Source organism: Sporomusa acidovorans (assembly GCF_900101845.1).
In the GTDB taxonomy this organism is placed as follows: domain Bacteria; phylum Bacillota; class Negativicutes; order Sporomusales; family Sporomusaceae; genus Sporomusa; species Sporomusa acidovorans.
The window spans coordinates 114,747-230,089 of sequence record NZ_FNAM01000002.1 but is presented as its reverse complement, the minus strand read 5'-3'; the positions used below and the strand labels follow the sequence as shown (position 1 = coordinate 230,089).

General features: G+C 46.3%; 104 protein-coding genes, 2 tRNA genes, 1 other RNA gene, 1 pseudogene, 2 riboswitches and 1 other annotated feature (2 of these 111 cut by a window edge). Of the genes and pseudogenes, 98 read left to right on the top strand and 10 right to left on the bottom strand.

From position 1 onward, the window contains the following. From BLR65_RS03310 to BLR65_RS03260, 11 genes are all read left to right on the top strand, one after another. Positions 1–1,699: the 3' portion of an APC family permease gene (locus BLR65_RS03310; RefSeq protein WP_093792445.1), read on the top strand. Its footprint begins 149 nt before the window's first position; only the last 1,699 of its 1,848 coding nucleotides appear in the window; its start codon lies off the left edge, out of view; it ends in the stop codon at positions 1,697–1,699. Positions 1,700–1,921: 222 nt separating this feature from the next. Continuing rightward, positions 1,922–2,011 (top strand) — tRNA-Ser (locus BLR65_RS03305). A gap of 58 nt (positions 2,012–2,069) precedes the next feature. After that, an RNA gene (ffs, locus tag BLR65_RS31675) (signal recognition particle sRNA small type) lies at positions 2,070–2,169 on the top strand. 218 nt (positions 2,170–2,387) lie between these two features. After that, positions 2,388–4,145 carry a DNA polymerase III subunit gamma/tau gene (dnaX, locus tag BLR65_RS03295; protein ID WP_093792443.1) on the top strand — a complete coding sequence of 586 codons (1,758 nt, stop codon included), beginning with the start codon at positions 2,388–2,390 and terminating at the stop codon, positions 4,143–4,145. 23 nt (positions 4,146–4,168) lie between these two features. Further along, positions 4,169–4,495: a YbaB/EbfC family nucleoid-associated protein gene (locus tag BLR65_RS03290; protein WP_093792441.1), complete on the top strand. Its 327-nt coding sequence runs from the start codon at positions 4,169–4,171 to the stop codon at positions 4,493–4,495. 3 nt (positions 4,496–4,498) lie between these two features. Then, positions 4,499–5,092, top strand: coding sequence for a recombination mediator RecR (recR, locus tag BLR65_RS03285; protein WP_093792439.1), 594 nt, complete (start codon positions 4,499–4,501; stop codon positions 5,090–5,092). A gap of 52 nt (positions 5,093–5,144) precedes the next feature. After that, positions 5,145–5,399 (top strand): YaaL family protein, encoded by a 255-nt coding sequence (locus BLR65_RS03280; RefSeq protein ID WP_245692349.1) that lies wholly within the window; start codon positions 5,145–5,147, stop codon positions 5,397–5,399. A 103-nt stretch (positions 5,400–5,502) separates the two neighbouring features. Further along, positions 5,503–5,802, top strand: a complete 300-nt coding sequence (locus BLR65_RS03275) for a DUF2508 family protein (RefSeq protein WP_169716800.1) — start codon at positions 5,503–5,505, stop codon at positions 5,800–5,802. A gap of 47 nt (positions 5,803–5,849) precedes the next feature. Next, entirely contained in the window at positions 5,850–6,134 is a 285-nt protein-coding gene (locus BLR65_RS03270) for a pro-sigmaK processing inhibitor BofA family protein (protein ID WP_093792438.1), read from the top strand. A gap of 70 nt (positions 6,135–6,204) precedes the next feature. Next, complete coding sequence (locus tag BLR65_RS03265) at positions 6,205–6,894, top strand: P-loop NTPase family protein (RefSeq protein WP_245692347.1); 690 nt, start codon at positions 6,205–6,207, stop codon at positions 6,892–6,894. Between the two features lie 86 nt (positions 6,895–6,980). Continuing rightward, positions 6,981–7,223 (top strand): hypothetical protein, encoded by a 243-nt coding sequence (locus BLR65_RS03260; protein WP_176772670.1) that lies wholly within the window; start codon positions 6,981–6,983, stop codon positions 7,221–7,223. 75 nt (positions 7,224–7,298) lie between these two features. On the opposite strand, the gene BLR65_RS03255 is transcribed toward BLR65_RS03260, so the two are convergent. Together BLR65_RS03255 and BLR65_RS03250 are read right to left on the bottom strand one after the other, a co-directional pair. Beyond that, positions 7,299–7,937 carry a C40 family peptidase gene (locus tag BLR65_RS03255; protein WP_093792434.1) on the bottom strand — a complete coding sequence of 213 codons (639 nt, stop codon included), beginning with the start codon at positions 7,935–7,937 and terminating at the stop codon, positions 7,299–7,301. 149 nt (positions 7,938–8,086) lie between these two features. Continuing rightward, positions 8,087–8,461, bottom strand: a complete 375-nt coding sequence (locus BLR65_RS03250; protein WP_093792432.1) for a methylglyoxal synthase — start codon at positions 8,459–8,461, stop codon at positions 8,087–8,089. A 311-nt stretch (positions 8,462–8,772) separates the two neighbouring features. On the opposite strand from BLR65_RS03250, the gene BLR65_RS03245 reads away from it, so the two are divergent. The 11 genes from BLR65_RS03245 (at position 8,773) to BLR65_RS03195 (ending at position 20,914) form a co-directional block, all read left to right on the top strand. Then, the gene (locus BLR65_RS03245) at positions 8,773–10,077 is read left to right on the top strand and encodes a phenylacetate--CoA ligase family protein (protein WP_093792430.1); all 1,305 of its coding nucleotides are present in this window, start codon (positions 8,773–8,775) and stop codon (positions 10,075–10,077) included. A gap of 38 nt (positions 10,078–10,115) precedes the next feature. Beyond that, positions 10,116–10,565, top strand: coding sequence for an ACT domain-containing protein (locus BLR65_RS03240; protein ID WP_093792428.1), 450 nt, complete (start codon positions 10,116–10,118; stop codon positions 10,563–10,565). A gap of 347 nt (positions 10,566–10,912) precedes the next feature. Then, positions 10,913–11,152 (top strand) — a binding site (T-box leader). Between the two features lie 78 nt (positions 11,153–11,230). After that, the gene (gene ilvN / locus BLR65_RS03235; protein ID WP_093792426.1) at positions 11,231–11,773 is read left to right on the top strand and encodes an acetolactate synthase small subunit; all 543 of its coding nucleotides are present in this window, start codon (positions 11,231–11,233) and stop codon (positions 11,771–11,773) included. Further along, complete coding sequence (gene ilvC / locus BLR65_RS03230) at positions 11,754–12,746, top strand: ketol-acid reductoisomerase (RefSeq protein WP_093792424.1); 993 nt, start codon at positions 11,754–11,756, stop codon at positions 12,744–12,746. The genes ilvN and ilvC overlap by 20 nt, the downstream gene beginning before the upstream one ends. Positions 12,747–12,848: 102 nt before the next feature. Next, entirely contained in the window at positions 12,849–14,393 is a 1,545-nt protein-coding gene (locus BLR65_RS03225; protein WP_093792422.1) for a 2-isopropylmalate synthase, read from the top strand. Positions 14,394–14,398: 5 nt separating this feature from the next. Continuing rightward, on the top strand, positions 14,399–15,667 hold the full coding sequence (leuC, locus tag BLR65_RS03220; RefSeq protein ID WP_245692343.1) for a 3-isopropylmalate dehydratase large subunit: 1,269 nt from the start codon (positions 14,399–14,401) through the stop codon (positions 15,665–15,667). Next, complete coding sequence (locus tag BLR65_RS03215) at positions 15,664–16,167, top strand: 3-isopropylmalate dehydratase small subunit (RefSeq protein ID WP_093792420.1); 504 nt, start codon at positions 15,664–15,666, stop codon at positions 16,165–16,167. Before leuC ends, BLR65_RS03215 begins: the two co-directional genes overlap by 4 nt. 32 nt (positions 16,168–16,199) lie before the next feature. Further along, on the top strand, positions 16,200–17,273 hold the full coding sequence (gene leuB, locus BLR65_RS03210; protein ID WP_093792418.1) for a 3-isopropylmalate dehydrogenase: 1,074 nt from the start codon (positions 16,200–16,202) through the stop codon (positions 17,271–17,273). A 17-nt stretch (positions 17,274–17,290) separates the two neighbouring features. Continuing rightward, positions 17,291–18,955, top strand: coding sequence for a biosynthetic-type acetolactate synthase large subunit (gene ilvB / locus BLR65_RS03205; RefSeq protein WP_169716820.1), 1,665 nt, complete (start codon positions 17,291–17,293; stop codon positions 18,953–18,955). A 280-nt stretch (positions 18,956–19,235) separates the two neighbouring features. After that, positions 19,236–20,165, top strand: a complete 930-nt coding sequence (locus BLR65_RS03200; RefSeq protein WP_093792414.1) for an ABC transporter ATP-binding protein — start codon at positions 19,236–19,238, stop codon at positions 20,163–20,165. After that, positions 20,165–20,914: an ABC transporter permease gene (locus BLR65_RS03195; protein WP_093792412.1), complete on the top strand. Its 750-nt coding sequence runs from the start codon at positions 20,165–20,167 to the stop codon at positions 20,912–20,914. The genes BLR65_RS03200 and BLR65_RS03195 overlap by 1 nt, the downstream gene beginning before the upstream one ends. Positions 20,915–20,956: 42 nt before the next feature. Here BLR65_RS03195 and BLR65_RS29445 read toward each other — a convergent pair whose 3' ends face one another. Next, complete coding sequence (locus BLR65_RS29445; protein WP_169716801.1) at positions 20,957–21,133, bottom strand: hypothetical protein; 177 nt, start codon at positions 21,131–21,133, stop codon at positions 20,957–20,959. A 222-nt stretch (positions 21,134–21,355) separates the two neighbouring features. Here BLR65_RS29445 and BLR65_RS03190 point away from each other — a divergent pair, with 222 nt between their 5' ends. The 8 genes and pseudogenes from BLR65_RS03190 to nifJ all read left to right on the top strand — a co-directional run bounded on the left by BLR65_RS03190 (position 21,356) and on the right by nifJ (position 32,712). Beyond that, complete coding sequence (locus BLR65_RS03190) at positions 21,356–22,597, top strand: DUF445 domain-containing protein (RefSeq protein WP_093792410.1); 1,242 nt, start codon at positions 21,356–21,358, stop codon at positions 22,595–22,597. Continuing rightward, the gene (locus tag BLR65_RS03185; RefSeq protein WP_093792408.1) at positions 22,594–23,850 is read left to right on the top strand and encodes a DUF445 domain-containing protein; all 1,257 of its coding nucleotides are present in this window, start codon (positions 22,594–22,596) and stop codon (positions 23,848–23,850) included. Before BLR65_RS03190 ends, BLR65_RS03185 begins: the two co-directional genes overlap by 4 nt. A gap of 173 nt (positions 23,851–24,023) precedes the next feature. Continuing rightward, positions 24,024–25,211: a Na+/H+ antiporter NhaC family protein gene (locus BLR65_RS03180; protein ID WP_169716802.1), complete on the top strand. Its 1,188-nt coding sequence runs from the start codon at positions 24,024–24,026 to the stop codon at positions 25,209–25,211. Positions 25,212–25,416: 205 nt separating this feature from the next. Then, a complete protein-coding gene (locus BLR65_RS03175; RefSeq protein WP_093792405.1) occupies positions 25,417–26,085 on the top strand; it encodes a helix-turn-helix transcriptional regulator in 669 nt (222 codons plus the stop codon). A gap of 250 nt (positions 26,086–26,335) precedes the next feature. After that, positions 26,336–26,722 carry a RidA family protein gene (locus tag BLR65_RS03170; protein ID WP_093792403.1) on the top strand — a complete coding sequence of 129 codons (387 nt, stop codon included), beginning with the start codon at positions 26,336–26,338 and terminating at the stop codon, positions 26,720–26,722. A 13-nt stretch (positions 26,723–26,735) separates the two neighbouring features. Beyond that, entirely contained in the window at positions 26,736–27,944 is a 1,209-nt protein-coding gene (gene ilvA, locus BLR65_RS03165) for a threonine ammonia-lyase (protein WP_093792401.1), read from the top strand. A 22-nt stretch (positions 27,945–27,966) separates the two neighbouring features. Beyond that, positions 27,967–29,364 (top strand): amino acid permease, encoded by a 1,398-nt coding sequence (locus BLR65_RS03160; RefSeq protein ID WP_093792399.1) that lies wholly within the window; start codon positions 27,967–27,969, stop codon positions 29,362–29,364. Positions 29,365–29,425: 61 nt separating this feature from the next. Next, positions 29,426–32,712, top strand: a pseudogene (gene nifJ, locus BLR65_RS03155) (pyruvate:ferredoxin (flavodoxin) oxidoreductase). Positions 32,713–32,804: 92 nt separating this feature from the next. Here nifJ and BLR65_RS03150 read toward each other — a convergent pair. Further along, the gene (locus BLR65_RS03150; RefSeq protein WP_093792397.1) at positions 32,805–34,190 is read right to left on the bottom strand and encodes a PhoH family protein; all 1,386 of its coding nucleotides are present in this window, start codon (positions 34,188–34,190) and stop codon (positions 32,805–32,807) included. Positions 34,191–34,441: 251 nt separating this feature from the next. Between BLR65_RS03150 and BLR65_RS03145 the strand changes: the two genes are divergently transcribed. The 10 genes from BLR65_RS03145 to BLR65_RS03100 all read left to right on the top strand — a co-directional run bounded on the left by BLR65_RS03145 (position 34,442) and on the right by BLR65_RS03100 (position 45,733). Then, positions 34,442–35,128, top strand: coding sequence for an NAD(P)-binding domain-containing protein (locus BLR65_RS03145; protein ID WP_093792395.1), 687 nt, complete (start codon positions 34,442–34,444; stop codon positions 35,126–35,128). A 229-nt stretch (positions 35,129–35,357) separates the two neighbouring features. Continuing rightward, on the top strand, positions 35,358–37,319 hold the full coding sequence (locus BLR65_RS03140) for a methyl-accepting chemotaxis protein (protein WP_093792393.1): 1,962 nt from the start codon (positions 35,358–35,360) through the stop codon (positions 37,317–37,319). A 159-nt stretch (positions 37,320–37,478) separates the two neighbouring features. After that, positions 37,479–37,745 carry a hypothetical protein gene (locus BLR65_RS03135; RefSeq protein ID WP_093792391.1) on the top strand — a complete coding sequence of 89 codons (267 nt, stop codon included), beginning with the start codon at positions 37,479–37,481 and terminating at the stop codon, positions 37,743–37,745. Between the two features lie 277 nt (positions 37,746–38,022). Next, positions 38,023–38,862, top strand: coding sequence for an ABC transporter ATP-binding protein (locus tag BLR65_RS03130; protein WP_093792509.1), 840 nt, complete (start codon positions 38,023–38,025; stop codon positions 38,860–38,862). Between the two features lie 14 nt (positions 38,863–38,876). After that, positions 38,877–40,292 carry a CCA tRNA nucleotidyltransferase gene (locus BLR65_RS03125; RefSeq protein ID WP_093792389.1) on the top strand — a complete coding sequence of 472 codons (1,416 nt, stop codon included), beginning with the start codon at positions 38,877–38,879 and terminating at the stop codon, positions 40,290–40,292. 409 nt (positions 40,293–40,701) lie between these two features. Next, complete coding sequence (gene serC, locus BLR65_RS03120; protein ID WP_093792387.1) at positions 40,702–41,799, top strand: 3-phosphoserine/phosphohydroxythreonine transaminase; 1,098 nt, start codon at positions 40,702–40,704, stop codon at positions 41,797–41,799. A gap of 44 nt (positions 41,800–41,843) precedes the next feature. Next, positions 41,844–42,494, top strand: coding sequence for a histidine phosphatase family protein (locus BLR65_RS03115; protein ID WP_093792385.1), 651 nt, complete (start codon positions 41,844–41,846; stop codon positions 42,492–42,494). A gap of 260 nt (positions 42,495–42,754) precedes the next feature. Beyond that, positions 42,755–43,828, top strand: a complete 1,074-nt coding sequence (locus tag BLR65_RS03110) for a tetratricopeptide repeat protein (RefSeq protein ID WP_143122480.1) — start codon at positions 42,755–42,757, stop codon at positions 43,826–43,828. Positions 43,829–43,840: 12 nt separating this feature from the next. Continuing rightward, positions 43,841–44,848 carry an aldo/keto reductase gene (locus BLR65_RS03105; protein WP_093792381.1) on the top strand — a complete coding sequence of 336 codons (1,008 nt, stop codon included), beginning with the start codon at positions 43,841–43,843 and terminating at the stop codon, positions 44,846–44,848. A gap of 18 nt (positions 44,849–44,866) precedes the next feature. Then, a complete protein-coding gene (locus BLR65_RS03100; RefSeq protein WP_093792379.1) occupies positions 44,867–45,733 on the top strand; it encodes an NAD(P)/FAD-dependent oxidoreductase in 867 nt (288 codons plus the stop codon). 94 nt (positions 45,734–45,827) lie between these two features. Here BLR65_RS03100 and BLR65_RS03095 read toward each other — a convergent pair whose 3' ends face one another. After that, positions 45,828–46,502 (bottom strand): uracil-DNA glycosylase, encoded by a 675-nt coding sequence (locus BLR65_RS03095; protein ID WP_093792377.1) that lies wholly within the window; start codon positions 46,500–46,502, stop codon positions 45,828–45,830. A gap of 230 nt (positions 46,503–46,732) precedes the next feature. Here BLR65_RS03095 and BLR65_RS03090 point away from each other — a divergent pair, with 230 nt between their 5' ends. The 16 genes from BLR65_RS03090 (at position 46,733) to feoB (ending at position 63,870) form a co-directional block, all read left to right on the top strand. Continuing rightward, positions 46,733–47,302: an HD-GYP domain-containing protein gene (locus BLR65_RS03090; protein WP_169716803.1), complete on the top strand. Its 570-nt coding sequence runs from the start codon at positions 46,733–46,735 to the stop codon at positions 47,300–47,302. A gap of 335 nt (positions 47,303–47,637) precedes the next feature. Then, a complete protein-coding gene (gene serS, locus BLR65_RS03085) occupies positions 47,638–48,906 on the top strand; it encodes a serine--tRNA ligase (protein ID WP_093792373.1) in 1,269 nt (422 codons plus the stop codon). A gap of 65 nt (positions 48,907–48,971) precedes the next feature. Continuing rightward, a riboswitch (glycine riboswitch) is annotated at positions 48,972–49,061 on the top strand. A gap of 233 nt (positions 49,062–49,294) precedes the next feature. Then, positions 49,295–50,398 carry a glycine cleavage system aminomethyltransferase GcvT gene (gene gcvT, locus BLR65_RS03080; protein WP_093792371.1) on the top strand — a complete coding sequence of 368 codons (1,104 nt, stop codon included), beginning with the start codon at positions 49,295–49,297 and terminating at the stop codon, positions 50,396–50,398. Further along, positions 50,395–50,784 (top strand): glycine cleavage system protein GcvH, encoded by a 390-nt coding sequence (gene gcvH, locus BLR65_RS03075; protein WP_093792369.1) that lies wholly within the window; start codon positions 50,395–50,397, stop codon positions 50,782–50,784. Before gcvT ends, gcvH begins: the two co-directional genes overlap by 4 nt. Before the next feature lies 1 nt (position 50,785). After that, positions 50,786–52,132, top strand: coding sequence for an aminomethyl-transferring glycine dehydrogenase subunit GcvPA (gcvPA, locus tag BLR65_RS03070; RefSeq protein ID WP_093792367.1), 1,347 nt, complete (start codon positions 50,786–50,788; stop codon positions 52,130–52,132). Continuing rightward, entirely contained in the window at positions 52,129–53,586 is a 1,458-nt protein-coding gene (gene gcvPB, locus BLR65_RS03065; protein WP_093792365.1) for an aminomethyl-transferring glycine dehydrogenase subunit GcvPB, read from the top strand. Before gcvPA ends, gcvPB begins: the two co-directional genes overlap by 4 nt. Then, positions 53,574–54,407, top strand: a complete 834-nt coding sequence (gene lipS1, locus BLR65_RS03060) for a LipS1 family lipoyl synthase (protein WP_093792363.1) — start codon at positions 53,574–53,576, stop codon at positions 54,405–54,407. Before gcvPB ends, lipS1 begins: the two co-directional genes overlap by 13 nt. Next, on the top strand, positions 54,404–55,369 hold the full coding sequence (lipS2, locus tag BLR65_RS03055) for a LipS2 family lipoyl synthase (protein ID WP_093792361.1): 966 nt from the start codon (positions 54,404–54,406) through the stop codon (positions 55,367–55,369). The genes lipS1 and lipS2 overlap by 4 nt, the downstream gene beginning before the upstream one ends. Before the next feature lie 52 nt (positions 55,370–55,421). After that, positions 55,422–56,246, top strand: a complete 825-nt coding sequence (locus BLR65_RS03050; RefSeq protein ID WP_093792359.1) for a lipoate--protein ligase family protein — start codon at positions 55,422–55,424, stop codon at positions 56,244–56,246. A 12-nt stretch (positions 56,247–56,258) separates the two neighbouring features. Next, entirely contained in the window at positions 56,259–57,662 is a 1,404-nt protein-coding gene (gene lpdA, locus BLR65_RS03045; protein ID WP_093792357.1) for a dihydrolipoyl dehydrogenase, read from the top strand. Between the two features lie 69 nt (positions 57,663–57,731). Further along, positions 57,732–57,915: riboswitch (cobalamin riboswitch) on the top strand. Between the two features lie 113 nt (positions 57,916–58,028). Further along, entirely contained in the window at positions 58,029–58,751 is a 723-nt protein-coding gene (gene cobI / locus BLR65_RS03040) for a precorrin-2 C(20)-methyltransferase (RefSeq protein ID WP_093792355.1), read from the top strand. Further along, on the top strand, positions 58,748–59,806 hold the full coding sequence (locus BLR65_RS03035; protein WP_211285108.1) for a FecCD family ABC transporter permease: 1,059 nt from the start codon (positions 58,748–58,750) through the stop codon (positions 59,804–59,806). The genes cobI and BLR65_RS03035 overlap by 4 nt, the downstream gene beginning before the upstream one ends. A gap of 10 nt (positions 59,807–59,816) precedes the next feature. Further along, positions 59,817–60,578: an ABC transporter ATP-binding protein gene (locus BLR65_RS03030; protein WP_093792353.1), complete on the top strand. Its 762-nt coding sequence runs from the start codon at positions 59,817–59,819 to the stop codon at positions 60,576–60,578. 49 nt (positions 60,579–60,627) lie between these two features. Beyond that, positions 60,628–61,578: an ABC transporter substrate-binding protein gene (locus BLR65_RS03025; protein ID WP_169716804.1), complete on the top strand. Its 951-nt coding sequence runs from the start codon at positions 60,628–60,630 to the stop codon at positions 61,576–61,578. Between the two features lie 154 nt (positions 61,579–61,732). Next, positions 61,733–61,954, top strand: coding sequence for a FeoA family protein (locus tag BLR65_RS03020; RefSeq protein ID WP_093792349.1), 222 nt, complete (start codon positions 61,733–61,735; stop codon positions 61,952–61,954). A gap of 68 nt (positions 61,955–62,022) precedes the next feature. Then, positions 62,023–63,870 carry a ferrous iron transport protein B gene (feoB, locus tag BLR65_RS03015; protein WP_093792347.1) on the top strand — a complete coding sequence of 616 codons (1,848 nt, stop codon included), beginning with the start codon at positions 62,023–62,025 and terminating at the stop codon, positions 63,868–63,870. A 215-nt stretch (positions 63,871–64,085) separates the two neighbouring features. On the opposite strand, the gene BLR65_RS03010 is transcribed toward feoB, so the two are convergent. Next, positions 64,086–64,457 (bottom strand): P-II family nitrogen regulator, encoded by a 372-nt coding sequence (locus tag BLR65_RS03010; RefSeq protein ID WP_093792345.1) that lies wholly within the window; start codon positions 64,455–64,457, stop codon positions 64,086–64,088. Between the two features lie 149 nt (positions 64,458–64,606). Beyond that, the gene (locus BLR65_RS03005; RefSeq protein ID WP_093792343.1) at positions 64,607–66,022 is read right to left on the bottom strand and encodes an ammonium transporter; all 1,416 of its coding nucleotides are present in this window, start codon (positions 66,020–66,022) and stop codon (positions 64,607–64,609) included. A 351-nt stretch (positions 66,023–66,373) separates the two neighbouring features. On the opposite strand from BLR65_RS03005, the gene BLR65_RS29440 reads away from it, so the two are divergent. From BLR65_RS29440 to BLR65_RS02880, 29 genes are all read left to right on the top strand, one after another. After that, a tRNA-Sec gene (locus BLR65_RS29440) sits at positions 66,374–66,470 on the top strand. A gap of 605 nt (positions 66,471–67,075) precedes the next feature. Beyond that, entirely contained in the window at positions 67,076–67,582 is a 507-nt protein-coding gene (locus tag BLR65_RS03000; protein ID WP_093792341.1) for a methyl-accepting chemotaxis protein, read from the top strand. A 260-nt stretch (positions 67,583–67,842) separates the two neighbouring features. Next, the gene (locus BLR65_RS02995) at positions 67,843–70,914 is read left to right on the top strand and encodes a response regulator (protein ID WP_093792339.1); all 3,072 of its coding nucleotides are present in this window, start codon (positions 67,843–67,845) and stop codon (positions 70,912–70,914) included. A gap of 371 nt (positions 70,915–71,285) precedes the next feature. Then, on the top strand, positions 71,286–72,623 hold the full coding sequence (locus BLR65_RS02990) for a sigma-54-dependent transcriptional regulator (protein WP_093792337.1): 1,338 nt from the start codon (positions 71,286–71,288) through the stop codon (positions 72,621–72,623). 593 nt (positions 72,624–73,216) lie between these two features. After that, the gene (locus tag BLR65_RS02985; RefSeq protein WP_093792335.1) at positions 73,217–74,230 is read left to right on the top strand and encodes a hypothetical protein; all 1,014 of its coding nucleotides are present in this window, start codon (positions 73,217–73,219) and stop codon (positions 74,228–74,230) included. Between the two features lie 84 nt (positions 74,231–74,314). Beyond that, a complete protein-coding gene (locus BLR65_RS02980; RefSeq protein ID WP_093792333.1) occupies positions 74,315–75,412 on the top strand; it encodes a linear amide C-N hydrolase in 1,098 nt (365 codons plus the stop codon). Between the two features lie 104 nt (positions 75,413–75,516). Beyond that, the gene (locus BLR65_RS29435; RefSeq protein WP_169716805.1) at positions 75,517–75,654 is read left to right on the top strand and encodes a hypothetical protein; all 138 of its coding nucleotides are present in this window, start codon (positions 75,517–75,519) and stop codon (positions 75,652–75,654) included. A gap of 563 nt (positions 75,655–76,217) precedes the next feature. Continuing rightward, a complete protein-coding gene (locus tag BLR65_RS02975) occupies positions 76,218–77,861 on the top strand; it encodes a carboxylesterase/lipase family protein (protein WP_093792331.1) in 1,644 nt (547 codons plus the stop codon). 35 nt (positions 77,862–77,896) lie between these two features. Beyond that, the gene (locus BLR65_RS30360) at positions 77,897–78,040 is read left to right on the top strand and encodes a hypothetical protein (protein WP_218130614.1); all 144 of its coding nucleotides are present in this window, start codon (positions 77,897–77,899) and stop codon (positions 78,038–78,040) included. 99 nt (positions 78,041–78,139) lie between these two features. Continuing rightward, entirely contained in the window at positions 78,140–78,361 is a 222-nt protein-coding gene (locus BLR65_RS28900; RefSeq protein ID WP_143122479.1) for a hypothetical protein, read from the top strand. Positions 78,362–78,634: 273 nt separating this feature from the next. After that, positions 78,635–80,068 (top strand): sigma-54 interaction domain-containing protein, encoded by a 1,434-nt coding sequence (locus BLR65_RS02970; RefSeq protein ID WP_342741364.1) that lies wholly within the window; start codon positions 78,635–78,637, stop codon positions 80,066–80,068. A gap of 418 nt (positions 80,069–80,486) precedes the next feature. Beyond that, positions 80,487–82,061, top strand: coding sequence for an acyl CoA:acetate/3-ketoacid CoA transferase (locus BLR65_RS02960; protein ID WP_093792327.1), 1,575 nt, complete (start codon positions 80,487–80,489; stop codon positions 82,059–82,061). A 7-nt stretch (positions 82,062–82,068) separates the two neighbouring features. After that, positions 82,069–83,211 (top strand): acyl-CoA dehydrogenase family protein, encoded by a 1,143-nt coding sequence (locus BLR65_RS02955; protein ID WP_093792325.1) that lies wholly within the window; start codon positions 82,069–82,071, stop codon positions 83,209–83,211. Between the two features lie 32 nt (positions 83,212–83,243). Next, positions 83,244–84,383, top strand: a complete 1,140-nt coding sequence (locus BLR65_RS02950; RefSeq protein WP_093792323.1) for an acyl-CoA dehydrogenase family protein — start codon at positions 83,244–83,246, stop codon at positions 84,381–84,383. A 79-nt stretch (positions 84,384–84,462) separates the two neighbouring features. Beyond that, positions 84,463–85,239, top strand: a complete 777-nt coding sequence (locus BLR65_RS02945; protein WP_093792321.1) for an electron transfer flavoprotein subunit beta/FixA family protein — start codon at positions 84,463–84,465, stop codon at positions 85,237–85,239. A gap of 26 nt (positions 85,240–85,265) precedes the next feature. After that, a complete protein-coding gene (locus BLR65_RS02940; protein WP_093792319.1) occupies positions 85,266–86,195 on the top strand; it encodes an electron transfer flavoprotein subunit alpha/FixB family protein in 930 nt (309 codons plus the stop codon). A 32-nt stretch (positions 86,196–86,227) separates the two neighbouring features. Beyond that, on the top strand, positions 86,228–87,511 hold the full coding sequence (locus BLR65_RS02935) for an FAD-dependent oxidoreductase (protein ID WP_093792318.1): 1,284 nt from the start codon (positions 86,228–86,230) through the stop codon (positions 87,509–87,511). After that, positions 87,508–87,798 (top strand): ferredoxin family protein, encoded by a 291-nt coding sequence (locus BLR65_RS02930; RefSeq protein WP_093792316.1) that lies wholly within the window; start codon positions 87,508–87,510, stop codon positions 87,796–87,798. Before BLR65_RS02935 ends, BLR65_RS02930 begins: the two co-directional genes overlap by 4 nt. 29 nt (positions 87,799–87,827) lie before the next feature. Then, a complete protein-coding gene (locus BLR65_RS31300) occupies positions 87,828–88,646 on the top strand; it encodes a methyl-accepting chemotaxis protein (protein WP_093792314.1) in 819 nt (272 codons plus the stop codon). A gap of 76 nt (positions 88,647–88,722) precedes the next feature. Continuing rightward, the gene (locus tag BLR65_RS02920; RefSeq protein WP_169716806.1) at positions 88,723–90,222 is read left to right on the top strand and encodes an acyl-CoA synthetase; all 1,500 of its coding nucleotides are present in this window, start codon (positions 88,723–88,725) and stop codon (positions 90,220–90,222) included. 1,229 nt (positions 90,223–91,451) lie between these two features. Next, entirely contained in the window at positions 91,452–91,622 is a 171-nt protein-coding gene (locus tag BLR65_RS29430) for a hypothetical protein (RefSeq protein ID WP_169716807.1), read from the top strand. Beyond that, positions 91,585–92,658, top strand: a complete 1,074-nt coding sequence (locus tag BLR65_RS02915) for a sigma-54 interaction domain-containing protein (RefSeq protein ID WP_093792310.1) — start codon at positions 91,585–91,587, stop codon at positions 92,656–92,658. The genes BLR65_RS29430 and BLR65_RS02915 overlap by 38 nt, the downstream gene beginning before the upstream one ends. A gap of 337 nt (positions 92,659–92,995) precedes the next feature. Continuing rightward, a complete protein-coding gene (locus BLR65_RS02910; protein ID WP_093792308.1) occupies positions 92,996–94,183 on the top strand; it encodes an ornithine--oxo-acid transaminase in 1,188 nt (395 codons plus the stop codon). A 591-nt stretch (positions 94,184–94,774) separates the two neighbouring features. Beyond that, positions 94,775–96,136, top strand: a complete 1,362-nt coding sequence (locus tag BLR65_RS02905; RefSeq protein WP_093792306.1) for an ethanolamine ammonia-lyase subunit EutB — start codon at positions 94,775–94,777, stop codon at positions 96,134–96,136. A 29-nt stretch (positions 96,137–96,165) separates the two neighbouring features. After that, positions 96,166–96,987, top strand: a complete 822-nt coding sequence (gene eutC / locus BLR65_RS02900; RefSeq protein ID WP_093792304.1) for an ethanolamine ammonia-lyase subunit EutC — start codon at positions 96,166–96,168, stop codon at positions 96,985–96,987. Between the two features lie 82 nt (positions 96,988–97,069). Next, a complete protein-coding gene (locus tag BLR65_RS02895) occupies positions 97,070–98,530 on the top strand; it encodes an ethanolamine ammonia-lyase reactivating factor EutA (RefSeq protein WP_169716808.1) in 1,461 nt (486 codons plus the stop codon). Positions 98,531–98,583: 53 nt separating this feature from the next. Next, positions 98,584–99,816, top strand: coding sequence for an ethanolamine utilization protein EutH (gene eutH / locus BLR65_RS02890; RefSeq protein ID WP_245692358.1), 1,233 nt, complete (start codon positions 98,584–98,586; stop codon positions 99,814–99,816). A 117-nt stretch (positions 99,817–99,933) separates the two neighbouring features. Next, positions 99,934–100,926 (top strand): biotin synthase BioB, encoded by a 993-nt coding sequence (locus tag BLR65_RS02885; protein ID WP_093792298.1) that lies wholly within the window; start codon positions 99,934–99,936, stop codon positions 100,924–100,926. A 124-nt stretch (positions 100,927–101,050) separates the two neighbouring features. Then, entirely contained in the window at positions 101,051–101,245 is a 195-nt protein-coding gene (locus tag BLR65_RS02880) for a hypothetical protein (RefSeq protein WP_093792296.1), read from the top strand. A 110-nt stretch (positions 101,246–101,355) separates the two neighbouring features. Here the strand turns inward: BLR65_RS02880 and BLR65_RS02875 are convergent, their stop codons facing one another. After that, entirely contained in the window at positions 101,356–101,943 is a 588-nt protein-coding gene (locus BLR65_RS02875) for a cysteine peptidase family C39 domain-containing protein (RefSeq protein ID WP_169716809.1), read from the bottom strand. Between the two features lie 184 nt (positions 101,944–102,127). Beyond that, a complete protein-coding gene (locus BLR65_RS02870) occupies positions 102,128–102,343 on the bottom strand; it encodes a hypothetical protein (RefSeq protein WP_093792292.1) in 216 nt (71 codons plus the stop codon). Positions 102,344–102,472: 129 nt separating this feature from the next. Between BLR65_RS02870 and BLR65_RS02865 the strand changes: the two genes are divergently transcribed. The 9 genes from BLR65_RS02865 (at position 102,473) to BLR65_RS02825 (ending at position 109,884) form a co-directional block, all read left to right on the top strand. Beyond that, positions 102,473–102,796, top strand: a complete 324-nt coding sequence (locus BLR65_RS02865; protein WP_093792290.1) for a hypothetical protein — start codon at positions 102,473–102,475, stop codon at positions 102,794–102,796. 201 nt (positions 102,797–102,997) lie between these two features. Further along, positions 102,998–103,183 (top strand): FmdB family zinc ribbon protein, encoded by a 186-nt coding sequence (locus tag BLR65_RS02860; RefSeq protein WP_093792288.1) that lies wholly within the window; start codon positions 102,998–103,000, stop codon positions 103,181–103,183. Between the two features lie 151 nt (positions 103,184–103,334). Further along, positions 103,335–104,381 (top strand): LacI family DNA-binding transcriptional regulator, encoded by a 1,047-nt coding sequence (locus BLR65_RS02855; protein ID WP_245692338.1) that lies wholly within the window; start codon positions 103,335–103,337, stop codon positions 104,379–104,381. 280 nt (positions 104,382–104,661) lie between these two features. Then, a complete protein-coding gene (kduI, locus tag BLR65_RS02850) occupies positions 104,662–105,492 on the top strand; it encodes a 5-dehydro-4-deoxy-D-glucuronate isomerase (RefSeq protein WP_425441008.1) in 831 nt (276 codons plus the stop codon). A gap of 15 nt (positions 105,493–105,507) precedes the next feature. After that, on the top strand, positions 105,508–106,263 hold the full coding sequence (gene kduD, locus BLR65_RS02845; RefSeq protein ID WP_093792284.1) for a 2-dehydro-3-deoxy-D-gluconate 5-dehydrogenase KduD: 756 nt from the start codon (positions 105,508–105,510) through the stop codon (positions 106,261–106,263). Positions 106,264–106,386: 123 nt separating this feature from the next. After that, positions 106,387–107,364, top strand: coding sequence for a 2-keto-3-deoxygluconate transporter (kdgT, locus tag BLR65_RS02840; protein WP_093792281.1), 978 nt, complete (start codon positions 106,387–106,389; stop codon positions 107,362–107,364). Positions 107,365–107,443: 79 nt separating this feature from the next. Continuing rightward, positions 107,444–108,193, top strand: coding sequence for a sugar phosphate isomerase/epimerase family protein (locus tag BLR65_RS02835; protein WP_093792280.1), 750 nt, complete (start codon positions 107,444–107,446; stop codon positions 108,191–108,193). A gap of 100 nt (positions 108,194–108,293) precedes the next feature. Next, entirely contained in the window at positions 108,294–109,235 is a 942-nt protein-coding gene (locus BLR65_RS02830; protein WP_093792278.1) for a sugar kinase, read from the top strand. 1 nt (position 109,236) lies between these two features. Beyond that, on the top strand, positions 109,237–109,884 hold the full coding sequence (locus BLR65_RS02825; RefSeq protein WP_093792276.1) for a bifunctional 2-keto-4-hydroxyglutarate aldolase/2-keto-3-deoxy-6-phosphogluconate aldolase: 648 nt from the start codon (positions 109,237–109,239) through the stop codon (positions 109,882–109,884). A gap of 96 nt (positions 109,885–109,980) precedes the next feature. Here BLR65_RS02825 and BLR65_RS02820 read toward each other — a convergent pair whose 3' ends face one another. Further along, on the bottom strand, positions 109,981–110,445 hold the full coding sequence (locus tag BLR65_RS02820) for a winged helix-turn-helix transcriptional regulator (RefSeq protein WP_093792274.1): 465 nt from the start codon (positions 110,443–110,445) through the stop codon (positions 109,981–109,983). A 189-nt stretch (positions 110,446–110,634) separates the two neighbouring features. Here BLR65_RS02820 and BLR65_RS02815 point away from each other — a divergent pair, with 189 nt between their 5' ends. The 4 genes from BLR65_RS02815 to BLR65_RS02800 form a co-directional block, all read left to right on the top strand. Continuing rightward, positions 110,635–110,841 (top strand): heavy-metal-associated domain-containing protein, encoded by a 207-nt coding sequence (locus tag BLR65_RS02815; RefSeq protein ID WP_093792272.1) that lies wholly within the window; start codon positions 110,635–110,637, stop codon positions 110,839–110,841. A gap of 27 nt (positions 110,842–110,868) precedes the next feature. Next, the gene (locus BLR65_RS02810) at positions 110,869–113,187 is read left to right on the top strand and encodes a TonB-dependent siderophore receptor (protein WP_093792270.1); all 2,319 of its coding nucleotides are present in this window, start codon (positions 110,869–110,871) and stop codon (positions 113,185–113,187) included. Positions 113,188–113,277: 90 nt separating this feature from the next. After that, positions 113,278–114,987 carry an ABC transporter ATP-binding protein/permease gene (locus tag BLR65_RS02805; protein ID WP_093792268.1) on the top strand — a complete coding sequence of 570 codons (1,710 nt, stop codon included), beginning with the start codon at positions 113,278–113,280 and terminating at the stop codon, positions 114,985–114,987. A gap of 50 nt (positions 114,988–115,037) precedes the next feature. Continuing rightward, a protein-coding gene (locus BLR65_RS02800) for a TrmO family methyltransferase domain-containing protein (protein WP_093792266.1) crosses the window boundary here: on the top strand, positions 115,038–115,343 show its start. 462 nt of this gene lie beyond the right edge of the window; 306 of the gene's 768 nt are visible here — the first part of the coding sequence; its start codon is at positions 115,038–115,040; the stop codon falls past the right edge of the window.

Genomic DNA, 115,343 nt, shown 5'->3' with positions numbered 1-115,343 from the left:
GACTTTGGTTGCTGTTCCGGGATTGGTGGCTTACGGATTTATGGCACCGGTGGCCATCTTTATCCTGTTCCTGTTAGCTATTGTAGTATTGTCTTATGTCCAGGTTGCCAAGGCAAATCCCGGGGGGGGCGGTGCTTATGCCGTAGCCAAGAGAAATTTGGGCGAGATGCCTGCCCTGGTGGCTGCAGGCTCAGTCTTTGCCGATTATGTATTAACGGCCGCTGTAAGCGTTTCGGCAGGTACGGCTGCCATTATTTCCGCTTTTCCTGCGTTGAGCGGGAGTGAAGTGACTATTGATGTACTTGTGCTTTTTGGCATCCTCATGCTGGTAAATCTGCGAGGCGTGCGGGAATCTTCCAACGCTTTCGTTATACCTACGTATGCTTTTTTGTTTGGTGTCATTGTTTTGATTTTAACAGGAATTTGGAAAGCGTTTACGGCATCTTCCTTTTTACTGCCGCCCGAGTCATTAGCTCGCCAGCAGCTTGATTGGGCCATGATATTTATTATTTTACGCGCTTTTGCCAATGGCTGTAGTTCGATGACCGGTGTCGAGGCGATTGCTGACAGTGTGCCGATGTTCCGGCAGCCTGAGGCCCGCAATGCCACAATTACGACCTATTGGATGGCAGGCATTTTGGGCTTTATGTTCATGGGTATTACTTTTCTGGTTATGCATTATCATTTAATGCCGTTGTCTGAAGTCACGGCCATGTCCCAGTTGGCAGAGCAGATTTTTGGCCGTTCGGTTGTCTATTATTATATTCAGATTACGACCATGTTGGTGCTGTATTTAGCTGCCAATACCGCTTATAATGGTTTGCCGGTGCTGCTTTCGATTGTCGCTAAGGATGGCTATATGCCACGTTACCTGGCGACCCGTGGTGAACGGCTGACATTTTCAAATGGTATTATATTACTTACAGTTGCGGCCGCTTCGCTCATTGTCGTGTTTCAGGGAAATACGGAACATCTTATTTCTTTGTATGCGATCGGTGTTTTTATCTCATTCACCATTGCGCAATCCAGTATGGTAATACATTGGAACCGGGAACGGGGTAACGGTTGGCAGATCAGGGCTTTATTAAATGGCCTTGGTGCAGCGACTACCGGCTTAGTTGTTGTGATCATTACCGTAACAAAATTTCTCTATGGCGCCTGGATTATCTTGTTGTTCATTCCGATTATGATCTATATATTCAAAGCTATTAAGGCCCACTATAATTCTCTGGCCAATCAATTGCATTTGCCGGAGGAATGCTATGAAAAAGGTGCCGCCACTTTTCCTGAGGGAAAACATATTGTTATCGTACCGGTATCCACACCAACCCGTGTTGTTTATGAAACTATTAAATACGCTAAAACAATTGGTGATAATATCCTGGCTGTGCATGTGTCTGATAATGAGGAAATGACGGCAAAAGTAATGGAAAAATGGAAATTATGGGACCCGGGAGTGGAATTGGTGGTTATCCGTTCGCCTTATCGGTTACTGATGCGGCCACTGCTGCATTTTATCGAAAAGAAGACCCGGGAAAAGGGGCCGGATGATTATATCACAGTCATTATTCCGGAGTTTGAGACCAGAAAATCCTGGCACCGCCTGCTGCATAATCAGACGGGCTGGTTTTTGCGCAACACCCTTATTTGGAAGGAAAACGTTATTGTAACGACCGTACCGTATCATTTGAAAGAATAGTATAAGGCCTTCCGGAACTTACGTCCCGGAAGGCCTTATTAGCTGTTAAATGGCAATGTAATGTTTTGCTTGCAATAACTTGACAAGCCTCTTGTGACTAGTTATAATAGAGCAGTGTCATAAGTACTGAACGATGTAACCACAAATCGCGCCTATTAGCAACAATTACCGGTTGCATTGTATAATCAAATAAGTTATAATTATGTTCTGTTGAGAGCACCTGGAGAGATGTCCGAGTGGTTGAAGGAGCACGCCTGGAAAGCGTGTGTATTCGAAAGGGTACCGAGGGTTCGAATCCCTCTCTCTCCGCCATTAAAATAAGAATTAAAGTCGGCTACGGCTTTTTGTTTTCTAGGCCGGGCTATAGCAGTGCCGGGTCTTGCGCAATAGGAACTCATGAATCGCGTCAGGTCCGGAAGGAAGCAGCGCTAAGTGATCATTCCTATGTGCCGCAGGGGTGCCTGGTATCTGCTATGGTCCGTTCTAGCAAACAAGTCCGTAGCAAGTTTGCTAAAATTAGATAACCTTCATCAAAGTAGCCAGGGCAACTAAGCAGGCTGCTTTTTTATTATTAATTATTTTCTTTAAAAAGGGAAATATTTTACTGGTGTGGAATAATAAACGAACTATATCTTTCCGGTGTAGTTCATTCGTTTGATGAAGCATTGGCAGGACAGGGGGTATGGGAATGGCCTATGTAGCTTTATACCGGAAGTGGCGGCCGCAGGATTTTGACAATCTTGTTGGTCAGGAGCATATCAGCCTTACTTTGAAAAATGCCATTACTACCGGCAAGATTGCCCATGCTTATTTATTTGCCGGGCCGCGTGGTACAGGTAAGACCAGTACTGCCAAGATTCTGGCCAAGGCGCTTAATTGTCAGCAAGGTCCTACTGTAAATCCTTGCAACAATTGTTCCAATTGTGATAAAATTACCGCTGGTACGTCAATGGACGTTTTTGAAATTGATGCCGCTTCCAACCGGGGAATTGACGAGATCCGTGAGCTCAGGGAAACTGTTAAATTTGCACCTGTTGACGGTCGTTATAAGGTGTATATTATTGATGAAGTGCATATGCTGACAACAGAAGCCTTTAACGCCCTGCTGAAAACCCTTGAGGAACCGCCGGCACATGTGGTATTTGTACTGGCGACGACAGAGCCGCATAAGATCCCGGCAACGATTCATTCGCGCTGCCAGCGTTACGATTTTCGGCGAATTGCAACCAAGGAGATTGAACAGCGGTTAGCCAGTGTGGCCACGCAGAGCAATCTTAAGGTTGACGGGGAAGCATTGCGGCTGATTGCGGTGCAAGCGGACGGTGGTATGCGGGATGCTCTTAGTATCTTGGACCAGTGCGCCACATTGGACAGCGGCGATACGATAACAGCGGAACATGTGCGGCAGTTATTAGGCTTGATTGGGCACGAATGGGTATGGCAGCTTATGGATGCTATTGCCGAACGTGATGCCCATACTGTATTATTGAAGCTGGATGAACTGATTTGTCTGGGTAAAGATGTTCGGCAGTTTTTGTTGGAGATGGCGCTGCATGCCCGCAGTCTGATGCTGTATAAAGCAGCGCCTTCCATTGATACGATTGAAGTGTATAGTGAGGATAGAAAGATACTGGCCGCGCAAAGTGCCAAGTTCAGCCACCAGGAACTGGTGAAGATGCTGGAGGTGTTGCACCATGCAGCCAATGAGACCAAGTGGGCTGCCGAGCCACGCATCGCGGTGGAGATGGCGCTGATTACCTTATGCCGCCGGGAAGCCGGCAGTGATGTTGCCGGTTTGCTTGAACGGGTTGCCGCACTGGAGGCCAAACTTGCCAGTCTGACAATATCCTCCACCGGAGTTAACCCCAGCGTGAGTGCCCGGCATGCGGTTCCAGTCCAGCCGCCGGTTGGCGAACCGTCTAGTCCGGTAATTCAACAGCCTCGTGAGGGGCAGCCGGCGCAGACAACACCTGTTGTGCGGCCGTCTGTACCTGAGACTAAAGCCGCTCCCGGAGAAGTTCTCGCGGCGCAGCCTGAACAGGAAGGCGCCACGCCGACAACTGATCTTAAAGAAGTTTGGACGGCTGTGCTCAAGGAACTGTTAGCCCATGGCAAACGGTCGGTGCATGCTTGTGTAATGCAGGGCCATTTAGCCGCTCTAACAGATAAACAGGCGACTGTTCGTTTTGCGGCAACTTTCCCCAAGGAGCGTACCGAGAAAGACGATTACCGGGCGATTGTGGAAAAAACACTGGCACAGATCTCAGGACATCAGGTAAGGCTTATTTGTGCATTAGACTCGGATACACCTACTGTTAAACCGTCAGTACCGGCGAACCCGGCACAACCGGCTTCCGAAGCGCTGACAGAGGATGAGCTTAATCATCCGGTAATCAAACAGGCGCAAATGATGTTTGGCGGAAAAGTAGTTAAGATAGATGATTAAATTTATTTAGGAGGTTAATTCACATGTTTGGTAATATGGGAAATATGGCTGGAATGATGAAAAAGGTACAAAAGCTTCAGGCTGATATGGCCAAACTGCAGGAAGAACTGAAAGCCCGAACCATCGAAGTATCTACGGGGGGCGGAGCAGTAAAAGTTGTTGTTACCGGCGAAAAGAAGGTTCAGTCTATCAAAATTTCGCCTTCGGCAGTTGATCCTGACGATGTGGAAATGCTGGAGGATCTGGTAACGGCTGCTGTCAATGAGGCGATGAGTAAAGTGGATGATATGATGTCTCAGGAAATGGGCAAACTGACCGGTGGTCTTAACTTGCCGCCAGGAATGTTTTAAGCAATGAGCTATATTGCGCCTATTGCCAGGCTGGTTGAGCAGTTTCGCCGTTTGCCGGGCATTGGGCCGAAATCTGCAGCCCGGCTTGCTTATCACGTCCTCAAGATGGATACCAGCCAGGTGACGGCGCTGGCTCAGACCATTGTTGAGGCCAAGAAGCGAGTGGGCTATTGTTCAATCTGCTTTGACCTAACCGATACTGACCCTTGTCAGATCTGCCGGTCCGAGGGACGGGACCGTTCCGTGGTATGTGTGGTGGAGGATCCCAAAGATGTAACCGCCATGGAACGTACCCGCGAATTTAAGGGCTTGTACCATGTGCTGCACGGCTCTTTGTCGCCGCTTGAGGGCATCGGCCCTGATGAAATTAAAATCAAGGAACTGCTCGACCGGGTCGGGCAGGGAGTCCAAGAGGTTATTATGGCGACAAATCCCAATGTCGAGGGTGAAGCTACAGCCATGTATATTGCCAAACTCTTAAAACCTTTAGGGGTCAAGGTTACCCGTATTGCCCACGGTTTACCGGTCGGCGGCGATCTGGAATACGCAGATGAAGTGACTTTATCTAAGGCTTTGGAAAACCGTCGGGAAATGTAGCATGTTTGATCCCGCCTGTTTATGGAAATACTGTAAGCAGGGGGAGATGTGCATGAAAACAACGCTAACGAATTTTTTTAGTACATTGCTCCATAAAGATATGCCTGCGACCAAATGCCCACCCTTGAGAGAACAACTGGAACAGGCAAGACACGAATGGCTGAGCGCCCAAAATTATTACAATAATGTATCTGATGCAGATTTGATTGATTATGCGACGTATCATATTCAGGCTGCAGAAAAAAAATATATCTATCTGCTAAAACGCGCTCGCCATGAGGGACTCCGTTCTTCACCATTTCATTAAATGTGCCCTGAAAATACCGGATTTTGTCCGGTATTTTTCATTATTTTGGACTGGCCCGCATATACTGTGATAGCAAGTACAGTATTATGTTGGAGGGATTAACATGGTCGCATGGCGAAGACTGTTGGGACTTTGGGATACCGAGCAACCTTGTGCGAAAATTAAGATTAACATGGCCGATTTAATAGACCAAGCCCGGCTGGACTGGATAGCTGCCCAAAGGTACTATCGGACAGTAACTGACCCTGATTTAATCGACTATTCCATATTCCTGATCAAAGCATATGAACGCAGATATATGTATTTATTGAAAAAAGCACGGCAAGAGGGCTTTCGGCATCCACAGGGAATCAGCATGGCGGAAATTACTGAAGCAGAAGGGACTATACGCCAGGTATTTTAACGTGGTAAAATTGAGGAGAAAGGTTATGTGACAGAGGAGGAACAAGAATGGGATTATTGCCGGCAGGTTTAGAATTTAATGTAATTATTGCCTATGTATTTGGGATTATTTTAATTTATCTAATTGGCCGTATGCTGACAATGCCGATCAGACTGGTATTTAAATTGATATATAACGGTCTTGTGGGCGGCGTTATGCTTTGGGCGGTTAATTTTGTCGGAACTTATTTCGGCTTTACAATTGGCATCAATCCAATCACTGCGCTTGTTGCCGGTTTTTTGGGTTTACCGGGAGTTATTTTGCTGATTTTGTTTAAAATATTTATTAATTAAAGAAAAGACTTGGCATAAAGCCAAGTCTTTTTTAAAATGAACAGACACAGCACAACAAGGAGTGTAACGCTTGGAAACCATAAGAGCAGCAGAACAAACACCTCCCATTATTGAAGCTTATGTCGGCGAATATGCCAGTGGTAAGAGTGAAAATGCCGTTAACCGGGCCGTTTATTTACAAAGGCAGGGTTTAGCGGTAACCATTGTTGACCTGGACACGGTTGAACCGTGCTACACGTTGCGACCGATCAAACGGGAACTGGAGAATCTGGGAATTGATGTAGTAGCCTGGGAAACGCGGGATACGACCGGTTTAGGCGAGGCCGGTAATGTAATAAAAGCGTCCATGCGCTGGGTGCTCCGGCGCCAAGGCAATATTATCATGGATGTCGGCTATGGTGTACATGGGGCTAAGATTTTTAATTTAATCGAGGGTGCGTTTGAGAATCCTTATCTGAAAATTATTGCAGTACTTAATATGTCGCGTCCGTTTACCTCTACCGTGGACAATATTTTAGAGTATGTCGAAACCCTGGGAAGGGTGGATACTGTACTTAATAATACACACATGGCGGAAGAAACCACTGTGGAATTGGTGCAGCGCGGAGCCGAAGGGGTGACTGAGGCTGCTAGACGCCTTGGTGTACCGGTGATCGCTACTTCTGCCGTAGCGGAAATTGCCCAAAAGATCGGAAAATTAGACTGCATGGGAAATCCTGTCTGGGCACTGGAACGCTTTATGCCGCGTACTTTCTGGTGACAATTATTACTTTCTCTTTCCTTAATCGCATATAATGAGAAAAAACAAGGGAGGTGTTTGCGGCAATTAAGCCGGATTTTCAAGATGTGCTGGTAACATTTATTTATAACAATCTACCTGCGCTTATGGACCCGACAAGCACAGTGGTTATTGTTGATAACGGAACGGCAATACCGACTACTAATACCATTGTTGTAAGTCCGGGGGATTTACAGGCACTGAAGACGGCCGTATTAAATAATTTTAACCAATTGGGGCTGCCGGCCGATATTCAGGAAATCGTACAACAGTTTTTCGCGCTTAATCCGTCGGTACAAACTATAGAATAACAAAGAGCCGTCCGCTTCGGGATGGCTCCTTGTTGTGGTATCGACACCGGCTTAAGGACAGCCGGATTTTAATTCTTATTGTATATAGCGACGGGCGCCGATATAATGTTCGTCATAATACGTTTCAGAGAGTGAATTAATGGTTACTTGTTTGGCAGCTGAGCTGGCATGAATAAAGTTGCCGTCGCCCATGTAAAAGCCAACATGGGAGGCCCCTGGCTTATAGGTTGTGAAAAATACTAAGTCACCGATCTTTAGATCGCTTTTATTCACAGGCGTTCCGGTATTATACTGTTCGGCAGCTGTCCGGGGAATGGTGATTCCATTTTCCTTCATGACATATTGGGTATAACCGGAGCAGTCCCAGCCATCCGGCGTATCGCCGCCCCAAACATAGGGCACTCCCATATATTTTTGGGCGGTTTGGATCAGTTGGGCTCCTTTTGTCCCGGTATTGTCAACCGTTTTTGAGCCGGTGCCGGATCCCAATGCCGGGGACATGTCGGTAGAACTGTTATTTGACGTACCGAGTACTTTGCCCAGTAAAAGTGCCAGCAAAATATTGAGTAAGCTGCTGGAGCCGCCGCTGTTTTGACTGGAAGTTCCGGTAAGATCTGAAAGTGAGAATGCCTGAGCAGGTGCCGCCGGCATAAAGAGCGTTGTAAAAACGGCAACGAGCAGGACTAAAGTAATCTCACGGGTATAGCGTTTCATATACGCCCTCCTTCGCTGTTCATGATCGTTACAATACCTTTACATAATATCATAACGCAATAATTATGTAAACAATATATATTTGCCAAAGCAATAAAAGACCTCCGCTTAGGCTGGTCGCCGTGAGCGGAGGTCCTGAAAAACATGGACTATTCTTTTTTAGCTACAGCCTGTAATACTAATCTTGCGGTTGAGGCGTTGGTGGCTACCGGGATATTGTGCACATCGCAAATTCTAAGGAGGGCGGTAATATCCGGTTCATGGGGCTGGGCGGTCAAGGGGTCGCGTAAAAAGATGACAATGTCAACCTTTTGGCAGGCGACACGGGAGCCAATTTGCTGATCGCCGCCAAGTGGGCCGGATAAAAAAGTGGTGACACTGAGACCGGCGTTCTCTTTAATGATTTTTCCCGTAGTTGCTGTGGCGATTAGTTCATAGTGTGCCAATTGCTCTTTGTTTTCCAGGACAAAGTTAAGCATTTCCTCTTTCTTGCGGTCATGCGCAATAAGTGCAATCGTTTTCATAGTTCACCTCGTAAAGATTAATCTGTAATCTTATCATACCATAAAATGTTATTTTAACATAGTGGGACAAATATTGCTTGACTTTGGCCGTACATGCTGGTAAGATAATCCACGATATACTGTATACAAAACTGCAGAGTTTATACATAAGCAAGCGGAAGTGCGCCTAGGGTTCCGGCAGATAGTGCTGTGTCTGGACCGAGCGGCGCAAGGCCCATCCGGGTCACACCGTGGGTATAAAAAACCCTAGCGGGAAGTTCCTCCAAGGACTTTTTGCGGGCTTTTTTTTATTTGGGAAAGGGGAGTAAGACATGAACACATACTGGAACAAACCGGCGGAAACAATGGATCGTGGGGAGAGGATCAGTCTCCAGACAGGGCGGCTTAAGGAAATTGTCGCCAGATTATACCGGCAGCAGCCCTTTTATCGTTCCAAAATGCAGGAAATGGGTCTTTTGCCGGAGGATATTGTCACTTTAGACGACATAAAGAAATTGCCCTTTGTCACTAAGCAGGATATGCGTGACAACTATCCTTACGGTCTGTTTGCTGTACCCATGTCGGAAATTGTGCGGGTACATGCCTCCAGCGGTACGACCGGCAGACCTACTGTTGTCGGCTACACCAAACGGGATATTGGCATTTGGTCGGAAGTAGCCGCCCGTGCATTGGTTGCGGCAGGCCTCAGCAGGCAGTCCTGTATTCAGGTAGCTTACGGCTATGGTTTATTTACCGGCGGTCTGGGAATTCATTATGGTGCAGAACTGTTAGGCGCTTCCGTCATTCCCATATCCAGCGGCAAAACTGCCAGACAGATTATGTTAATGAAAGACTTCGGCACCACGGCCCTGGCTTGCACGCCCTCTTACGCGCTCTATATTGCCGAGACGATGCGGGAAATGGGGGTTGACCCCCGGGAAACCAAGCTGAGGACCGGGATCTTCGGTGCTGAGCCCTGGACGGAGCGGATGCGCCAGGAGATCGAGGCCCAACTTGGCATAAAAGCTGTGGATATCTATGGATTAAGTGAAATTATTGGGCCGGGTGTGGCGATTGAATGTTTGGAACAAAATGGCCTGCATATCAGTGAAGACCATTTTTATCCGGAAATTATCAACCCGGTGACAGGGGAAGTGCTGCCTGACGGCGAAAAAGGAGAATTAGTCCTCACGACACTGACTAAAGAAGGCATGCCGATGATTCGCTACCGGACACGGGATCTTTCCGTCTTATATCGGGAAAAATGTGCCTGCGGCCGGACTTTGGTAAGAATGAGCAAAGTTTTGGGTCGCAGTGACGACATGCTGATTATTCGCGGTGTTAATGTGTTTCCTTCTCAGGTGGAAAGTGTGCTGCTTGGTATTGGCAGCACTTCGCCCCATTATCAGCTCATTGTTGACCGTAAGGACAATCTGGATGTCCTGACAGTCCTTGTCGAATTGACTGACGAAATGTTTAGCGATGAAGTGCGTGGCCTCGAAGAACTGGAGGCTAAAATAAAAAGCGAATTGGCCAGTGTACTTAGTGTTTCAGCGACAGTACGCCTTGTCGGTCCTAAAACAATCGAACGCAGTGAAGGCAAAGCCAAACGGGTTATTGATAGACGGCAGTTATAAAGGGGAGCTTATGAGAGACAATAAAAAGGAGGAACAGCATGATTATTCATCAATTGTCAGTGTTTATTGAAAACCAGCCTGGCAAGTTGGCTGAAGTATTAGGGGTTCTTAATACTCATGAAATTAATATTCGGGCTATGTCTGTCGCCGATACGGCTGACTTTGGTATATTGCGACTTATTGTTAATGAGCCCGAGAAGGTGCAGCATATACTGCGTGGCGCCGGCTTTACCGTAAAGGTTACGCCGGTTGTCAGTATTGTATTGTCCGATCATCCGGGGAGTTTGTTTGAACATGTCAGCAAATTGAGTTCCGCAGGCGTAAACATTGAATATGTATATGCCTTTGCAACTACTGCGGACGGGCATGCCCGCGTTGTGCTAAAGGTTGACAACTTGTCTTTGGCCGAACGCCTGATTCGCGGTGAAAGCCAAAGTTCTGAGCCGTACGAGGAACAGTCCGGCAAAGTACCAAACTTTTATTGGTAATAGGTGATTGGATGGTAAAAAATATTAGACTGCCAAGACCTGCGGAATTATCCGCAGGCCTTTATTATGTAAAGCCATTTATCTCTGTATCAAATATTTAAGATCATCCTAAAAAACCTCTTGACAAAATACAGTAGTCTTGGCATAATGTATACAAAATTACATCTTGCGTAAGGAAGTGCGTCTAGGGTTCCGCTGGTTGTCCAGGTCTGGGCCAAGCGACGCAGAGTACAGGGGAGAACCTGTACTACACCGTGAGTAGAAAAGGCTCTGCGGAAAGTTTCTTACTTTTTTTAAAAAAAAGAAACTTTTTGGCAGAGTATTTTTATACCGTTAATCGAATAACTGAGAAAGTGATGATTGGGAGCAAGGCTTGTCTATCCTGCCCAGAGAGCCGGTGGTTGGTGAGAACCGGTGCGGTGATACAGCTCTACTCGCCCAGGAATTCTACTGTTGAACTGTGTATTATGGTTAGCAATATGCACTAGACAGTGGCGGTGCCGGTCGTTATGCGGTAAGTCATGGCAAAGTTCATGACTGAATGAGCCCAAAGTAGGGTGGTACCGCGCATATAGAGCGCCCCTATGGACAGATACTACGTTTGTCCATAGGGGCGCTTTTTATTTTTAGGCGCATGCCCAAACTTACGCGCAAAGGAGAATAAAATGGAGGTGGAAATTGTGCAGTCCAATGTTCTTTCGGTACTAGTCCACAATCAACCTGGAGTGTTGGTGCGTGTGGCTGGGATGTTTTCCCGCAGAGGGTTTAACATTGATAGTTTGACAGTGGGGGTTACCCAGGATCCGGAGTTTTCCAGGATTACAGTAGCTGTTCGGGGCAATCAGGCATTTATTGACCAAGTCAAAAAGCAAATCGAGAAACTGGTGGAAGTGGTAGCTGTGCAAATCCTGCCGCTTGATCATTCGGTGTTAAGGGGAATGGCCCTTTTAAAAGTAAAGGCTGGCGACAATCGTTCTGAAATCCTTAAATTAGCCGAAGTATTCCGGGCAAATGTCGTCGATATTTCCAGCAGCACCATTACGCTGGAGGTAACCGGGGAAGAAAGCAAGATGACTGCCCTGACCGAATTACTGGTACCCTATGGACTTTTGGAAACCATCCAAACCGGCCTTGTAGCGCTGGAGCGGGGTGAAAATACAATATATCAATATGAGGAGAGAGAAAACTATGAGCAAAATGTATTATGAGCAAGATGCACGTTGGGAACTGATGCAGGGAAAAACGGTTGCGATTATCGGTTATGGCAGCCAGGGGCATGCTCATGCGCTGAACTTGAAAGAAAGTGGCATAAAAGTTATTGTTGGTCTTTATGAAGGCAGTAAATCGGCAGCCAAGGCCCGGGAAGACGGCTTAACGGTTACCGATGTTGCCCAGGCGGTCAAGAGCGCCGACATTACCATGGTTCTTATTCCTGATGAAAAACAAGCCAAAACGTATGCCGAGGAGATAGCGCCTAACCTCAAAGCGGGTTCGGCACTGGCTTTTGCGCATGGCTTTAATATTCATTTCAGTCAAATTGTGCCGCCTGCCAATGTCGATGTATTTATGGTGGCGCCAAAGGGACCGGGGCATTTGGTACGACGGGTATTTACCGAAGGCCAGGGCGTACCCTGTCTTATGGCTGTATATCAGGATTTTTCCGGCAATGCGCAGGATCTGGCACTGGCCTATGCCAAAGGGATTGGCGGCGCACGGGCCGGCGTGTTGACAACTACATTCAGGGATGAAACCGAATCCGACCTCTTTGGGGAACAAGCCGTATTGTGCGGTGGTGTAACCGAGCTAATTAAAGCGGGTTTTGATACGTTGGTAGAAGCCGGTTATGAACCCGAAATTGCCTACTTTGAGTGTTTGCATGAAATGAAACTCATCGTTGATCTTATGCATGAAGGCGGCATGGCGCGGATGCGCTACTCAATAAGTGATACCGCTGAATACGGTGATTATGTAACCGGAACGCGGATTATCACTCAAGAAACCCGTGCCGAAATGAAAAAAGTGCTGTCCGAGATTCAAGACGGCACCTTTGCCCGTAAATGGATTCTGGAAAATCAGGCAAACCGGGCAATGTTCAATGCCAAACGCCGTCAGGAAGCCAATCATAAAATTGAAGTTGTCGGTAAGGAATTGCGCGGCATGATGTCCTGGCTGAAAAAATAACGGCCGGTTGTCAGGAAAAGTTTTTCAAAAGAGTTAAACAAAAATACGAGTCAGGGAATTTGCCCTGACTCGTATACACTAAAATGAAAGCGAGGTAATGGCATGGAAGCTCGAAAAATTCAAATATTTGACACTACCCTCCGTGATGGCGAGCAAACGCCGGGAGTAAGCCTGCAAACAGAAGAAAAGGTGGAAATTGCTTTAGCGCTCGCAAAGCTAAAAGTTGATGTCATTGAGGCCGGGTTTCCGGTTGCCTCGCCCGGCGATTTTGAGGCTGTAAGTCAAATTGCCGCTAAGGTAAAAGGCCCTACGATTGCGGCACTTGCCCGTGCCAATGAAAGGGACATTGAAGCAGCCTATAAGGCGATAAAAAAGGCGGAAAAACCACGAATTCATACATTTATTGCCACCAGTGATATTCATCTTGAACACAAATTGAAAATGACCCGGGCGGAGTTGCTAAACCGTGTGGAAAAGGCAGTAAGTTATGCTAAAAGCCTGGTAGCCGATGTTGAATTTTCGGCAGAGGACGCTTCCCGTTCTGATTGGGATTTTCTCTGTCAGGTATATGAAAAAGCTATTGCCGCCGGTGCCAATGTAATTAATATTCCCGATACGGTGGGTTATACCACGCCTGTCGAATTTGGCGCGCTGATCACCTACATCCGCGAGCATGTGCCTAATATTGAGGAAGCCGTCATCAGCGTACACTGCCATGATGACTTAGGCATGGCAGTAGCCAACTCGCTGGCCGCCATCGCTGCGGGAGCCAGCCAGGTGGAATGTACGATCAACGGACTGGGAGAACGGGCCGGCAATGCGGCTATGGAAGAATTGGTTATGGCCTTGCAAACCCGCCGTGAGTATTACCAGGCCTGCACTGCTATCAATACACAGCAGATCTACCGGACTTCCCGCCTTGTCAGCACGCTGACAGGTATTGCCGTACCGCCTAACAAGGCTGTCGTGGGCGACAATGCGTTTGCTCATGAATCAGGTATTCATCAGCATGGGGTGCTCAATAATCCGCTGACTTATGAGATTATGAGCCCCGAAGCGGTTGGTATCAGCCGCAATGCAATCGTGCTCGGGAAACATTCCGGACGCCATGCTTTTGAAGAACGTCTTAAACATTTGGGGTATGAAATTGACACGGATACGATTAATACCCTGTTCGCGAAATTCAAGGAACTGGCAGACAGGAAAAAAATGGTATTTGATAAAGACATTGAGGCGCTAGTTGCGGAAAAAGCTGCGGTAAGACCGGAGTGGTATACGCTTGCTTATCATCATGTGGCAAGTGGCAACCAGACATTGGCCACAGCCTCTGTGCAGCTAAGAACCAGTGCCGGCCTGTCGGAAGCCGCCAGTTGCGGCAATGGTCCGGTGGACGCTGTCATCAAGGCTGTCGAACAGGCAGTGGGATTTCCGATTGGCCTTAAAGATTATCAGCTTAAAGCCGTCACTGCCGGTGAGGATGCACTGGGAGAAGCAACGGTCTGGATTGAACGGGACGATCACACCTTTAGTGGCCGCGGCTTGTCCATCGATGTAATTGAAGCAAGCGCTAAAGCATATGTGAGTGCGATTAACAAGATGCTGGCTGTTTGCGGGTTCCCCGCAGTGGAGCAGGCAGCAGGGAGGTAATGATCATGGCTAGACCGATGACGATGACAGAAAAAATTTTTGCCGCCCATGCGGGATTGAGCGAAGTTCACCCTGGCCAGTTGATTAAGGCCAAACTGGATTTGGTGCTGGGCAATGATATTACGGCGCCGCCGGCGATTAAAGAATTTGAACAAATCAGCGACAAGGTTTTTGATAAAGATAAAATTGTGTTGGTTCCCGACCACTTCACGCCGAATAAGGACATTAAATCGGCGGAGATGGCGAAAACGGTCCGGGAGTTTGCCAAGAAGCAAAATATTACTCATTATTTTGAAGTCGGCCGCATGGGCATTGAGCATGTATTGCTGCCCGAACAGGGGCTTGTCGCTCCCGGCGAGGTTATTATCGGTGCCGACTCTCATACCTGTACTTATGGCGCGGTCGGCGCATTTGCCACCGGCGTCGGCTCGACCGATATGGCCTGCGCGATGGCCACCGGTGAAACCTGGTTTAAGGTTCCGGCCAGCATTAAAGTGGAGCTAACCGGCAAGCTCGCTAAATGGGTATCGGGTAAAGACGTCATATTAAAACTTATCGGCATGATTGGTGTTGACGGGGCGCGTTACCAGTCCCTTGAATTTTCCGGGCCGGGCGTAGCCTCGCTAACGATGACCGACCGGCTGACCATTGCCAACATGGCTATTGAAGCCGGGGGCAAAAACGGTATTTTCCCGATTGACGGCATTACGGAACAATACTTGACCGGGCGGGTTAAGCGGGTCTATACGCCGGTAGCCGCTGACCCGGCTGCCGAGTATGTAAGAACGGTCGCCATTAACTTAGACGAACTTACACCGGTAGTGGCGCTGCCGCATTTGCCGGAGAATGTGCGGCCGGTGAGTGAGATTGCGCCTACGCCGATTCAGCAAGTGATAATTGGCTCCTGTACAAACGGCCGGATTGAGGATTTAGCGCAGGCGGCCGCTATTTTTGACGGCAGGAAAATCCACCCGGATGTACGGGCTATCATTATTCCCGGCAGTCAGACCGTATATCTGGAAGCTATAAAATTAGGATATGTAGAGATTTTTGTCAAAGCCGGGGCTGTTGTCAGCACACCGACCTGCGGCCCGTGTCTGGGCGGACATATGGGCATTATGGCCAAAGGCGAGCGGGCGGTGGCGACCACCAATCGCAATTTCCGCGGTAGAATGGGTCATGTTGACAGTGAGGTTTATCTTGCCGGTCCGGCGGTGGCGGCAGCCAGTGCCGTATTAGGGCGGATTGCCGGTCCTGAGGAGGTAGTACAATGAGATTTACCGGAAAAGTGTGGCGCTACGGCGATAATGTCGATACCGATGTCATTATTCCCGCCCGGTATCTAAATACAGCGAATATGAAAGAATTGGCCGCTCATGCCATGGAAGACATTGATCCGACGTTTGCCGGCCGGGTTGAGGCCGGTGATATTATTGTGGCCGGTAAGAATTTTGGTTGCGGCTCGTCCAGAGAGCATGCGCCGGGGGCATTAAAGGCGGCCGGTGTCGCCTGCGTGGTGGCGGAAAGTTTTGCCCGTATTTTTTACCGCAATGCGATTAATATCGGCTTGCCGCTGATTGAGTTGGGAGAAGGCGATAATAACATCAAAGCCGGGGATACCTTGGCTGTTGATTTGGCTGCCGGGGAAGCCGAGAATCTGGCGACTGGCGAAAAATTTGCCATACCTGCGCTGCCGGGATTTATTCAGGATATCGCCCAGGCTGGCGGTCTGGTACCCTATACGCAGCAATTGCTGGCAAAAAAGAAAGCGTAAAGTGAGACGGCTTAAGTCAGGGGGAGAAGAACATGAGTAGTAAACATATTGTCATAATTCCCGGTGACGGGATCGGCACCGAGATCACAGCCGAGGCCTTGCGGGTGTCACAGGCAGCGGCGGAAAAATGCCGGGTAGCATTTACCTATGAAAATAAACAGGCCGGCGGGGCGGCCATTGACGCCTGCGGCGTACCGCTGCCTGAAGATACAATAGAAGCGTGCCGGCAGGCGGACGGTGTCTTGTTAGGCGCTGTCGGCGGACCGAAATGGGATCAGGTTGCGCCGGAACTTAGGGCAGAAAAAGCCATACTGGGTTTGCGCAAATCGCTGGGCCTCTATGCCAATTTACGACCTGTCAAGGTTTTTTCCGCACTTGCCGGACAATCGCCGTTAAAGCCCGAAATTGTGAAAACAGTCGATATTCTGATTGTGCGTGAACTGAATGGGGGCATTTATTACGGAACCCGCCGGGAAGCAGCAGTCGTTAACGGGATTGAGCAGGCCTGTGACAATGAAATGTACAGCCGCCCGGAAATAGAACGGATTGTCCGTCTGGCCTGTCAGGCTGCGGCGGGGCGCAAAGGCAGAGTTGTGTCGGTCGACAAGGCTAACGTGCTGGCTACTTCCCGTTTGTGGCGGAAAGTGGCCAATGAAGTGGCAGCGGATTTTTCCCAGGTAGAAATAAGCCACATGTATGTCGATAACTGTGCCATGCAGTTGGTGCTTAACCCGGGTAGTTTTGATGTCATTGTTACCGGTAATCTGTTTGGCGACATTTTGAGTGACGAGGCTGCCGTCTTGTCAGGTTCTATTGGCCTATTGCCGTCGGCCAGTTTAGGTGACGGTACCGGGTTGTATGAACCCATTCACGGTTCGGCGCCGGATATTGCCGGCAAAGGGTTGGCTAATCCGCTGGGAACGATTCTGTCCGCCGCCATGATGTTCCGCTATTCGCTCGGAAGTAATCAAGTCGCCGACATGATTGAGGATGCAGTGGAACAGGTGCTGGCCGATGGGTACCGTACCGCAGATATTTATCAGCCCGGTTTTACCAGGGTTACGACCGAAGAAATGGGGCAACAAGTCATTGCCCGCTTAAAGTGAGGTGACCAGCTATGCTCATGACAGGTGCGCAGGCTATCGTGGCTATTCTTGTTAAAGAGGGCGTAGATACCGTATTTGGTTATCCTGGCGGCACAAATTTGCCGCTTTTTGATGCACTCTATGACTCGCCCATACATCATGTGCTGACTGTGCATGAGCAAGGCGCTGCCCATGCAGCCGACGGTTACGCCAGAGCAAGCGGCAAAGTGGGGGTATGTATTGCGACCGCAGGTCCGGGAGCTACCAATCTGGTTACCGGTTTAGCCAATGCATTTATGGACTCCGTACCGGTTGTGGCAATCACCGGGCAGGTTCAGACCAATTTAATCGGCCGGGATGCTTTCCAGGAGATTGATATTACCGGCATAACCATGCCGGTTACCAAACACAACTTTTTAGTCAAAGATATAACAAAGCTGCCGGCGATTATGCGTCGCGCCTTTGCTATTGCGCGTTCCGGGCGGCCGGGTCCGGTGCTTGTGGATGTACCCCGCGATGTTCAGTCCACAAAGCGCGATTTTGCGGGAATAGAAGCAAATTATTCTCATGCAGCCCTTGTCAGACAGTCGCCGGATTTACCGGCCTTGATCGCCAAAGCAGCCGCGGCTGTTAGTGCGGCCAAAAGACCGGTGCTGCTTGCCGGCGGCGGCTGCATCAGCGCCAATGCCGGGGGTGCGCTGTCTGCGTTTGTTGAAAAAAGCAATTTGCCTGTTGCCACGACGCTGATGGGCATCGGCGCTTTCCCCGGAGGACACAAGAACCTATTAGGCATGACGGGCTTGCATGGCCTTAAGCTTGCTAATCAGGCTGTCCGTGAGGCCGATGTGCTGATTGTAACCGGCAGCCGGTTTAATGACAGGGTGACAGGTGACCGTGCCAGTTACGCCGCCGGCAAGACCATTATTCATATCGATATTGATCCGGCCGAGGTGCATAAAAATGTCGATGCCGCCGTGCCGTTGGTAGGGGAAATGAATAGGATTCTGCAAGAACTCTCAGACTCCGTAACCCCGGGAGATTTGTCCGCATGGTGGGCAACAATTAAAGAGTGGCGGCAAGAGTATGCGGCAACTGTTTCAACAGAAACACTTTCAGCTCCCTGGGTTATGCAGGAGCTCAACCGGCAGACGGCAGGGCGGGACGTTATTTATGTCACCGATGTCGGCCAGCATCAAATGTGGGCTGCCCAGTATTTGGAGGCTAAATGTCCGCGCAGTTTTCTGACAGCCGGCGGCCTTGGCGCCATGGGGTTTGGGATGCCGGCGGCTCTGGGCGCGCAGTTGGCCGTACCGGCTAATCGCGTTATTCACATTGTGGGCGATGGCGGACTGAAGATGACAGGGTGTGAACTCTACACCGTGGCAGTCGAAAAACTACCTATTATTTCTATTGTTATTAATAATTACAGCCTGGGTATGGTGCGGCAATTGCAGCATTGCTTTTATGATAAACGGTATGTGAACTCACTGTTGCCAGTGCCAATGGATTTTAAAGCCTTTGCCGGTGCTTTTGCCATTCCGGCAACCGTAACCAATAGTCCGGCTGAGTTTAGCGAAGCCTTTGCGACAGCCTGGCAGAGACCGGGTCCGGGGATGATCGTGGCTAATATTGCCACCGAGGATTTGGTGACGCCGATGATTGCCCCCGGCGGGGCGATCGATGATTATGTGGAAATGGATTAATATTCTCCAGATAAATTTGACGATGCGTAATAAACAAGGATAGAAAGAAGCCTGCAAATCTTGCATAGGATTTGCAGGCTTTTGCCTTATTTTTCTCAAAAACCCTAGAAGGCTTCCGCTTTTGCCAACACACCACCCGCCTGCAAAATTCTTTAGCACGTTGTATATAGTTACATGCAGCATACCGGTTATCATAGTATAAGCACGGAGGAGGAAGGCTAAAGACAAATTTGGCTGCAAATGGTATGATTACATTAGTACAACCGGAAAGGATGATACTGTGAGCACAACCGTTGTCAAGGCGGAAAACCTCGGTAAGACCTATGGCGATTTTCGGGCGCTGAAAGGCATTACCTTTCACATCAATGCCGGCGAATGTTTTGGCTTTCTGGGACATAATGGCGCGGGTAAGACAACGACTATGCGCATGATGTACGGCATGTCCACGATCGAGGAAGGCCGCTTATGGTTATTTGGCGAGTCCTTCCGGCTGACGCCGCCGGCCCTTAAAGCAAGACTGGGCGTTGTCCCCCAGGAAGATAATCTTGATGATGATTTAAATGTTATGGAAAATCTCGAAGTGTATGGGATAATTTTCGGGCTCACACGTGCTCAGGCGCGGATTAGGGGCCAAGAACTGCTGACTTTTATGGGACTGGAAGATAAGGCACACAGTACAATTGAAAGTTTATCAGGCGGTCTGAAACGTCGTTTGGTAATTGCCAGAGCGTTGATGAACCACCCGGAACTTGTCATCTTAGATGAACCGACGACCGGTCTTGATCCGCAGGCGCGGCACCTGGTCTGGCAAAAGCTGCGCAGCCTTAAAGCCGACGGGGTAACGCTCATTCTGACGACACACTATATGGAAGAAGCTGTACAGCTATGCGACAATTTGGTCATTATGCACCAGGGGGTCATTTTAGCTGAAGGCAGTCCACAGTGCTTAATTGAGAAATTTGTGAGGGCTTATGCAATTGAGGTGCATTTGCCGCTGGCACAGGTACCGGCAGGGCTGGCCGACAAGGTAATATCCTGGGGCGGTGAAGTGATCCAGGTACTGGACGGATTGTTTTTCTATGCCGACGACGGGGAGGCCTTATGGAACAGTTTGGATGGCTGGGGAGTACCCCGGCATCTCTGTTTGCTGCGGCCGGCCAATCTGGAAGATGTGTTTTTGAAACTTACCGGTATGGGGGAAGAAGAATAATGGCAGCCATCAGAATATTTGCCCGTCATATGGCCGTATTTCGCAAAATCTGGTTCACTACTATTATGTTTAATTTTATCGAACCATTACTATATCTAACCGCGATGGGCTATGGACTTGGGACCTTTGTCCAGGATATGGAGGGGCTGACTTATCTTCAGTATATCGCGCCCGGCATGGTGGCTTCTTCCGCGATGTTTGCCGCTTCCTTCGAGTGCACGTATGGCAGCTTCATCAGGCTGCATTATCAGAAAACTTTTCAGGCTATGCTGGCAGGGCCGGTCAGGCTTTGCGATATCGTTGCCGGCGAGATACTGTATGCCACCTTTAAGAGCATGGTATTTGGTGTGGTAATTTTGTCCGTAATTTCGGCGCTGGGGCAGGTCCGGTCGTGGTGGGCTCTCGTTATTCCCGTATTTCTTATTATCCCGGGACTGGCATTTTCCCTGTTGGCTATCTGCTATACGGGGATAACCGCCAATATTGACAATTTTAATTACTATATTACCTTGTTTTTGACGCCGGCCTATTTATTTTCGGGTGTGTTTTTTCCGATCGATTCCATGCCCGGCTGGGCGCAGGCAGTGGCTTGGGTAAATCCGATTTTCCACAGCGTGGAAGTATGCCGGGCAATGGCCTTGGGAAACTATCACCCCGGCCTGCTGGTGCATGCCGGGGTGCTCGCGGTGCTTGCTGTTTTCTTACTGCCGCTGGCAGTTCGCTTACTGACGAAACGGTTGATCATATAAAAACAGCTTTTTTATGTAACCCCGGTGCACCCGGGGTGGATATTAATGATAGCTAAGGCGGCGTGCAGGCGTTTTAAGCCGGGTTATTTTAGGGAGCGTGTCTGAGACAAAAGTAACCCGCCCGCAAGTGCGGCAGTGAGTGGTACCGTACATGGTGTGGTCTAAATCTGCCTCAGGGCACCCGCTAATAGCATGCCATAGCCAGCGTATGATCGACATTGTCTCACCCCCTTTATTTTTAGTTTCATCTCATTGTACTCTGGTTGACCCATGATGGCAAAGGCCTGTGCATAGCAAAGGTTTTACTGGCGGCAGGTAACAGGTAATCATTCATGTTCATATCGTCAAATCTCACGAATTGGCCGATTATACGGCTGCTTTCAATAATTGTCAATTTGGCTTAGAATAGAGAGCAGGATATATAGGTAAGAAGGTGATAGGTTGGCAATCAATAATACGTATAAAGCGGGATTGACTTTAGCCGGGGCGGCGGCCGGATTTGTCCTAAGCTATCCCTTTCAGGCTACTTTCTGGGGCGGATTGATTCACAGTGGTTTTAGTGCGGCAATGGTCGGCGGTTTAGCCGACTGGTACGCAGTAACCGCTCTGTTTCGCAAGCCTTTGTCAATTCCTTATCGTACAGCCATTATACCCAAAAATCGTGACAGACTTTTTAATGCGATTGTCACTATGGTCGAAGAAGAAATTGTAACGGCGGCTAATATTAAGGAGACCCTGGAAAAGGCAGGGTTAGCACGGCTGATACTGGGCTGTGTCAACAGCGCTGATTCCCGGCGGCGCCTCTCCTTGTTCATAAAAGATTTAGCCAGGGAAGCAAATTATACAGTTGATGCCGGCCAGCTGGCAGCCGCGCTGGAGTTGCTGCTCGCAGAGCGGCAAAGCTATATACGGCTTGCGCCGCTCGCCGGACAAGCTTTGGAGTGGTCTCTTAACAAAGGGTTTGCCGACAAAATGACGGAACTGGTGATTAGCGAAATAAAGCAGTTGGCAGCTGACCCGGAACTTACCCAGTTAATTGCCGGGATATACAGTCAGGCGCTTCAGGCCTACGCAGTCAGAAACAATCAGCGTAAACTGGTAGGCTGGATATTGGAAAATCTCTTAAATCTTGATCCTATGGCAGTTGCCAGCCTCATCCAGGACAAGTTAATCGGTTTGCTGGACAAAGTGGAGTCCGGGCAGGAACACCCGCTCCGTCTTACGCTTAGGGAATGGCTGACGGAATTTGCCGGTAATCTGCAGCAAAACTCCGTACTTGCCGATCAGGCTGAGGCGGTGTTGCGGCCTTTACTGGTGAAACTGGCTGAGCATCTGGCTAAGATGCCGGCCGCTCATCCTGAACTTACTGTCAGCGGAATTACCTGGGCGGTGAAACAAACGGCAAAACTGGCAGACGAGGCGGTGGCTGATCCGCGAAAGACAGTTTGGTTCGACCGGTACCTGGCTGTTTGGCTGGCAAGATGGGTTAGTCAAAATCACGGGCAGATCGGCCAAATTGTCCGCACCTATTTAGAAAGCTTTAGCAATGAAGAACTGGTAGTCTATATTGAGGACAAAGTGCTTAATGATTTGCAGATGATCAGGATTAATGGTTCTATTGTCGGCGGGCTTGTCGGCATGTTGTTATTTTTGATCGCTTATTCGGCAGGGGTGAGGCTATGAAAGCGGTTAAACGACGGGCCAACGCTGTATTGGCTGCTGCTGCGGTTTTGTTTGTTATTGCGCTAATCCTAAAAATTCAGTATCCGGGCAATGATTTAGTCAACGCCCTGTTAACGGTGACCGAGGCCAGTTTGGCAGGCGGCGTTGCCGACTGGTTTGCCGTAACGGCATTATTTAGGCGGCCGCTCGGCTTCCCTTACCATACGGCACTTATTCCCCGCAACCGGGAGCGGGTTACCAGGGCGCTTGCTCATGCCGTTGAACAGGACTTTCTCAGCAAACAAGCCATTAAGGACCGGCTGAGTCAAGCCAATTTGTTGAAAAAGTTCATTGCGTATAGTCAGGCCATTTCGCTGCGGCCACTGATCAGGACGTTTATTGAGAAAACCATTATAGAATTGGTTGAGACCATTGATCCCCATACTGTTGGCAGACTGGGGGAGCGTGTATGTAAAATCATACTGAAGCGCCAGTCACTGGTGCCCCATGTAGCCGCCGGCATCTCCTGGGCGTTGCGGCAGGGAAAAGATAAGGAAATCTATTACCTGCTTGTGGATAAACTGGCCGACTGGGTAGGCCGCCCGCAAACCCGCGACGCTATTTGGGGGTATTTGGAACACATCGAAAAAGATTCTGCCAATAAGAGCTGGCTGGTCGCGTTGGTCACTGGGTTTATGGAGATGACGGACGGAATTAATTTGGACGATGCGGCTGACGCATTACATCAAGAGTTGATCAATTCTGTAGCTGAGCTTAGAAATGAACAGCATCCCGTACAGCTCTGGTTCCGGGATGAGCTTGGCGGAATTGTCGCCAAGCTGGAGACGCCGGAATGGACAAATGCTGTTGAAAACTGGAAGGATGGGCTGCTGTCCCGGCTTGAAATGGCTGAACCGCTGGCTGCCTTGACCGAAACCGTGCTGCTTGCCTGTAAGCAGCCTACGATTTACCGGGACTATGCCGTAGACTGGCTCACAGTTCAGGCGGCAAGCTATTGGCGGCAGTTTAAAGAAAATTCGCTGCTGCAAAGCCAGGCGGAGGACTATATAAAAATGCTTGTATTGAAAGTCGTTGACCGGGAACATGCTTTGATTGGCGAGATTGCCAGCCGGGCGTTAAATAAGCTATCCGATGAGGCTCTTAACCGGTTTATCGAGGATAAGGCCGGTGAGGATCTGGACTGGATTCGGATTAACGGTGTGATTATTGGCGGGTTGGTTGGGGCCGGACTGGCTGCTGCCAGATTTTTTTAGTAAAATTGTAGTTTTCCGGCCTTGAGAGGGGTGAATTCTTGGATACTTTGGCAGTTTTCTTACTTTTTTTTATAACTCTGATTTGCGGCATTTATCGGGGAGTATCCATACTCTATCCATTGCTTTTCGGACTCTTTTGTTTTACGCTGGTGGCTTTGCGCAGAGGTTATTTATTGACAGACTTGTTGAAAATGATGCTTACCGGTTCAAAAAAATCCTTGATTGTCATTAAAATTTTTGTTCTTATCGGTGTTATAACCGCAGTCTGGCGCGCTTGCGGTACGATTTCCTTTATCGTATATTACGGGATCCTGTTTATGAGTGCCAAATACTTTATTCTATCTGCCTTCCTTCTGTCTTGCCTGGTGTCTTTTTTGCTGGGAACCTCGTTTGGTACAGTCGGAACTATCGGGGTGGTGCTTATCGTGCTGGCCAAAAGCGGCAATGTAGCAATCAATATAGCAGCCGGAGCCATAATCGCCGGAGCATATTTCGGTGACAGATGTTCGCCGATGTCTTCCAGCGCCAATCTCGTAGCAGCTTTGACCAATACCAAGCTGTATATCAACATTGCCAATATGGCCAAAACGTCAATTCTGCCCTTTGCACTTTCGGTCATAGGCTATATTTATTTATCCTATCAAAATCCATTAACTTTTTATAACGATCAAATTAGCAATGAAATCGCAAGCTCTTTTGATATCAGCCTGCTGGTGTTATCTCCCGCGCTTATCATCTTGTTGCTTGCAGCTTTTCGGATTGATGTGAAGCTATCGATGACAGTCAGCATTCTGGTTGGTACGTTGATTGCTCTCTTTGACCAACATATTCCTATTTTTCAAATGATAAAATATATAGCTATCGGCTACAGCATGGAAAACAGCGGCTTCTTTGCCGAGATAATCAAAGGCGGCGGGTTATATTCCATGCTCAATGTTTCGCTGATTGTATTGATTTCTTCTGCCTATGCCGGTATTTTTCAAGGTACGGGTCTATTAAATCAAGTCGAAAAGTCTTTTGAAAGGCTGAGCCGGAAAATTAAGGTATACCCGACAAGCCTGGTAGCGAGCGTTGCCACGGCCGCCTTTAGCTGTAATCAGACACTGGCCGTTATGCTTACCCATCAAACGACTCGTAAGCTTTATGAAAACAGTCGCTTAAGCAACTATCAGCTGGCGCTTGACCTGGAGAATACGGTAATTCTTATATCGGCGCTCATCCCGTGGAATATTGCCGGAGCCGTCCCGGCGGTAGCCTTGTCGGCAGATGACGGCTTCATCCCTTATGCTTTCTATATTTTTTTAGTGCCGCTGACGAATCTGTTTATTCAGGATGATCGATTCATCCGGAGCGAATCATAAACGTGTGCCTGCTAGCCGTTTAAGAAACTTTTTTAGGTAAAGCTTTTGTTTCCTATATTTCTCTTTTAGAAAAAAAGATAGTGCTTACTAAAATGTGTGATAAAAAAATATCAGTAATTTTTTATCACACAGGAGGAATTTATTATTATTTATCGAATGTATGAAATATAAAAGTAATTCTGAAAATAGCAACAGGAGTTAAACTATGCAACCTAAAAAATTACTGGAAACGTATATTCCGTTAGTAAACTTTATTGCCGACATTATTGGTCCGCATTGCGAAGTGTTGTTACATGACGTTGCTGATGTGCAAAATTCGGTAATAGCTATTCGCAATGGCTATATGAGCGGACGGCAGCTAGGCTGTCCGTTGACTGACTTTGGCTTGGAACTATTGGAAAAGAAGGCTTACTTAAACCAAAATGCGGTGGTGAATTATTTGAGCCGCACGGCAAGCGGGGAAAAATTAAGATCTTCTACTTATTTTATTAAAGACGAAAACAATGAACTAATTGGCATGCTGTGCGTGAATATCCTTCTTTCACCGGATAGTACCGTTGTTAAGAATTTGGCGGACAAACTCATGAACGCTCTGTTAGTAAATAATTTGCCGGCAAATTCAGCTGTGGCCGAAGAGGAAAAAGTAGTGGAATCCTTGCAGTCCTCTATCGAAAATGTAGTGGATTCGGCAATCGAAAAAATTATTGGTCAATATGATATGCCGGTGGAAAGAATGTCCAGTGACGAAAAAATCGCGATTGTTCAAAATTTGAATGCCAACGGTATCTTTAAAATAAAAGGGGCTATCACTAAGGTGGCTAGTACGCTGCAAACCTCGGAAAGCACTATTTATAGATATCTATCTAGTAAATAGATAGATAATTTTTTGTGTTAATATAGTAATAAAAAATTACTGTAAGAATAATTTATTATAAAAATATTTAAATCAGCTTTGGCCAAGGTTGTTTTATATAGTCTAAATATGGCATAAGAGGTAACGGGCCCAATACCTTTGCTGCTGTATGGGAGGCAGGTAACTGCTTTTCGGATAAAAAGACTGAATGTTTTCACAACCTGACTATAAATAAAATATCTATTTACATTTAGACTCAGGAGGAATGAACATGAAAGACGTAATTGAAACCAAGCAGGCACCAGAGGCAATTGGCCCTTATTCGCAAGCGCGAATGTCAGGAGATTACCTTTTTACTTCCGGCCAAATCCCGATTAATCCCCAGACAGGTGCGATCGTTGCCGACGAAATTTCGGCTCAGGCTGCACAAGTAATGGAAAATCTTAAACAGGTACTAATTGCTGCTGACATGAGTTTTAATGATGTTTTAAAAACTACGGTCTTTATTACGGATATGAACAATTTTGCTGCTGTAAATGAAGTTTACGGACGCTATTTTACCGACAAATTGCCTGCACGTTCCTGCGTTGCTGTGGCCGGTTTGCCGAAAGGTGCCTTGGTTGAAATTGAAATGATTGCTTGCAACTGCAAAAAATAAGGAGATGCCCAACATGAATGTCTCACTGGCAGAAATAAAAAAAGCCCGGGAATTGCTAAGCGGGATTGTTTGCCGGACAGAATTGGCCTATACAAATACCTTAAGTGATATAACAGGCAATAAGATTTATTTAAAGATGGAAAATCAGCAGCGGACGGGGTCTTTTAAACTGCGGGGGGCTTACAATAAAGTAGCAAATTTAAGCAAAGACGCCAAGAAAAACGGAATTATTGCCTCGTCGGCAGGCAATCATGCCCAGGGGACAGCTCTTGCGGGCACACTCTTCGGCATTCCGTCTACCATTGTGATGCCGAAAAACGCTCCTTTGTCAAAGGTTAAAGCCACACGGGCTTATGGCGCCAGCGTGGTCCTTCACGGCTGCGTTTATGATGAAGCCTATGCGGAAGCGAGACGTATGCAAGCGGAAAAACAATTGACGTTTATTCATCCGTTTGATGATCCGCTGGTCATTGCCGGTCAGGGGACAATTGGCATGGAAATTTTGGAGGATTTGCCGGACCTTGAGGCTGTGGTTGTGCCTGTTGGCGGTGGCGGGTTGATTGCCGGCGTAGCTTTGGCTGTTAAAAGTCTTAAGCCACAGGTAAAAGTTATCGGTGTCCAGACCAAAAATATGCCTTCTATGGCCGAGTCAATTACTAGGCAAAGAATTATCACCTATAATGGCTGCCCGACTATTGCCGACGGGATAGCGGTAAAAACTCCGGGTGAACTTACCTTTGAACTTGTACAACGCTATGTCGATGAAATTGTGACAGTAGATGAAGAAGAAATCGCCGGTTCGATTTTACTTTTAATGGAGCGCATTAAAACAATTTCAGAAGGTGCGGGCGCTGCTTCTGTGGCAGCCGTGCTACATAGGTTGCCGGCATACCAAAATAAAAAAATAGCGGCAATTATTAGCGGCGGCAATATTGATGTCAATATGATGTCCCGCATCATCAATAAGGGCTTAACCAAGTCAGGGCGTAAAGTTGTGTTTAATATGATCATTCCTGATAAACCCGGTTCCCTGTGGCAACTGCTTAAATTGATGGCGGAAACAGGAGCTAATGTATTGACCGTTACCCATGACCGGGAAACCCGTGATGTTGCCTTAGGGCATGCGTCGGTTCAATTAGAGTTGGAGACTGCCGACCAGGAGCACATTGATGCCATTAAAAACCTTATGGAACAACATCAATATTGTGTAAATATTTTGTGATGAGCAGGGGGGAATAACGATAATGGAAGAAAAAGAGCTAACCCGTGGGCTAAAGGCTCGCCATATTGAATTGATTGCCTTGGGGGGAACCATCGGTGTCGGGTTGTTTATGGGATCGGCCAGCACGATTAAATGGGCTGGTCCTTCGGTGCTGCTTGCCTATGGTTTAGCGGGCATCGTAATGTTCTTCGTTATGCGGATTATGGGGGAAATGCTTTATCTCGAGCCTGTTACCGGTTCCTTTGCAACTTACGGACACAAATATATTAGCCCTTTGACAGGGTATATAACAGCGTGGTGTTATTGGTTTTTGTGGGTTACTGTCGGCATGTCGGAAGTTACGGCTATCGGCATTTATATGAATTATTGGTTTCCGGGGCTGGCGCAATGGATACCGGCGTTACTGGGCGTTGCCATTGTTGCCTCCGCTAATTTGCTGGCTGTTAAATATTATGGAGAATTCGAGTTTTGGTTTGCGCTGATTAAAGTTGCTACCATTGTGGCCATGCTGCTGATTGGCTTTGCTGTTATCTTTCTGGGGGCAGGCAATGGGGGGCAAGCGCTGGGAATTGGCAATTTGTTTAACAATGGCGGCTTTTTTGCAGGCGGCTGGCAAGGCTTTTTATTTGCGCTATGTCTGGTAACGGCTTCTTATCAAGGTGTTGAACTTGTTGGTATCACTGCCGGTGAGGCTGAGGACCCGAAAAACACGTTACGCCATGCGATAAAAAATATTATCTGGCGTATTTTGATCTTTTATGTTGGCGCGATTTTTGTGATTGTTACGATCTATCCTTGGAATCAAATCGGTACGATTGGCAGCCCGTTTGTTATGACCTTTGCCAAAGTAGGCATAGCGGCCGCCGCCGGTATTATCAACTTTGTCGTCCTTACCGCAGCCATGTCAGGCTGTAATAGTGGTATCTACAGTGCAGGGAGAATGTTATACACGTTGGCTGCAAATGGACAGGCCCCGAAATTTCTAGGGAAGGTATCCTCGAAAGGAGTTCCGGCCAACAGTATCAAAGTTACCATCGCCTGCCTGCTGGTGGGAGTCTTCTTCAACTATATTTATCCGAATTCCAAACTGTTTGTTTACATTTACAGTGCCAGTATCCTGCCGGGAATGGTCCCGTGGTTTGTGTTATGTATCAGTCAGCTTAAGTTTAGAAAAAAATGGGGAAAGGAAATGGATTCCCATCCATTTAAATCGCCGCTGTTTCCCATTAGCAACTATATAACCATTGTCTTTTTGTGCTTAGTCCTGGTCGGAATGTGGTTCAATGAAGATACTCAGGGCGGATTGATTGCCGGCGCGGTATTTTGCGCAATCATCACACTAGGTTACTACGCTCTCGGTATCGGGAAAAGGCAGCCGGCGGATAGAGCCTTAGACATGGTTGTTAAAGAAAATGATTAGGTAAGTACGTTGCATTTAGCTAACAACGCTGTGATTTCGAATGAGGGGATTTGTTTACATGATGAAGAGAAAAATGAAAACAATGGACGGAAATACGGCGGCAGCTCATGTTTCTTATGCATTTACGGATGTAGCCGCTATTTTCCCGATTACACCGTCCTCCAATATGGCCGAAAGTGTAGATGAGTGGGTGGCGCAAGGGAGAAAGAATATTTTCGGGCAAACTGTAAAGGTTGTGGAAATGCAATCCGAAGGCGGTGCCGCCGGGGCGGTCCATGGCTCATTGCAGGCGGGGGCCTTAACTACTACCTATACGGCATCGCAGGGGCTTTTGCTGATGATTCCGAATATGTATAAGATTGCCGGCGAACTGTTGCCTGGGGTTTTCCATGTTAGTGCCAGGGTTGTCGGGGCCAATGCCATTAGTATTTTTGGCGATCATTCCGATGTTATGGCTGCAAGACAAACCGGCTTTGCTTTGTTGGCCGCAAGCAGTGTTCAGCAAGTTATGGATCTGGCGGCTGTGGCCCATTTGTCTGCAATAAAGGGAAGAGTTCCCTTTCTGAACTTTTTTGATGGTTTTAGAACCTCACACGAGATCCAGAAGATCGAGATGTTGGAATATGACGAATTGGCTAATTTATTAGACTGGGATGCCGTAGACGAATTCCGGCGCCGAGGCCTCAATCCCGATCACCCGGCTTTACGGGGAACCGTGCAGAATGCCGATATTCATTTTCAGCAGCGCGAGGTAACCAATCGCTATTATCAGGCGCTGCCGGAGATCGTAGAAGCCTATATGGGGGAAATCACAAAACTTACCGGCCGGGAGTATCACCTTTTTAATTATTACGGCGCGCAAGATGCCGATCGCCTGATTATTGCGATGGGGTCCATGTGCGAGACTATTGAGGAAGTCGTCGATCATCTGAATGCTAACGGCGAAAAAGTTGGTTTGTTGACGGTTCATTTATACAGGCCCTTTTCTATTAAGCACTTCTTTCAATATATTCCCCGTTCGGTTAAAAAGATGTTACCTTTACGTCACTGTCTTTGGGCGACGACATCGATACTACGCCGGCGGGAACAAAGACATGTAAATTTTGGGGACTGGGCTCGGACGGAACGGTTGGTGCCAATAAAAGTGCCATTAAAATTATTGGCGATCATACCGCTATGTACGCACAGGCCTACTTTGCCTATGATTCTAAAAAATCCGGCGGCGTGACGATCTCTCACCTGCGCTTTGGCAAACAACCGATTAAGGCACCGTATCTAATTCATAAGGCTGATTTTATTGCCTGCCACAATCAGTCCTATGTGGACCGGTATAACGTATTAGAAGGGTTAAAACAGGGCGGCAGTTTCCTCCTGAATTGCACTTGGAATGAGCGGGAACTGGCGGAAAATTTGCCTACCGCGATGAAACGCTATATTTGGGAAAATAAGATTAATTTCTATATCATAGATGCTGTGGGCATTGCCCAGAAGATTGGCCTTGGCGGCAGGATCAATATGATCATGCAGGCGGCCTTCTTTAAAATTGCCGATATTATTCCCGTGGAAGAGGCTACTAACTATTTGAAAGAAGCGGTCCTCATGTCATATGGCAAGAAAGGCGACAAAGTGGTTGCTATGAACAACGCGGCTATTGACACCGGTGTAAACGCCAGTGTGAAAGTGCGGGTTCCCGCTTCCTGGGGAAATGTTCAGGCTGTTGAGGATAGGGAAAAGCCGGTCCCGGCATTTGTGAAAAATATCCTGGTTCCCATGAACCGCCAAGAGGGAGATGCGCTGCCGGTCAGTGCCCTGATTGCCGTTGAAGACGGTACATTTCCCCTCGGTACTGCCGCTTACGAAAAACGGGGGATTGCCATAACCGTGCCTGCCTGGCAGGCGGATAAGTGTATTCAATGCAACCAGTGCGCTTATGTTTGTCCGCATGCCGCCATTCGACCGGTACTTGTTGACGAAAAAGAAATGGCTAAGGTTCCGGCCGCCTTTGTGACAAAACCGGCTACCGGCATAAAAGATATGAATTTCAGAATGGCGGTATCACCGCTTGACTGCACAGGCTGTGGCAATTGCGCCCAAATCTGTCCGGCTCAGGAAAAGGCTTTGGTGATGGAACCGCTGGCGACTCAGCTGGGACAGGCGGAGCTATGGGAATATGCCTTGTCTTTAACTCCGAAACCAAATCCAATTAAAAAAGAAACTGTTAAAGGCAGTCAGTTTGAGCAAGCGCTGTTAGAGTTTTCCGGTGCTTGCGCGGGGTGTGGAGAAACGCCTTATGCTAAACTGGTGACACAATTGTTTGGCGACAGAATGATGGTAGCCAATGCTACCGGTTGTTCTTCCGTATGGGCAGGCAGCACGCCCTCTATCCCGTATACCACAAATCATTGCGGCCATGGCCCCGCCTGGGGGAATTCTTTATTTGAAGATAATGCCGAATATGGCCTGGGGATGCTGCTGGGTGTGAAACAGCTAAGAAATAAATTATCGCTGGATATTGAACAGGCCGTTCAACTGGATTTGGGGGATGAATGGAAGGCAGCGTGCAAAGAGTGGCTGGAACATAAAGATAGCGGACAAGGTACCCGGGAGAAGGCAGACAGGTTAATTGCCGAACTGGAAAAGGTAAAGAGTAATGAGCCGCTTATACGGGAAATCTACAAAAATAAAGACTTTTTGGTGAAACGGTCACACTGGATTTTTGGTGGCGACGGCTGGGCCTATGATATCGGGTTTGGCGGACTGGAGCATGTGTTAGCTTCAGGTGAAGACGTTAACGTGCTGGTATTTGATACGGAAGTATACTCCAATACTGGCGGTCAGTCTTCGAAAGCCACGCCAACGGCAGCTATTGCCAAATTCGCGGCTAGCGGCAAACGTACCGGGAAAAAGGATCTGGGAATGATCGCCATGAGTTATGGTTATGTCTATGTAGCGCAGATTGCCATGGGCGCCGATAAAAACCAAACCCTGAAAGCCATTGTGGAAGCGGAGGCCTATCCGGGACCATCGCTGGTTATTGCGTATGCTCCTTGTATCAATCATGGCCTGAAAGCAGGCATGAGCTTAAGTCAACAAGAGGCTAAACGAGCGGTCGATAGCGGCTATTGGCTACTCTACCGGTATAATCCGCAAGCGAAAGAAGCTGGGCAAAAAACTCTTCTAATCGATTCAAAAGAACCAACCATTGATTTTAAGGAGTTTCTTATGGGCGAAGTGCGCTATTCGTCCCTGCAAAAGCAATTTCCGGATGTGTCAGAGGTCTTGTTCGAGAAAACCAAGCAGGATGCCAGGGCGCGTTTAGAAAGATACCGGCAGTTAGCAGGCCGGTAACAATGTCGGCGGCCTGCTTTCATGGCAGTCCGTAGCCGTCGGGGCTCTAAACGGTTAATAGCACCAGACTCAGTTGAGTCTGGTGCTATTATTTATAGTCTGAGCGATGCCTCGGCGGCAAGCGGCGAGCGTTCACACTCATCATGGTTTAAGGTTACCTGGAAACAGAGCTTGCTGCCTTTCATTTTTTCGGCCGCATAGACCAGGCCATTAGTACGGCTGTCAAGGAAGGGATGGTCAATTTGTTCAGGGTCGCCCAGGAGAATGATTTTAGTGCCCAGACCGGGGCGGGTAATCACCCCTTTGGCCTGACGCGGTGTGGAGTTTTGCATTTCATCAAGGATAATCCAATATTTTTGGAGTGAGCGTCCGCGCTGATAAGCAAGTGCCTCTGTTTGCACAATGCGTTTGTCGAACAGCATTTGCACAGTGTCCTCGGCTTGTTCGATTTCCTTAGGTTCGGTCATCGAGTGGCCGGACATCAGAGTAAATAAGTTGTCGCGTATGGCCCGCATATAAGGATCAATTTTATCTTGCTCCGAACCCGGCAGGTAACCAAGATCTTCATCCATTGGTACATTAGGACGGCAGATTAAGAGGTGATGATAAGCGCGGGGACGGCAGTCCATATGATTATAGAGACCGACGGCGAGTGAGTAGAAGGTTTTCGCTGTACCGGCAGGCCCTTTAATAATAACAAGCGGCGCCTCTTCCGCGCTCAGCATAAGGCATTCTTGCATGAATACCTGGCCGACATTACGCGGTGAAACGCCGAAGGGGTTGCGGTTTCTGTATTTTAAATGCACAACTTTTTGACCGTCAAAACGCCCGAGCGCGGTATGGCGGTCTTTGTCCGTAGAGCGAATGAGCAAAAATTGATTCGTTACCAGATTAATCGGGGTCATTTTGTGGCTGGCTTCGTCAAAAGTCCGCAGACTGTCAGGGTCTAAGACATGAGTGTCATCCTGGTGGAATGCGTCGATAGTCGCCGATGAGGTATAGACAACGGCGCGGCCGGTATATTGTTCTTCCACGCTGGCAACCTTTTCATTGCGGAAGTCTTCGGCCTGAATACCCAAAATAACGGCTTTTACCCGCATGTTAGTGTCCCGGCTGACTAAGATGGTAGGCAAACTGTCTTCGAACAGCCCTTTGCATACTTGTAAAATCCGGTTGTCAGGCTTACTTTTATCCCAGTGTGGCGGCAATTGGGTGTCAAGGTGGTTGGCTTCAATGCGCATAAGCCCACCCTGTTCATTTATGGGAACACCGCTTAAGAGATCACCCAGGGTCCGGAATTTATCAATCATTCGGCTGACCAAACGGCTATTAGCGCCGCGTTCGCTGGTTTCAGACTTAAATCTGTCCAGTTCTTCAAGCACCACCTCGGGAATGATTACCGTGTGTTCATTGAAAGTAGTCATTGCATAGGGAGAGTGTAATAACACATTGGTGTCTAACACATAATACTTAATCAAGAAGCAATCCCCCTTTTTATTTACACGTTACTAAATAGAATGTGACAAATGGTTCGAAAGTGTAGCCTATATAGTAAATTGTACGGGTGGCAGGGCGCGAGTATGTTATCATTTTATTAATTTGGGATTAAAATTGTTAAAACAGGCTTCGCACCACCAGCCACCTGGAGGCATATATTACAAGAACCTACTGTATTGTATGAGTGATGGATAGGGAACGTAACCTAGTGTAGACGAGGTGCTTAAAACAAATGAAACAAATTGGATTAATCGGTGTAGGTCGCATGGGCCGGGTATTGGCAAGTAAATTATCCGGGTATGTCGAACTTAAAATTTTTGACCGTGACGACAGCCGCTTGCAGGTAGTATCGGAGGAATTGGGAATTCCGGCGGCTGCTAATTTGGAGGAACTGGCGAATTTGGGTACAATTATTCTGGTAGTACCGGATAGAGAAGTAATCAGCCTGATTAAAGATTTTAACCAGTTAAAGCAACCGGTTTCCATTATCAATGTTGCCACCAATGTTGCGCAACATGTGCTGGAATTAACTGCCGCAAAACAAGTTACATGTATTGGGGCAAAGTTTGTTGCCCAGGCCAGGGAAATGGCTGCGGGTGCCAAGCCTGTGATTATTGTTAATGAGCGCCCTGCCGAACTTGCGTTGGTGGCGCAGGAAATTTTCGCGCCTATAGGAAAAATCATGCTTGGTAATGCGGACGTTGTAACCTATATCAATACTCAGGCAGCCGAAAAAGCCTTAACAGCTGCTGTGCTGATTGAAGAAACGTTACGTTGTCAGCCTTATGCGAATGCGGAGGTTATAAAAAGTGCTATCCGCCAGGTTGCCGCCGGTATATTGAAGGCTTACGCGGATGACGACCTGGGGCCATTCGCCCGTGAAATTGTGAGGGCGATAAGAGCTAAGCTGCGAAAATGAATCTGTGAAAAGCAAAACACCCTGACCGGTGGTCAGGGTGTTTTCAGGCTGTACAAGACTTTTCGATGCCCAAGCTTAGCGCCCCGTCTGCAAAAATAGCTGGTGTGCGGTATCTGAAAAAGGGCGGTTGCGTTAGTGATGATTTCAATAATCGGAAAAATTAGAGGATTTTGAATTAACTTGTTGAATAATTCACAAAGTACTGGTTTTATAAGTAGGGGGGATAGATTTGCACAGTATCCAATTTAAACAATCAGTGTACACTGGAATTATTATCCTTATAGTAACCGTTTTATTGCTAACTGGCAGCAGTTATTTTCTTTCCAGCTATGCCGACGAAGTCAACCGGGAAGCTGCCATGCAGGGAGCGCTTGGTTTAAACATGGTGCTTGAGGACGCCAGGGAGCGGATGCAGGCTGTAGCCGGCGCGTTTGCAAGCCGGCCTGATATTTCCCAGGCCTTAGCGGCAAAGAATCCTGTTGTCGCTGCACAGGTGGTAAAGGGAATGAGCGGTCAGGGAAGTATTAGTTATATTCAGATCCTGGATAGTGAAGGCCGTGTGTTGGCGGTTGACGGGCAACACACAGGCAGTCAAGCAACGACAGGGTTTGCCCGGCAGGGGACGGCGGCTGCTTATTATGAGGCCATTCCCGGCCAAATGATCATGACGGTGGCGGTTGCGCCTGTGAAAGGACCGGATGACAGTATGCTCGGAGCCATTGTAGTAGGCTTTAACGTCAGCCAGGACACCGTTGTTGACCGGATAAAGGCTGCTTATAAAGTGGATGCCACAATATTTGCCGGCGATACGCGAGTGACAACAACCATAGAACAGGAAGGCAAGCGGGCAGTTGGTACCAAGCTGGACCCAAAACTGGCTGCCGTTATTCTTGAAGATGGTCAGCCATTCAGCGGAGCCGCCAACATACTCGGTATGCCTTATGTTACGTATTATCAACCTATTCTTGACAGAGAACAAAAGCCGATTGGCGTACTGTTTGCGGGAAAATCGGAAGCGGCGGCTGATGTCGTGCGCAATAGAAGTCTTGTTACCCAGGGGACTGCAGGACTTATTGTTTTTATTTTAGGGGTTATGTCGTCTATCTGGGCCGCGCGCAAGCTGACCAGACCGCTGCGGCAGCTTGAGGTGTTAATGGAACATGCCGGCCAGGGCGATTTAACTGTGAAGGCTGAGGTTACTTCTCAAGATGAAATTGGGCGTTTGACCCAGTCGTTTAATAAGATGATCCGCAACCAGGCAGATCTTGTTAGTGCCGTATCCCGGGCCAGTCAGGATATTGCCTCGGCCTCGGAGCATTTGGCGGCATCAAGCGAACAAATGAGTTCGACAGTCAATGAAGTAGCCAGTAATGTGGGGCGGGTGGCTAATAATGCTCAAACAGGCGAGGCGGCTGCCAAGACGGCGGCTGAGGTGCTTGCGCGGCTGGCTGAACTTATTACTACGGCCAAGGAGCGGGCCCTGTCCGCTCAAAATACGTCTGCCGTTACTTCACAGGCAGCCACAACCGGGCAGTCGACGGTAGCGGGAACAGTAGCTAATATCCAGGGGATGCAGACGAAAATTCAGGAAACGGAGGAATTAATTAACCGGCTAAATGAGTACTCCCACCAAATTGGCGTGATAACGGAAACAATAACCGGTATTGCTGCGCAAACGAATCTGCTGGCACTTAACGCGGCAATTGAGGCGGCTCGTGCCGGTGAGGCCGGACGCGGGTTTGCGGTGGTTGCCGAAGAGGTGCGTAAGCTGGCTGAACAATCCGGCCAGGGAGCGCAGGAAGTAGCGGCACTGCTGGGAAAAGTTACGGTCAGCACCGCTGCTGCAGTAGAGGCTGCACAGCATAGTCATTCTGGGATGGACCAGGTCGTAAAATCAACAGATGAGGCCAGTGACGCTCTTGTTAGTATCTTAACCGCTGCCGCTGAAACGGTTACTGATATTAATAAAATTATGACAGTTGCGGATGATGAAGTAGCAACATCAGATCAGGTTGTGGCGCTTATCAGCAGCCTGTTGCAGGGGTTGCAAGAAACCGCCGGGCTGAGCAAAGAGGTTGCGGCAGCAGCGGAACAGACAGCCGGTGCGGTGGAAACCGTGGCAGCCAGTGCGGAACAGCTAACCAGTATGGCGGCTGAACTAAAGAGCATAATTGTAAAATTTAACGTGTAAGAATAAAAAAGACGGTGAATGTCAATCAAAACATTCGCCGTTCTTTTGGTATATCCCAGTCATAATGAAATAGAAGATGAGTTCTTGGTCCGGCTCCGGTAGCAACCAGACAAATGTCTGCATATTATGTAACAGAGAAGGTGGAAAGGAGGAACTTAGATGGCCGGTAAAAGACGTCCTTATTGGGAAGAACCTGAAATTGACGACTGGGACGATGACGAGGAGGATTGGGAAGAAGAGTCCGGTGCGAGAAGTGACAGACAAGTACTGCCTTTTGTTATTGGGTTAGGGCTAGGGCTGGGATTCGGGTGCCGTCCGCGGCGGTACTGCTATCCCCGTGATTGTTATCCCCGTTATTATTGTTATCCTCGTTCCTATTGCTACCCCCGTTATTATTGCTATCCCCGCCCGTGCTACCCATTATAATAGATGTAGTTGGCTTCCGAAAGGAAGCCAACATTTATTTAAGATCATTAAAGGCGTCCTGTATCAAGGGTCGGCCGGTTGAAATGCACGGAAAATATAGTTGCGGCAGGGGGTGAGTCGATTGCAGTTCATTATGGCCGGATTGTGCTCCTAATGCTATAATAACATTCATGACAGGATTGCTATATGGGACTTTTGGACTAGGCAGTACGGAGTCTGGCAGGAATTTACCATTTTTATGTGGAAAAAAGATACATTATTGCTGAGTGAGGGTGCTATGATCTCAATAAAAGGTTTAGTAAAAAAATATGGTGAGCGTACAGCTGTAAATAATTTGAATTTGACTATTGAGCCGGGCGAAACGTTCGGTTTGCTTGGACCAAACGGGGCGGGAAAAACAACCACAATACGAGTTTTAACTATGCTTACCCGTCCCACTGTCGGCGAGATACATATTTATGGCTATTGTCTGCCACAGGAAGAATTGGCTGTTAAGGCGGTTATCGGCGTTGTGCCTCAGCACTTTAATCTTGATACGGATTTAACCGCCAGGGAAAACCTTAACCTGCACGGCCGCTTGCACCATATGCCCAAGATTGAGCGGCAGCAGCGGATTGAAGAGTTATTGGAGTATGTCGAACTGCAGGAACGGGGCAATGATATGGTGAACACCTTTTCCGGCGGCATGAAGCGACGGTTGATGATTGCGCGGGCATTGCTGCACAAGCCCAAAGTGCTTTTCCTGGATGAGCCTACTGTGGGACTAGACCCACAGGTCAGAAGGCGGCTATGGGATCTGATCCGCCGGTTGAATGCGGACGGCTTAACTGTACTATTGACTACTCATTATATTGAAGAAGCGGAAAATTTGTGCCAACGGGTGGCCATCATGGAAAAAGGGCAATTGATCGCGCTTAACACTCCTACGGCACTATGTAAGCGATTAGGCGGTTATGTTGTAGAATGGACCGAAAGCGAGGGAACACAATACCGCTTTTTTGCTAGCCGGGCGGAGGCTGCTGAATTTGCCGGTACACTGGCCGTTAATGCAACATTGCGGCATACTAACCTGGAAGATGTTTTTGTTGAATTAACCGGTCGCAGGGTAAGTGGCTAGAGGAGCAAGTTGCTATGAAAACGGCCAGAAAAATTATGGCGGCACTTAGCGCCGCCGGTCACGAAAGCTATATTGTCGGTGGCGCTGTGCGCGATATGGTGCGGGGTGTCCGGCCTGCCGATATCGATATTGCCACGAGCGCTATGCCTGAGCGCATAGTAGAGATTATTGGGCAACAAGGCTGGAAAGCCATCATGGTCGGCGTGGCGTTTGGCGTAGTCGTAGTCGTGGCTGCCGGCCGCAGTTATGAGGTAGCCACGCTGCGCAGTGAACAATATGGCCGTGACAGCCACCGGCCTGAGAAAGTCATCTTGGGGGTAAGCCTTGCCCAGGATTTAGCCAGAAGGGATTTTACCATCAACGCGATGGCGATGGATTCCACCGGACGGCTTATTGATCTGTTCGGGGGACGGGACGATTTAGCAGCCGGGATTATTCGGGCTGTCGGCGATCCGCGGGAACGGTTTGCGGAAGATGCACTGCGCATGTTCCGGGCGGCTCGCTTTGCCGCCCGTTTTAATTTTACGCTGGAAGGCCGGACATTAAAGGCCATACCGGTGGCACTAGAGCGGGTAAACGGATTGTCTGTCGAACGAGTTCGTAATGAAATCGAGCAAACCCTGTTGGCTGAATTTGCTTCCCACGGTCTTGACATTATGCTCAAAACAGGCTTGCTGGCGGCCTCTTGCCAGGCAAAAGAGCAGGGACAGATTTTTTCTTTGCCGATATTGCCCGAACTTAGCCACCTTGACGGGGTGCCGCAAAATCCCTGTTATCACTGCTATGATGTCTGGCACCATACACTGGCGGTTGTTGACCTTGCGCCACCTTCCCCGGTGCTTCGCTGGGCGGCACTCCTTCATGATATTGCCAAAGGCTGGCCGGAAGTACGGACTCTAAACCGGCAAGGTCAGCCGTCCGACCCTGGGCATGACCGCAAGGGGGCAGCCGCGGCTGCGGTGATTTTAGACCGTCTAAAGGTTGAACGGCAAACGGTGGCACAGGTGACCTGGCTGATCCGTCACCACCTGTTTTTACCGGCACTCGCAGAAAAGGCAGTTATCAAATGGCTAAAACGCTTGAGCCGGGATTTTAAAAAAACAGGAGAGTTGGAAGCGGCATTATTGCAGTTGTTTGAGCTGCATGAAGCCGATCGACGCGGCGGGCATACTCAGCCTGATTTGGCCGGATTAATGGCAGTGCGGGAAATGGTACGATCTGTTATGGACCGTATTCCCTTTTTTCCGGATCAGCTTACGCTCAGCGGCCGGGAGATTGCGGGCAAGCTGGGAAACGGCCCGGAAGTCGGCCGCTTTCAGCATAATTTGTTAACCAGAATCCAAGCCGGTCAGTTATGTAACAATTCGGCTGCGTTAATGATGGCACTTGACGCCCGGGTACGGCGTTTGGCCAGGAAAACGCGAGAGTGATTTTGCTGGTTTTTGTACAAAATACACTTGACTGCCGGTAGCGCATATTGTATAATCGAAACCAAGTTAAATAGCTTCTGCACGATGAACAGGAAGTTGATTGTTAAGACCTTCAGAGAGCCGGCGGCTGGTGTGAGCCGGTGCGATTAACAGTAAATTCCGCCTGGGAGTGGCTGATGATGAATCTGACGGGTCCGCCCGGTATAGCGGCAAGAGTTGGCTGAAAAGCAACCTGGGTGGCAACGCGGGAGAATGCTCTCGTCCCTATAGCGGGATGAGGGTTTTTTTATTTTTCTTGTCTCACCTATTGCTGGCAGCTTGAACCTGGGTGGCACCGCGGGATTTCTGTCTCGCCCCGATAGTTTTTATTTGGGGCGAGACTTTTTACTTAATTTTATGAGGTGATTTTGTGAATAAGAATAGTAAACGAGCTTATAATTTTAATGCCGGACCGGCAGCTTTGCCGCTGGTCGTTCTGGAAAAGGCACAAGCAGAACTGCTTGATTTTAATGGTACAGGTATGTCTGTCATGGAACTTAGTCATCGCGGCAAAGATTATGAAGCCGTGCATAACCGGGCCATTGAACTCTTGAGGGAGCTAATGGCAATACCCCAGGATTACGAGGTTCTTTTTCTGCAGGGCGGCGCCAGTCTGCAATTTTCTATGGTGCCCATGAACTTTTTGGCGGCAGGAAAAAAGGCAGGCTATGTTATGACCGGCTCCTGGTCGGAAAAAGCCTACGCCGAAGCCGCGAAGCTGGGCGAGGTATTTGTGGCGGCTACTGCCAAGGAAGGCAATTATCGCCGGATACCGGCTTGGGAGGAAATAAGCTATGGTGCGGATAGCGCTTACCTGCATATTACCTCCAATAATACGATTTTCGGCACCGAATGGCAGGCCTTCCCCGATACAGGCGCAGTCCCCCTGGTTGCCGATATGTCCAGTGATATTTTGTCAAAACCGTTTGCTGTGAAAAAATTTGCGCTTATTTATGCCGGCGCTCAGAAAAACCTGGGACCGTCCGGTGTAACTGTTGTCATTATCCGCCGTGATTTCTTAGAACAGGCTAATAAAAATTTACCGACAATGCTGTGCTATGCAACCCATGCCAAAAATAATTCTATGTATAATACGCCGCCCACTTTTGGCATTTATATGATGAAGCTGATGCTGGAATGGGTTAAGGCGGAAGGGGGAGTGCCCGCTATTTATAAACGCAACCGGGAAAAAGCCGCACTTATTTATGACGCCATTGACGCCAGCAACGGCTTTTATGTGGGGCATGCCCAGCCTGAGGCCCGGTCATTGATGAATATCACCTTCCGTTTGGCCGAAGAGGAATTAGAAAAGAAATTTTTGGATCAGGCCAAAAAGACCGGATTTGTAGGCCTTAACGGTCACCGTTCTGTCGGCGGCTGCCGGGCTTCCAGTTATAATGCCGTACCGTATGAATCCTGCCAGGCACTGCGTGATTTTATGCTTGCCTTTCAGAAAGAAAATGCGTAAACTTTATAGATGCACTATATAAAAAAAACATAGAGGAGGAAAACATGGCAACAACCCGCTTTATCTTAGTTCGTCACGGGGAAACAACCTGGAATAAAGAAGGACGTTACCAGGGGCAAATTGATACACCGCTTACGCCTTTTGGTCGCCAGCAAGGTCAACTGGCTGCCGCAGCCCTCAAAGATGTCCCTATTGATGCTTGCTATGCCAGTCCGCTCAGCCGGGCTGTTGATACCGCCATGATGTGTGTGGCGGCCCACGGTTTGCCGGTAAACACCGATAACCGTTTACTGGAGATTAATCATGGCGAATGGGAAGGCCTTCTTAGTGACGAGGTCGGTAAAACGTATCCCGAACTCCTTGTCCAATGGAAAACTACCGTAGTGGGAGTTACCATGCCCGGACCGGGCGGTGAAGATATTACTGCTGTTCGCGACCGGGCGATGGCTGCTTTTCGTGAGCTGGCCGCCAAGCACCAAGGCCAGACCGTACTGGTAGTGGCCCATGATGCGGTCAACAAGGCGGTGCTATGTGATATTTTAGATATTGATCTCACTCATTTCTGGCAGATCAAACAAGATAATACCTGTATTAATGTATTCGAATACCAGGACGGCAAATGGCGGTTGGTGCTTATGAATTCAACGACTCACCTTGGTTTTTTGTACAGCGGTATTGAGCAAAAAGGCTTATAAGGGAAAAAGGCGGGATTGCCACTTTAGCGTGAAGCAATTTCGCCTTTTGCATCTATGACAGCTAATAAAGATTTGCATTGGACAGGGGGGCAACGCTTGACTGTTGATTTATACTAGCGTCCTGCCTGTAAATCTTTATTGGAGACGGTATAGTGGTTTCCCCTGATATTTTTGGCAGGAATTGCAGGGATTGTAATACAAATCGCGAACATAACCTAGTAGTTAATAATAATTATAAACTCAATAAAGGAGTTGTGGATATGCATCAAGATAACGGTTGTAATGAGACTGGTTGCGGGCCGTCCTGCGACTGTGGTTGCTCCGGGTGCGGCTCTGTTGAGGAAAGTCAATTTAGTCAAAATATGCAGGCACTTTACGATGCCGGACAAACAGCGGATATAGTGGCAGCCTGCAATAAAATACTGGCTGAAGAGCCGGACAATAGTGATGCCTATTTTTGGCGGGGTGTAACGGCTGCTGTAGCCGGTAATTTTGAACTGGCCCTGACCGATTATAACAAGGCCATTGAACTTAATTCCCGCAAAGGGTCTTATTATTCTTATCGCGGCAGTGCATATGCTATGCTTGATGACATAAAAAAGGCGATCCTGGATTATTCTCAGGCGATGCTGTATGCCCCCAACGACTGGATGAATTATGCAAACCGTGGCGTACTCTACCTGAATAATGGCATGTTTGAGCATGCGGTTGATGATCTTACAAAAGCGATTGAGTTAGAGCCGGAGGATATGGGTTCTTACATTAATCGGGGGGACGCTTTTGTTGGCCGCAATTTATATTCAGTGGCCATTGCCGATTATAATAAGGTGATTGAACGGTTTCCGGAAGAAACCAATGCCTTGGCGAAAAGAGGGCAGGCCTATTTTGAAATAGGTCTTAACGAGGAAGCCCTGGCCGATTACAATAAGGTAATTGCTTTGGAGCCTGATAATATGCAGGCGGTTGCTATCCGCGCTTCCATCTATATGGGACAGGGAAAACCGGATGAAGCGGTTGTCGACTTTACCCGCGTGATTGCTGCCGATCCTACTGACGGCAGACCCTATTTTTTCCGGGGAATCGCTTATGCGACCAAAAAGGATTATGGTGCGGCTATTGCCGACTTCAGCCATGCGGTTGAACTTAATCCGGATAATGCCCTGGCCTTTTATAATAAAGCACTATGCTGCGAACTGGAACAACGCACCGATGAAGCGATCGTTGCTTATAAAGCATTTTTGGCAATTGCCAAGCCGGACACGGCGGAAGCCAAACATGCGCGTGACCGTTTGCAGGCATTAGACAATAAAACCGACAGATCTAATTTGCAATAGGGGGAGTAACAGATGGAAAAAAGAAGATTGGGTCGTACCGGACTCATGGTAACACCGATTAGCTTTGGCGCGTTGCCGATGCAACGCTGTACGATGGAAGAAGCGGGCGAAGTGCTGCTTGCCGCTTTGGCTGCGGGAATTAACTTTTTTGATACGGCCAGAGCCTATACGGACAGTGAGGCCAAAATCGGCGCCTATATAGCGGGGCGCCGCAACGAATATATACTGGCGACAAAAAGCATGGCCAGAACTAAAACCGCTATGGCCGAAGACATTGAAACAAGTTTGGCTACGATGAAAACCGATTGTATTGATATCTATCAGGTGCACAATGTTAAAACCGAACAGGATTGGGAAGGCGTTATGGCGGCAGACGGAGCACTGGCCGCATTAAAAGAGGCCAAAGCGGCCGGAAAAATTCGTCATATTGGCATAACCGGCCATAATGTGGACATCCTGATAAGGGCGGTCAAAACCGGCGAATTCAGTACGGTGCAGGTTCCCTTTAACTGTGTGGAGCAGCGGGCCATGAGCGATTTGTTCCCGCTGGCAAGGTCGCTGGATGTTGGCATTATCGTGATGAAACCCTTAGGAGGGGGCCTCATTGACCAGGTTGATTTAGCTTTGCGGTTTGTATTGCAGCAAAAAGATGTTGTAGCGATACCTGGTATGGACAGGGTCGAGCATATTGCCCAAAATTTGGCTCCTGCCAAAAACTTTAAGCCACTTACTCCGGAAGAGACCGCTAAGCTGGAAGCCCTCGCCAAGGAACTTGGGCCTAATTTTTGCCGCCGCTGCGGCTACTGTATGCCTTGCGCTGCCGGCATTGATATTCCCCAAATGTTTATTTTCCACTTACAATATACAAGATATGGTTTAAAGACTGCGATTCCCAAGCGGTACCAAGCTTTTAAGGTCAAAGCCTCGGCGTGTATCGAATGCGGGGAATGTGAGGCCCGTTGTCCTTACAGTCTGCCCATTCGCGAACGGATGAAGCAGGTGGCCAAAGATCTCGGCTAGAGACAAGGAGGAAGGAATATGGCCGAAGACGACAAGTTTGACATTGCTATTATCGGCGGCGGCCCTGCGGGGCTGTCTGCGGCTCTGACAGGCCGGATTCGTAATAAAAAAATTGCTGTGTTTGAACATCTGGACTTTAGTGAAAAATTACAAAAAGCGCATTTGGTTGATAATTACCTGGGATTGCCGGAAGTATCGGGCAAAGGTTTGATGCAGCATTTTTCCGGTCATGTGCTGGCTCATAAACCCAGGATTGTGAAAGAAAAAGTAATGAACGTGTTTCCCGGTGAAAATATGTTTACATTACTTACGCCAAAAGCAACCTATGAGGCTAAGGCTATTATTATCGCTACCGGGGTAGTCAGTACGCTCTTGTTTGAAGGTGAAAGGGATTTGCTGGGCAGGGGGGTTAGCTACTGCGCTACTTGTGACGGACGGATGTTTGAAGGCAAGGATGTAGCTGTAATTTCCTATACTGCGGAAGGGGAGAACGAAATAGAGTTCTTAGGCGAGCTTTGCCGCAGTGTTTATTTTCTGCCGCAGTATAAAGCTGATTTTAGCCGGATGCGGGCGCCGGTTAAGGTGCTTGCCGCGAAGCCCAAGGCCATTGTGGGCGATGGGCAGGTGGAAAAGCTGGTGACTGACCAGGAAGAACTCAAAGTGCATGGCGTATTTATTATGCGTCAGTCCGATCCTGTGGAGAATTTGTTACCCGGGCTGGAACTGGACGGGGAAGTCATCAAGGTCAACCGCGACCTGTCGACCAGTATTCCCGGCGTATTTGCCGCCGGTGACTGTACCGGCAAACCCTGGCAAATCGCCAAGGCCACCGGTGAAGGACTTGTTGCCGTGCTTAGTGCTATCACCTATATTGATAAATTGTAGGCAGTCGAAAAGCAAAATGGCAGACAGTGGTTAGCTGTCTGCCATTTTCCATGGATACTCTTGTGAGGCATTTTGACTGCCGCTGTTTTCTTGTTCAGGAGTTAGGCGCTTGGCCCAAGCGGTTCACCTTTCTTTCCTCGTACAACTCCAGCAAGTCCGGCATGTTCTCGGACTGCAAATGATTGCCGGGAGCCAGTTCCAGGCATTTTTCCACGGCCGCCTTCATGTCGTAATATACCTCCCATTTAGCTCTAACCAGATCTTTGCCTGTCAGTCGCAGGAGGTAAGCCGGGTGATATGTGGCGATGGCCGGGATGTTATGTTTGGTGGTAAACCAGTGGCCCCGGTCTTTGGTAATACGGGCTGTAGGCGCAAGCAGGTATTTTAACGCTACACTGCCTAAAGCAATAATAACCTTTGGCTGGACGATGGCGAGTTCCTGATCCAGCCACAGTCCGGCGCAAAATTGTCCTTCTTCTACGGTAGGTGTTCGATTTCTGTTGGGTCGGCATTTTATGACATTTGACGTATACACCTTATCCCTGGTGACACCTACGCTCCATAAAGCCTTATCCAGCAATTGGCCGGATGGCCCGACCAAAGGCACGCCATATTCATCCTCGACGCCGCCGGGGCCTTCGCCGATAATCGCCAGTGGGCTGGAAGCCAAACCATTATATGATGTTGGGCCATGATTATTTTCTTGGCACAATTTGCATTGATCGCAGGCTAATAAGGCGGTTTCAAGATCAGATATGGACGAGAACATTTAGGAAGCCCTCCTTGCTTTGTGAATTACTCCATTTCTTTTAGTTCGCGCAGTTTGGCGAAATCCCTTTGCCTGCCGGGGTAAAAGTAGTTGCCGGGCAGTTTTTACTTTACAATAATTGTGTAATTTGTATAACTGTGTCTTGACGTTGTGGAAAACGCAAATTAGAATAGAAATTAGTTGAACAGCATGAATCAGTTGTCTCCATGCCTCAGAAAGGAATAGACCCTATGAGCATAATCCAAACATTTTGTCAGGCGCTTGGTGAACGGGACAGCTACACAGGTGAACATTGCAAAAACGTGGCCCGCCTTATGGCCGGTTTTGCAGAGTACGCGGAATTTTCCGCAGAGGATATAACCCTTGCCTATATCGTGGGCATTGTCCATGATGTGGGTAAGGTCAGCATGCCGAACCATATTTTAAATAAACCGGGGCGGTTAACAGAAGCGGAGTTTGCCATCATAAAGCAGCATCCGGATATCGGGGCCAGTCTCTTAGCGGAAGTGGATGGCCTGGAAAAGGTGGCTGAAATTGTGCGCTTTCACCACGAACGCTTTGACGGGCGGGGTTATGGCAAAGGCCTTGCAGGCCATAGCATACCTTTTTTTAGCCGGATGCTATCTGTGTGCGATACGTTTGATGCCATGACAAGTGCCCGCTGCTATCGCCGGACACCGCTGACTGTATCCCAGGCACTGGCGGAAATCGCCAGTTGCGCCGGTACGCAGCTTGACCCTTCCATCTGTGAATGTTTTATTGATTTTATCAGGTCATTTCAGGAGCGTGCTCTGCCATAGACGGCATGTAATACCTGTACAGCCAGTACTTTACATTCTTTGGTGAATAATGTATAATTTTAAAATACATAATATATATTGTAGCTTGATATCGTTAGATGCAGTGACAGGGAGCGCATAATGGAGAGTTTTCAGAGAGCTGGCGGCAGGTGCGAGCCAGTAACGGCATTACGGCCATCCACCCTACGAGCATGCGGCGAGGAGTCGCACGGTTCACACCCGTTATGTGTGCCGAGTGGACGCTTTTAGTCAATCAGGGTGGCAACGCGGGAGAACAGACTCCCGTCCCTATTACCGGGGACGGGAGTTTTTTATGTTAAGGAGGATAATGGATTATGTTAGACATTAAATTTGTACGGAGCAATCCCGAAGTAGTGGAACAAGCCCTTAAAAACCGGGGATCGGCTATGAGCTTGACGGAGTTTATCAACCGGGAAAAAGAACGCCGGGAACTCTTGGCTGAGGTTGAAGCACTAAAAAATAAGCGGAATACGGTTTCGCAGGAAATTAGCAAAAAGAAGAAGGCCGGCGAAAATGCCGATGATATGATTGCCGAAATGAGAGAAGCCGGCGATCAAATTAGTGAAATGGATGCCAAAGTTAAGGAAGTCGAAGCAGCGCTTACGGACATTATGATGAGCATACCCAACGTGCCGCACGCCTCCGTGCCGGTAGGCAAAGATGAACAGGATAATCAGGAGATACGCCGCTGGGGCACACCACGGGAGTTTGCTTTTGAGCCGAAACCCCACTGGGAGATTGGCGAGAAACTGGGGATTCTTGACTTTGAGCGGGGTGGCAAGGTAACCGGGGCCAGATTTACCTTCTATAAAGGACTGGGTTCCCGGTTAGAACGTTCACTTATTAACTTTATGCTGGACTTACATACAAAAGAACACGGCTATACTGAATTTTTCCCGCCGTTTATTGTCAATGACGCCAGTATGCTGGGAACCGGCCAATTACCTAAGTTCGCCGAAGATATGTTTAAACTGGAAGGCCTAAACTATTATCTTATTCCTACAGCCGAAGTGCCGATTACCAACCTTCACCGCCAGGAGATTTTAGATGCCAAAGACCTGCCGCTTTATTATACTGCCTATAGCGCCTGTTTCCGGGCCGAGGCCGGTGCCGCCGGCCGCGATACCCGCGGCCTTATTCGTCAGCACCAGTTTAACAAAGTTGAAATGGTTAAGTTCAGCCTGCCGGAAGAATCTTATAACGAGCTGGAAAAGTTAACCCTTAATGCGGAAAAGGTTTTGCAATTGTTAGGACTGCCATACCGCACCGTACTGTTATCCACAGGTGATATGGGCTTTTCTTCGGCCAAAACCTATGACCTGGAAGTATGGCTGCCCAGCTTCAACACCTATCGGGAAATTTCATCCTGTTCCAATTTTGAGGATTTCCAGGCCCGCCGCGCCGAAATTAAATTCCGCCGTGGGCCCAAGGACAAACCGGAGTTCGTACATACTCTGAACGGTTCGGGCGTCGCGATTGGCCGGACCGTTGCCGCCATCTTAGAAAACTACCAGCAGCCGGACGGTTCGGTCATTATTCCGGAACTACTCCGCCCCTATATGGGCGTGGATATCATTAAGTAAAAATTTGTATTGACAGCAAATCCTGTTCCTTGTTAGAATGAAAATAACAATCAAATAATTTCGGGATGATGGTTATAGGAGAGACCGCGAAAATTGCGGCGCCGAAGGAGTAAGTTCTTTGTCAAACTCTCAGGCAAAAGGACTATAACCGGACTATACTCTGGAGAGCACACCTGCCGCGGCGGGTGTCACCGATGGGGAGCCCCGCCTGCAGGGGCAAATCTCTCAGGTATAACGGACAGAGGCAAAGGGAATCGTTTCCCTTTGTCTCTGTTTTTTTATTTGTCCTATTTTTTAAATTTAATTCTCAATAGTTTTTGACAGAGCAACAGGCAAAGGGGATAGTTTTGTGCAAGAGTGCCATAGTAAGAGAAAAGGAGTGATTGGTATGACAGCAAAGCAGACGCCGCTGTACGAAACGCATCAAAAATATGGCGGTAAGATGGTTGAGTTCGGCGGCTGGCTGCTCCCTGTTCAGTATACGGGGATACTGGACGAACACAAGACCGTACGGGCGAAGGCGGGCTTGTTTGATGTGTCTCACATGGGGGAGGTACTTGTTAAAGGGCCCGACGCACTTGCTTTTTTGCAAAAGCTGGTGACAAACGATGTCGCCAGGATTGCCGATACCCAGGTGCAGTATACACCGATGTGTTACCCTGATGGGGGGACGGTTGATGACTTACTTATTTATAGACGCAGCCAGGCTGAGTACTTTTTGGTGATTAACGCCGCCAATATTGATAAGGATTGGCAATGGCTGCAGGAAAACAGCGCCGGCTTTCAGGTTGAACTGACCAACCTCTCGGCGGTAACAGCCGAATTGGCATTGCAGGGGCCAATGGCGGAAACGATCCTCAGCAAACTGACAGACGCTCCGCTGGCCGGCTTACCGTACTACTGGTTTATTCCTGAGACGATAGTTGCCGGCAAAAAAGTCATGGTTTCACGGACCGGTTACACCGGGGAAGACGGTTTCGAAATCTATTGCCATCCCCAAGAAGCCGTTGATCTATGGGAAGCTGTCATGGAGGCCGGTAAGCCGTATGGCCTAATGCCTGCCGGACTTGGCTGCCGCGATACGTTGCGTTTTGAGGCCGCATTGCCACTCTATGGGCATGAATTATCGGCGACAATTACGCCTATGGAAGCAGGTCTGTGCAAGTTCATTTCCCTGGACAAAGGTGAATTTAACGGACGGAACGTTTTGGCACAGCAAAAGCAAGCGGGGTTGAAACGGAAAATTGCCGGGTTTGCTGTTACCGGCCGTGGTATTCCCCGGGCGGAGTATCCGGTTGTCTGTGAGGGGAAAACGATTGGCAGCGTAACGACCGGGTCGTATGCGCCGACACTTGACAAAAATATCGGGTTGGCTCTGATGGAGGCCGGGTATGCCAAAATCGGCCAGAAAATTGCTATCGAAATACGCGGCAAACAAGTTCCGGCTGAAGTGATTCCAAAACCATTTTACAGAAAGGGGAAACAGTCATGAATATTCCTAAAAATCTTAAGTATACCGAGGAGCATGAATGGGTAAAAGTGGAGGGTAATATTGCGATTATCGGGATTACTGATTTTGCCCAGTCGCAGCTTGGCGATGTTGTATTTGTCGAATTGCCAGCAGCCGGAACGGAAGTCGCTGCCGGGGCAGGCTTGTCGGTTGTTGAATCCGTTAAGGCCGTATCCGATATTTATGCACCGCTTTCCGGCAAGGTTGTTGCCGGTAATGAAGATTTAGCCGATGCGCCTGAGAAGGTAAACCAGGATCCCTATGGGGATGGCTGGATTGCTAAGATTGAAATTACCGGGGGAGAGGAATTGGGAAAGCTTTTAGATTGCGAAGCCTATGAAAAACTGGTGGCCGAGGGAGGTCATTAATATGCCTTGGAGTTATCTGCCGCATACTCCGGAAGACCGTAAAGCCATGCTGGCAGCTATCGGTGTGGACGGGGTTGAAGAATTATTTGCCGATATTCCTGCCGATTTACGGCTGAACCGGCCGCTTAACTTGCCGGCAGCGCTGTCGGAACCGGAATTGACTGCGCATCTGGCTGCCTTGGCCAATAATAATGCCAACTTGACAGAGTATGCCTGTTTCCTCGGCGCCGGCGCCTATGACCATTACATACCCAGTGTTGTTGACCATGTACTCAGACGTTCGGAATTTTATACAGCCTATACCCAATACCAGCCGGAGATATCGCAAGGGTACCTTCAGGCGCTGTGGGAATATCAGAGTCTGATTTGTGAAATAACCGGTATGGCGGTAGCCAACGCCTCATTGTATGACGGCGGTACCGGTATGGCGGAAGCAGCCATGATGGCAGCCGGAGCTACCAGACGTACTGAGTTGCTGGTGGCGAAAACCGTGCACCCCCATTACCGTACTATTCTGGCTACCTATGCCGTTGACCGGGGGTATACCGTCGGCGAGATCGGTTATCAGGACGGGCAAATTGACATGGCCGAACTTAAGGAAAAATTGAGCAAGGAAACGGCGGCCGTACTGCTGCAGACACCGAACTTTTTTGGCTGTATGGAAGATTGTCAGGCAATCGCCGATATGGCGCACGCCCAGGGAACGCTGGTGATTACCGCGGTTGACCCGATTTGCCTGGGGCTTTTGGAAGCCCCAGGCAAACTCGGGGCCGATATTGTCGTTGGCGAAGGGCAAAGTCTGGGCCTGCCGGTGTCGTTTGGCGGTCCGTATCTGGGATTTTTGGCGACCACGGAGAAACTTATGCGGAAAATGCCGGGGCGGATTGTCGGGCAGACAACCGACCAGGAAGGCCGGCGGGGGTTTGTCCTGACATTGCAGGCGCGTGAGCAGCATATCCGTCGGGAAAGAGCCACGTCGAATATTTGCTCAAACGAGGCTTTATGCGCACTGGCGGCAGCCGTATACCTCAATACCGTTGGCAAAGAAGGCTTTAGAAAAGTTGCGTTATTAGCTTGCCAAAAAGCGCACTATGCCTATAAACAGTTGACAACGGCTGCCGGCTGCAAACCGGTGTTTACAGCGCCGTTTTTCAAAGAATTTGTCGTGCGCCTGAACAAACCGGTGGCTGAAGCCAACAAGCGGCTGCTGCAGGATAAAATTATCGGTGGTTTTGATATCGGTACCTATTATCCCGAACTTGCCGGCTGTATGCTTATTGCCGTAACAGAAAAGCGTACGCGCGGGGAAATCGATAAATTTTCCGCCGGATTGGGGGCGTTGGCATGAGCGGAGAAACCGGGAAATCATTGATTTTTGAGCAGAGCAAGCCGGGACGCTGCGCAATTGACTTGCCGGCTTGCGATGTGCCGGAAGCCGATATCGAAACCATGATTCCACAAACCTTTTTAAGGAAAGAAGCAGCCGAGCTGCCAGAAGTCAGCCAGCTTGAGTTAATGCGTCATTACACGGAATTATCCGCACGGAACTTTGGGGTGGATTCAGGCTTTTATCCACTGGGCTCCTGCACCATGAAATACAATCCCAAAATAAATGAAGATGCTTGCCGTCTACCTGGCTTTGCCTTTATTCATCCGTTGCAGGACACCGAAACCGTACAAGGAGCACTTGCCGTACTTTATCACATGCAGCAATATTTGGCGGAGATTGCCGGTATGGACGCTGTTACCATGCAGCCGGCAGCCGGCGCTCATGGGGAACTGACCGGACTTAAGCTGATTAGGGCCTATCACCGCCACCGGGGAGAGAATCGTACAAAAGTCATTGTGCCGGATTCGGCTCATGGCACAAATCCGGCTTCGGCGGCTGTCTGCGGGCTGGAAATTGTTGAAGTCAAATCACATGCCGATGGATCGGTTGATTTAGAAGCATTACAAGCTGCGGTCGGCAACGATACGGCGGCCCTTATGCTGACAAATCCCAGTACGTTGGGCTTGTTTGAAAAAAACATTAGAGAAATTGCGCAAATTGTCCATAACGCCGGCGGCCTTTTGTACTATGACGGCGCCAATGCCAATGCCATCATGGGTATGACCCGGCCGGGCGACATGGGTTTTGATGTCGTGCATTTTAATCTTCATAAAACCTTCAGTACGCCGCACGGCGGCGGTGGTCCCGGTTCAGGGCCGATCGGCGTAAAGAAAGAACTTATGCCTTTCCTGCCGGTGCCGCTGGTTGTTGAGGAAGCGGGACAATACCGTTTGCAAGAGGATTTGCCGCTGTCAATTGGCAAGATTCAATCCTTCTACGGCAACTTTGGCGTTATTGTCAGAGCCTATGCGTATATCCGGGCAATGGGCGCCGCCGGTCTCACTGCATCCAGCCAGGATGCAGTACTTAACGCCAACTATTGTCTAAGTCAGCTCAAGCAGAATTTTTATGCGCCGTTTACCCGTTTTTGCATGCATGAGTGTATTATTACCTCCAAAGAACAAAAAGCCTTTGGCGTGCATACGCTCGATATTGCCAAACGCCTGCTTGATTATGGCTATCATCCGCCGACAATTTATTTTCCGTTAATCGTGGACGAAGCCATCATGATTGAACCGACGGAAAGTGAAAGTAAGGAGACGCTTGACGGCTTTATCGACGCTATGCGCCATATCGCCCGGGAAGCCAAAGAAGAGGCGGCCCTGGTTACAAGTGCGCCGCATACGACGGTGGTAGGCCGGCTTGATGAAACGGCGGCGGCCCGCAAGCCGATTGTCAGATGGCAAAAGTAGTACGGCTGCCGCTGCCTGAGACCATCCGCTTCGTCTATCCTGGCAAGACCAGGCCGGTTAGTGTTACAGGTGAAAAATGCGAGTTAAACTGTGCCCATTGCGGCGGGCATTACCTAAAAAATATGAAACCGCTTGCCACTATCGCGGAAACTGGCGCTGACACCAGCGCCAGCTGGCTGGTGAGCGGCGGCTGCCGGGCCGACGGCGTTGTACCGGTTGCAGAACATATCAGCCGGCTAAGCGCGCTAAAACAGAACCGGCGCTATAATATGCATGTCGGGCTGGTAAGTGATCAGGATATCGAAGAATTGGCAACCATAGCCGATTGTGTTTCTTTTGATTTTGTTGCTGACAATGCCACTATTCGGGAAGTGTTCGGTACCAACCGCACGGCAAACGATTATATAGCCTGTTATCAGGCACTGAAACGCAAAGTTAAGGTGATGCCGCATATTTGTATCGGTCTTAAAGGCGGTGCGATCAGCGGTGAGTATCATGCGTTGGAACTTTTACAGACCCTAGGCGCCGCGGCAGTGACTTTTATTGTATTTATGCCCACACCCGGAAGCCGGTATGCTAACAGGCAGCCGCCTGACCTGGCGGCGACAGCACAACTGTTGAGTTACGCACGGTTAAGCTTTCCCGCAATTCCCCTGCATCTCGGCTGTATGCGGCCAGGCGGGCATTACCGGGAAGAATTGGACAAATGGGCTGTCCGCATCGGTTTTGATACCATCGTCAATCCGGCACCGGCAGCGGTTACGTTAGCCGAAAAGCTGGGACTTACTCTGGAACGGGGAGAGGAGTGCTGCGTACTGTGAATGTATGGAAACTGTCGGCAGGTACGGCCTGCGTAGTGGGCAAGAAACCACTGAAAACGGATGTACTCCCAACCACCGCCTATATTATGCTGGGGCAAAAATGCCGGAACAATTGCCTGTTTTGCGCCCAATCCCGGGACAGCTCCGCCCGCGCGGATAGGTTATCCCGGGTAACCTGGCCGGAATACCCGGAACAGGCGGCGGCAGAGGCGATTGGCACCGCTTTTCGGGCAGGCAAGCTACAACGGGCTTGTTTGCAAATTGTTAAAAGCAGCCAAAGTTGGCAAACAAGCATGAAGGCGCTGACAGCATTAAAGGGGACATCCAGTGTGCCTGTCTGCATTTCTGCCGATATCGAGACGGTAGCCCAGGCAAAAGAACTTCTCGCCCAGGGCGCGGACCGCATTTCCCTTGCGATGGATGCCGCTACGCCGGAGCTTTACCGACAGGTAAAGGGCGGCCGGTGGGAGAAACGCTGGGAACTTTTGAAAAACTGTGCCGCCGAACTGCCAGGCAAGGTTGGCACCCATCTGATTGTCGGCCTTGGTGAAACCGAGGAGGAAATGATTACGGCACTGGTAGCCTGCCGGGATAACGGCATAAATGTGGGGCTATTTGCCTTCACCCCCGTCAGGGGTACCGCCTGGGCGGAGAAAGAGCCGCCTGCCATATGCCATTACCGGCGTATTCAGATCGCGTATTACCTCCTGAAAAAAGGCTATGCCTTTGAAGTATTTCAGTTTCAGCAGGGCAAACTGACCGGCATAAATGTGCCGCCGGCAGAAGCAAGCAATGTGGTAGCCGATGGCAAAGCGTTTGAGACCAGTGGCTGTAGCGGCTGTAACCGGCCTTATTATAATGAACACCCCGGCAGGACAATGTATAATTACCCGCGGCCCCTTACTATGTTTGAAATCAGACAGGCCATAGCGGAGAGCGGCTTGCCGGTGAAGATGCTTTGACCGGGGCATCACGCTGCTTGGTGTGGTCGGGGAGAGAAAGGGGGGGTTGCTCGTGAAGTGGCGGGTTATTAATAGCGGTATAGGCCGGGCTGCTGATAATATGGCGGTGGACGAAGCCATGTTAAAGGCTCATGCAGCCGGCAAAGTACCGCCAACACTTCGTTTTTACGGCTGGCAACCGGCGGCTGTCAGCTTAGGGTATTTTCAAAAAGCGGTGGGTGAAGTCGATATGGAAGCATGCCGCCGCCAGGGAATTGACGTCGTCCGGCGCCTGACCGGCGGTCGTGCCGTGCTGCATGACGCCGAACTCACCTACAGTCTGGTGGTCAGTGAGAAGCAGCCGTTGGTACCGGCAACGATTACCGCCTCCTACCGTTTTTTCTGCCAGGGATTATTGGCCGGACTTAAAGAACTTGGCGTTGAGGCGCAAATGAGCATGCCCAAGGCCGCCTACGGTCAGGTAAAGCGCCAGCCGGCTTCTGCCGCCTGTTTTGATGCCCCTTCGCACTATGAAGTATCCTACAACGGCCGGAAACTAGTAGGCAGCGCCCAGGTTCGTAAAGAGGGTGTGATCTTGCAGCATGGGTCCATTTTATTAAGATTTGATCCCCCAAGGCTTGCATCATTGCTGCGGTTGCCAACCCCTGAGGCGCAGGAAGCATTTGTCGCTATGATCACCAAACGCGCAGTCTCGCTTCACGAGGCTGCCTGCCGGGAAATCAGTTGGGATGAGGCCCGCCGGGCAATGGAGGCAGCCTTTGGTCCTGCTCTTGGTATTGAACTCACGGCCGACAGTTTGACGCGAGGGGAGCAGGCGGCTGCGAAGGAACTAGCGGCGGTTAAATACATGCAAGATTCGTGGAATCTATTACGCTAGGGGGGGTTGAGTATGGATTACGATATAGCCGTAATTGGCGGTGGTCCGGGAGGCTATGTGGCTGCTATCCGGGCCGCGCAGCTTGGCGGCAGAGTATTATTAATTGAGAAAGAGAAGATCGGCGGGGCTTGCCTGAACCGAGGCTGTATTCCTACCAAGACATTACTGAAAAGTGCGGAAAAGTGGGAGGACTTAAAGCATTGCGCTGAATTTGGCCTGCGGGCCGACAATATTGGCTTTGATTTTAGTGTTGTGACGGCGCGGAAAAACAAAGTGGTTGCCGGCTTGCGGGGCGGTATTGAACAACTTGTTAAGAGCAATGATATTACCTTTGTGCAAGGTGCCGCAGCCTTAACCGGCCCCCGCCATCTGGAGATCAGCACCTCTAGGGGACAGGAAAATTTTGAGGTAAACAAAATCATTATCGCCACCGGCTCCGTACCCGGCAGTATTCCGGTTCCCGGACATGCTTTGCCTGCTGTTCTTACCAGCGATGAACTGCTGGAACTGACGGAAGTACCTAAGAGCCTGCTGGTTATTGGCGCCGGTGTGGTCGGCATGGAATTTAGCGCTGTTATGAGGGCTTTTGGCTGTGAGATAACCGTGGTGGAAATGCTGCCGAACATTTTGCCAATGGTTGACAGTGACATCGTAAAACGGCTGGGACTTAGCTTACGCAAAAAGGGCATTAACATATTGGCTTCAGCCCAAGTGACCGGCATCGAAGAGGCTGCTGGCGGTGTAGTGGTAAAAGTCGATACCGGCAAGGATTTGCGGGAATTTGCCGTGGAAAAGGTCCTTGTTTCCGCCGGGCGCCGGCCTGTGACGACAGGGCTGGGCTTAGAGACGGCCGGTGTGGAATATGACCGTACAGGCATTAAGGTGAATGAACATCTGGAAACAACTATACCGGGCATATATGCCATTGGCGACGTTACCGGCAAGAGCATGCTGGCGCATACGGCAGCGGCCGCCGGCGTCGTGGCGGCGGAAAATGCAATGGGGCTACATGCGGTTATGGACTATCGGGCGATACCTGCTTGTATATTTACTACCCCGGAAATTGCCGTGGTTGGTTTGACCGAAGAAGAAGCCAAAGCGCAGGCGATTGCTATTGTGTCCGGCAAATTTAACTTTGCCGCCAACGGGAAAGCGGTGACAATGGGGGAAACGGACGGTTTGGTAAAGATTATTGCTGAAAAAGATACCCGTAAGATAATCGGCATGCATATTATGGGGCCGCATGCCAGTGACCTGATTATGGAAGGCGCTTTGGCAATAAGAAACGGCTTAACGGCGGAGGCGATTGCCCAAACCATTCATCCGCATCCCACGTTATCAGAAACGGTTATGGAAAGTGCGCACGGTATTTTAGGAGATATGATTCATCAGATTAAGATGAAATCTAGGAAATAGAAATTGCAGCAGGTTCCGACATAGCGTCATAATATGCTTGACTTTTCTCACCGTTAATCATACAATTTAAGTAACTAAATAGGAACAGGTGCCCAATTGGGCTTAATAGGGAAGCCGGTTCGAAGCCGGCACGGTCCCGCCGCTGTAAGGGGGAGCAACCTGCAGAAAGCCACTGAAATAGCATGCTATTTTGGGAAGGCGCAGATTAGCTATGATCCTAAGTCAGAAGAACTGCCTGTTTGACAATCACCGTTATAACCTACGAGCGATGGGGAGGGGATTTGCGTGCCGGTCTTGAGGCAAACAATTCTCTATCATCCGTCGTGTGGTGATAGAGAATTTATTATTTAAGGAGTTGTTACTCACATGTCAGGAACTTTTTATGGTGTCGGCGTTGGGCCTGGTGACCCGGAATTATTAACTTTGAAAGCGATTAATGCCATTAAGACCGCAGATGTTGTGATTGCTCCCCGAACCGAAAAAAAAGATGAAAGTACGGCACTATCCATTGCCCGGCCTTATATCCAGGAAGGCTGCGAGGTTTTGGAACTGGTATTTCCCATGAACTACAACTCGCAAGCGTTGTCTGATGCCTGGGTCAACAATAAAAAGACCATTCTGGAATTACTGGATGCCGGTAAAAAGGTAGCTTTTCTGACACTGGGCGACCCCATGCTGTATAGTACCTATATGTATGTTTACCGTTTACTCGAAGATTCCAGGCATGAGATTGTCAATATTCCGGGGGTCAACTCATTTTCGGCTATTGGCAACCGCCTGGGCATGCCGCTGGCCGAAGGCGGGGACATTCTGAGCATCGTGCCGGCAACCATCAACGAGGAGCGGCTGGAAAAAGTGCTGGCCATCTCTGACAATGTGGTGCTTATGAAAGTTTATAAAAATTTCCCGGATATTATTGAAAAGCTGGATAAACACGGCATGGTGGAAAATGCCGTAATGGTTTCCAAATGCGGTTTGGAAGGCGAAGAGATTATTCATGACCTGGCTGCTTCCGGCAGCAAAAAAGTTAACTATTTGTCCACTATTCTCACCAAACGCTCCAAAGTGAGTAAACACGCATTGGCATGACCAGTAGTTCCTTAACAGCGCTGCTCCAGCGCAAACAGGCCAAAATCCGCATGGCGAGTTTTATACTCTTAGCGGCTATGATTTTGTTTACTTTAGCGGCTATTGGCTTTGGCCGGGCGGACATCAGCATGGCCGATGCCGCTGCCGTTATTTACGGCAAGCTGTCAGGCAATGCGGACGCCTATAGCCATATTAATGCGGCCAAACTCGCCATTATCTGGGATATTCGCCTGCCGCGCATTTTGGCGGCTATTGCCGTTGGCGGCGGTCTGGCGGTTGCCGGAGTTGTTTTTCAGGCATTATTGATGAATCCTCTGGCAGATTCGTACACTATGGGCGTATCGACAGGCGCGGCTTTTGGCGCCAGTGTGGCCATTTATCTTAACATTTTTGCGCAGGGCGGTCTGCCGGTAACGCTATTTGCCTTCGGCGGGGCTGTGGCCACTTTGCTTGTCGTTATGTCTATGGCCCGGGTAGGCGGTTATGTGACATCCGCTAATTTGGTGATTGCCGGGATTATTGTCAGCAGTATTTTGTCGGCAGCTATTAGTATGGTCAAAAGTCTGGCCGGCGAACAGGTTTCGGCGATTGTAGCCTGGCTGATCGGCAGTCTGGCGGCAAAAAACTGGGAGCATGTAGTCTATGGCTGGCCGCTGGTGCTGGCTGCCTGTTTTCTATGCTATTACTATGCCGAAGACTTAAACATCATTTCTTTGGGCGACAGGGAAGCCCGCAGTCTGGGAATCAATGCATCCCGTCTTCGCATCGTGCTGTTGGCGGCCGGAGCACTGATAACCGCCGTTTGTGTGGCGATAGGTGGGATTATTGGTTTTGTCGGCCTGATTGTACCCCATATGGTGCGCATGCTGACAGGCTCGGATAATAAGGCGCTGATTCCGTTGTGCGGCTTGACAGGCGGGATCTTGTTATTGACCGCCGATACTTTTGGCCGGACGGTCGGTAATGTGGAGATACCTGTCGGGGTATTGACAACACTCTTAGGCGGTCCTTTCTTTATTTATATTTTTAGAATGCGCAACAAGACGCTGGGGTAGGGGCGTTACTATGATACATGTAGACAATATACATTTTGGTTATGCGTCTAAACCGGTGCTGCAGGGCATCACCTTAAGCATCAGACAAGGCAGTTTCTGCGGTATTGTCGGACCCAACGGTTCGGGTAAAACAACACTGTTAAACTTGATTACCGGCCAGCTTAAGGCTGTTTCCGGCAGTATCAGCATCAAGGGGCGGGATATCGGTTCTTACCGGATTGAAGAACTGGCCCGCCATATTGCTGTTGTGCCGCAAAATATGGATATTAAATTTCCCTATACTTGTCTGGAGATTGTCGGCATGGGCCGTACTCCCTATAAATCCAGGCTGCAGGGCCTTACTGACCAGGATGTGGCGGTTGTCGAAAATGCAATGCAGCTTACGGATACGCTGGATTTTGCCGGACGTCTGGTAACCGAATTAAGCGGCGGCGAGCGGCAGCGGGTGCTGTTTGCCAAGGCGCTGGCGCAACAGCCGGAAATTCTTTTTTTGGACGAATCCTTTTCCAATATGGATATTTACTATAGCATTAAGTGCCTGAATTTGCTTAAAGAATTGTGCGGGCTACAGGGACTGACGGTGGTGTCTATTATTCATGATCTGAATCTTGTCAGTACGTTTTGTTCCGAGGCCGTTGTTCTGCAGGCCGGCCGTCTGGTCCAGCACGGGCCGGCACCCGTTGTGCTTGCCCCTGATCTTATTGAGAAAGTATTCCGCATCAAAGTGGTGCGGGCCGGCGAGACAGGTCTTGCCGTTCTTTCCAATCTGTAGAAATAGGATAGGGCCGTTCATTCTAAACATTGTTGGGGGATATATGTGTATGAAAAGCAAAGCTGTCTATCTAATTGCTGTTGTTTTACTGATAATGGCATTAGCCGGCTGCGGCGTTTCCAAGCCGGCTGCGACTGTGAGCGAAGGTGAAATAAAGATTACCGACGACCTTAACCAGACGATTGTTCTTAAGCAGCCTGCCCAACGAATTATCTCCTTGTATTCCGCGCATACCGAGAACTTGCTGGCGCTGGGGCTTGAAGCGGAAATAATCGGTGTCAGCCCGGCCGAATCTGATCCGGCGGCCAAGCGTAAGCCGGTATTTGATTACCGGGCCGACCCGGAAAAGATATTGGCCGCCCAGCCTGACCTGGTTATTATCAGGCCGTTTATCAAGCAAAGCCATCCTGACTTTGTCAAAACGCTTGAGCAGGCTAATATTAAAGTGGTTTGCCTGTATCCGGAAAAGTTTGACGACTTTGACAGCTATATAAAAAAGTTGGCAATCCTGACAGGCAAAGAGCAGCAAGCTGCTGACAAACTGGCTGCTTTTCATGCCAAACTGCAGCAAGTGGCGGAACGTACAGCTAAAGCGCAGCAGAAAAAACAGGTGTATTTTGAAGCAACAGCTACCGAATATCGCACGATTACCCCGGATAGTATGCCGGGGACAGTACTTACACTGGCCGGCGGCTTAAACGTGGCTGCCGACGCCCAGCCGTTAAAGGCCGCAAGCAGCATTGCCGCCTATGGCAGTGAACGTTTGCTCATGAAGGCGGAAACGATCGATGTCTTTCTGGCACAGCGCGGTCCGATGAATCCCGGCATAACGCCGGACAGTATTAAACAACGGCCTGGCTTTGACAAAATTAAGGCAGTCCGTGAAGGCAAGGTTTATATTATTGATGAAAACCTTGTGTCAAGTCCGACCTTCCGCCTGGCTGAAGGGGTTGAGCAATTGGCCAGACTCATCTATCCCGAAGTATTTGTCAGCCAATAAAAAAATAGACGAAAAGTCAATCCCTACTTGACAAGTGGGGATTGACTTTATTACAATGTAAATGATAATAGATGTCAATTATACGTCATAAAATGACGCGAATTTTTTGCCTAAGCGTTGATAACGATTATCACTATTAGAGGAGGAATTTATCATGACACTCGCACAAGCTAAGCGCGGTCAACGTCTGTTAATTGCCGCCATTCCGAATCCAACTATCAGGGCTCAGGCCATTCGCTTCGGTATTGCTGAAGGCGCAGAGGTAGAATGTTTTGAAAAACTGCCTGCCGGTCCGGTGGTAGTCGGCAGAGGTAAGCAGGAAATTGCGATCGGGCGCCGTTTAGCCGAAAACATTGAAGTGCAGCTAGCCGGATGATGAAGGAAATGATCTAGAAAGGCTGTACAGAACACAATAAGGGGTTAGTCAGCCGACGGAGGAGAAAAATGAGTCACTGTCATAATAATCTTGGTCACATTGATGTTCCAGAAGGCGCTAAAAAGATTGTTCTGGTTGGCAATCCCAATGTGGGAAAATCAGTATTTTTTAATGCATTAACAGGCATGTATGTGGATGTATCCAATTTTCCCGGTACCACTGTTGACATATCGCATGGCCGCTATGGCAAGGATGTAGTGATTGATACGCCTGGTGTATATGGTATTTCTTCTTTTAATGATGAAGAAACAGTGGCCAGAGATGTTATTTTATCAGCGGATTTAATCTTGAATGTTGTGGATGCCGTGCACCTGGAACGCGATTTATTTTTGACGCTGCAGGTGATCGATACCGGCATACCCACTATTGTCGCCATTAATATGATGGATGAGGCTGCCGAACAGGGCCTTAAGGTGAACAGTGAATTGCTTGAACATCTGTTGGGCGTACCGGTCATCGAAACAGTTGCCGTAAAAGGCAAAGGGGTTGACGAAGTTAAAAAAAGGCTCTATGAGGCTCGCACCGGGATTATTCCACCTGAATTGAGCAATCTGCTGCAGGCGATGCTGAATCGGATTGGTTCCCGGGGAGAAGCCTTGCTGGTTCTGGAGGGCGATCCGCATGTGGCTGAGCGCCACGGTGTACCGGCCGGCACGCAGCGGGAGGAGATTTATCAGGCCCGCCGCCATAGGGTTAATGATATTATTAAGCATGTGGTAACAGAGACGCAGGAAGGTGCGACCTTTACTACCAAACTGGGACGGTATATGCTGCGGCCCTGGACAGGAATCCCTATTTTTGTTGTTGTATTGTATGCCATGTATTATTTAATTGGGGTTATCGTGGCGCAGGATATTGTTGGCTTTACAGAAGAGACGCTTATGCAGGGAATGTATGAACCGTTTGTCCGGGGGATTGTGGGCCGATTTATTAGTGAACAATCGGTTATTGGTACCATTTTAATCGGTGAATTCGGCTTATTGACCATGACGGTAACCTACGTCTTGGGTCTGTTGCTTCCTTTGGTCGTCGGCTTTTACCTGGCACTGTCAATTATGGAGGATTCGGGTTATTTGCCAAGACTGGCAACGCTTGTTGACCGGGTGATGACCAGTATCGGCTTAAACGGGCGTGCCATTATTCCTTTGATTCTAGGTTTTGGCTGTGTAACCATGGCAACCATTACAACCCGGATTTTAGGGACGAAACGCGAACGGACCATTGCTACCGCTGTATTGGGACTGGCTATCCCGTGTTCAGCCCAGCTAGGCGTGATTGCCGGCATGCTTGCCGGCATCGGGACAAAATTTATTGCGATCTACATTGTGGTTATTTTATTGGTTTTAGGGATAACCGGCAAGATTCTCCATAAGGTGCTGCCAGGCGAGTCTTCCGATCTTTTGATTGATTTACCGTCAATCCGTCTGCCACGCGGTGAAAATGTGCTGAAAAAGACGGTAACCAAATCCTACGCATTTCTTTTGGAAGCCACGCCGCTGTTCATGCTGGGAGCTCTTATTATTTCAGTGCTGCAGCTTAGCGGACTGCTGGAAGGAATTCAGCTAGCCCTGGCACCGGTGACAGAAGGTTTGCTGAAGCTTCCCAAAGAGACCGCTACTGCCTTTATTATGGGACTGATCCGCCGTGACTTCGGGGCAGCCGGATTGAGTGATATGGCTCTCACGCCGGCGCAGACGCTCGTGGCGCTGGTAACCATTACCCTCTTTGTTCCGTGTGTTGCCACTGTTATGGTTATGTTCAAGGAGCGCGGCGCGAAAGAAGGCGGATTAATCTGGATTAGTTCCTGGGTATTTGCTTTTCTCATCGGTGCTATTGTCGCCGCTTTTGTGATTTGATAGGTAAGATGAGGTGATTGCTATGCAACAGCAAATTTGCCCTCAGTGCAAGCTGGCCTGTGAGCCGGGAACGATACGCTGTCCCCGCTGTTACAAGCTGCTGTTAACCCAATGCAATGGGAATTGCAGCAAATGTAAAGAAAAAAATAAGTGTTCAGGCTAGACATAAAAAGAACCCCGGAGTTCCACCCATGGAACTTCGGGGTCTGTATTTCTTATTTCGGTATATCTGCCGGATCGGCAATCGCGATATCGCCTTCTTCGCCGGTACGGATGCGCACTGCGTTCGCGACAGAGTAGACAAAAATTTTGCCGTCACCAATTTTGCCGGTTCTGCATGCTGCTTTAGCGGTTTCCAGTACCCTTTCGACAGGTACTTCGCAGACGACAATTTCAATTTTAACCTTGGGAACCAAGTTGATGCTGTATTCCTGGCCGCGGTATACCTCGGTATGCCCTTTTGTCAGGCCGCAACCATACACTTGCGTTACCGTCATACCGGTAACACCAATTTTATTCATGGCTTCTTTTAGTTCCTCAAGTTTTTCCGGGCGGGTAATAATATCAATTTTAGTAATGGGTCTCATGATATGTCCTCCCTTTCTAGAAAATCTGGATAGTATCCCAATCGAGATTTACAGGCAAGGTGTCAGGTAAAACGGGAGTCGACGCTAGTGGTGGAACATAACACCCTTCAGAAGTAAATCATTATTGGATTTCCTATGATAGGTACAGTTTACGCGAGAGTTGTCTTTTTCGCAACTGTTTCCTGAGCAGAAATGCCTGTAGAAGAGGCAAAGCCGATCGGCGAGCCTGTCAAAAAATCCTGATAGGCATAACCGCGCTCACCGTGTTCGGTAATATCAAGGCCTTGAACTTCTTGTTCGCTAGTAGCACGAACTTCCATAAAAGTACCAATTAGTTTAATGATCAGGAAGGTCATAATGGCAGCGACTGCCCAACTGGCAGCAACGCCGATTGCCTGAGTGGTCAATTGACTGGCATTGCCGTAGAACAGACCATCGGCACCAGCAGGATTAACGGCCTTGGAGGCAAATAATCCAGTGGCAAGAGCGCCCCAGGTACCGCCTACTCCATGTACGCCAAATGCGTCAAGGGAATCATCATAACCGAGCCTGGTTTTCAGTACAGCTACGGCCAGGAAGCAGATAATGCCGGCGACTAAACCGATGATGACTGCCGGAATAAGGCTGACAAAGCCTGCTGCCGGTGTGATGGCTACAAGACCGGCTACACAACCGGAGGCGGCACCAAGAATGGTCGGTTTACCATGATTAATCCATTCAGTGAGCACCCAGGAAACAGTGGCGGCAGCAGCGGCCGCATGGGTTACAACGAAAGCGTTGGCGGCAAGACCGTTGGCGGATAACGCACTGCCGGCATTAAAGCCGAACCAGCCAAACCAGAGGAGGGAAGCACCGATAACAGTCATTGGCAAGTGATGAGGCATCATGACTTCAGAACCATAACCTTTGCGTTTGCCAATCATAAGCGCAATTGTGAGACCGGATACACCGGATATAATATGAACAACAGTACCGCCGGCGAAGTCCAGTACGCCCAGTTCACGTATCCAACCGCCTACACCCCATACCCAGTGGGCAACAGGATCATAAACAAAAGTACTCCAAAGTAAGGCGAATACAACAAAAGCGCCAAATTTCATTCGTTCGGCAAAAGCACCGGTGATTAGACCTACCGTAATTACGGCAAACATTGCCTGGAAGATCATAAAGGCCAGATGGGGAATCGTAGCGGCATAATCAGCATTGGCTTCCTGACCAACACCGGCGAGGCCAACCCAGTCAAGGCCGCCGATGAAACTGCTGATGTCAGGGCCAAAAGCGAGGGAATAACCGAAAAGAACCCATTGGACAGAAATTAGACCAATAACAAAAAAACTTTGCATGATGGTACTTAATGCATTTTTAGTTCGTACCATACCGCCATAGAATAAGGCCAAACCAGGGGTCATAATCATAACAAGTGCAGCACTGATTAGAACAAATGCGGTATCGCCGGTGTCAATTTTGGCCGCTTCGGCCGGAGTGTCGCCATCAGCGAAGGCTGCTGGTGCAAAGATAAGCATTAACAATAAGCAAACCGTAAAAATAGTCCAGAGCTTTTTCATTTTACATCCCTTCCTTTATTTACTAATATTTTAAAAATAAAACCTAACTGTTGAATAAGAACATCCCCCCCTAGCAAATTCCGGGAAACGCCAAAAGGCGTCCAAAAGGAGTAAACCTTCAGGACGCCTTTGTCCGGAAACAGACAGAAAAAGCCTTCGCATATTATTGCGAAGGCTTCATTGCCTAAATGGATTAACTTGATGTTGTTACTATAGCAAATAGTACAGAGCACTGTCAAGTAGAAATTTTCGGTTTGTGTCAGAAATGTGGACTAATGAGAGCGAGGTATGCCATGAGTGAAACTTGTATAAAGAGGCTTGTCATGATATAGTATATACGTAAATATATATGGGAGCGGATGAGGCCTGGTGGCTTCTGCGGTCTTCAAAACCGTTTGCGGGGCATTAACCTGTCCTGGGTGGGTTCGATTCCTACACGCTCCCGCCAGAGAGAAATCAAAGGCTTCACGGCTTTTTTGGAACGTGAAGCCTTTGATTATTTTTGTTATAACTCTAGTATTTTGCCATGCTTACCGAAAGTATGAGTTGAAATATATCTGTTTAGTCATTGTGATAATGGAAGCAAGTCTTGGCCAATATATTAACCCATTAACAGGTATGTTATTAGGTGTAATCGTCAAGGAAGTAAGTAGTATATAAAAGGTATAGCCAAAATTAATTTTTTGCAAGCAAAATCAGTTTCGCCTTTAATAAGATTGAGCAATTTGAACAGGAATCCGCATGTACCTTAATTGGTACATGCGGATTTTTATTATGATTGAAAAGTATCAAATTAGGTACAATATAGGGAATATTAACTTGCATTATAACGACAAAAATGCTGCAAATCGGTGCATCGGTAGTGTTGGCATAAAATTTGCTATTAAATATAGTTAATAAAGGAAATGAAGTATATTAGAATGCATCAGAACCAAAAAGAAGGTAATTGCTGCCATACCCAAGGAAATATATGGAATTTCGTGCAGGGCAATTGTTAAGCCGGTATTTGATGAAAGTCGACAGTTAATTGGTGTTGTTGGTGCTGCTGTTAATATGCAAACACATGAAATTTTGCAAAATGCGGCGCAGACGATAGCAATAACATCTAAGGATTTGAGTGTGACGGCTGACGATCTAAGCACATTAGCAAACCAACTTTCCAGTGATTTAGCGCAGGTTTGCCAAAACGGCGAGAAAGTTCTGGAAGATATAAAAAAAACGACAGATATTTTGCGTTTTGTAAGCGACATTGCTGCCAATTCAAATTTACTTGGTTTAAACGCTGCCATTGAGGCAGCGAGAGCAGGAGAGCATGGTCGTGGTTTTGCTGTCGTAGCGGAAGAAATCCGGAAAATGGCAGTAAATAGTGGTAAGTCTGTTGAAAATATAGCGACTATTCTAAAAACCATACAACATGAAACATCAAAGGTAGTAAGTGTTTTAGTAAAAACTACCGAGTTAGGTAATACTCAAGCCAGTTCTACTGGTAGGATTTCGGCGTCAATACACCAATTAGCCGAAATTGCGGCTAATATACAAAAAGTTGCAGACTCAGTGTAATATATAATAATATAAATTATAAAATCAAATGCTTTTTTCGCATGAAGTACTTTTTGGTATAATTTTGCTTGTGTTCCTAATTGTACCCTAAGCTAGTACTCATGCGAATTTTTATATTCTTATTGTACTGTTTTAAGATTTCTCTGGTATGGTAGTATTAGCAACTTCGTGCTACATAATGGCTCTCACAATTTTGCCAGAACATTATCTGGCGAATTTTTAATTATAGATAATATAAATCGTAAAAACGAGGGGACCAAATGAGTATTTTTAAAAAAACAGCTTTAATTACTTTAGCCATCTTATGCGTGAATATCCTGTTTTTTTTTGTATCCCATCAGGTTCTGTCATATAGATTTCTATCGCTTGAAAAAGAATTTAGTTCACTAAATGTATCACGTGCTCTGGATGTCATTGAATACTATGCTTTTGAAAATGAAAATTTATGTATTAATTTGGCTAATGCTAGCGACTTTAAATTGTTTATGGATAGTAGGAACCACCTTGATTTCAAGAATAATTATTTTGGAGTAGATTTTTTTGAACCTGCTGATTGCAATATGATGCTGGTATATAATATGCAGGGGGAATTGATTTATGGAGAAAACTATGATCTTATGCTGCGGGAAAAAAGACCAATTCCTGATAAACTAAAGCAATTGGAGCGTCGGCATCTTCAAGGACTTTTGCAAGGAGAGCTATCGAGAGGTGTCTTATCTCTGCCGCAGGGGCCGTTTCTGTTTGGTGCACACGTGATTGCCTCGGAAAGAGGAGATGACGAACCCAAGGGTATTTTGTTGACTGGAAGGTATGTTGACAATGAAGAAATTCAAAAAATGATCCAAATAACAAAACTGCCTTTTGAGATAATACCGGCTGATCAATTGCCGGTTAGCTTTCAGTTAACCGATGAGATACAGAGCTCTAAGAAAAATGGAGTATTTCTTGAGACTGTTGATGAAGATGATTTTGTTGGCTATGGTGTTATCTCAGATGTATACGGTCAGCCTGCTGCTGCCGTTAAGATGGTCATTCCAAGAGACTTTTCCCGTCAGGGAAAGCTGATCATCAGTTTTTTTCTGTGGTTTAGTAGTTTAAGTGTTTTTATTTTAGGTTGGATCAGTTTTTTGTTACTCCACAAGTTTCTTTTAAGTAGAATTGCAAAACTAACACAAACAGTAAGCGATATTGCATTAGACGGAAATCTCAAGATAAAAATTGAAGAGCAAGGAACGGATGAGATTGCGGTTTTAGGAAGTGCTATTAATCGTATGCTCAAAGCGATATCAACCCAGACGGAAGAATTAAAAGGAATCCAGCATGAATTAGTGCAAGCTAAAGAAAATGCAGAAGCTGCTTGCAAAGTAAAAGATGTATTTGTAGCCAACGTTAGTCATGAAATTAGGACACCTATGAATGGCATTAGTGGTATGGTAAAACTTTTGTGTAAAACTGAGTTAACAAGCAGGCAAAAGTATTATGTTAATCTCTTAAGCTCCTGTGCCGAATCACTCTTGTCAATTTTAAATGATATATTGGATTTTGCCAAAATTGAAGCTGGAAAATTAGAAATAGAAGAAGTGGCGTTCGATTTACGGAAAGTTATAGAAAATACAGCACGGGTGTATTCTATTAAGGCCAGTGAAAAAAATCTGGAGTTAATACTTGATATCGATTTCGCACTACCGGCAAAAGTAATAGGGGATCCTGTACGCATTAATCAGGTTCTTAATAATCTATTGAATAATGCCGTGAAGTTTACCGAAAAAGGAGAAGTGAGTATCACCATTACGGTTGAGAACTTTAACCTAGATACGGCATTGATACTTTTCCATGTTAAAGATACTGGTCCGGGAATACCGGAAGATAAATTTGAACGGTTATTTAAGGCATTTTCCCAAACAGATAATTCTATAACCAGAAAGTACGGCGGTACCGGGTTGGGTCTTGCGATTTCCAAAAGTCTTGTAGAAGAAATGGGTGGAAAAATTGGCTATCGGAGCGAATTTGGCTGGGGGAGCGAGTTCTATTTTTCAATTCCCCTAAAAATTTGTGGTTACGCAAATAAATATCAGGTTAATGCGTCTTCAACCCGTGCTTTGGTTGTAGATGATAGTATTTCAGTGCTCTCGACTATCCGCAAGCAGTTGGAATACTATGGTGCAAGCGTGGAAACGTGTAGTCACTTTGTGGAGGCAGTTTATACTATTCGATATAGGGGTGAAGACGGGAAGCCATATGATTTAATTTTATTAGACGCAACTCTATTAGCAAACCAACAATCTAGAGTAGTAAAAGAATTTTGTGAGTTGATTTCGAGCGGGGTTAAGGCCGATGTTGTTTTAATGGCTGCGGCAAAAGACAGTATTGATTTGGACAGGTGGCAAGCAGTTCCGCCTATTGCTGGATTCATTAATAAACCGGTAACGTTAGAGTCGATAGAAAAAATATTACGTAAAGAAATGGTTTTGGAAGATGGCAGTTTTATTGTCTCCTCATCATCTGATCTAGATGCAGGATCAGGTAGTGGGAAAATTCCGCAAAAATCCAATAGGGTGAAGTTAGAAATTCTTATTGTCGAAGATATGGAAGTAAATCGCCAGCTTCTCAGCTCATTTTTGGAAGCTGATGAATTTGAATTATACTTTGCCTATAATGGGTTAGAGGCCTTTGAAATGGTGCAGTTACATGAAGTGGATGTAATATTGATGGATTTGCAAATGCCGGAAATGGATGGCTTCGAGGCAACCCGGAAGATTAGGAATTTGCAGGAGAAGACTAAAGCTACAACCCCAATTATTGCCATGACCGCCTATGGTGACAGCACTAGTGTGAAAAAATGTTTTGACTTGGGTATGAATGATTATATAGTTAAACCTATTGAACCTGCCCTATTACAGGATAAATTATTAAAAATTAGGTTTGACAAGGATTTGACAGAAAATAACGATAAACCACAAGCAGAAAGTAATATTTTTCATGTTAAGGAAACCATTAAAATTCTTGAATCCATGGTACAAAATGACAGAGCTTTTTCTATTAAATTACTTGAAGCTTTTCTTGATTTATATCCTGAAACTATCGCAACCGCCAAAAAATATGCAGCAGACGGCAATTTAACAGGGGTTCATAATAATCTACATTCATTAAAGGGGACGATGTTAAATTTGCATATTTCCTTTGGAATCAACGAAGTGGAGAATATGCTCCAAAACTATAAAAATTATTCAAAAAAAGATTTATTGAGCAAGCTTGAAGAAATTGAGAAACTGCTTGGAGAATTTAGGCTAGCTTTTGCAGAAATACAGGTTGGATCGGCTACACGCAGCTAGATTCAGCAGAGTTTCCTAATATAAGGATTTCATGTTGATATATATGCAAATTTTATGCCAGAACAAGATTAATGGAATAGAAAAATTAATGATTTCTGAAAAACCTTCTATTCATTTACTTCAGGCATAAAATTAAAGGGCTTTTTTTGTTCGAAAAAAAAGGCCTATAAGAAGCTTAGTATAAAGTTCCTGTAATAATTACCGGATTAATACAGAAACTTTTACTGCTTATTCAGCGGATGCGTATAATTAAAAACTCGCACAAAGAATGGAAAAACCATTGATGACTCTGAGAATATGTTGACTGAACAAATATTGACAATCCAGACAAAGGTTTTGATGAGTTGAAGGTTCTTAGAAGGGGTGTTTGCATGAATACAATTTTCATTATTGATGATTCACAACCTACGTTGGATCTGCTGCAACGAATTATTACCCAAGAAGGGTATGCGGTTGAAGTATTTGTGAGTGCCGTCAGCGCAATTAAGCAAATGGCAAAATGTAAGCCTGATCTAATTATTATGGACGTGGAAATGCCAGGTATGAACGGTATTCAAGCTATGGATGTTATTGCGGAAAGATTTCCTGATAGCAAGATTGTGATTATGACTGCTTTTGCAGATAATACTAATAGCCGGTACTTTTTGGAAAAAGGGGTTGTGGATTTTATCGCTAAACCTTTTTTACCGGTAAATATAATTAACGTCATTAAACAAAGTCTTAGTTCTGAACAGACAAATTCTTTTTCAGCCGAATATTTCCTGGATAAACGATTGAATATTGTCGGACATAGTAAAGTAATCAAAGAGTGTATGGATAAATGCCTGAAAGTTTCCAATGCCAATTTGCCTGTTCTAATTTTAGGGGAGAATGGCACGGGGAAAGAAATGTTTGCTGATTTTATCCATTACAACAGTATCCGCAAATATAACAATATAGTTAAGATCAACTGCAGTTCTATTCCGGAAGGTTTGGCGGAGAATGAACTGTTCGGCCATGAAAAAGGAGCTTTTACCGGCGCTAATGAGAGAATAATCGGGAAGGTTGAACAGGCTCACAAAGGCACATTGTTTCTTGATGAAATTGGTGAAATGGATATGGCTATGCAAAAAAAGCTATTGCGTGTCCTGGAAAGCAAATCTTTTGAAAGATTGGGGGGAAACAAGACTCTGCAATCAGATTTTCGTTTAATTTGTGCCACCAATCGAATTTTAGAAGATGAGGTCAACACTAAAAGGTTCAGAGAGGATTTATATTATCGCATTAACTCTGTCACGATTACACTTCCGGCTCTTAGAGACCGGCGTGAAGATATTCCCGAGCTTGTTCGGCATTTTTTACATAAATATAATCAGGAATATATCGTAATGGCCGAAATAATTTCAGATGAGGCAATGGATGTATTGCAATGCTATGATTGGCCAGGGAATATTCGGGAGTTAAAAAGTACCGTTTATTCGATGGTTTCGCTATGCACGGATGAAAAAATTACAGTAAGAAACATTCCCGAGCATATTATTTCTGCTGTCAAAAGGAATAGAGATAATATAGACTCTAATGATTTTACTATGTCTTTAGATGAGGTTGAAAAACTTCACATCATTAAGGTGCTGGAACAGACCGGCGGCAATAAAAGCAGGGCTGCCGCTTTATTGGAGATATCGGAAAAGACCTTGTATAATAAACTTCACAGATATCAACTTAGTTGATTAAACTAGCGGTGAAATAAAATGCCAGACTAGCTAAATATCTCAAAAAATTTCGGAAGACTGAATTATTTACAGAACTATTTTGTAAATAATTCAGTTTTTTTTACATTGGATGGAATTTCTAAAAATTAAGATATTCGGTTATTGCCAATCTAAATTATTATTAAGTAGTAAATAATAAAGCTAAAAGTATATAATTTTTAAGAAGTTTGCGGGCTGGTAGGTTGTCTTGCCAGTATTTCATTTTTAACTACCCACAAGTTGGCATAAATTTTGCAAAGTTCTAAAACTGGATGCGTACTCAGAATAGAGGAACCCTTAAAGAAAGGAGCTGTATATTAGTCTATTGGTCATGTTGATAAACATTTTTTGGGGAGGCTTAGGTTTATGGTTAGAAAAAGCAAGCTTGTGCGGTTACAAGTAAAACAGAGGCTGGCACCCGTGTCTGGAGTCCGGAGCACTACATAAACAGTAAAGGGCAAAAATCAACAGGGAGCACGGACGAGAGAACAGAAACAAAAAGTCTAAGATGCAAAGCCTTGAACGAGATTCTCGGGTTTCTAATAGAGTACAACGAGTAGAGGGGATGAATTATGAATAAGAAAATATTTGTCAAAGCAATGATTGGAACATATTTGATGACTACCACAGGTCTTGCGTCAGCGGCTCCTATTGGCGATACAGTTAGTATTTCAGGTGATTATCAAGTAGAAGGGCGTGTCATTCATGATCGTATCAATACGAATGATCCTACTCAGCCTAAATACAACAGTTCTTTTTTTCACCAAACTGTTCGTGTAAATATAACGGCAAAAATCGATGATGATACTACGTTTTTTACTCGTTTTAGCAATGATAAGAACACTGGTAGCAACGCTCGTTCATACGAGGATGGAACCAGTGAATTTGATTGGTATGGGGTAAAAGGTAAATTTAATAATTGGAAATATAGTCTGGGGAGACAAGCTGTTACGTTAGGAAAAGGAGCTATTATTAATACTGGTTACTCAGCTAATGGAATCCAGCTTATGTTTGACGGGGCCATATTGTCTCGACCTATTGGCACTGCAAATATTCAGGTGATAGGGGGCAAAACAACAGGACCAGCTACAAACTACAATTATCCGAGTAAAGAGTGGTATGGCTTTGATGTTACCAACCAGTTTAGTGATACGATTCAAGGAGGAGTGGCATTTGCTAACTGTACAACGGATCAGCGGCGTTACTATGCTTTAAACGCTAATGTGAAGCTATCGCCAAGGTTTAACTTAAGCGGTGAATTTGTAAGGTCGAGTGCAGATACGTTAAATCAAGGATATTTTGTTGCAGGCACGTATGCTTTAAATCAAGATACTAATTTTACTGTGCAATATAATCATGTAGAAAGGAATTCAGCCGATACGATTGTCAGTGGTATTAGTGCATGGGGGTACCCGTTTTATGGGAATGGCTTGATTAGCGGGGATAGTTACAGTGGATTGACTTATGCCTATGGAAAAGCCTTAAATAAGAACTTGTCTTTTCATGCAGTATATTTGGATTTAAAAAGTAAAGGGTTCAGTGGTCGTGACAGAGAATTCGCCACGGGGCTAACTTGGTCGTTTTAAGGAAAAGTTTGAAAGTTGGTAAACAGAAGCGGGGATTGTCGTTAAGCTGATATTCATTCGTACGAAAAAGAGGAGAGATAAAAAGTGAAAATAAGTAATCATAAGAAAAAAGTAGCATCCCTTTGTTTAGCAGCATGCATAGGGCTTTCTATAACTGCACCAATGACCGTGACAAATGCCTGCTCGCGTGCACTCTATACGGGCGATGACCAGGTAGTTGTTACAGGCCGTACTATGGATTGGGACCAAGATGATGTATTGACTAAAATATGGGTGTCTCCCCGTGGGATGGAGCGAGATGGTGATGCAGGAAATAATTCTATCCAATGGACTTCACAGTATGGCAGTGTATATGTTTCAACATTTGATTCAGATATTGTCGATGGCATCAATGAAAAAGGCTTAGTTGTAAACAAACTTTACCTAGCAGGGGCTGACGTTGGCACAACGGACGGAAAAGCTGGCTTGAATATCAACGGCTGGGTACAATATATCCTTGATAACTATAAAGATGTTAATGATGCTGTAACTCATCTTCAGGAAGAGCCATTCCGACTGGTCCCCTCGAAAAATACCCTTGCACCGACTACTCTTCATGTAAGTATTTCTGATCCAAGCGGTGATAGTGCGATTATTGAATATATTCAGGGCCAGTTGAAAATCCATCATAGTAAAGAATATAAAGTTATGACCAATGAGCCGGATTTTGATGCGCAACTGGCGATTAATGATTATTGGCAGCGAAAAGGCGGCCTGAATTTTATGCCAGGCACACCGGATTCAGCAGATAGATTTTCAAGATTAAGCTTTTTATTGAATTCATTGCCCAAAAATCTTTCTAAGAATGTTAAATCTCGTATTCCTGGAGGAAAACATGATACGCAGGCAGTGTTGAGCGTTCTGTCCACTATGCGTAGCGTATCGGGACCATTGTCTGATGTTTCACCAAATCTTCCAAATCTTGGTCCAACCCTTTGGCGGACTGTTTATGATCAGAAAAATTTAATAATGTATTTTGATGCAGCTAATTCCTTAAATGTATTTAAATTGAATATCAATGATTTTGACTTTTCTCAGGGAGGTCCAACACTGATGTCAGACCTTTTGGTAAACAATCCAATTTCGGATAGTGTCAAAGATAACTTTAAAGTAGCTGCCCCACTGAAGTATTCAGGACAATAAGCTGGTTTATGCCAAAGAATCCCCGCGGGTATTGATAAAATATTTGCGGGGATTTGTTATGGGCTTTTGGAATTTGAAAGTGGCTTCAGCAGCCGCATTATCGTATGGACATCCCTTACGGCTTAAAGAGGACGATGTTTTCTGATACGGAAGCGGAAAGTGTGATCAAAGATGTTGTTGCAGGCCGGATCACCGATAAAATAGTGCAGGCTTACACTATGCCAATCAAGAAATTACGTTGAAGGAAGAGTGGCAGGCTGATATTGACGGTTTAGATTTTGCAGCAGCCGCTGGTTATAACCCGGGGGGCGGTGCTGTCGCAATGATAAAACCTTGAGTGCTGCTCATGTTGAGGCCAATGGGGACATTTATATAAAGCAAAAACTGATTTTTAGGCCCGCCTATGGCGATATGGACAGTAATCAACTAGCAGTGAAGTTAAATGATAGGATAGTAGAATACGTTAAAGAAATTTCAAAAGACTGAATTATTTACAGTCTACTCTGTAAATAATTCAGTCTTTTTTTTACATTGAATGGGATTTCTAGAAATTGAGATATTCGGATCTTAACTATCTAAATTATTATTAAGTATTAATTATGAAAGCTAAGAGTATACGAATTTTAAAGAAGTTTGAGTGCTGGTAGGTCATCTTGTCAGCACTTTTATTTCTGACCATTTGCAAATTGGCATAAATTTTGCGAAGTTCTAAATAAGAACATAAATAAGAATAAATCACAAAGGGGAGGGATGCTTCGTTTGCTGTTTGGATGATTCTACGGAATAAAGGGAGGAGTAATTAGTAATGAAGGTACAATCCTTTTGGACAAATACTGTTAAAAAAATTATGCTAATTTTGGCAGTTATCACCATTACCTTGGGAAGCGGGCAACTGAATAATGTTAGGGCAAGTGTATTGCAGCCAGACACGGAGGTAACAGCAAAAACTCAGTATGGGGACGTAATTGGTAAAAGGGACCGGTATGGAATTGCTATTTTTAAAGGTATTCCGTTTGCCAAGCAGCCGGTTGGCAATTTGCGGTGGAAAGCACCACAAAGTCCGGAGTATCATTCTGAACCGATCAAGGCGTTTGAATTTGGAAAAACATCTATACAACCAGTTGATACTTCTCCTTATATGGCAGCATCCACACTTCCTCAGGGAGAGGAATGCTTAACACTAAATATATGGACCCGCGACATACAAGCTCAAAACAAGCCGGTTATGGTGTTCATTCATGGCGGGAGTTACTTGGGAGGGGGATCTGGTGATCCATACTATGATTTGGAACAATTTGCCAGAAGAGCAGATGTGGTTATGGTTTCCATCAATTATCGTGTTAATACGTTGGGCTTCCTGAACTTGGAGGAGTTTGGCGGCAGTGAGTATGCTGACAGTGCCAATTTAGGTATGTTAGATCAGGTTCAGGCATTAAAGTGGGTTCGTGAAAATATTGCAGGTTTTGGCGGTAATCCTAATAATGTTACGATCTTTGGCGAATCCTGCGGTGCCGGCAGTGTTTCGGTATTAATGGGTATGCCGTCAGCGCAAGGCTTATTCCAGAAAGTAATCGCCGAAAGTGGTTCAGCTGGTCTGATAAATAGGGATCCGGAACATAGTAAACAAGTAGCCAGAGACTTTATAAAGCTTACTGGCGCCAAAACTATGGATGATTTATTGGCTCTTAGCCCTGATCAGATTAGAGAGTATCAAACGAAATTTGCTGAAATGAATGTGTCTAGTGAACAGTATTGTTTTCCTTTGGTTGATGGAAGAAATATACCGGTAGATCCGTTTATTAGCATAAAAAACGGCCTTGATTCGGGAGTAAAACTGTTGATTGGCTCGAATCAGGATGAAATAAATTACTGGAAAATCTACATGGGCGATTCTTTTTATAAGGGAGCTGTAGACGGTTTTGGTAAAGCTACTTATAAAGCGGCTGGGCTAGACCTAGACAAGCATAAAATTGAGATTGACAGATATTACAAATTAAAGAACTCCCTAAATCCAAAAGAGAAGCATCCTGATGTAAACCTGGTTAATGATCTTGGCTTTAGAATGCCTGCAATCAAGATGGCCGAGTTTCAAGCACAATACAACGATGCCTATATGTACTATTTTAAATGGAAATCGCCAGTTAGAGGAATGGGCTCCAGTCATGCAATGGAATTACCATTTGTATTTCACAATTTAAATGTACAAGATGATAACTGGCTAGGACGTCAGCCTTTGCCGGAGGGTTTGGCCGATAATATGCAGGACGCCTGGATTGCTTTTGCAGCGACGGGTAATCCCAGTATCCCCCAAGCACCTGTTTGGAAAAAGTATGATCCCAATGGTGATCGCGCTACCATGGCTATTGATGATAAAAAATGGGAATTGGTCAGTGATCCGGGTAGACAAGAGCGGTTAGTGTTAGATCCTCTATACGATATTTATGAATAAGTATTAATAACGGCCGAGGACGGCTCAATATTTGCATGGGAGGTTATTGTGAATACAAGAAAACTGTAGACAATATATTAGCATCAAGTATATTGTCTACAGGTACTGTCGTGGCTGCTTCTATTGGCAATGTAGTTGATATTAGTGGCGATTATCTACTTGAGGGACGGGAATTTTAGCATGAGCGGAGAATAGCCAGCAAGCTGAACCAAGGGTATTTTGTTAGCGGGACCTATAATCTTAATAAAGATAGTACCTTCTCTGTACAGTATAATAATGTGGAGCAAAATGCAGTAGATAAATATAACGGCGGCCTAGGCATAATGGTGTATCCCTGGATGGGGAGGGGGACAGCTGATAGTTATTCAGGGATGACTTATTCTTATAATAAAACCTTTAGTAAGAATCTGTCTTTTCCGGTCGTATACATGGACTTGCAAGCTAAAGGTTATGGTGGACGCGACAAGGAGCTTGAATCGGCTGTTACCTGGAGTTTCTAGAATTTTTTAGTATAATATATCTTCTGTGTGGTTTATAGTTATTCATTCAGGACATGATGTGTGAAACTTCAGCAAAATATAACGATATTTGTTAGAGTTCCTTTTTGAATGTTTCAAAATATTACAATTAGCCGGTGATACTTTGAAGTTTTCAAATTGTAAATAAACAAATTCTTTCCAAAGCGTAAGCATTGCAGTGTGCATGCTTGCGCTTTGGCATGTCCAATAGGATCAAGCAATTTTGACTGTTATCATACACATAATAACGAGAGGGTGATTCCGGTGCCACGTGCTTCCAAAAGAAAAAGGCGCAGTTTTCAACTGGCAAAACAAAATTTAGACCTAATATTTGATAATTTGCCGGATCCTATATTTGTAACAGACTGTTACGGAAATGTCTTGCTTTCTAATTCAACGACGGCATTAACTTTGGATATGTCTTTGGATCAGCTATTAAAATCAAATATTCACGATCTGGTTGCTAAGAATTATTATTCGAAATCCTATGCGGTAGAAGCTGCCGAAAAAAAGTGTGTGGTGCAAGGCGAATTGATTACTAAACTTGGTGTGAGGCAGATATCTACCAGTACACCCATTATGGATGATGAGGGAAATGTAATTTTGGTTTTAACAACAGGCAAAATGGCGGAGTATACGGACAAAGCTATTAATGCCGAGGAAAAAGAAAATGCTAAACGCCGCAAAAGAGAAATAGAATATCTGCGGAGTTATGTTTTAGATAAGGATACGATTGTGGCTGAAAGCAAGGCTATGAAACAGTTGCTGCTGCAAGCGCATGTTGTTGCTCAAACGGACGGAACTGTAGTGTTGTATGGTGAATCGGGGACAGGTAAAGAAATTTTAGCAAAATACCTGCATCGCCATAGTAAGCGTTCCGGCGAGGCTTTCATTGCCGTTAATTGCGCCACGCTGCCTGAGCATCTTGCTGAGTCAGAATTATTTGGATATGAGAAAGGCGCATTTACGGGAGCGAATGCGGAAGGAAAAGTTGGTTTGTTTGAAGCGGCTCACCGGGGTACGTTATTTCTGGATGAGATTGCGGAAATGCCCTTGCCACTCCAAGCCAAGCTCTTGCGGGTACTGGAAACTTATGAAATCAGAAGACTTGGCAGCTGTGTGGACCGAAAACTGGATTTTAGGTTGATTTGTGCGACACACAAAGATTTGCAGAAGATGACGCAAGAGGGAACTTTCCGCGCAGATTTATTTTATCGGCTTAATGTCATTCCTATTCAGATACCACCATTGCGGGAGCGCCCGGAGGACATTGTGGCGTTAGCGTTTAAATTTTTTGAGGATTTCAAAAGAAAGTACGGATTGGAAATGAGGATGACGCCTGACACTATTGAATTTTTGCAAAAACATAATTGGCCGGGGAATGTGCGGGAACTTAGAAATGCTATTGAACGGTTAATCATTAATAATATGCAAGGCTGTACCTTAGAGCAGCTGGAGATTGAACGGCATTTACCAGGATCTGTGCCGCAATGTAATTACGTGTTGACACACGGTATGCATGGAACGTTAAAAGAAGTAACGAAGTTCGTGGAAAAACAGTATATTTATCAAGTTCTCAATGAATGTGGTGGAAAAATGGGGGAGGCTGCGGAAAAGCTTGGAATTTACCGTACCGTTCTTTACCGGAAGTTAAAAGCTTATGAACAAGAAAAAGCTGATGAAAGATGATACTGCTGCATGAAGAAAAAATCCGTATGTACTTTTTCTGGTACATACGGATTTTCCTTATAGATTTAGTTAATTGAAGTGATGGTACTATTAATACCTGTTATACGGGTGGGTAATAAAAGTTTCGGGAAAAGTGCTGAACGAAAAAGAAGTCTTTCGTTCTATTTAATTTAAAATGGAAAAAGATTTTTTCCATTTGTATGCTGAACTACGGCAAATGTACCAAAAAAGGTATATAGCCGCTTTTTTTTATTTAGATAAAGTAAAAAAAGGTTCAAAAATACAAGGCAGTATGTGGGTAAACATGCTTTTATGTATTGGTTTTGCTCACTTTTTCGAATTAAAAACTGATTGGCACAAGATATGCTATATATGTTTATTGGTATTAATAAAACAACTGTAAAGGAGTGCAAATAAAATGTCTAAATTGATAACCGCAGATCAGGCAGCGGCCTTATTAAAAGACAATATGACTGTAGCAACTACCGGTTTTGGTCTTGCAGGCTGGGCGGAAGAGGTTGCGGAGGCTCTTGAAAAAAGATTTACCGAATCAGGCCAGCCCCAAAACCTAACCCTGGTACATTCATCGGCTACAGGAGATTGGCATGACCGCGGGACGGTTCGAATCGGTTATGAAGGTTTAATTAAAAGATGGATTGGTGCTCATATCGGCTCATCGGCGACCATGTCAAAGCTGGTATCAGAAAATAAAATTGAAGGCTACTGTTTGCCGCAGGGGGTTATTGTCCAGCTTTATCGTGAAATCGCAGCAAAAAGACCGGGTGTGCTAACCAAGGTGGGAATGGGAACTTTTGTTGATCCGCGTCTGGACGGCGGTAAGATGAATTCTGCGACAAAAGAAGATATCGTTCAATTAGTGGAATTTGATGGTGAACAATGGCTGTATTATAAGACATTTCCTATTGATGTCGCCATTGTCCGTGCAACTACTGCTGATGAAAACGGTAATCTTACTACCGAGAAAGAGTCGGTTATGCTCGAAATGCTGGAGTTGGCACAAGCTGTTAAGAATAATGGCGGCATAGTGATTGCGCAGGTGGAATATCTGGCCAAAGCCGGTTCGCTGCATCCGAGAGATGTTAAGGTTCCCGGCATCTTAGTGGATCACATTGTTGTGGCTACAGATCAAAGATGTTGTTGGCAAACCGAAGGACTGTATTTTAATCCTGTATTTTGCGGCGACATTAAGGTGCCTTTGGACAGTATTCCGGAACTTCCCCTGACAGAACGTAAGATTATTGCCCGGCGCGCTGCCATGGAGTTAGTACCGAACGCTATTGTTAACCTTGGTGTGGGAATCCCCAGTGACATCGCCGCTGTAGGAGCTGAGGAAAAAGTTTCAGACATGATGACTTTTACTACAGAGGCAGGCGGAATTGGCGGAGTACCGGCCAGTCTGCCGCATTTTGGCCAGTCGTATAACGGGGAAGCCGTAATCGGCCATGCCAATCAGTTTGATTTTTATGATGGCGGCGGTCTTGATGTGGCATTTTTGGGATTGGCGCAGGCAGATGAAGCAGGAAATGTTAATGTTAGCAAATTTAAAGGGCGGGCCATGGGTCCCGGCGGTTTTATCAATGTTAGCCAAGGAGCGAAAAAAGTAGTCTATTGCGGTACCTTTACTGCAAAGGGGCTCAAAGTTGCCATTGAAGATGGCAAACTTAGCATTATCCAGGAGGGAAAAGAAAAAAAATTCATCAAGCAGGTGGAGCAGATTACTTTTAGTGGAAAGTACGCTGCTGAGAATAACAAGGCCGTGGTTTATATTACCGAACGCGCTGTATTTACCCTGGAAGACGGGCAAGTAACCTTGGTGGAGATTGCTCCCGGCATTGATTTGGAAAAAGATATTTTGGCTTTGATGGACTTTAAACCTAAAGTTTCACCGAATTTGCAACAAATGCCAAGCGGGATTTTCATGCCACACTGGGGACAACTCAAGCAAATTATCGTAGCAAAGACGAAAGGTTGATGAGACAATGGTTGATAAATCTCTTACTGTTGAGCAACAAAGATTACAGCAGTTAGCCCGTGACTTTACAAAACAGCACATCATTCCGGCAGCGGGTGAATATGACAAGACTGGCGAGTTTCCGATGTTTATTTTCGAAGAGGCCAAAAAGGTTGGACTGAATTGTATGGCTGTGCCGGCGGAATACGGTGGACCCGGTTATGATTCTGTTGCCCAGTCGGTGGTTGTGGAAGAGTGGGGTTATGGTTGCGCTGCATTTGCGACAACACTTAACGGTAATGGCCTAAGCGCCTATCCTGTCATAATTGCTGGCAATGCTGAACAAAAGAAACTATTTTTTGGTCGCCTTGTCAGTGGAGGATTGGGAGGTTTCGCCCTTACAGAGCCGGGAGCAGGGTCTGATGCCGGTGCTGTTTCCACTATTGCAAAATTAGATGGAGATGAATGGGTCCTTAACGGAACGAAGTGTTTTGCGACTACTTGCGGTTATGCCGATATCATGGTGATCATTGCATCAACCGATCCCGGTAAAAAGGCTAAGGGCCTTAGCGCATTTGTTGTGGAAAAAGAGCGTGAGGGGCTGACTGTTGGCGCGGTAGAACACAAAATGGGCATCCGCAGTTCCAATACGGTGGAATTGTTGCTGAAAAATGTAAGGATACCTAAAGGCCATCTGCTGGGCAAAGAAGGCGAAGGCATGAAAATTGCCATGAAAACGCTGGATTTGGGACGTCCGATGGTTGCAAGCATCGGGGTAGGAATAGCTCAACGAGCTTTGGATGAAGCGATTAGCTATGTTAAAGAACGTTTGGACATTAACGGTAAGCCGTTGGCAGCCCACCAGGCTGTTGCTTTTAAAATAGCCGATATGCAAATTCAGGTTGAGGCGGCCAGACAGCTTGTGCGTAATGTGTTCCGCCTGAAAGAAGCCGGATTGCCTTATACCAAGGAAGCGGCTATCGCGAAAACCTTTGCGACTGATACGGCCATGCAGGTAGCCGCCACTGCCGTTGGGTTGATGGGATCTTTTGGCTATTCTCAGGATTCTATTGTTGAAAAACTCATGCGGGATGCTAAGGTGACGCAAATTTATGAAGGCACAAATCAGGTTCAACGAATTGTCATTTCAGGACATCTGCTGCGGTCTTAAAAAACAGGTGATAAAGAATAGGAGGGGAACGCATGAGCTACGTATTGACAGAAGAACAACAACTAATTCAGCAAAATGCCCGGGAATTTGCCGAGGAATGTGTAGCGCCGGTGGCTGCAGAAATCGACAATACAGGAGCATATCCGGCAGATATTGTAAAGAAAATGGTTGAACAAGATTTTCTAGGCATTTTTTTACCAGGTAAATTTGGTGGCGCTGAGGCCGGTTATCTTAGCTATGCCTTAATTATTGAAGAGATTTCCCGAGTTAGTGGTGCGGTGGCGGCTATTTTGCTTAACCATGCTTCACTGGCTGCTTACAGTATCAATTCTTGGGGATCTGAGGAGCAAAAACAAACCTATTTGAAAGCATTATGTCAGGGTGAGAAACTGGGGGCCTTTGCTCTTAACGAACCGGAAAATGCTCTTGGTGTTGGTGAGCACAAATTAGTAGCCGTCAAAGACGGCGATCATTACATATTAACAGGACGTAAATGTTATGTGGCTAATGGTGGGGTTGCCGGCGTATATATTGTGATCGCTCAGACCAATGCAGAAGCAGGTGCTGAGGGAATGAGCGCTTTTATTGTGGACGGCACCGCACAAGGCTTGTCAGTTGCGCGGACGATTGATAATATGGGACTTCGCGGCTGCCAATCGGCGGAATTAATATTCGATCAAGTAAAAGTACCGGCTGCAAACTTGCTAGGTACAGAAGGCAAAGGCTTGGCCATTGCAGCTAAAGCACAGGCTGCTGCCAATATTGCGGAAGGTGCCATGGTTTTAGGTATTGCGCAAGCAGCTATGGAAGATGCCGTGAAATACGGTAAACAAAGAATTCAATTCGGCCGCCCCATCGCTAGTTTTCCGGCCATTCAAACCATGCTGGCCGAAATGGCTGCCCATATTCATATGCTACGCTTAACTGTATATGATACTGCTGTCCTTTTGGAAAATGGCGAGCCGTTTTCTGTTGAAGCGGCTATGATCAAGTTATTTGCTGCCCGTATCGGGCAAAGTGCTTTGATTGATGTGATTCAGATCGAAGGTGGTTACGGCTACAGCCAGGAGATGGTAGCTTCTCGCTTCTATCGTGATATTAAAGGAGTTATTGTCAATAACAGTTCTTTTGATTTTCCTGAGAAAAGTATTGCTAAAAATCTGTTAGCATAAACAAAGCCGTATTATGTTGAATTAATGACAGTGTGGGAGAGAATGCTCTTTCTCCCACACATAATGAAAGGGGTAAACCATGGAAAAGCTTCTTGTTTGCTACAAATGGGTATTGGATGAACAAGACATTAAAATAGCGGGAGATCTTTCTCTCGATACCGGCAGAGCTAAATATAAAATCAGCGATTATGACAAAAATGCGATAGAAGCGGGAGCGCTTTTAGCGGAGCAGCAGGGTGCCTGCGTGGAAGCAGTTACTTTTGGCACTGCTGCCGTTAAACAATCGTTAAAAGATGCTCTGTCCAGGGGTCTTGATAAGGTATATTGGATTGGTGACGCAGCAGCCGAACAGGCCGATGCATTTGTAACAGCCAATGTATTAGCCGCCGCCATAAAAAAGATCGGACAGTATGATTTAATTCTGTGCGGCGAAGGCAGTTCTGATTCCTATAGTCAGCAGACAGCCCCCAGATTGGCTGCTTTGCTGGGGATTCCGGCTGTTACCTTTGTGCAAAAGCTTACGATTGACGGCGGTCAAGTGGTTGCTACCCGCAAACTAGGTGATTGCACCGAAGAAGTAACTGTCACAGGGCCTGCGGTTATTAGTGTCTTACCGGAAATCAACAAACCGCGCATACCTGGGTTAAAACAGGTTATGGCTGCAGCTAAAAAGCCGTCAGCGGAAGTAAAGGTAACCGATCTTGGTATGGCGGCCGAGGAATTATTCCCTAAAGTACGCTGCCTGGCCATCAAAGGTTATGTCATGGATCGGAAAAAAGTCATCTTTAAAGATGACGATCAAGCCTACAATGTCGCTAAACTAGTTGCCAGTCTTGCCAAAGAGGGCCTGTGCTAGAGGGATAGAGGAAAGGGGTAATAAATATGCCAGGAATTTGGATTTACTCAGAAGATAGCGTTGTTGCCAGACAACTGCTGACTGCCGGTCAGGAACTTAAAAAAACCATGCAGCAACCTGTTAATATAATCACACTCAATGACGAAGCTGTACAATGCTTGGCCAGTGCCGGGGCCGATAAAGTTTTCCTGTTAAAAGGAGCTAATCCTTGGCCTGAAAGTTATGCTGCCGCTATTGCTGATATGTTAGACAAAGAACAAGCCAGTGTCATGTTAGTAGGCGCTACATTGCGCGGCAAAGATCTTGCTGCCAAAGTAGCGGCAATTCTAAAAGCCGGTCTTGTTACCGATGCGTTAAGCATTCAATACGCGAATGAGGCAATTGAAACTATGCGGCTGATGTACGGCGGTTTAGCTGTGCGTACTGAGGCAACCGCCCTGCCGGCCCTAGTTACGATACCGCCCCGGACTTTTGCCGAAGCTGCTGACGCCGCCCGATGTGAAATTACTACTGTCGAAGTTGCGAATGAAGATTCCCGGGTTACGATTAGCAATGTTTGCCCAATTGTCCACGAAGGGGCTGACATTGTAACTGCTAATAGGATAGTCTGCGTTGGACGCGGTTTAGCTAAGCAAGAAGATCTGTATAGAGCGGAGCAACTGGCAAGCGCAGTTGGCGCTGAAATTGGCTGCACTCGCGGTATCGCTGAAGATTATCATTGGTTGCCTAATGAACGCTATATCGGTATTTCCGGGCAGAAAGTCAAACCTGAGCTGTATATTGGTATGGGAATTTCCGGTCAGGTACAGCATGTGGTCGGCATTAGGGATTCCAAAATCATTGTTGCTATTGACAGCAATGAAAAAGCCCCGATATTTGAAGCAGCCGATTACGGGATTGTAGGGGATTTGTATAAAGTGGTACCCTTGCTGACTGCTGCCCTGCAAAAAAAATAAATTGGCAAGACTCATAAAAATGGGGGAACATTATGTCGTCTGATGAAAAATTTGATGCGATAATTATCGGTGCCGGCCCGGCCGGCACCGCCTGCGCCTATGTACTGGCCAAGAATGGCAAAAGCGTTCTGTTGGTAGAGCGAGGTACAAGTGCAGGCAGTAAAAATGTTACTGGCGGCCGGCTGTATACGTATGCCTTGGAACTGGTCGAACCCGGTCTGTATCAAGAGGCGCCGTTTGAAAGAAAAGTGGTCAAAGAGCAGATTATGATGCTTGGGGCCAATGGGGCCATGACAATGGAGTATGTTGATTACGATTTTGGGGAAAAAGTTCCCCAGTCGTATTCCGTGCTGCGGGCACCTTTTGACGAATGGTTTGCAGGTCAGGCAGAAGCTCAGGGTGCTATGCTGGCACCTGGCATCCTGGTTGACGAACTCATTGAAACTGACGGAAAAGTCGTTGGCGTTAAGGCAGGGGACGACGAGATTTATGCAACAGTGGTCATTGCTGCTGACGGTGTAAATTCCTTTATTGCGCAAAAAGCCGGCTTGCGGGACGATATTGCTGCCCAAAACGTTGGCGTGGGAGCAAAAGAAGTTATTGAATTGCCGGAAAAAGTTATTGAAGATCGCTTTAACTTAAACGGCAATGAAGGAGCAGCCCGGGTATTGATAGGCTGTGGGGACGGAGTGCTTGGCGGCGGTTTTTTATATACGAACAAGAGCAGTGTTTCACTGGGTGTCGTATTAAATCCCGCAGACCTTGCCTCTCATGGGAAATCCATCCATGAGATTGTACAAGAGTTAAAAATGCACCCGGCAATCTATCCGCTGGTCAAAGATGGTACAACCATAGAATATGGCGCACATCTTGTTCCTGAGGTCGGTTACCATGCTATGCCCAAGACACTGTTCAAGGACGGGCTAATACTGGTCGGTGACGCCGCCGGTATGGTGGTTAACACAGGTACGATCATCCGGGGTATCGATCTTGCTATAGTGAGCGGTGTGGCAGCCGCCCGCGCCATTATGAAAAATGAGAATGTAAGCAACGTGGGTCCCGCTTACGTTAAAGAATTGCAAGACCTGGATTTGCTGCCAACCATGAAATTGTACGCCAATTTCCATGAACTCATGAGCAACAGGCGCATGGTTTCCGTGTATCCTGCAATGGCGAATGAGATGATGAAAGTTCTATTCGCCGTGGATGGCAAACTGCCTGAACGGATGGATAAGGCTATGTTAAAAGTTCTGAAAAAGCATGTTACTTTCGGGCAGTTGCTTGCCGATGGTTGGAGGGGGTTCAAAGCCATATGACAATCAAAAAACTTTCACCGGAAGAACTTCTCGGGATCAATAAGTTCGCCGTTGACGAAGACGAAGCTCATATTGTGCTTGATAAAGCTATTTGTGCTACCTGCAAGGAAAAGCCGTGTCTGGTCGTTTGTCCCGCTGTGTTATATACCCTAAAGGGCGGTGAAGTCAACTTTGATTACGCCGGCTGCCTGGAATGCGGTACATGCCGGGTGGTTTGCAAAGACAAGGGAATTATCAAGTGGACTTATCCGCGGGGGACATTCGGAGTGGCCTTTCGCTGCGGTTGAACCCAAATAAGTAATAAGGATGATGATATATGAAGAAATTGGAAGCAATTATTGCTTCCGCTGAGGTTTTTAAAAATATAAGTGCACTTGATTGCGATATCGTAGTATGCGATGCAGAGGCGCGATTTCTTCATCACGTACAACCACGAACTTTTTCTACTACAAATGTTAAGATTGGAGATATTGCCTCAGCAGGGCCGATTAAGCAATGTATAGCCACAAAGAAAATCGTCAGCAGTATGATTCCTGAACACGTTTATGGAATAAAACTTTGCTCAACGATTTATCCAATTTTCGAGGATGATGGGCAATTTGCGGGAATCGTTGGTATGGCTACCAGCTATAAAACACAAGCGGCACTGCAAGACGCTGCTCAAATTATAGCGGCGTCATCTCAGGAAATAAGCGCCACCTTAGAAAAATTGGCAAATTCAGCGAACCAATTGGCTGAATTTTTGATCAAGATAAGAAAAGGCGGAGAGAATGTTCTGGCCTGGATTGATAAAACCAGCGATATTTTAAGGTTTATCAGCAATGTGGCGGCCAATTCCAACTTGTTAGGGCTCAATGCTGCCATTGAGGCTGCCCGGGCAGGGGAACAGGGGCGTGGTTTCTCGGTAGTTGCTGAAGAAATTCGTAAAATGGCTGTAAACAGTGCTCAGTCAGTGAAGGAAATAAGCGGTATCTTACAAAACGCTCAGAAAGAAACTAAATTTGTGGTTGATACGATAATAAACACGGCAGACTTAGGGGAAAAACAGGCAGCGTCTACGGAAGAAATAGCGGCAGCTATGCAACAGTTAACGTCATCAGCAGCAGATATTGAAAAAATTTCCAAAACATTTTAACTGTTTTGCATAAGAGTACTTCAATATCGTGCAAATTTTTAGCTATCTTTAGGCGACGAAAGAAGAGAGGATAAACGTGAGGGGAATTGGGCAGTGGGTGGTAAAGAGAGCTCAATTGAGTCATGGCAAAGTAGCTTTAGTATTTAACCAGCATAAATTGACATATGATCAATTTAATAGTAGGATCAATCGCCTGGCAAATGGGTTAGTGCAGACCGGGGTTCAAAAAGGCGACCGAATAGCGGTGTTTCTAATGAATGGAAATGAGATTTTAGAGGCTATGTTTGCCTGCGCTAAGATCGGAGCTATCTTTGTTCCCATTAATTTTCGTTTAAGTTTGGAGGAAGTGGAATATATTCTGAATGATTCCGGCGCTACGGTATTTTTTTATCAAAGTGAATTTGTGCTATTAGCTTCTGAAATTCGTAAAAGAGTACCTATCTCATGTTGGATCAGTGTTGGCAGCCCGGTGTTGGAGGATGATATCCGATATGAAGATTTTTTGCTAAAGTATGCTGACCAGGAACCCGAATTTGATGTACCGGGAGAGGACGTGCATATGATTTTGTACACCTCAGGAACCACTGGCCGGCCAAAAGGGGCAATGCTTACCCATGCCAACACATTTTGGAATATTACTCAGATCTTACTAGCCCAACCCATTTTGGAAGAAGATATAACGCTCACCGTTGCGCCCCTGTTTCACAGCGGGGCATTGACCATTTTAACGTTAACATTATTATACAGAGGCGGTACGGTAATCATAAAGGATAGGTTTGATCCGGTTCAAGTACTGCAAACTATTCAGCAAGAAAAAATAACATGTATGTTTATGGTGCCTTCCATGTGGCTGGCAGTAACGCAAGTACCGGATTTTTACCATTATAATCTAAGGTCATTACGTTTCGGGATTTCCGCAGGATCCCCCTGTCCTTTAACAATAATTAAAATACTGAAAAGAAGACGTGTGCCATTAATCCAGGCATTTGGCTTGTCTGAGGTGGCACCGGTAGCCATTTTAGGTATTCAAGACTGCATGCGAAAAATTGGTTCTGTCGGAAAAGGGGCCTTTTATGTTGATATAAGGATCATAAATAAAAATGGCCGTGAGGCTTTGGTTAAAGAAGTTGGAGAGTTAGTCGTTCATGCTCCCAATGTAATGAGCGGATATTGGAAAAAACCGCAGGCAACCCGGGAAGTTTTACAAAACGGTTGGTTTTTTACTGGTGATTGTGTATGGAGAGATGAAGAAGGCTACCTATATGTAGCGGGAAGGAAAAAAGACGTAATTATTACTGGCGGAGAAAATGTTTATCCTGTTGAAGTCGAACAAGTTTTAGATCGTCATCCTAATATCGCAGAAGCGGCTGTAGTTGGAGTACCCAATGAAAAATGGGGGGAAATTGTAAAAGCGGTCATTGTTCTGAAAGATTCAAGCCAGGAATTAAGTATTAACAGAATAAAAACTTTTTGCGAGGGTAAACTGGCCCGCTTTAAAGTGCCTAAAATCCTCGAATTTGTTTCAGCACTGCCACGCAATGCTGCGGGAAAGGTACTGAAAGATTTTCTGCAGTAGTTTCAAACAATGTACTGCTGCTGAAATTACTCAAGACAGATAAATATTAATGGTATTGATAAGAAGATTTGTCGAAAAAATTATTGATGAGATTAAACGATGGGCAATGACTAAATTTTTATGGGTGGAAATTAATCGTGGCACTGTGAGTTTTATATCTTTTAACTATAGGTTTATAGAGATCGCCAATTTTTAACCGGAACCCTAAATTTGGTATAGAGGTTCTAAGTAAATTTTACCTAGAAGGTAGAACATCATTCTTTGTTCTTTTAGGATTAATTTGATATTGTTGTCTAGAGGACTAAAAGTCGGATGTTTTGTCTTTAGACCCTAGACTAAGGGCACTTCCACAAACGAATATGTAAGTGCTTTTTTGTTTTGTAGGAGGGAATTTTCCCGTTTAAAGATTGGCAAAATAGTTGCCAGGTATCGACCTTTAAAATTTTACGGTAATATGGCTAAGTACAAGGAAAATAAAACCAAAGAATAAGATAATGCAATTTACCGCCACGGAGATTTAAGTCTGTCAAAATAGGCGATAACCAAGCCTACTATAGTAATTGCGATAACGATAGCAATAATTGTCATGGTTTGTCTCCTTGACCGATTTTTCCTGCGTTATTGTGTGCTGATCCAAACTATTTATGCGGGGTAATGGAGGGGAGATTTTAGTTTTTCTTGCATTCTTGAAGACAAAAATTATAACCGGGACAGATTTTGGTCTGCTCCGGCTGTTATAACTCAGGTTTCATTTTTTTAGTCAACCTTTCTACAAGGGGCTGCTAGGCTAATGGCTTTTATTAATGGTATTGACAATTGGCACATTTAGTGCCTGATATAAAATTGGGACAGCTGTATTCATGGGTGATCTGCTCGGGAGATAGTTTCTGGACGATATCCTGCACCGTCTGCAGATGGTTGTTTTTGGCACACCTTACAGTTTTAAAAAAAATTTCTCTGACAATCATGGTAATTCTCCTTTTTGCTGTTCTTTAACTAAAAAATACGTGTATCCCTCCTTTGAAAAAAATAAAAGACAGGTATGCGGTCTTAGCCGTACCTCATCTATATTTAATTATATCATAAAACTGTAAAAATATCCATAAATATACATCGCCTTTGGAGTAGTCATTGAAAGGCTTGACATATTATCAATTTGTTTATACGCTTTTTTATAAATACATCTAGCATTGATATTAATCTGGCGGAAATGAGAGAGGGTAAGAAATGTGCGGGCGATGACAAAAGACTCCGGTAAACGTGTAGCTGCTGAGTCGGGTGCCGATAAAAAAGATTTGGCTGTCAAACTGACAGATGCGGAAAAGCAAATATTATTATATCAACATGTTTTGAATTTATTAGATGTCGGCATTCATGTCATTAGCGGAACAGGTTGTTGATTTGCAGGGAAATCTTCATGGCCGAAGGAAAAAGACCGATACTTCGCATCATCTAAATACCCGCTACACGATCCAAAATATTTTAGGGCAAGGAGAAATGTTGCAAAATGCGGTGCGTTATGCCAGGCAGGCGGCGCACACGGCATCGAACGTGCTGCTTTATGGAGAGACGGGCACGGGTAAAGAATTATTTGCTCAAAGCATTCATAACTTAAGTCCCCGCAAAGACAAGCCTTTTGTTGCAATTAACTGTGCGGCGTTACCTGGACAATTACTGGAGGGATTGCTTTTTGGTACAGCAAAGGGTGGTTTTACCGGGGCTATTGATCGCCCTGGTTTATTTGAACAAGCAAATGGCGGGACGGTTTTACTGGATGAAATAAACTCTATGGAACTTGATTTACAGGCGAAACTATTGCGGGTTATCCAGGAAAATTCGGTAAGGCGTTTGGGAGCGAGTAATGAAATTAAAATTGATGTACGAATCATTGCTACTATGAATACTACTCCCGCAACCGCCATTGCTCAGAAAAAACTGCGAGAAGATTTGTTTTACCGACTGAGCGTTGTTACGATTCATATACCACCATTGCGCGATCATAAGGAGGACATTGATTTATATATAGCAGCATTTATTAATAGATATAACAGCGAGATGGAACTCAATGTGGGTGGTGTCGACGTCGAGGTGCGAAGAGCGTTTCATGCCTATAGCTGGCCGGGAAATGTCCGGGAATTGCAGCATGCCATTGAGGGAGCTATGAACCTAATGACTGATCGCACTGTGATTAGTTTTGAGCAATTGCCGATGTTGTTTCGCGATAAATTACCCCGAATGGCAGCTAATATGCCTATTGAAAATGTGAACTTAGATACAAGAAACTGGAATTTGAACAATAATCTCAACAACCTGGAACGAAATATGATTATCGCCGTGTTACAACAAACAAAGGGGAATATTAGTGAGTCAGCCAGAATATTAAAACTTACCCGTCAAGCGCTGCAACACAAAATTAAAAAGCATAAACTCAAGTAATAACAAACAAACTCCGGCAAAAACCCTGCAAAAAGATTTGCAGATGATGCCTGGGTTTTTTATTTATCCGTCATAATTCTTGCGCAAGATATCCGATATCAAACTGTATGAATTATTTGCATTGCAAATAAATTTGCAGTAGCTTTGTTTTTTTTTGCCCGAGAAAAAGCCTTTATTCGAGAAAAAGTGATTGCTAATTTATAAAATTCCCGATTAAAATGGACAATTGCAGTCACGTAAGCGGATTATTTTGTTTTTAGCGCGCTGGCACAAATCTTGCAATAGAAGATATTGGATTTTAGCTGTTATTTAATGAAGATGATAAGGAGAGATCAGTATGGCATTATCGGATCAAATTATTAAACAAACTGAGTTAATGGGGGCGCATAACTACCAACCGCTGCCCATCGTAATTGCCAAAGCCGAGGGTGTATGGGTAGAGGATCCGGAAGGAAAGCGTTATATGGATATGTTAAGTTCTTATTCCGCTTTGAATCATGGACATAGACACCCCAAAATAATTCAGGCACTAAAAGACCAAGCAGATAAAGTTACTTTAACATCGCGGGCCTTCCATAATGATCAATTGTGCCGTCTTTATGAAAAATTAGAGAAACTGACGGGAAAAAATATGTTTTTACCAATGAATACCGGGGCGGAAGCCGTTGAAACCGCAATCAAAGCAGTGCGGCGCTGGGCTTATCACTGTAAGAAAATACCGGCCAACCAGGCGGAAATTATTATTTGTAGGGGTAATTTTCATGGCAGGACAGTAACCATTACCTCTTTTTCTTCCGAGGAAGAGTACAAATCCGGTTTCGGACCGTTTACACCCGGATTTACGCTAATTCCCTACGGAGATATGGAAGCGTTGCAACGGGCAATTACCCCCAATACGGCTGCCTTTTTGCTGGAACCGATTCAAGGTGAGGCTGGCATTATCATACCGCCGGCGGGCTTTCTCCAAGCGGCGTATAAAGTCTGTAAGGAAAACAATGTATTGTTTGTCGCCGATGAAATTCAAACCGGCTTTGGCCGAACCGGAAAATTATTTGCTTGTTCATGGGAAAACGTTGTTCCCGATGTCTATCTTTTGGGAAAAGCGCTAGGTGGCGGCGTTTTTCCGATTTCCATTGTTGCGGCAAATCGTGATATTTTAGGTGTATTTAATCCAGGCTCTCACGGTTCCACTTTTGGCGGTAATCCACTGGCTTGTGCGGTAGCGGTAGCCGGTTTGGAGGTATTGGAAGATGAGCACCTTGTGGAAAAATCATTAAAAATGGGTCAGTATTTTCTTGGCAGACTAAAGCAACTGCAAAGTCCTGTCATCGAAGAAGTGCGCGGCAAAGGTTTGTTTATTGGTTTGGAATTGAATGTTCCCGCCCGCCCCTATTGCGAAAAACTAAAGGATCATGGCTTGCTTTGCAAGGAGACACACAAAATGATCATTCGTTTTGCACCGCCGTTAACGATTACGCAAGCTGAACTGGATTGGGCTTATGAGCGGGTAAAGCAATGTTTTTAAGATGCCCTATACTAATCGGCACGAGTCAAGTCCTTTTCTATTTCTGCGATTGTACGCCTACCGAGTACAATCAATAATAATATAATAAATATATAACGGTATTTATTTATTTGAATAAAATAAATAAATTTTACTCCTAATTATATTGATAATGTTTATTTTACAAGGTATAAATAACAAAATTTAAAAACTTAGTACGACTTATACATACATTATGCATTTTTCGGGGATGTATACAGTAATACAAATCGCCATGATGAAAATGATCTGGGAAATAATGTATTGAATGCGAGCGCACGACATGATATAATCTGGATAAATCAAGTAAATAAGTCCGATTATCGAATGTAACCTCTGTTCTTAAAAGAAGGATTTTAATTAAAATTACAATGCTTTTGGTTTATTAGTTTTTGAATTATACAATTTGCGTGTTTAAAGCAATGGTGCTTATTTGAAGATTAACTTCGAGTAAGCACTTTTATTTTTTATAGTAAGTTTGGAAAGGTGTGTGATGGTAATTAAAGTCGGATTATTTGCAATAGGCGTATTCTATCTTTCTTTGTAATTTGGATTAAGCGGGAGGGAAACTGTTTGAACCTAAAATGTACAGTAAATAAAACAACATTTCATTTCAAATCTGTACGAGATATACTCGCCAAGGCCAATGAAGAAAAATCAGGCGATTTTCTTGGCGGAATTGCCGCAACAACGGCTACCGAGCGGGTGGCTGCAAAACTTTGTCTTGCAAATCTAACATTACGGGATATTTACGAGAATCCGGTAATTCCTTATGAGAAAGATGAAGTTACGCGCGCAATCTATGACGGACTTGACAGCAGTGTATATAAAAGCATTAGCTTGATGACTGTTGGTGAATTGCGCGAATACATTTTGCAATCAGGTACGCAGCAACGTGAATTGCTCACCTTAAGTGGTGGTTTAACGAGCGAAATGATTGCCGCTGTTGGAAAGCTTATGTCCAATATGGATCTTGTTTATGCTGCTAAAAAAATTAGAGTTGAGGCAAGCTGCAATACTACAATCGGAAGTCCGGGTACGCTGGCCTTTCGCAATCAGCCAAACCATCCTACGGACAGCATTGAAGGCATTCTAGCCTCTACGAAAGAGGGGTTGTCCTTTGGCTCCGGTGACGCGGTAATCGGTGTTAACCCCGTCGAGGATAACATTGAGAATTTTACCAAAATCACAAACGCTCTTCATGAACTCGTAAATAAATATAAAATTCCTACACAAACCTGTGTCTTGGCCCACGTTACTACGCAAATGCAGGCATTGGAAAAAGGTGTGCCGGTCGATTTGGTATTTCAGAGTTTGGCCGGAACAGAGTCAGCAAATAGTACATTTGGTATTACGGTTCCGATGCTTGACGAAGCTTATGCAATGGCGCAACGACTCTGTGTATCTAAAGGTCCGAACTTCCTGTATTTTGAAACAGGGCAAGGATCTGAAATTTCATTAGATGAACATCATGATGTTGATGAAATGACGCTCGAAGCACGCTGCTACGGACTGGCAAGACGGTATCATCCATTTATGCTTAATAATGTTTCCGGTTTTATTGGGCCGGAAACTATTTATAGCGGACGTGAGGTTATCAGAGCAGATCTTGAGGATTTATTCATGGGGAAAATGCATGGCCTCCCGATGGGAATAGCTCCTTGCTACACTAACCACATGAAGGCTGACCAAAATGATCAAGAAATTGGGACAATGCTTTGCGCTATGGCGGGGTCCAATTATTTTATGGGGGTACCCGGCGGCGATGACTGCATGTTGAGTTACCAAGATACCAGCTATCATGATGATGCGACAATTCGAGAGATTCTTGGCCTGCGGCCATTGTCTGAGTTTGAGCGGTGGCTGGAGAGCTATGGTATTATGCAAAATGGCTTTCTGACTACTAGTGCCGGTGACGCGTCCATCTTTACTTGATTAATTCTGAAGAAAAGAGGGAACTATAGTTGATCAATTTAGAAGACTTCCAAGGCGAAAAGACTGTAAATGGTTGTGTTTTTGAATTAAATAACGCCAATAAGGTATTTGTTAAAAATCCCCGTAGTATGGAAGCGCTTGCAGTAATGAAAAAAACCACACCGGCCCGGATTGCCATTGGACGGTGCGGAACACGCTATAAAACGGCTACGCTTCTTGATTTTTTAGCGAGTCATGCTGCGGCGCAAGATGCAGTGGCGCTAGAGGTTTCTGACGATTTTATTAACCGCTGTTGCCTAATGAAAACGAAGACTAGGGTATCGGATAAAGATGAGTATCTAAAAAAACCGGCTTTCGGCAGAAAACTTGATGATGCGTCAAAGAAACTGGTTTTGGAAAATTGCGAAAAAAGGAAACAGGTTCAAATCATTATTGTTGACGGGTTAAGCGCTCCCGCAATTGAAGCAAATGCAGAAGATACAATGGCGGCATTAATCCAAGGACTCGAGGTTGAGGGTTTAAGTGTCGGAACCCCTTTTTTTGTAAAGTATGGCAGAGTTGCGGTGCAAGATGAAATTGCCATGCTGCTTGACTGTGATGTTATTGTCGAATTTGTCGGTGAGCGTCCGGGACTTGTTACCGCAGAAAGTATGAGTGCTTATCTTATTTACCGTCCAAGTGAGAATACTGTCGAAGCAGACAGATCGATTCTTTCTAATATTCACCGCGGCGGTACTCCGCCGGCAGAAGCAGGCGCACATCTTGCGACATTGGTAAAAACAATCCTTGATAGTAAAGCGAGTGGTACTAAGCTTGCAGAAATATTGAAGAATAAGGGGAAGGTTGAATGAAAAACCGGTTATGGCTGCTGCCTCCATATCTCGAAACACATTTGTCGAAAATAGCTTGCCTCTTGTGTTTTGGAGTATGGCAATGAACGACGATAGCAGCTATAAGATCAAAAGTGTCGGCATAGACATTGGAACAACAACAACGCAGATGATTGTTAGTGATTTGACAGTGCGAAATATTTCACCGGGCTCACTTGTCCCCCGGCTAAAGATTACGGATAAAGCAGTGAGATATAAGAGCAATATTTATTTTACCCCCCTAAAAGGTGATTGCTTGGTCGATGAAGAGGCAATAGCAAAAATTATAAGTTCAGAATATCAAAATGCAGGCATTGCTCCTTCGGACGTAGATACCGGTGCCGTTATTATTACAGGCGAAACAGCAAAAAAAGAAAACGCGAGACGTATCTCACAGAAAATAGCTAATCTTGTAGGAAATTTTGTCGTAGCTGCCGCCGGTGGAAACCTGGAATCGGTGATAGCGGGCAAGGGTTCCGGTGCCGCTGAATATTCACGCCTTAATCATTGTGTCGTTGCCAATATTGATATCGGGGGCGGGACGGCGAATATTGGAATATTTGGCAATGGCCAAGTCATTGATAGTTGCTGTATTAATATTGGCGGCAGACTTCTTGAATTTGATAAAACCACACAAACGATTGCGTATGTTTCAAAGCCAATGGAAAAAATTTGCCGGCATTTGGGTCTGTCTTTGTGTCCGGGAACCATGATCGAACTGTCTGCGTTGCACACGCTGGCAGAGAGAATGGCAGAGGTAATCAGGGATCATCTTGTCGGAAAGAAAACATTGCTTTCGCAAGAATTATTGATGACAAAATCTTTGCGGCTTGACTACCCTCTTGCTTTCATCATGGCGTCCGGTGGAGTTGCCGATTATATTTATCATGATATAAGAGCAGATACGTTAGACGATGTGATTGAATTTGGCGATATGGGTCCGTTATTAGGGGAAAAGCTGCGTCGGATTTTTCATAACAGCAGTTTTACACTGCTTAAACCTAAGGAAACGATTCGGGCGACAGTTATAGGAGCAGGTGCGCAAACTGTCGATGTAAGCGGCAGTACTATTTACGTTGATAACGATATACTTCCGCTAAAAAATGTTCCTGTAATTATTCCTTTTATAGATACGATTCCGGATACTGCTGATTCGATAGGAACGGCTATCAAAAATGCAGTAGGCAATTATCTGGAGCAAGGGATAAATGAATGTTTTGCAATTGGCCTGACAAGTCAACAGTATCTTTCGTTTAGAAGAATTAAGGAAATTGCTAAGGCAATCGTCAGGGTATGGAATGAATTAACGGAATACCGGCAGCCAATCATTGTAGCCATTGAACAAGATTACGGAAAAGTATTGGGGCAAACATTGCACTTACTCTGTCCGAAGACCGAAATTATTTGTATTGATCAGTTATGTGTTTGTGATGGGGATTATATTGATATCGGCAAGGCGATTGCAGGAGGAACCGTGGTGCCTGTAGTGATAAAAACACTTGTTTTTGAAACCGATCAGAGGTAGTTTTCATTAAATTCATTTGGCGGATAGCGGTGAAGGAGTGATTGATTGTGGAAATGGTAGGAAAAGTAGTGCTGTATATTATTATGGCATGTGCGGTTATTGGGGCATTTGCGTCAATATTTAAAGAGGATTCAGAATTGGGTAAGGAATTTTTAGAAGGACTGTATTCGATTGGGCCGATCTTTGTACCTGTAGCAGGGATAATGGCGGCAACACCTTATTTGGCTGCTCTTGTAAAAACGGTTTTCGGTCCGGCGTTCGGCGCTATCGGGGCAGATCCGGCGATTGCCGCAACGACATTTATCGCTGTTGATATGGGCGGTTATCAGTTGGCCGATATTCTCGCTCAGACAAGAGAAAGCTGGATAATGGCAATGGTTACCGGCTATATGGCCGGCGCAACAATTGTTTTCAGCATTCCCGTAGGATTGGCGATGCTTGAAAAGGAAGACCACAAATACATGTCGCTCGGCGTCATGTCAGGTATCCTGACAGTTCCTATAGGGGTCTTTATTACCAGTGTTCTTCTTTTAATTAGTAACACCAAGGTAAGAGAGGCTGTTTCAACAGACGCCGAGGCAGGCTACCAGCTTGCCTTAAGTTTTGGGGGAATAATGACCAATCTAATTCCTTTAGTTATTATTTGTGCCGCAATTGCAATTGGCCTACGCTTTATTCCTGACACAATGATAAGAGGCTTTATGTTATTTGGTAAGATTATGGACACCGGTATTAAAATAGTGCTTGTATTCAGCATTGTTGAGTACTTCACCCATATTTTCAGCGACCTGTTCGGCGCATGGGGCTTTAATCCCATTATTGCCGATACGGAAGATCAATTTCGGGCCTTGGAGATATCAGGTTATATCGGGGTAATGCTGTCCGGTGCTTTCCCGATGGTTTACATGATAAAAAAATACCTGGCGAAGCCTTTGGAGGCAATCGGGAGACAATTCGGCTTTAGTTCAACCGGTAGTGCGGGAATTCTTGCAGCCGCAGCTAATATCCTTGCCTTATTTCGGATTATCAAAGATATGCAGGCTGCCGATAAAGTAAAATGCATTGCCTTTGCAGTGTGCTCGGCGTTCCTTTTTGGGGATCATCTTGCATTTACCGCAAATTTTCAGCCGACTATGATTGTGCCGGTTATGGCTGGAAAACTAACTGCCGGGCTTAGCGCGGTTGCTTTAGCGATTTGGTTATCAGTTCCGACAGCGGTTAAGCTTGAAAAGCAAGCGCTGACTCAAGAAAATCCCAAGAAAGGGGTTCTTGTTACGGAGGCCTAATTATCTTTTTATTTTTAATTGAGCAGATTTTTAGATTGACCATTTTTTTAGAAAGGAAGCTGCCGGTTGATTTGACCGGGATAGAGAATATTGAACAAGTTTGGGGGGGTGATTTAGATGGTGTCGGATTCTGACATAATTGAATATGCTTATAAGAATGCTTTGCGTGGGAACGCATTGGACCGGGAGACTGTTATTGCGTTACTGGAAATTCGAGCGGAATCTGTGGCGGCCGGGAAGCTGGGAGAAGCGGCCAGAAAAGTTGCCGCCGAGATAACGGAAAATTCCGGACGGGTGTGGGCATCGATAGGCGTCGATTATGCTCCGTGCCCCGTTAGCTGTCATTTTTGTTCTTTTGGTGAACAATGGGGAGTGGTTCGGGAAGAATACAGATGGAGTACTGCGGAAATTGTTGATTTGGCTAAAAAATTTTTATATGGTGGCGCCAAATGGATTACTCTGCGCACTACGGAGTATTATAGCCTTGCCGAGTTGACTGCGCTTGCGAAACAGATAAGGCAAACAATTCCGGGTAATTACGGTATTGTGGCGAATACCGGCGAGCTAACAGACCAAACAGCCAGACTGCTGATGAGCAGTGGCGTTTCCGTTATTTATCATAGCCTTCGTCTCAGAGAGGGGATTGATACGGGACTGTCAATCAAAAGCCGCTTGGAGACGCTTGCTGCTGTCCAAGCATCACCTCTGGATTTAGCCTTTTTAGTCGAGCCTGTAGGAAGTGAGCATACTTCCGCGGAACTTGCTGATGCTTTTTTGACGGCAATGAACTATGATGCAAGCCTGACTGGGGTAATGGCCCGGATTCCCGTTCCGGGGACACCACTTGGACATATTCCGGTTGTTTCGGAGCGCAGGTTAGCCCAAATTGCCGCTGTTACAAGGTTGGCAGCCGGTTGTAACGCACCGGATATTTGTATTCACCCCGCATCCCTGTTAGCCCTGGAATGGGGGGCCAATGTAGTAGTGGTAGAGGTTGGGGCGATACCGCGGGATACCGGTAACAGTAAAAAGGAGTGGAATAATTTTGATTTGGAAACGGCGTTCACCTGGTTTAAACAAGCCGACTATAAAGTGGACAGGGGAGTGTAACATGGTGGAGATGCTAAAAAATAACTATTCGAGACAAATTACCTATAAAATTAGTACTTTATTCTTAAGGATGTATAGGAATCCATGACGAAATAAATTCCAAATACTATTATAAGGTGATCGGATGATTGACGAAATTTACTCATTAATTGAACAGATGTTGCATTTGGGTTACTCTGCCGGAGAAATCGATAAATGGATACGACATGTAATGGGCGACATACCCATAGAACAGCTAAATGAGCAGGATTGCGCCGAATTGGTTGATCATTTACATGGTTATATATCATATGCAAAAAACAAGCTAGCGCCCTCTTAGGGCGCTAGCTTGTTTTTCTTCTAAGAAGAATTCCAATTTTGGTATAAACGTTAGGCTGCCGGCATTTCAGGGAGTTGGCGCAACCGGGCTTTTTTTAGTAGCTGCAGCGATTATCCCAGGTATTTTACTACACTGGGGTCGTATAGAGGCGCACAATGCTCTTTGGTTATGATCAGACCACCGCCGTAACACTGGCCAAAGTGTAGGTCAGGAACGTGCCAGCGTTCAAGCAACTCTTCGCCGGAGAGATAGGTATAATTTCCGAGAGTCCAAGGGTCCATAAAAAATATTCGGTTTTCGTCATAGCCGCAAGCAATTACATAGTGTGAGTCTTTCCAGTCCGAAGCATAGTCAACGCCATTTTCCGCCCAGGCTTGTATTTGAAGCAGCGGGGTTACCCCGTCATTGATAAAAGATTTTAGATTGTCAATGCCCATGTTCTTTATATAAACAGCTTGAAAGCCAAGCATCTCCATAAAGAGGATGATTTTCTGGTAGTTTGTTCCCAATATCGGCTTCGAATCCAGTATTTGAGCTAACTCGTCCTGGCGGTAGTCCATGCCGTAGGCTCCTAAGATTGATTGCACGCAGGCTACGCCGCAAGTATATTCTGTTTCCTGTCTGCACAGCGGCACTGAAATAAAGCGGCAGCGGTCACGGGTTTGCTTATCCGACAGCGTAATGTTTTCGGGTGTCATCGCCATGTATCATCCCTTATGCTAAAGTTAGGGAAAGTACCCTATGTTACAGTATATGGCGATAGCACGAAAACGTGCAGAGCCCTTGGCATTTTCTGCCGTATACGGGGAAAATGTTGATTTATCATTGACAGAGAGTGAATATGCAAAAAAATAACCCTAGTAATAAATACTAAGGCTAACATCACATAGTGTTAAGTGAGTTTTTAATGCGGGCGATAATGTTGTCTTTGGTTTCCTGGCTAAGGGTTGCCCAGTCTTCCGATGAATAGGTGATTTCAGGATTTTGTGATATTAATTCTCGAAAAAGTTCATCGCGATTTTTTTTGGAATGAGTGAATGCATAATCAAACTCACTGATAACTTGAGAAACAATTTCTTTGTTTAGCTTGAAATTCATATGATTCAACTCCTTTTGACTATTCTAACACAAAAGAGAGCGATAATGAAAGATATATCCATTTATAGCAGGAAATATTCTCTTCCCGGCGAATAGCTGTAAATAAATGGGTGGAGGGAGGCGAACCGCATGGATACCGATATTAATAATGTCTTTGAAGGTTTGTTGGGATGTCCTCAATTGAAAGGGTTTGTAAAGGTAGTCGGCATTTGGGAATTGCTATTAACAGATCAAACGGTTAAAATTAAAGTCACGTATGATTATAGGACAAAGTACTACAGTTATTCGGTGAGTCATTATTTTCAGGGACCTGCAGAAGATAAGCCCGGTATTCCGCGGAAAATTATTGACGAAACGCCGACAGGAATATTAAAAAGGGCCGTGCGGATTATTCTCAGTATCTATGACAAAGAATATGTTGGCGGGAAGTGGGTAGTCAATAAGGACTTTTAGTTACCGGCAGGTTCATTTTGTTAGGTGTTGGGCAAAACAGCAAAAGCTTCTGACAGTTGATCAGAAGCTTTTGTTGTTCTGCCGGCAGAATAGCTTTCCGGAGTATGGATATTTTAGAGGTTGCAAGCAAGCGGAAGTTGCGCGGTTTTTGCCAATTGGAGTAAGAGATAGCTACATTGTTGAAATGAAGGAGTGGAGATAATGGTTCGCGGCCATATTATAACAAGAGTATCTGACGGCAATATTTTGCGGGAGCGTGTATGGCATCAATGTGAAAAATGCGGGCATAAGTTTGAATATTACACCAGCCTATTTACTGAGGACACTGTCAATTGCCCCAAATGCTTATGCAAGATTACGAAAGACAATACGGATTTTCTTGATTAGTTTTTTATATGTCTGGATCTGGGTTATATCGGTCTAATTCGTAATCATCTAAATTGAGCGAATTGTTTATAAAAAAGGTATTGACAAACAGCTGATTTTTAAGTATCTTAAAGATGAGGTTGTTAACCGGTTTCAGAAATCGGTTTCTATAATGAGTTGTATGGGAGCGTTCATGGTGGTCAAAAACAAAGCCAATATTACTATCGCCGATGTGGCAAAAAAAGCTGGGGTTTCCAAAACGACAATATCTCGTTATCTCAACGGGAAATTTGAATTTATGTCCGATGAATCAAAAAGCAGGATTCAGGAGGTCATTGAGGAACTGAACTTTCGCCCCAACAAATTGGCCAGAAGTTTAAAGTCCAGTAAAAGCAGACTTATAGGTGTCCTTATTTCTGATATTAGCAACCCATTTTTCTCGATATTAGTACAAGGAATTAGCGATACCTGCAATCAGCACGGATATCATGTTTTGGTAGCCAATACGAATAATGCGACCGCAAAAGAACAAGAATATATTTTGTCGATGATTGATCAAAGGGTTGAAGGTTTCATCGTAAACACGACAGGATTTAATACGGAATTTTTGCGTGAAATTGAGGATAATTATGTACCGATCGTATTGGCTGACAGACCGGTTTTTTCCGACACGTTCGACACAGTCAAATCCGATGATCAACAAGCGACAATGGATATCATTCATTATCTTGCCGCGAAAGGATTTTCCCGGGTCGGTTTTTTTTCAGAACCAATCCTTAATGTGGGAACAAGGATTATTCGCCAGCAGACATATCGGCAGGCCTGTAAGGAAATTTTACGGATCGAACCGCAGGAATATGAAGTGGGCGTTAAGGAAAAGGAAAAGGCTCAAAGGTTTGCCCGGGAATTTGTAAGCAGAAATGAAGGCTATAAGAAGGTTATATTTACCGCGAATGGCCTGACAATGTTAACTATGCTGGAAGCAATTCATGCACTTGGCCTGCGCATGCCGGAAGACGTAGCGATCTGTGGTTTTGAAAATTGGCCATGGATGGAGTTTGTTGGTTCATCCGGTATTACGGCAATATCGTTGCCTTCCTATGAAATCGGGGTTGAATGTGTGAACCGTATCATGCTGCGTTTGGAAGCAACCACCAAAATAAAACCGGTGACGATTAAGCTGCCGACCAAATTAAATATCAGAGGATCTACCGAATAATCAGTTTACACGGTTTCGTTAACATATAGAAACCGATAGACATAAATTTGCTGTTATGGTTCATGTGGATAAAAAAGAAGTAGAAGGAGGCGGTAACTACCTATAGAACCCGATGAGTGAAAATTCGGCTATTTTTGCTTAATGGGTACTAAGTTATATAAGGAGGCGGTAACTAAAAAAATTTTTTTGCTATAGAAACCGGTAAACGAAATCGATAAACGAAACTTGATTTTTAAGTAAGTTAGAGACCTGACAGGTCTGAAACAGAAAGGAATGATGGATGATGGAAATCAGGCACAATGTGCATCCGACCGATGTAAAGCGTTATACAACAGATGAGCTGCGGGAAAACTTTTTAATTCAGGACTTATTCCAACCTAACAAAATAAAAATGGTTTACAGCCATGTTGACCGTATGATTGCCGGGGGTGTTTGTCCGGTAGAGCCGCAGCCTTTACAAGTTGAGGCCGGTATGGGAGTGGATTATTTTCTGGAGCGCCGGGAGATCGGAATTATCAATGTAGGCGGAACAGGCTATATTGATGTTAATGGCCAGCGGTATACACTTAACCGTACAGACGGCCTTTATATCGGCAAAGGTGTAAAAGACGTCGTGTTTTACAGCCAAGACAGCCATAAACCGGCTAAGTTTTATTTCAATAGCGCACCGGCCCATGCCACCTATCCGACAACTAAGATTGAGCGGAGTTCGATTGCCGGCAACCATTTAGGCGCTATTACTCACTCGAACGATCGCACCATTTACAAATATATTCATCCGCAAGGTGTTCAGAGCTGTCAGTTGGTGATGGGAATGACTGCGCTGGAAAACGGCAACATGTGGAATAGTATGCCGAGCCACACTCACGAAAGACGTATGGAAGTGTATTTCTATTTCGATTTACCTGAAGAAGACGTTGTATTCCATTTAATGGGCCAGCCGCAGGAAACCCGCCATATCGTTATGCGCAACGAAGAGGCTGTAATTTCGCCAAGCTGGTCGATTCACTCCGGCGTAGGGACTCATAATTACACATTTATTTGGGGTATGGCTGGTGAAAACCAGGTCTTTGATGATATGGATGCAGTGGCCATGAAAGATATTCGATAATAAGGGGGAAGAAAATTGGACTTATTTAATTTACAAGGAAAAGTTGCTATCGTTACCGGGGCGGTTACCGGCCTCGGCCAAGGCATGGCACTCGGACTGGCGCAGGCCGGGGCTAATATTGTAAGTGTCGGGATTGGCGACCATAGTGAAACAGGCGAAAAAGTACGGGCCTTAGGCCGGCGTTTTTTAGCCATTGATGCAAATTTAATGAGTATTGATGTTATTCCGGGGGTTATGGAAAAGGTGATAGCTGAATTTGGCGGTGTGGATATTTTAGTGAATAACGCCGGAATTATCCGCCGGGCCGATGCTGTCGACTTTACTGAGAAGGACTGGGATGATGTTATGAATATCAACATCAAAACCGTGTTCTTTTTCTCCCAGGCGGTTGCTAAGCAGTTTATCAAACAGGGGCGTGGCGGTAAGATTATCAGTGTTGCCTCCATGCTTTCCTTCCAGGGCGGCATACGGGTGCCTTCCTATACAGCCAGCAAAAGTGGCGTGATGGGCGTGACCCGGTTAATGGCAAACGAATGGGCCAAATACAATATTAACGTTAATGCGATTGCTCCCGGCTATATGGATACCGCTAATACAGCGCCGTTAAAAGCTGATCCGGTACGCAGCGCCGACATATTAAGCCGTATACCGGCCGGAAGATGGGGACTGCCTGCCGATTTGGCCGGCCCGGTTGTATTCCTGGCATCGGCAGCCTCCGATTATGTAAGTGGCTATACCATTGCCGTTGATGGCGGCTGGCTGGCCCGGTAAGAAAAGCCCGGGCCTAGCCGGGCTTATGCTGTAAAATATTTCAATATTATAAAGGCACGAAAGATTTTGATAAGTAACCCAACTCCAAATTTTGGCTAAACAGAGGGAAAGGATGTTAGCGTTATGAAAATAAAGCAAGCGATTGATAGGATTCCTGGAGGTCTGATGCTCGTACCATTATTTTTGGGTGCACTATGTCATACGTTATCCCCGGGGGCTGGTAAATATTTTGGGTCATTTACCAACGGACTTATTACTGGTACGGTACCTATTTTAGCGGTTTGGTTTTTCTGTATGGGGGCGGCCATCGATATCAGGGCAACCGGTACGGTGCTTAAAAAATCCGGAACGTTAGTCGTGACAAAAGTAGCCGTAGCCTGGGTTGTTGCCATAATTGCCTCTAACTTACTGCCTGGCGGCAGTATACAAACCGGTTTCTTTGCCGGCCTGTCGACGCTGGCCCTGATTGCCGCTATGGATATGACAAATGGCGGACTTTATGCATCCATCATGCAGCAGTATGGCTCAAAAGAAGAAGCCGGGGCCTTTGTTCTGATGTCAATCGAATCCGGTCCGTTGGTTACCATGCTGATTATGGGCGGAGCCGGAATCGCAAGTTTTGAACCACGGCTTTTTGTTGGCGCCGTATTACCGTTTTTAGTCGGTTTTGCTCTTGGCAATCTTGACCACGAGTTGCGTGACTTGTTTGGTAGAGCCACTCATACTATGATTCCGTTTTTCGCATTCGCGTTAGGAAATACGATTGACCTTATGGTTATTACAAAGACAGGCTTGCTGGGTATCACGCTTGGAGTGTCCGTTATCTTCATAACCGGTATTCCTTTGATGCTTGCGGATAAATTCATTGGCGGCGGTAACGGTACTGCCGGTCTTGCCGCATCAAGCACTGCCGGTGCGGCAGTAACCAATCCGCTCATTATCGCTGAAATGCTTCCTGAATTTAAACCTGTTGCGCAGGCAGGTACTGCTCTGGTTGCAACATCCGTAATTGTTACGTCGATCTTAGTACCGATGCTGACGGCATGGTGGGCCGGGCATATGAAAAGTAAAGAAAACGATACACAGGACGCTGTGGCGTAGTTCTTTGTTGACATAAGTGCAACAGTAAGCGGCATTGACAGGCTTTTGCCGCTTACTCTATTCTAAGGAGGAACCACCGATGGCAAGAGATATTGTGATAAATTTGCTGGCCTTTGCGAGTGCTGTTGAAAAAGGAAGCAGCCAGAGCGAGTTTTTTGCCGAAGCCGTCTCTCTGGGAGTAAACAAAATAGAAGTTCGCCGGGAGTGGATTAAGAATTTTGCTGTAGAATTACCGGCGATGCGGTCTAAGGCTGAGGAACAGGGTTTGGAATTGTATTATTCTGTTCCGGCAGGCCTTTTTCAGGCAGGCCGGGCTAATGCCGATTTTTTGAACCAAATTTTTGCAGAGGCTAACATACTGGGAGCGGTCCGGGTAAAGTTCGCCGTCGGGGAATTTGACAGCTCGGCCCCAAAAGAGCTAGCCGTACTTAAAAGCATCATTAATGAAAACCATGTAATGGTAACTGTTGAGGGTGACCAATCGCTAGCGAATGGCCGGGTTGAACCGATCATCTCCTTGCTGGAAGCATGCCGGGCAGCGGATGTCCCTGTATTTAGCACTTTTGATGTAGGCAACTTTGTCTGGGTAGGTCAGGAACCGCTGTACAATGCGGTTAAATTGGCACTGTACGTTAAATATATTCATGTTAAGGGTGTTAAAATGACAACGCAGGGACCACGGGTTTGTAATTTGGAAGATAGTCATATTAACTGGCGGGCAGTGCTGGCTCTGTTGCCGCAAGATGTTCCGGTGGGTATTGAATTTCCCTGCGGCGAAAATCCCCTAAAGCTCCTGGAACGGACAATACACCAGATCCGGGAAGTTTAGCCTATAATTCCACATTAAAGAATATTGCAGGCGCACGCGAGTGGTGTATTCTTGAAGAGTCTTTAGCATGTTGTATATAGCAGGAGAAGAGGAGAAACTAATGAGTAAGATACTAACAGTTGGTGAACCAATGACATTATGGGTAGCTGAACATGAAGGTTCACTGGAAGAAGTAAATCGGTTTTCCCGGTTTGTAGCAGGGGCTGAAGTCAATTTTTCCATTGGGATGGTGCGGCTGGGGCATGAGGTGACCTATGTAACCCAGCTTGGCGATGATCCTTTCGGCCGGCAGATTGGACAGTTCTTCGAAGAAAACGGGATTGACACCACCTATGTCCACTATAATTCTCAGTATTTCACCGGTATGCAATGGAAACAGAAAGTCAAGACGGGTGATCCGGAAGTATTCTCGTTGCGCCGGAATTCAGCGGCTTCGCATATGGATGTCGACACAATAAAAAAATTATGCTGGGACGGCTTTGCTGTTGCCCATCTGACAGGCATACCGCCGGCCTTATCAGGCGGCTGCCGGAAAATGATGTATGAAATAATGGACCAGGCGCGGGCCCGGGGTATTCAGATATCTTATGATCCCAATTTGCGGCCGGGTCTTTGGCCCGATAAGCGGGAGATGGTTGCAGTCATTAACGATTTGGCAAGCCGCGCGGATATTGTTTTCCCCGGTATTCAAGAGGGACAGCTGTTAACCGGCAAAGATGATGTCCAGGAAATAGCTGACTTTTATCACGCTAAAGGTGTAAAAACCGTAATCATCAAGCTCGGCGCTAAAGGCGCGTACACCAGTACGGCCGGCCGGCAGTTTTATACGGACGGTTTTAAAGTAGAACACGTCGTCGATACCGTGGGCGCGGGTGACGGTTTTGCCGTTGGTGTGATCAGCGGCATTTTGGAAGGCTTGTCGTTACAGGACGCTGTAACGCGCGGTACTGCGATCGGGGCTTTGGCCGTAATGTCACCGGGCGATAATGACGGCTTGCCGGATAGGAAAGGTTTGGCCGCGTTCATGGCCAAGGAGGTTTAACATGGATAAAGAAACGGTAATACAACAACTTTGTGAAGAGAGCTTGGTAGCCGTAATCCGGGGGGCCAACAGGGATGAAGCCGGCCGGACAATTGAAGCCTGTATAAAAGGTGGCATAAAGTTTATCGAGGTTACCTTTACAATCCCCGGAGCGCCGGTTTTAATGACCGCTTTGACGGAGAAATATGCCGGTAGTGATGTCGTGATTGGCGCAGGAACAGTTTTGGACGCAGCAACGGCGCGAATCGCAATTTTGAGCGGGGCCCAGTTTATAGTCTCGCCATGCCTGGATGTTGAAACAGTTAAGTTGTGCAATCGCTACCGCATTGCGGCTATGCCCGGCATTATGACAGTGCGGGAAGCCGTAATGGCGATGCAGGCTGGGGCCGATATTCTGAAAGTTTTTCCAGGTGAAATTATGGGGCCAAAGTTTGTCAAAGCGTTGCAGGGGCCATTGCCGCAGGCGCGTTTAATGCCGACCGGCGGGGTTGATCTTAATAATGTGGGTGACTGGATTGGTGCCGGTTGTGTCGCAGTGGGTGTCGGCGGCAATTTAACCCGCGGGGCGGCCAAAGGCGATTATGAACAAGTTGCCGCCGCGGCGCGGCAGTTTGGCGAAGCAGTCCGTAATGCTAAAAATAGCAAGTAAAGCAACCAATGATTAAGAAATTATAATACAAACAGGCACTTTGCAATTTATGTAAAGTGCCTGTTTGTATATAATGACAATATTAGCATTTCACGGCTACGAGCCACAGGTACAATTTTCGCCACAAGTGCAATTATCGCCGCATGAGCAGCCCTCAGCCGAACCGGCATTATCCCTTGGAGAAATCTTCGACACCGTGGTAGGAGGTTTCTCCTGTTTTTCTTTTTTTCTGTTGTAGCTGTTTATCCATCCGAATATATCGTTCAATATTGGGATAAAGCTTTGTCCGATCTCAGTCAGCGAATATTCAACTTTTGGCGGTATTTCTTTATATACCTCTCTAAACACAATTCCGTCCCGCTCAAGTTCTCTGAGCTGTTGAGTAAGTATTCCCTGTGAAATATGGGGTATTTGCTTTTGGAGTTCATTAAATCTTCTTGTCCCCTCACTTAGACGCCAGAGAATGATAAACTTCCATTTGCCGGTGACTAATCTCTGGGCAACTGTCAGTGTTGCGTTAGTTACCGGGCAAAGACCTCGCAAGGTCTGTGCCTTTGCCATTTAACACGCCTCCTTTCCCAATAGTACTATATTTATGAGTATGTCATACAAAAGTGCGTACTTGTATTTCCATTTGTTTTATTATATCATTTTTACAAACATAAACAAACATAAGCGATGATAAAAATTTGTTTATGTTTGTTTATGTTTGTAATATTATTGGAACATTTGCAGAAAGGGGGCGAAAGAATGGAGCCATCAAATCAAATTATCTTGAAGATTGAGGGAATGTCATGCCATATGTGCACAGGTAAAGTGGAAAAAGCACTTAAACATATTGCAGGCGTAACAAGTGTTTCTGTTGACCTGGGAAAAAAGGAGGCAATTATCATCGGTTCCGCGGAATACGGCCTGCTTGCCAAAACTGTTGAAGATCTGGGATTTAGAGTAATCTGATTAACCGTAGGGGTAGGGGAGAAAAGGATGAAAAATTCAACATGGAAGCCATTTTGCAGTGCTACACTTGCCGTTGCCATGCTTTTATACGGACCAGGTATTGCCGGGGCGGAAAACGCCGCAACACAATCGGAAAGTACTCAAAAGACTGATAGTGATAAGCAGCAGCAGGAGCAAGCCGCCAATCAACAGGCCAAACATGAAAACACCGCAAGCTCCGCGGCAGCGGCCTCCTCTGAAGCCAAAGTTCCGGTCGCTGAGGTGGAGGTTACTGCGGAGAAGGAGAAGAACGCGGAAAAAACGAAAAACAAGCTGACAATTGGGCAACAGCCTGATGCCGAAGGGGTAAAAAATTATGTTATTACCCAAAGCTCCACCGGCAGCAAATCTGATGTGGCAAATAAGGATTTACCGCAATCGATTACCTCAGTCGGGCAAAAGATCATTGAAGAGCAGAGCAGCCTTACATCGACTGATGCCCTGACTAACATCGCCGGGGTATCTTCCCAGATTTATCCTGCTTATGCGGATGTATTGCTCGGTTATAATGTCCGTGGTTTTAGCGCTACTGACTATGTCTATGTTAACGGATTATGGGATCGCAGTTCTTCCTATGCCGGCTGGCTCGGCAACATTGACCGGATTGAGGTACTAAAAGGACCGGCTTCGGTGCTTTACGGCAACGTGACGGCTGGCGGTCTCATCAACTATGTCACCAAAAAACCGCTGCCATATGCAGCGTTTACCTATGGCGTGAAGTACGGCTCCTGGGGAACGCAATCGGCCAGCGCCGACATGTCTATTCCTTTGACTGCGGACAAAAAATGGCTGTCGCGGCTCATTATCGATAAAACGAATTATGCATCCTTCAAACGTAATACTTCCCTGGACAAACGTGATAATATCAGCTTTATCGTCCAGGGTCAGCCGCATGAAAATACCACTTATACCTTTGAAACCCAGTTTAATGATAATTATAATCCGGCGACCGGTTCCAGTTATTTGACACTGGCGGGAACCATCGGCGACCCGGTCGGTCTGCTGCCGTACGAGGCATCCTATGTTGATCCGCGTTCTTATACCCATGCCATCAGCCGTACGGTTTCGGCCAAGGTGGACCATAAATTCAATGATATTTGGACAGTCACTTCGGCCTTGCGGTATGGTACTTATAACTATGATTCGCGCGCTAACTACGGGTACCAGCTTTATACAGACAGCAACACGGTAAGAATGTATGCATCCGCTATGGAGCGGTTGAACAGAACTTTTACCTGGGATACCACGGCCAACGCAAAATTTAAAACAGGCGGGCTGACCAATGATTTGACCACCGGTATTACCTATGGCCACTTCAATCAGTACCTAAAAAATAGAGGATTCAAGACCTCGTCTTACGTAGATATTTTTAATCCGGTGTATTCTGATTTCGTAAACGTTTCGCTTACGTCCGGCTGGCGCCATACCAAGGAAGACCGCTTTGGCGCGTATGTAAATGATGTGATTACCCTGTCGCCTAAATGGAAGGTTAGCGCTGGTACAAGCATGACTAGGAGTTCAACCAGTTATGCCGGAAATTACTCGGGTGTTCGTACCCACGCCACCACCCCCAGGGTGGGGGCTACGTATGAAATCTCGCCGGGGATAAATGGCTTTGTCGGTTGGTCGAAATATTATAATCCGCAGGGACCGTATATAAACGACTATAATGAATACCAGAGCCTGCCTGCGGAAACCGGTGATCAGGTTGAAGGTGGCGTAAAAGTCGATATAAGCAATCGCGCCAGTGTGACATTATCGGTATACCGGATCAACCGGAACAACATGGCTTATTATACTTATGATGCCGCGGGTTACGGGGTATATGACACCATCGCCAGGCAATGCAGCAAAGGCGTTGAACTTGACGCCAGCTATGTTATCAAGCCGGGCTGGAATTTGCTGGCCGCCTTCTCGCATTGCAACGCCAAGGTTTTAAAGGACGACAGCTATGATCCAGGCAGCGTCATGCCGAATGTGCCTGAAAATTCATTCCGGTTGTGGAGTACTTACGAATTCCAGGACGGCCCCAGACAGGGCTGGGGGTTTGGTGGCGGCCTGACTTATGTAAGTAAACGCGCCGTTTCTTATTATAACAGCATTGGCTGGATGGACGGCTACACAACGCTGGATGCGCTCGTGTACTATAAAACCAAGAATTATCGCTGGGCGCTCAATGCATATAATTTGACCAACAGGCATTATTGGGCCGCAAGCAATTACAATACAAGCAATGGCAATTCGTCCGGCATTTACGCGGGGACGCCGCGTAGCTTCGTCCTTAGCTACGAACGAACCTTTATGTAAGTTTATAGTGAAAGGATGCTAAAATTAGCTGAACACCGTAATTGGGATGCTTTTTTAATTGTTAAAAGATATCAAAAGGAGCTGCGCTAAGTGAGGCTGCTGTTTGCGAAAACCAAATCTTTCTTTCATGAAGCAGAAGACATATTGCGGCCTTACTGGCAGTCGGCAGAACGCTGGCGGTCGGGGGCGATAGTGGCCGGGATATTGGCTCTGATTGGTGGACAAGTCTATATGAGCGTTTTATTTAACAACTGGTGGAAAGATTTTTTTAACGCCATTCAAGCAATGAACTATGCTGATTATATTCACCAATTGATGACTTACGCCCTGTTAGCGCTGCTCACATTTCCCCTGGAAGGTTGCCAGAATTACTTCCAGGGGATTCTCCAACTGCGCTGGCGCCGGTGGCTGACCGAGGATTATATTGGCCAGTGGATGTTTGGTAAAAATTATTATAATGTGCAGCAGATTGCCGGCGATGTGGACAACCCTGATCAACGCATTGCGGAGGATTTGCGCTTAGTTACGGAGGATACCATTGCGCTGATTGTCAGTTTTGTGCACACAAGCGCGTCTTTATTGGTGTTCTCCTCCATCTTGTGGAATTCGCCGGGGACGCTGAAAATTGGCGGCATAACGATCCCGGGAGCCATGTTGTGGCTAGCGGCAATTTATGCCCTGGCCGGATCATGGATTAACCATCTCCTGGGGAAGATACTGGCCGCCTTAAATCGTCGGCAACAGAGGTTTGAGGCCGATTACCGCTTTTCCTTAATGAGGGTGCGCGAAAATGCGGAAACCATCTCTGCGTACTATGGCGAACAACGGGAAGAATGCGGTTTGGCCGAACGATTTGCCAAAATCATGGAGGCACAGTTAGGAATTATTAACCGTAAAAAAATAATGGATTGGTTTTTCCGGGCCTATTTTTTACTGGCTGAACTGCTGCCTTATTTAATACTGGCGCCTCTGTTTATTGCCGATAGCATTCGCCTGGGAGATATGCAGCAGACCGCAATGGCATTCGTCAGAGTACGCATGTCATTTTGGTGGTTTATGATGAATTACGAAAAGCTGGCTAAATGGAAAGCGACAATTGATCGGCTGATTGGTTTTAAAAAAGCGATGGCCCAAACGGCAGCGTTACAGTCTGGCGAGATAACTCGCCAGCAGGGGCCGCTTTCAGAAGGAATACGGATTGCCCGGCTCGACCTTTGGCTGCCTGACGGTCAACCTTTATTGCAGAACATTACCTTTGCTATCCCTCCGGCAAGCCGCATGCTCATTACCGGTCCCTCAGGCTGCGGAAAAACAACATTATTTCACGCTTTGAATGGAATGTGGCCGTTTGGCTGTGGGAGTATAACAGTGCCGGCAAAAGGCCGGTTGTTGTTTATTCCCCAGAAACTGTTTGTGCCAATTGCCACTCTGCGACAGGCGCTTGTCTATCCTGATGCGTCCGGGGACTATTGCCCGGATTCTATGAAGCAGACACTGGCCGCTGTAGGGTTACCCCATTTAACTGGTCAATTGGACACAGAGCAGCACTGGCAGCAACAGCTTTCGCCAGGCGAACAGCAGCGGCTGGCATTTGCTCGGGCCTTACTGATCAAACCGCAATGGCTTTTCCTGGACGAAGCCACTGCGGCATTGGACGAAGCCGCGGAAACGCAGCTTTATCAGTTGCTATTGGACAGGCTGCCGGGGACAGCCATAATAAGTATCGCTCATAGACCGTCTTTATTACGCTTTCACGACCAGCAACTGGAACTGATCAAGTGGATGGCGACGATTGGCTAGCTTGATCGATAGCGGTTGGACTGAGCCCAAAAATTGGAGGATCTGATTTCATGGAAAACAATAAAGTTGGACTACTTCATCCTGTCGGAGAAGTAATTAGTGAATGGGAAGATGCCATTCGGATTATTAAAATCAACCCGGAATATCTGCCTGCAATGCAAAACATGAACGAACACAGTCATTTCTGGATTTTATGCTGGTTTCATAATGCTAATAGATCGTTGCTGCAAATGGGTTACACGGCTCTTAATAAAACCTACGGTGTTTTCGGTGTGCGGACGCCGGCAAGACCTAATCCGATTGCGTTGACACTAGTTAAATTAGAAAAAATCGCTGGGGATGAAATTCATGTTTCT

Bases quoted from the DNA above. Each gene is read 5' to 3' on its own strand.
- dnaX (WP_093792443.1), top strand. From the start codon at position 2,388: ATGGCCTATGTAGCTTTATACCGGAAGTGGCGGCCGCAGGATTTTGAC.
- BLR65_RS03290 (WP_093792441.1), top strand. From the start codon at position 4,169: ATGTTTGGTAATATGGGAAATATGGCTGGAATGATGAAAAAGGTACAA.
- recR (WP_093792439.1), top strand. From the start codon at position 4,499: ATGAGCTATATTGCGCCTATTGCCAGGCTGGTTGAGCAGTTTCGCCGT.
- BLR65_RS03280 (WP_245692349.1), top strand. From the start codon at position 5,145: ATGAAAACAACGCTAACGAATTTTTTTAGTACATTGCTCCATAAAGAT.
- BLR65_RS03275 (WP_169716800.1), top strand. From the start codon at position 5,503: ATGGTCGCATGGCGAAGACTGTTGGGACTTTGGGATACCGAGCAACCT.
- BLR65_RS03270 (WP_093792438.1), top strand. From the start codon at position 5,850: ATGGGATTATTGCCGGCAGGTTTAGAATTTAATGTAATTATTGCCTAT.
- BLR65_RS03255 (WP_093792434.1), bottom strand. From the start codon at position 7,937: ATGAAACGCTATACCCGTGAGATTACTTTAGTCCTGCTCGTTGCCGTT.
- BLR65_RS03250 (WP_093792432.1), bottom strand. From the start codon at position 8,461: ATGAAAACGATTGCACTTATTGCGCATGACCGCAAGAAAGAGGAAATG.
- BLR65_RS03245 (WP_093792430.1), top strand. From the start codon at position 8,773: ATGAACACATACTGGAACAAACCGGCGGAAACAATGGATCGTGGGGAG.
- BLR65_RS03240 (WP_093792428.1), top strand. From the start codon at position 10,116: ATGATTATTCATCAATTGTCAGTGTTTATTGAAAACCAGCCTGGCAAG.
- ilvN (WP_093792426.1), top strand. From the start codon at position 11,231: ATGGAGGTGGAAATTGTGCAGTCCAATGTTCTTTCGGTACTAGTCCAC.
- ilvC (WP_093792424.1), top strand. From the start codon at position 11,754: ATGAGCAAAATGTATTATGAGCAAGATGCACGTTGGGAACTGATGCAG.
- BLR65_RS03225 (WP_093792422.1), top strand. From the start codon at position 12,849: ATGGAAGCTCGAAAAATTCAAATATTTGACACTACCCTCCGTGATGGC.
- leuC (WP_245692343.1), top strand. From the start codon at position 14,399: ATGGCTAGACCGATGACGATGACAGAAAAAATTTTTGCCGCCCATGCG.
- BLR65_RS03215 (WP_093792420.1), top strand. From the start codon at position 15,664: ATGAGATTTACCGGAAAAGTGTGGCGCTACGGCGATAATGTCGATACC.
- leuB (WP_093792418.1), top strand. From the start codon at position 16,200: ATGAGTAGTAAACATATTGTCATAATTCCCGGTGACGGGATCGGCACC.
- ilvB (WP_169716820.1), top strand. From the start codon at position 17,291: ATGACAGGTGCGCAGGCTATCGTGGCTATTCTTGTTAAAGAGGGCGTA.
- BLR65_RS03195 (WP_093792412.1), top strand. From the start codon at position 20,165: ATGGCAGCCATCAGAATATTTGCCCGTCATATGGCCGTATTTCGCAAA.
- BLR65_RS29445 (WP_169716801.1), bottom strand. From the start codon at position 21,133: ATGTCGATCATACGCTGGCTATGGCATGCTATTAGCGGGTGCCCTGAG.
- BLR65_RS03185 (WP_093792408.1), top strand. From the start codon at position 22,594: ATGAAAGCGGTTAAACGACGGGCCAACGCTGTATTGGCTGCTGCTGCG.
- BLR65_RS03175 (WP_093792405.1), top strand. From the start codon at position 25,417: ATGCAACCTAAAAAATTACTGGAAACGTATATTCCGTTAGTAAACTTT.
- BLR65_RS03170 (WP_093792403.1), top strand. From the start codon at position 26,336: ATGAAAGACGTAATTGAAACCAAGCAGGCACCAGAGGCAATTGGCCCT.
- ilvA (WP_093792401.1), top strand. From the start codon at position 26,736: ATGAATGTCTCACTGGCAGAAATAAAAAAAGCCCGGGAATTGCTAAGC.
- BLR65_RS03160 (WP_093792399.1), top strand. From the start codon at position 27,967: ATGGAAGAAAAAGAGCTAACCCGTGGGCTAAAGGCTCGCCATATTGAA.
- BLR65_RS03145 (WP_093792395.1), top strand. From the start codon at position 34,442: ATGAAACAAATTGGATTAATCGGTGTAGGTCGCATGGGCCGGGTATTG.
- BLR65_RS03135 (WP_093792391.1), top strand. From the start codon at position 37,479: ATGGCCGGTAAAAGACGTCCTTATTGGGAAGAACCTGAAATTGACGAC.
- BLR65_RS03130 (WP_093792509.1), top strand. From the start codon at position 38,023: ATGATCTCAATAAAAGGTTTAGTAAAAAAATATGGTGAGCGTACAGCT.
- BLR65_RS03125 (WP_093792389.1), top strand. From the start codon at position 38,877: ATGAAAACGGCCAGAAAAATTATGGCGGCACTTAGCGCCGCCGGTCAC.
- BLR65_RS03115 (WP_093792385.1), top strand. From the start codon at position 41,844: ATGGCAACAACCCGCTTTATCTTAGTTCGTCACGGGGAAACAACCTGG.
- BLR65_RS03110 (WP_143122480.1), top strand. From the start codon at position 42,755: ATGCATCAAGATAACGGTTGTAATGAGACTGGTTGCGGGCCGTCCTGC.
- BLR65_RS03105 (WP_093792381.1), top strand. From the start codon at position 43,841: ATGGAAAAAAGAAGATTGGGTCGTACCGGACTCATGGTAACACCGATT.
- BLR65_RS03100 (WP_093792379.1), top strand. From the start codon at position 44,867: ATGGCCGAAGACGACAAGTTTGACATTGCTATTATCGGCGGCGGCCCT.
- BLR65_RS03095 (WP_093792377.1), bottom strand. From the start codon at position 46,502: ATGTTCTCGTCCATATCTGATCTTGAAACCGCCTTATTAGCCTGCGAT.
- BLR65_RS03090 (WP_169716803.1), top strand. From the start codon at position 46,733: ATGAGCATAATCCAAACATTTTGTCAGGCGCTTGGTGAACGGGACAGC.
- serS (WP_093792373.1), top strand. From the start codon at position 47,638: ATGTTAGACATTAAATTTGTACGGAGCAATCCCGAAGTAGTGGAACAA.
- gcvT (WP_093792371.1), top strand. From the start codon at position 49,295: ATGACAGCAAAGCAGACGCCGCTGTACGAAACGCATCAAAAATATGGC.
- gcvH (WP_093792369.1), top strand. From the start codon at position 50,395: ATGAATATTCCTAAAAATCTTAAGTATACCGAGGAGCATGAATGGGTA.
- gcvPA (WP_093792367.1), top strand. From the start codon at position 50,786: ATGCCTTGGAGTTATCTGCCGCATACTCCGGAAGACCGTAAAGCCATG.
- gcvPB (WP_093792365.1), top strand. From the start codon at position 52,129: ATGAGCGGAGAAACCGGGAAATCATTGATTTTTGAGCAGAGCAAGCCG.
- lipS1 (WP_093792363.1), top strand. From the start codon at position 53,574: ATGGCAAAAGTAGTACGGCTGCCGCTGCCTGAGACCATCCGCTTCGTC.
- lpdA (WP_093792357.1), top strand. From the start codon at position 56,259: ATGGATTACGATATAGCCGTAATTGGCGGTGGTCCGGGAGGCTATGTG.
- cobI (WP_093792355.1), top strand. From the start codon at position 58,029: ATGTCAGGAACTTTTTATGGTGTCGGCGTTGGGCCTGGTGACCCGGAA.
- BLR65_RS03035 (WP_211285108.1), top strand. From the start codon at position 58,748: ATGACCAGTAGTTCCTTAACAGCGCTGCTCCAGCGCAAACAGGCCAAA.
- BLR65_RS03030 (WP_093792353.1), top strand. From the start codon at position 59,817: ATGATACATGTAGACAATATACATTTTGGTTATGCGTCTAAACCGGTG.
- BLR65_RS03025 (WP_169716804.1), top strand. From the start codon at position 60,628: ATGAAAAGCAAAGCTGTCTATCTAATTGCTGTTGTTTTACTGATAATG.
- BLR65_RS03020 (WP_093792349.1), top strand. From the start codon at position 61,733: ATGACACTCGCACAAGCTAAGCGCGGTCAACGTCTGTTAATTGCCGCC.
- feoB (WP_093792347.1), top strand. From the start codon at position 62,023: ATGAGTCACTGTCATAATAATCTTGGTCACATTGATGTTCCAGAAGGC.
- BLR65_RS03010 (WP_093792345.1), bottom strand. From the start codon at position 64,457: ATGAGACCCATTACTAAAATTGATATTATTACCCGCCCGGAAAAACTT.
- BLR65_RS03005 (WP_093792343.1), bottom strand. From the start codon at position 66,022: ATGAAAAAGCTCTGGACTATTTTTACGGTTTGCTTATTGTTAATGCTT.
- BLR65_RS03000 (WP_093792341.1), top strand. From the start codon at position 67,076: ATGCAAACACATGAAATTTTGCAAAATGCGGCGCAGACGATAGCAATA.
- BLR65_RS02995 (WP_093792339.1), top strand. From the start codon at position 67,843: ATGAGTATTTTTAAAAAAACAGCTTTAATTACTTTAGCCATCTTATGC.
- BLR65_RS02990 (WP_093792337.1), top strand. From the start codon at position 71,286: ATGAATACAATTTTCATTATTGATGATTCACAACCTACGTTGGATCTG.
- BLR65_RS02985 (WP_093792335.1), top strand. From the start codon at position 73,217: ATGAATAAGAAAATATTTGTCAAAGCAATGATTGGAACATATTTGATG.
- BLR65_RS29435 (WP_169716805.1), top strand. From the start codon at position 75,517: ATGGACATCCCTTACGGCTTAAAGAGGACGATGTTTTCTGATACGGAA.
- BLR65_RS02975 (WP_093792331.1), top strand. From the start codon at position 76,218: ATGAAGGTACAATCCTTTTGGACAAATACTGTTAAAAAAATTATGCTA.
- BLR65_RS30360 (WP_218130614.1), top strand. From the start codon at position 77,897: ATGGGAGGTTATTGTGAATACAAGAAAACTGTAGACAATATATTAGCA.
- BLR65_RS02960 (WP_093792327.1), top strand. From the start codon at position 80,487: ATGTCTAAATTGATAACCGCAGATCAGGCAGCGGCCTTATTAAAAGAC.
- BLR65_RS02955 (WP_093792325.1), top strand. From the start codon at position 82,069: ATGGTTGATAAATCTCTTACTGTTGAGCAACAAAGATTACAGCAGTTA.
- BLR65_RS02950 (WP_093792323.1), top strand. From the start codon at position 83,244: ATGAGCTACGTATTGACAGAAGAACAACAACTAATTCAGCAAAATGCC.
- BLR65_RS02945 (WP_093792321.1), top strand. From the start codon at position 84,463: ATGGAAAAGCTTCTTGTTTGCTACAAATGGGTATTGGATGAACAAGAC.
- BLR65_RS02940 (WP_093792319.1), top strand. From the start codon at position 85,266: ATGCCAGGAATTTGGATTTACTCAGAAGATAGCGTTGTTGCCAGACAA.
- BLR65_RS02935 (WP_093792318.1), top strand. From the start codon at position 86,228: ATGTCGTCTGATGAAAAATTTGATGCGATAATTATCGGTGCCGGCCCG.
- BLR65_RS02930 (WP_093792316.1), top strand. From the start codon at position 87,508: ATGACAATCAAAAAACTTTCACCGGAAGAACTTCTCGGGATCAATAAG.
- BLR65_RS31300 (WP_093792314.1), top strand. From the start codon at position 87,828: ATGAAGAAATTGGAAGCAATTATTGCTTCCGCTGAGGTTTTTAAAAAT.
- BLR65_RS02915 (WP_093792310.1), top strand. From the start codon at position 91,585: ATGTCGGCATTCATGTCATTAGCGGAACAGGTTGTTGATTTGCAGGGA.
- BLR65_RS02910 (WP_093792308.1), top strand. From the start codon at position 92,996: ATGGCATTATCGGATCAAATTATTAAACAAACTGAGTTAATGGGGGCG.
- BLR65_RS02895 (WP_169716808.1), top strand. From the start codon at position 97,070: ATGAACGACGATAGCAGCTATAAGATCAAAAGTGTCGGCATAGACATT.
- eutH (WP_245692358.1), top strand. From the start codon at position 98,584: ATGGTAGGAAAAGTAGTGCTGTATATTATTATGGCATGTGCGGTTATT.
- BLR65_RS02885 (WP_093792298.1), top strand. From the start codon at position 99,934: ATGGTGTCGGATTCTGACATAATTGAATATGCTTATAAGAATGCTTTG.
- BLR65_RS02880 (WP_093792296.1), top strand. From the start codon at position 101,051: ATGATTGACGAAATTTACTCATTAATTGAACAGATGTTGCATTTGGGT.
- BLR65_RS02875 (WP_169716809.1), bottom strand. From the start codon at position 101,943: ATGACACCCGAAAACATTACGCTGTCGGATAAGCAAACCCGTGACCGC.
- BLR65_RS02870 (WP_093792292.1), bottom strand. From the start codon at position 102,343: ATGAATTTCAAGCTAAACAAAGAAATTGTTTCTCAAGTTATCAGTGAG.
- BLR65_RS02865 (WP_093792290.1), top strand. From the start codon at position 102,473: ATGGATACCGATATTAATAATGTCTTTGAAGGTTTGTTGGGATGTCCT.
- BLR65_RS02860 (WP_093792288.1), top strand. From the start codon at position 102,998: ATGGTTCGCGGCCATATTATAACAAGAGTATCTGACGGCAATATTTTG.
- BLR65_RS02855 (WP_245692338.1), top strand. From the start codon at position 103,335: ATGAGTTGTATGGGAGCGTTCATGGTGGTCAAAAACAAAGCCAATATT.
- kduI (WP_425441008.1), top strand. From the start codon at position 104,662: ATGATGGAAATCAGGCACAATGTGCATCCGACCGATGTAAAGCGTTAT.
- kdgT (WP_093792281.1), top strand. From the start codon at position 106,387: ATGAAAATAAAGCAAGCGATTGATAGGATTCCTGGAGGTCTGATGCTC.
- BLR65_RS02835 (WP_093792280.1), top strand. From the start codon at position 107,444: ATGGCAAGAGATATTGTGATAAATTTGCTGGCCTTTGCGAGTGCTGTT.
- BLR65_RS02830 (WP_093792278.1), top strand. From the start codon at position 108,294: ATGAGTAAGATACTAACAGTTGGTGAACCAATGACATTATGGGTAGCT.
- BLR65_RS02825 (WP_093792276.1), top strand. From the start codon at position 109,237: ATGGATAAAGAAACGGTAATACAACAACTTTGTGAAGAGAGCTTGGTA.
- BLR65_RS02820 (WP_093792274.1), bottom strand. From the start codon at position 110,445: ATGGCAAAGGCACAGACCTTGCGAGGTCTTTGCCCGGTAACTAACGCA.
- BLR65_RS02815 (WP_093792272.1), top strand. From the start codon at position 110,635: ATGGAGCCATCAAATCAAATTATCTTGAAGATTGAGGGAATGTCATGC.
- BLR65_RS02810 (WP_093792270.1), top strand. From the start codon at position 110,869: ATGAAAAATTCAACATGGAAGCCATTTTGCAGTGCTACACTTGCCGTT.